Origin of the sequence: Spirillospora sp. NPDC052269 (assembly GCF_040679435.1) — a bacterium.
In the GTDB taxonomy this organism is placed as follows: Bacteria; Actinomycetota; Actinomycetes; order Streptosporangiales; family Streptosporangiaceae; genus Spirillospora.
Window position 1 is genome coordinate 56,147 of the sequence record NZ_JBFAUU010000006.1, and the last position, 95,709, is coordinate 151,855.

The window sequence follows — 95,709 nt, forward strand, 5'->3', positions numbered from 1 at the left end:
GCCCGGTGGCACGGCTCGGTCTCGGTGCGGAAATGGCGGGCGAGCGTCCCGAGCTTGTGGTTGGGCACCTCGTCGCGGGTCATGACCCGCCGGGCCAGGTCGACCGTGTCGACGACCGGGAACGCGGGCCACGCGTACTCCAGCTGCGCGCACGCCGCCTTGAGGAACCCGATGTCGAACGGCGCGTTGTGCGCGACCAGCACGCTCCCGCGCGCGAACTCCAGGAAGGACGGCAGCACCTCGCCGATGCGCGGCGCGGCCATCACCATCTGCGTCGTGATGCCGGTCAGGGCCGTGATGAACGGCGGCACCGGGCCGCCCGGGTCGACCAGGGTGGCGAAGTCGCCGAGATGCACGCCGCCGCGCACCTTCACCGCGCCGATCTCGGTGATGGCGCAGTCGGCGGGCGACCCACCGGTCGTCTCCAGGTCGACCACGACGAAGGTGACCTCGGCGAGCGGCGTGCCGAGATCGTCCAGGGTGCCCTGCACGGGGACGGCCCGCTCCGGAGCCGCCCGTCTGGAGGCCGCCCCTGACGCGGTGGCCTGCGAGGGGACGGCGGGGACGGCGCGCGGGCCGGGGGACGGCGTCGCCGGCGGCCGGCCCGCCGACCCGGGAAGGTGGTGCGCGGACGTCATGACGGCGACCGTAAGCCATCGCACCGACAGAACACCCGCCGGGCCCCACGGCCCCGGCCGTCCCCCCGCCGGACCGCTAGGCTTGGCCCCGGTCTCCACCGGTTGAGGCGGATGACCTCGGGAAACAGTCATCTCAAGAACGACCTGCGAGAAGGAGCGAGATCATCGACAGCGGCCCGGAGGCGGCGGGACCCCCGCCCCGCCCCCTTCCCGAGGCGGTCCGGCAGAGCGTGGTGGAGACCGCCGCCGAACTGCTCGGCGCGCTCCCGCTCGACGAGGTCCCCGTCCCGCTGCGCCGGTTCGCCCGGTTCGAGCGGCGCAAGCGCGCCAAGCTCGCCGGGCAGCACATCGCCGCCCTGCTCGAACGCGACGAGCGGTTCCGCGCCCGCGTCGGCGACGCCGAACGCGAGTCGCACCCGGAACTGGCCGCCGCCGTCGAGGACGGCGCCGTCCCGGCCGCCGCCGACCCCGTCCGCGTCGCCGTCCTCGGCTACCTGCTCCGCCCCGACGGCTGGACGGGCCTGGTCGAGAACGCCCGCGCCGAGCTGGAACGCTCGGCCTCGCTGACCGAGGGCGAACGCGCCGAGCGCCGCATCGCCGAGCTGCGCGCCGAGCTCACCAGCGCCCGCGCCAGCCGCGGCGCCGACCTCGAACGCATGCGCGGCGAGCTGCGCGAGGCCAAGGCCGAGATCTCCGAGCTGCGCCGCAAGCTGCACGAGGCCCGGAACAAGGCCAGGATCGAGACCGAGCGCGCCGACTCGATCGCCGACCGGGTCGAGGACAAGCTGGCCGAGGCCCGCGACGCGCGCGCCGCCGCCGAGAAGGAGCTGCGCAAGCTGCGCGCCCGGCTCGACCGCGCCGAGGCCGGGACGGAGGCGGCCAAGCGCGCCGCCCGCGAGAACCGCAACCTCGACGACGTCCGGCTGCGCATGCTCCTGGACTCCCTCGTGGACGCCGCCCAGGGCGTCCGGCGCGAACTGGCCCTGCCGTCCACCATCGGCCGTCCCGCCGACCTGGTGACCGGCGGCGAGACCGCGCCCCCGCCGCACCGCGCCGTCCCCGGCCGCGCCCTCTCCGACGCCGACCCGCAGCTGCTCGACCGCCTCCTGCAGCTCCCCGGCGTCCACCTGGTCGTCGACGGCTACAACGTCACCAAGACCGGCTACGGCGACCTCACCCTCGCCGACCAGCGCGCCCGCCTGCTGTCGGGCCTCGGCGGCCTCGCCGCCCAGACCCGCGCCGAGGTCACCTGCGTCTTCGACGGCGCCGAACTCGACGCCCCCGTCGCCACCGTCGCCCCCCGCGGCGTCCGCGTCCTGTTCAGCCAGCCCGGCCAGACCGCCGACGAGCTCATCGGCGAACTCGTCCGCGCCGAACCCGGCGGCCGCGCCGTCGTCGTCGTCTCCTCCGACCGCGAGGTCCAGGACGCCGCCCGCCGGGCCGGCGCCCGCCCCGTCCCGTCCCCCCTCCTCCTCCGCCGCCTGGGGCGGAGCTGATTCGGAGCACCGCGGGGACGGTTCACGTGCGCATCGTGAGTCACGGGTGACGCACGGTAGGTAAACCGGGCTTAACTAGTCCAGATCGGTGGGAATCGGTTGTGACTGGTGTGGCCCCTCGCTAATGTCGTCCGCTGACGTCTTGGACGAGAGGGGCATATCGAACGTGGCCAGTGTTCCCAAGCGTGGCACCACGACGCGTCGTGTGCTGGCGACAGCATGCCTCGCCGTGGCGACCTCGCTCACTCTCCCCCAGGGCTTCGCCGGCGCAGCCCCGGCCAAACCGAGCGCCGACGAGGTCAAGAAGAAGCTCACCAAGCTCAACGAGCAGGTCGACCAGGCGGTCCAGCAGTACAACAAGACCCAGAGTCAGCTGAAGGCCGCCAAGAAGAAGCTCGCGGCGGCCAAGAAGGCGTCCGACGCCCAGGAGCGGAGCTACGAGACGCAGCGCCAGGCGATCGCCAAGATGGCGGCCACCGCGTACAAGAACGGCGACACCGACTCGGTCAGCGGCTTCGTCTCCGCGGGCAACCCGCAGGTCGTCCTGGACCAGGCGGCGGTCATCTCGCAGCTGTCCCGGAACCGGACGGGCGCGCTCGCCCAGTTCCTCGCCGCCGCCCAGCGCGTCTCCCGGGAGAAGGCCCAGGCCCAGCAGGGCCTGGACGACGTGACGAGCAAGCTGAACGACCTGAAGAAGCAGAAGACGGGCCTCGACAAGCAGGTCAAGGCCCAGAAGAAGCTTCTGGACAAGCTCGGCGGCCAGGACCCGACGGACAACAACAAGTCCGGCGGTGGCGGCGGCGGAGGCACCTACAACGGCCCGGCCTCCGGCAATGCCCGCACGGCGATCAACTTCGCCTACTCGCAGATGGGCAAGCCCTACGTGTACGGCTCGGACGGCCCCAACTCCTACGACTGCTCGGGCCTCACCGAGAAGTCGTGGGCGGCGGCGGGCGTCGACATCGGCCGTGACACCTACGCCCAGTGGGGGAACCTGAAGCACGTCGCCAAGGGTGACCTCCAGCCCGGCGACCTGGTGTTCTTCAACAGCCTCGGGCACGTGGGCCTCTACATCGGCAACGGCAAGATGATCCACGCGCCGCACACCGGCACCGTGGTCCAGATCGCCGACATCTCCTCGGGCTACTACCAGAGCGCCTGGTACGGCGCCGCACGCCCCTGACAGCGGGCGATCCCGGCGTCCCGAGCGCACTAAAACCGTTGGCCCAGGTCTGTGACCTGGGCCAACGTCTTTTTTGTGGTGGATTTGCCTTCTGATTGAACTTTGCTACCTTGTGGGGCACCTGCGGCGCCCGCCAGGCGTCGTCTCCCCCGCGACGCCCCCCTGGCGCCGCGGATCCGGCGGGACGCGTTCCACGCGCCGCCGCCCCACTCTCGCGACGCGCCCCACGCGCCGCATCCGGCAGGCCCGGCCCGACCGTGCGCACGCGAAACGGCGTGCATGGCGCTGATAGCGCGCCACGGCGGATTCCTTTACCCGGCCTTGCCGTGCGCGGCCCTTCTTCGCAGGGCCCGCCTTCCCACAACATCACGCCGCTCGCCCGCACGCGGGACAACAGGGTCCCGTCGTCCGGCCTCATCGCGCTTCGGGGCGAGACGGCAACGCCGAATCCGCGCGACGGCGCGCGGAACCGGGGACCCATCCGCGCCGACGTGTCCGCAGCATTCCGGGCACGTTCATATGCGGCGCATGGGGTGAATCGGCGGTCCCGCCCCCAGAAATCAAGGCCCATAGGGCCTGGGACCCGTCGTAGGGCGACTCCACGTCCGAACCCGGCAGCTAACCCGGTAGGCGTCTGGAAAAAGGAGAAACCCCTGTCCAGCAACGCTGTCAGCAGCACAGCCCGCCGTGTGCGGACCGTAGGCGGCCTCGCGGTCGCCACCGCCGTCGCGACTCCCGTCGTGATGGCCGGTCCGGCCCCAGCTGCCCACGCGGCGACCGCCAGGCCCGTGGGCGTGGTGGTCAAGCAGGCCAAGCAAAAGACCTGGGCTCAGCGCCAGAAGCTCGCGCAGAAGGCGCTGGACTACGCGGCCAGCAGGAAGGGCAAGCCGTACCGCTATGGCGCGGCCGGCCCGAACGCCTTCGACTGCTCCGGACTCGTCCAGTGGTCCTACCGGAAGGCCGGGGTGAAACTGCCCCGCGTCACCACCGAGCAGTACCGTTCGGTAAAGAACAGGATTTCCTGGAACAAACTCGCGCCAGGAGACCTTGTGTTCTTTAGCGGCAAGGGTCACGTAGGCATCGTCTACAAGAAAACGGGCCGGAAGGTTTACATGATCCACGCCCCGCACACCGGTGACCACGTCCGGGTGACCAAGCTCGACAGCTACCGCAAGAAGACCTTCGCGGGCGCCGTCCGTCCCTACTAGGACGAACGACCAGGACGCACGTCCGCAGGGCCCGGCGGCACCATCCCCCGCCGCCGGGCCTCACCTCCCGCTCGCCGTCCAGCGCGAGCCTCTCGCTCGCCGTCCAGCGCGAGCCGTCCCGTAGCGGGACAGTCCGTATCCAGTACCGGACGCGCCTCATCGAGGGCGTCCGCCGCCGAGTCCGCTCCCGACACGCCTGAGCGCGCGTCGACGCAGAGCCGGGGACCCACCGAACACCTGGGGTGAATCGGCCTCCCAGAGGCCGTAGGGCAGCTTCCACGCCCGAACCCGTCAGCTAACCCGGTAGGCGGCATGGAAGCCGAGGAGAACCAGCATGAACGGCAAGCTCACCACCAAGCTCACCACCAAGCTCCATCCCGTCCTGAAGTCGCTGCGAGATACCCCGGCGGCTCAGGTCCTGCGCTCCACCCCGGTGTTCCAGTCCGTGCGCACCACCAGCGCCCTGGTCGCCAGCGCGGCCCTGGTCGGCACCATCGCCGCCACCACCGCGCACGCCTCGACCACCGAGCTCCAGCCGGCCGCCGCGTCCACCCGGATCTCCGGGACCGCCACCGCCGAGAGCACCCTGCCGCAGGTCAAGAAGGACGCCCCGCAGCAGGCCGAGCAGGCCCCGCAGCAGCAGGCGCCGCAGGCCGCCCCGGCCCAGCCGCAGGCGGCCAACGAGGCCCCCAAGGCCCCGGCTCAGCCCGCCCCGCCGCGCAAGCCCACCGCCCAGCAGGCGATCAAGGTCGCGACCTCGCAGGCCGGGATCAAGGAGGACGGCGCGGGCAAGACCAAGTTCCAGCAGTGGTACATGGGCACCGAGCGGGCCAAGCAGACCCTCGCCCGTGACGGCGGCTCGCTCGGCCTCTACGCCGACGCCTCGTGGTGCGACATGTTCGTCTCCTGGGTCGGCACCCAGATCGGCTTCGCCCACTCCGTCGGCTCGGACGCCTGGACCGTCGCCCACGCCAAGTGGTTCAAGAGCCAGAACCGCTGGGGCAGCGCGGCCAAGCCCGGCTCGGTCGTCTTCTTCGCCTGGAACGGCAGCAAGAGCATCGACGCCATCCAGCACGTCGGCATGGTGATCAAGGACAACGGCAACGGCACCGTCAAGACCATCGAGGGCAACACCGACGGCGGCGCGGTCGAGGTCAAGAACCGCCAGAGCAAGATGATCGTCGGCTACGGGTACCCCGACTACGCCAAGTGACCCGCACTCCCGGCCTCGCCCTAGGATCGCCGCATGGACGACGAGCGGGCCGCGGAGACCACCCCAGGGCCCGCCGCCGAGCAGACCGGCGAGCGGGCCGCTGAGCGGCCCGCAGAGCCCGTCACCGCAGAGGATCCCTCGCGGCGGCGGGCTCTCGGCCTGCTGGCGGGCGGCGGCGCGGCCGCCTGCCTCGCCGCCGGAGCCGGGATCTTCGCCCTGACCCGCCGCCCGGGCGGGGCTTCCGCGCCTGCCGGAAGGCCCTCCCCCGCCGGGACGCCCGATCCGCGCGCGGTCACGGCCGTCCTGGCGAACCGGGCCCGGGCCGTCCGCGAACGGAACCGGATCGCCTTCCTCGCCACCGTCGCCGACGCGCCCGCCGCCTTCCAGCAGGCCCAGGCCCGCCTCTTCGACAATCTGATCAAGCTCCCCCTGGACGGCTGGGAGGAACGCCCCACCGCCCCCGGACAGCCCCACGGCGCGTCCGGTGTGGTCCAGGTCTCCATGCGCTACCGGATCACCGGCTTCGACACCGGCCCGGTCGCCCGCACCCGCCACCTGGCGTTCGCGCCCCTCTCCGGCACCTGGACGATCATCGGGGACGGCTCGTCCGCCGGACTGGCCGACGACTCCGACATCGCCGACGCCGGGCCGCTCACCGTCGTCCGCAAGGGGCCCGCGCTGGTCATGGGCGACGCGTCCGGGCTGGACGAGATCGCCCGGCGGCTGGCCGCGGCCGTCCCCGCCGTCACCGCCGTCGCCGGGACGTCCTGGGCCCGCCGCGCGGTCGCCCTGGCACCCGCCGACGCCGCCCTCGCCGGACGCGTCGCCGGAGACAGCCGGAACGTCGCCCAGTTCGCCGCCCTCGCGGTCGTGACGCCCGGCCCGGACGGCTCCCGCGGCCAGGACCGCATCGTCGTCTCCCCCTCGTTCGGGCGCCTCAACGACCTCGGCCGCCGCGTCGTCCTCACCCACGAGCTCACGCACGTCGCCACCGGCGGCGCCCGCGACGGCCGCACCCCGATCTGGCTCATCGAGGGCTTCGCCGACTACGTCGGCTACCGCGACGCCAGGGTCCCGGTGAAGTCCGCCGCCCGCGAACTGGCCGCCGACGTGGCCGCCGGACGCGTCCCCGAGGCCCTCCCCACCCGGGACGACTTCGACGGCGCGTCCGGACGGCTCTCCCAGGCCTACCAGGAGGCGTGGCTCGCCTGCCGCATGGTCGCCGACCGATACGGTGAAACCGCCCTCGTCCGCCTGTACCGGGCGGCAGGGCGGGAACCCGAGGCCGCCGCGCTGCGCCGGATCCTGGGCCTCCCGCCGGACACCTTCACCGCCGACTGGCGCGACTACCTCCGCAAGGAGCTCATGTGAGCGACGCCACCGCCCCATCGCAGGAGCCGACCGGGGCGTCCGGATCGTCCGAGGCGTCCGCCCCGTCGCCCCCGCCCGGCCCCGGCGACCCCGACACGGCCCGCGCGTACCGGAGACCGCGCCTGGCGGCGTCGATCGCGGCGGCCGTCCTCTTCGCCGCCGTCGCGGTGATCATCGCTCTGACGACGCCCTGGACGCCGCTGCCGGGACACGTCCCCGGCGGACGCGTCGCCCCGGACCCCGCCCCCGACTTCACCCCCGCCGAGATCCACCGCGCCGCGGCCTTCGACCACGCGCTCGACTGGCCCGCCTACGCGCGCCTGATCACGGTGCTCGCGGTCATCCTCGTCCTCGGCTTCAGCCCCCTCGGCGCCCGCCTCCTCGGCTGGGTCACCGCCAGAACGCGCCGCTGGCCGCTCCGCGTCCTGATCGGCGCCGTCGCGTTCACGTCCCTGACCTGGCTGATCTCGATGCCGTTCGCCGCGTGGGGCGAGTCGATCCTGCGTGACTACGGCCTCTCCACGCAGAGCTGGCCCAGCTGGCTGGTCGACCAGGTCAAGTCGCTCGGCGTGACCTGGATCACCTACACCCTCGGGCTGCTCCTGCTCGTCGCCCTGATCCGCCGGTTCCCCCGCTACTGGTGGACGGGCGCCGCCGCCGGCGCGTGCGCGCTGGTCATCGCCGGGTCGTTCGCCTACCCGATCATGATCGAGCCGGTCTTCAACAAGTTCCACTCGCTCCCGGCCGGGCAGCTCCGCACCGACCTGCTCGACATGGCCCGGCGGGACGGCGTCCCCGTGTCGGACGTCCTGGTCGCCGACGCCTCCCGCAGGACGACCGCCCTCAACGCCTATGTCTCAGGCTTCGGCTCCACCCGCCGGATCGTGGTCTACGACACCCTGCTGACCTCGATGTCCACCCCCCGCATCGAGTCGATCGTCGCCCACGAGCTCGGCCACGCCAAGAACGACGACGTCCTGCACGGCACCCTCATCGGAGCGCTCGGCGCCGCGGGCGGGGTCTGCCTGCTCTACCTGCTGCTCACCTCACCGCGGCTGCTGCGCCGGGCCGGACTCACCGCGCCCGCCACGCGCCGCGCGGGCAAGGACGAGGCCGCGCGCGACCCGTCCGCCCGGAACCGGGGCGCGGCCGACCCGCGCGCCCTCGCGCTCGCCCTCGCGCTGATCGCGGTCGCGACGCAGTTCGAGGCCCCGGTCCAGAACCTGGTGAGCCGCCGCGTCGAGGCCCGCGCGGACGCGCACGCCCTCAACCTCACCCGCGACCCGGTGACGTTCGCGACCATGCAGCACGAGCTGTCGGTCCGCAACATCTCCACGCTCACCCCGGACGTCCTCGAGACGCTGCTCTGGTCCGACCACCCCACCGGCCCCGAGCGCATCGCCATGGCGCGCGACTGGGCCCGGATGCACCACGTCCCGGAACCGCCCCCACTCGTCCACCACTGATACCCCGCGGAAACACGAAGGGCCGCCCGGCGATCGCTCACCGGACGGCCTCGCCGTTCGCTCGGATCAGTGCCCTGGACGTCCCACCTGCGGGTTCGGACGAGCCTCGCCCTGAACCGTCGGCACCGCGCCCGGGACGGCCGGCCGGACGGCGGGCGCGACCAGACCCGTGGGCGCCGCGCCGGGAACCGTCGGAACCCCGTTCGCCCTCGGCGACGCCGCGCCTGCGCCAGGAGAGACGCTCGGCGCCGGCGGCGAACCCGCCGCGTCCGTCGACTTGGAACCGTCCGGCCGCACCGGGCCACTGCCCTCCGGACCGGCGGTCACCGCCTGCTTGAGCGCGCTGCCCTGGACCCACTTCTTCCACGACTCCTGCCAGAAGCCCCAGCCGTTGTCGGGCTCCAGCTCGCGGGACGTGCCGGTGATCCGCACCGGGTCGCCGCGGTAGGAGAGGTTGTAGAACCAGCGCGCGTTCTCCGGGCTGGCGTTCACGCAGCCGTGGCTGACGTTGGTGTTGCCCTGGTCGCCGACCGACCACGGCGCGCTGTGCACGTACTCACCGCTGTTGGAGATCCGGACGGCCGCGTACACCGTCTCCCGGTAGTAACCCGGGCAGCCCGGCCCGCAACCCGTGGTCGCGGAGTCCATGATGACCGGGTCGTCCTTCTCCATGGTGAGGTGCATGCCGTTGGTGGTCGTGTACTTCTCGACCCCGCCGCGCCCCATGCTCACCGGGATCGTCCGGACGAGCCTCCCGTTCCGCCGCACGGTCATCATGTGCGAGACGGCGCTCGCCTTGCTGATGTGGGAGTCGCCGATACGGAAGTCGGCCTTGACGTCCTTGGCGCCCCAAAGACCCTTCGCGGCCCGGACGCCGCTCAGGTGCGCGCGGAACGACACCTTGTCGTGGGCCGGCCAGTAGTCCTTCGTCCGGAACACCACGGTCTGGTTGTCGAACCAATGCCACGCGCCCTCGACGGGCTTCGCCGACCTCACCTCAAGGGAGCGCTCCACGGCGGCCCGGTCGCCGATGTTCTGCTGGAACTTCAGGACGATCGGGATACCGACGCCGACGGTCTCCTTGTTGTAGGGCGCCTCGAGCGCGGCGTCCAGGCTCTTCTTCACCTTGGCGGTGCTGAAGTCGCTGGTGACCGTCCGGGTCCTGCCGTCACGGCCGAGCCCGGTCGCGCGGACGGTGTAGCTGGTGCCCGGCTCGAGCATCCAGCGGGCCTTCCAATGCGTCCGGTCGGCGCTCAGGTCGCCCTCGACCGGCGCCCCCTTGTGCGTGACGGTCACGTCCTCGACCGTGCCCCGGTCCGCGGCGACCTGGATCACCGAGTCCGGACGCAGCCCGTCGCCACCGTTCGACGGTGAGACGTCCAGCCGCACCGCGTTGATGTTGAGATCCGTTCCGCCGCCGTCCGAGCAGCCCGCCAGTCCGGTGAGGGTCAGGGCGGCGCACGCCACCGTCCCCCCGACGAGCTCCAGTGTGGCCCGGCGGCGCCGGCCCGTTCGTACAAGCCTGCCGACCCGCACCGCAACCCCCGATGTCACTGTCCGTATACGATCTTGTCCATAGAGTGTCGTACCCCGGACGACGCTCATTATGTAAGGGCCTGTGCCTGCGAAAGCGCAGGCACAGGCCCCTTTGAAGATCGCTTTACCGGATCGGTGACCGGATCGCGCGGTCGGCTGGGCCGACCGTTATGGGTGCTGTGTCAGTGGGCGAAGTGGCCCCGGTAGTACTCGAAGACCAGGCCGACGGTCGACAGCATCAGTCCGGCGCCGCCGAGCAGCACCATCCACCAGCCGAAGACCATGCCCAGCGACACGAACGCGGCCGAGCCACCGATGTACAGCGGCCACCACGAGTGCGGGCTGAAGAAGCCCAGCTCGCCGGCGGCGTCCCCGATCTCACCCTCCGGGTCGTCCTCGTACAGCGGGCCGCCGTTGGCGCCCTCGAGACGGCGGATGGTGAAGTGGACGTAGAACCCGATCAGACCCGACAGGCCGACCGCGAGGGCCAGCGCCGTGGTGCCGGTCCAGTCCTTCGACCAGAGCCAGTAGACGACGTCGGTGGCGAGGAAGAAGACCGCGCACCCGTAGAACATGAACGCCTGAACGCGCATCGGCTACTCCTCCGTTTCCTTGGCGTGCCCGGAGGGCGACTCCTCCTTGGCGAGGGCGACCCGGTTGGACATGTTGATCGGCTCGCCCTTCGCACCCACGTGCGGGTGGTGCAGGTCGAACGCCGGACGCTCGGAACGGATCTTCGGGATCGAGTTGAAGTTGTGCCGCGGCGGCGGGCACGAGGTCGCCCACTCCAGGGACGAGCCGTAGCCCCACGGGTCGTCGACCTCGACGCGCTTGCCCTTCTTCCACGTGATGTAGACGTTGTAGAAGAACGGCAGCATGGACACGCCGAGGATGAACGAGAAGATCGTCGAGACCTGGTTCAGGCCCGTGAACTCGCTGGCGTAGTCGGCGTACCGGCGCGGCATGCCCTCGGCGCCCAGCCAGTGCTGGACCAGGAACGTGCCGTGGAAGCCGATGAACAGCAGCCAGAAGTGAACCTTGCCGAGACGCTCGTTCAGCATCTTGCCGGTGAACTTCGGCCACCAGAAGTAGAAGCCCGCGAACATCGCGAACACGACCGTGCCGAACACCACGTAGTGGAAGTGCGCCACCACGAAGTAGGAGTCCGACAGCTGGAAGTCCATCGGCGGGGACGCCAGGATGACACCGGTCAGGCCACCGAACAGGAAGGTGACCAGGAAGCCGAGCGACCACAGCATCGGCGTCTCGAACGTCAGTTGCCCTCGCCAGATCGTTCCGACCCAGTTGAAGAACTTCACACCTGTCGGCACGGCGATCAGGAACGTCATGAACGAGAAGAACGGCAGCAGCACCTGTCCGGTGACGAACATGTGGTGCGCCCAGACCGTGATCGACAGACCCGCGATCGAGATGGTCGCGAAGACCAGGCCGATGTAACCGAACACCGGCTTGCGGCTGAACACCGGCAGGATCTCGGTCACGATGCCGAAGAAGGGCAACGCGATGATGTACACCTCTGGATGGCCGAAGAACCAGAAGAGGTGCTGCCAGAGCAGCGCCCCGCCGTGCGAGGCGTCGTACACGTGCGCGCCGAACTTGCGGTCGGCCTCCAGGGCCAGCAGCGCCGCGGCCAGGACCGGGAACGCCAGCAGGACCAGGATCGAGGTCAGCAGGATGTTCCACACGAAGATCGGCATCCGGAACATGGTCATGCCCGGGGCCCGCATGCACAGGATGGTGGTGATGAAGTTGACCGCACCCATGATCGTGCCGAAGCCCGACATGGCCAGGCCCATCACCCACATGTCGCCGCCGATGCCCGGCGAGCGGACGGCGTCCGACAGCGGCGAGTAGGCGAACCAGCCGAAGCTGGCCGCGCCGCCCGGGGTCAGGAAGCCCGCGAGGGCGATCAGCGACCCGAACAGGAACAGCCAGTAGGCCAGCATGTTCATGCGCGGGAACGCCACGTCCGGCGCGCCGATCTGCAGCGGCATGATCACGTTCGCGAAGCCCGCGAAGAGCGGGGTCGCGAACATCAGCAGCATGATCGTTCCGTGCATCGTGAACAGCTGGTTGAACTGCTCGTTGCTCACGTACTGCAGGCCCGGCTTGAACAGCTCCGCGCGCATGACCAGCGCGAGGATTCCGCCGAACAGGAACATCATGAACGAGGTGATCAGGTACAGGTACCCGATCTTCTTGTGGTCGGTCGTCGACATCCAGTCGGCGACCAGACGACCCTTGCGGGTCCTTCCCGCGGCGACCGGCGCGGTCGGCGCGTGGCTGATCGCGGTCACTTCACACCCCCCGCGGCCTTGGCCTTCTGGCCGTCCAGCCACGTGTTGTATTGGTCGGGCGAGACCACCTGGAGCTGGAACAGCATCCGGCTGTGGTCGACGCCGCAGAGCTCGGCGCAGCGGCCCTCATAGGTCCCCTGCTTGCGAGCGGTGAACTCGAACTCGTTGGTGTAGCCCGGCATGACGTCCTTCTTGTAAAGGAGCGCCGGCACCCAGAACGAGTGGATGACGTCGTTGGCGTGCAGCCGCACGCGGATCGTCCGGTCCGAGGGGACGACCATGACGGGCTTGGCGCCCGACGGGGCGTTCGGCGCGACCGGGGTGCCGACCACGGAGGCGACGGTCTTCTCCTGGCCGCTCTCCTTCTCCTTGTAGTCGAACTGCCAGCTCCACTGGAAGCCCGTCACGTCGACCGTGACCGCCGGGTTCTTGGTGGTCTTCTCGACGTACGACTCGTCGCGCGCGGTGAAGTAGAACAGCACACCGATGATCACGAACGGCACGGCCGTGTAGAGGATCTCGATCGGCATGTTGTAACGGACCTGCGGCGGCAGATCGTCGGAGCGCTTGCGGTGGAAAAGCACCGCCCAGATGATGAGGCCCCAGACGACGGCGCCCACCGAGAACGCAGCGATCCAGGAGCCCTGCCAGAGCTTCAGCATGCGCTCGGCCTGGTCGCTGATCGGCTCGGGCATGCCCAGGCGCGAAGCCTGACCGCTACACGCGGTTGCGGACAGCGCCAGCAGACCTAGCGCGCCGGCGCTTTTGATTGCGCGGCGACTGCGCACAGGCGTACGCCGCTCCCCAGAGCGGGTCGGACTCACGGAATGCCTTCCCCACGGATGAGAGCCCAGGGAACTCCCGGGCGGTGAGATCAGTTGTTACACGTTTGGGGGACACACTAGCGCGAGGGTCCGGGAGTCCCCTCCCGGGGTGCCCGGTTAGTGTTCTGGCGTGGCTCGAGCATGCTCTGTCCAGCCCTTCGTCCGCCCCGGACGAAGGATGCCGGCGTCCGGCGCCGCCCCTGCGGCGCGTCCCCTCCGTAGTGGCCCGCCGTCGGGCCGGTGCCCCGCGTGAGCCCCGGCTACTTCGACGCGGCGTCGGCCGAACCGCTGCACCCCGCAGGAAGATCCGCCCTGGTCGGCGCCCTGGAAACGGCCTGGGCCGACCCCGCCAGGCTGTACGGCGCGGCGCGCTCGGCCCGGCTGGAACTCGACCGCGCCCGCTCGCGCGTCGCGGCCGTCCTCGGCGTCCGTGCCGACGAGGTGGCGTTCACGGCGTCCGGTACCCAGGCGGTGCACCTGGGAATCCTGGGCTCCCTGAGATCACGTCGGCGTGTCGGACGGCACCTGGTGGTGAGCGCCGTGGAGCACTCCAGCGTCCTGCACACCGCCGAGGCCCACGAACGGGACGGCGGCGAGACCGCGATCGTCGGCGTGGACGAGACCGGCAGGGTCGACCCGGCCGAGTTCGCCGCCGCCCTGCGCCCGGACACGGCCCTCGCCTGCCTCCAGTCCGCCAACCACGAGGTCGGGACCGTCCAGCCGGTCGCCGAGGCCGCCGCGGCGTGCCGGGCCGCGGGCGTCCCGCTGCTGGTGGACGCGGCCCAGTCGATCGGCCGGACCCCCGTCCCGGACGGCTGGTCGCTCCTGACCGCGTCCGCGCACAAGTGGGGCGGACCGCCCGGCGTGGGCGTCCTGGTCGTCCGGAAGGGCACCCGCTGGCGCTCCCCGATGCCGGACGACGAGCGCGAGGGACGCCGCGTCCCCGGCTTCGAGAACGTCCCGGCGATCATCGGCGCCGCCGCCGCGCTCGAGGCGTTCACCGCCGACATGACCGCGGAGGCGCCCCGGCTGTCCGGCCTCGTCGACATGATCAGGAAGCGGGTGGCCGAGACGGTCCCCGACGTCCAGGTCGTCGGGGACCCGGCGCGGCGGCTGCCGCACCTGGTCACGTTCTCGTGCCTCTACGTGGAGGGCGAGGCGCTCCTGACCGAACTGGACAGGCTCGGTTTCGCCGTCTCGTCCGGAAGCTCCTGCACGGCCGATACGCTGCGTCCGAGTCATGTTCTGGAGGCGATGGGCGTGATTACCCACGGAAATGTCCGGGTATCGCTGCCGCGGGGCGCGGAGGCGTCCGCCGTGGAGCGGTTCCTCGCCGCGCTGCCGGACGCCGTGGCCCGCCTGCGCGCGGCCGCCGGGGTGACCGGCGCATGACCCCCATGTTCACCGCGAGGACGGGAAGGCGGACGCGCCGATGAGGTTCCGAGGTCGTTCGCGCAAGGACGAGGCGCCCCCGCAGGACACCGCCCCGCCGCCGCCCGTCGCGCCGCCCGGCGCCACTCCCCCGGTCCTGGTGATCGACGCCCTGGGCCGCAAGTGCCCCATCCCGATCATCATGCTGGCCGAGCGCATCCGCGAGATCCCGGTCGGCCAGATCATCGCCGTCCTGGCGGACGACCCGGCCGCGCACACCGACATCCCGGCGTGGTGCCGCATGAAGTCCCAGGAGTTCGTCTGGGAGGAGACCCTCCCCCAGGGCGGCTGGGGCTTCCACGTCCGGCGGTCCTACTAGACGGCGATGTGCCGCGGCCCCTCCCGGGGACCGCGGCACATCGTTTCGGCACGGGTGCTCTCAGGCGAGGTGGGTGGCGACCTCGGCGGAGGCGTCCTCGCCGTAGGCGCCGGCGAAGCGCGCCAGGAAACGCTCCTTGACGATCGTGTACTCCTGACCGCCGGGGACCTCGAGGGCGTGCGCGGCGACGAGGTTGCCGACCTGGGCGGCGCGCTCGAGCGGCAGGCCCCAGGCGGTCGCGGTCAGGAAGCCGGCGCGGAACGCGTCACCGCCGCCGGTCGGGTCGACGACCTTGTCGACGACGACGCCCGGGATGTGCAGGCCCTCCTCGCCCTTGCGGTCGATCACGGCGCCCTTGGCGCCGAGGGTGGTGATGCGGACGCCGACCCGGTCCAGGATCTCGGAGTCGGACCAGCCGGTCTTCTCCTCGCAGAGGGCCTTCTCGTACTCGTTGGTGAACAGGTACGCGGCGCCGTCGATGAGGCGGCGGACGTCGATGCCGTCCATCCGGGCGAGCTGCTGGGACGGGTCGGCGGCGAACGCCATGTCGCGGGTGCGGCACTCGTCGCTGTGCCGGAGCATGGCCTCCGGGTCGTTCGGGCTGACCAGGACGAGGTCCAGCCCGCCGACGCGCTCGGAGACCGGCCGCAGCTCGATCTCGCGGGCCTCGCTCATCGCGCCGGTGTAGAAGCTGGCGATCTGGTTCTGGTCCTCGTCGGTGGTGCACAGGAAGCGCGCGGTGTGGTGCAGCTCGGAGACGTGCACCGAGCCGCAGTCGACGCCGTGCCGCTCCAGCCACGAGCGGTAGTCGGCGAAGTCGTCGCCCACCGAGCCGACGAGGTACGACGTCAGGCCGAGGCTGCCCATGCCGAAGCAGATGTTGGCCGCGACGCCGCCGCGGCGGATCTCCAGCTCGTCCACCAGGAACGAGAGCGACACCCGGTCGAGCTGGTCGGGCATCAGCTGGTCGGTGAAACGACCCGGGAAGGTCATCAGATGATCGGTCGCGATGGAGCCTGTTACGGCGATGCGCACGGCGTCGCTCTCCTCGTGGTGTGGCGTCCGGCTTGTCACCGGCTGTTGGACAACCCGTAGAGGCTACTTCCCGTGGCGGCGGCCCGTGCAACCGAAGCGACTCGTCCGGACGGGGCCACGCGGACCGGGCGTGTGGAGGCCGCCGGAGGGCACCGGCAAGGGCGCTCGCGTGTCGCGCGGAGGGCGTCCGGGCACGCGAAAAGGCCGGTGCGGCGGTCACCGCACCGGCCTCTCGAAGCCCGTTCTAGTTGAACGAGTCGCCGCAGGCGCAGGAGCCCGAGGCGTTGGGGTTGTCGATCGTGAAGCCCTGCTTCTCGATGCTGTCGACGAAGTCGATCGTGGCGCCGGTCAGGTACGGGGCGCTCATCCGGTCCACCCGGACGTTCAGGCCCTCGAACTCCTGGATCATGTCGCCGTCCATCTCGCGCTCGTCGAAGAACAGCTGGTAGATCAGGCCCGAGCAGCCGCCCGGCTGGACCGCGACGCGCAGGGCGAGGTCGTCGCGCCCCTCCTGCTCCAGCAGCCCCTTCGCCTTCTCGGCCGCGGCGTCGGTCAGCACGACGCCCTGCTGCGTGGTCTCCTGCGTGGTCTCGCCCGAAACCGTCATGTGGTGTGCTCCCGGGTCTCACAGCGCCGCCGAGGCGACGGTTCACTTCACCAGTCCTTGGAGGAGGCCACCGGAACCGCCTCAAGCGCTTCCGCAGACTCCCGTTCTGAAGAACAACGTACCTCGGCTCATGCCCATTCCAGCTACCGCCAGTCATTCACGAGGAGACCTCGCTCACACCCGGGCTGCTCTGGGCCCCGGTTGTGCGACTATTAGTCGTCAGAGCGACGATAAGTCCGTCGCAGGAGGGAGCATCCCGTGACCACACCCGTACGCGATCTTCCGTTGCTGCTGCTCGGCACGGGTTCCGACCCCGCCAGCGAGCGCGGTGTGGACTGTCCCGGCGAGCTGCCGCCCGCGTCCGATCCGGAGCTCGTGGAGCGCGCCCGCGCCGCCAAGGCCGCGCTCGGCGACGAGGTGTTCGTGCTGGGCCACCACTACCAGCGGGACGAGGTGATCGAGTTCGCCGACGTCACCGGCGACTCGTTCAAGCTCGCCCAGCAGGCCGCGGCACGGCCGGACGCCCCGTACGTCGTGTTCTGCGGCGTGCACTTCATGGCCGAGTCCGCCGACATCCTCACCGCCGCGCACCAGCAGGTCGTCCTGCCGGACCTGGCGGCGGGCTGCTCGATGGCCGACATGGCCACCTTCGACCAGGTCGAGGAGTGCTGGGAGGTGCTGGAGGACGCCGGGATCGCCGATGACGTCGTCCCGGTGACCTACATGAACTCCTCCGCCGACATCAAGGCGTTCGTCGGACGGCACGGCGGCGTGGTCTGCACCTCGTCCAACGCCAAGCGCGCGCTGGACTGGGCCTACAGCAAGGGCTCGAAGGTCCTGTTCCTGCCCGACCAGCACCTCGGGCGCAACACGGCCGTGCTGGAGATGGGCTTCTCGCTGGACGACTGCGTGGTCTACAGCCCGCACCGCCGGGAGGGCGGTCTGAGCGGCCAACAGCTCCGCGACGCCCGGATGATCCTCTGGCGCGGGCACTGCTCGGTGCACGGCCGGTTCAGCCTCGACTCGGTGGAGGACGTCCGGCGGCGCGTGCCCGGCGTGAACGTCCTCGTCCACCCGGAGTGCAAGCACGAGGTGGTCACCAACGCCGACGAGATCGGCTCGACCGAGTACATCATCCGGGCGATCGAGAACGCCCCGGCCGGGTCGTCCTGGGCGGTCGGGACGGAGCTGAACCTCGTCCGGCGGCTGGCGAACGCCCACCCGGACAAGAACGTGATGTTCCTCGACAAGGCGGTCTGCTTCTGCTCGACCATGAACCGCATCGACCTGCCGCACCTGGTCTGGTCGCTGGAGTCCCTGGCGCGCGGCGAGGTCGTGAACCGGATCGAGGTGGACCCGGACACCGCCCACTACGCCCGGGTCGCCCTCGACCAGATGCTCGCCCTCCCCTGACCCGCACGCGATCTCGACGGCCACCGGCACCGAGCCGGTGGCCGTCCGCGTCTCCGGGACGGGGCGGAGCGGGGCGGGGCGGGGCGGGGCGGGTCAGATCGCGGAGTTCTCCACCCAGAAGGCCAGGAGGTCGCGGTCACCCGCCGCCGAGATGCCGGGATCGCCGGTCCTGCGGCGTCCCCAGAGGAAGAGGAACAGCTCGGACGCGCCCGCCCGGACGGCCACGTCGGCGTGCACGTCGTCGGCGGCGCTGGAGCGCCGCCAGGCGAAGCCGTCCTTGTCGAGCCCGACCGTCCAGCGGTCTCCGGTGTCGGCGGCGGTGAAGGCGAGCGTCGCGCCGTCCCCGCGCAGGTTGTCGACCTTCGGCGCGAACGACGCCGCGTACGGCAGGTTCGCCAGAAACTCGTCCGTGCCGTCGACGGCGTCCTCAGTGGGCACCGCGAAGTCTCGGCCCATCGCAATGTGCAGGTCGGCGCGGTGGACGGCGGCCTCGTAGTACATGCGGCGCGACCAGAACCGGGCGTGCTGATCCTCGCTCCAGGACCACATCTCCGCGTCGGGGTCGGCGGCGCGCAGGGTCGCGACCAGCGCCGCACCGCCCTCGGCGAACCAGGGGACCAGATCGGCGGCGGGCCCGGGCGCCTCAGCGGCGTACCGCCGGAGGCCGATCGGGCGCGTCGTGAGCGTTCGGACCAGACCCTCCGCCCAGCGCTGCGTGACGCCGAGGTGCCGGGCGAGATCACCGACCGTCCAGCCGGGGCAGGACGCCACGGACGCCCCCGGATCGGCGTCCCGCAGCGCCGCGGTGAAGGCGGCGACCTCCCGCTCGATCGCGTCGCAGTACCGCTCGTGCGTCCACATGGCGTCCTCCGAAGAAGGGCCGGATCGGTCGTGCCGAATCAGGTGGAACGGATCGTGTGGGGCGGATCGGGGTGGAACGCGTCGGGTCGGTGAGGCGGCCGGAGGCCGGTCGGCGGCGTCAGAGGCCGGGGGCTCCCCAGACCGCGAACCAGCGGCCGAGGTCGTCCTCGAACTTCAGGTCGGCGCCGACCGCTCCGCGCGCCTGGATCTCCAGGGCGTTGTCGCGGCGGTCGCCGGGCAGCGGCGCGAACGGGTAGAACGTGCCGCGCTTGTACAGGTAGACGAGCGCCAGGCGCTGTCCGTCCGGGCCCTTGAAGCCGACCAGCGAGCACAGCAGGTGCGGGCCGAAGCCGCCCGCCTCCAGCGTGGAGTTGATCGCGTGCAGGTCGGTGACCAGGCCGGGCAGGTCGTCCGGGGAGTGCCTGCAGAGCAGCCAGGTGTAGCCGTAGGAGTCCTGGCTGGCCTCGACCTCCGGGGTGTCACCGGAGTTCAGCAGCTCGACGGCGTCCTTCTGGAGCTGCGCGAACGCGCCGCCCTCGGCGGCCCGAAAGCAGACCGATCCGAGCCCGGTGGGGGTGAACCCGGCCGCCGCCTCCAGGGTGACGGCGGCGGTGGTGAGGCCGAACAGCGCGTCGAGATCGGGCTTGACCGGCTTGGACCGGCCGAGCAGGGTGTCCAGGAACCCCATCACACTCCCCTGCTGAGCTCGCCGGAGATCTTGTTGAGCTGCTCGAGCCGCTTCTCCAGCGTGGGGTGCGTGGAGAACAGCTGCGAGACGCTGAAGCCCTTGCCGAACGCCGGGGTGAAGAAGAAGGCGTTGAACGGCTGGGCCGCGCGCAGGTCGTTGGTCGGGATCCGGGCGATCTCACCGGTGACCTTGGTGAGCGCGCTGGCCAGCGCGGACGGGCGGCCGGTCAGCAGCGCGGCGGCGCGGTCGGCCGACAGCTCCCGGTACCGGGACAGGGCGCGGGTGAGCAGGAAGCTGATCGCGTAGGCGACGGCGCTGACCGCGACGACCGCCATCAGCATCAGCGCGGCGTTGTTGTCGTTGTTGCGGCGGTTGAACCCGCCCCACAGGCCGAACTCCAGCCCGATCCGGGTGAGCAGGCCGGCGCAGATGCCGAGGAACGAGGCGATCGTCATGACCGCCACGTCCCGGTGCGCGACGTGGGCCATCTCGTGCGCGAGCACGCCCTCGAGCTCCACCGGGTCGAGCCGGCGCAGCAGCCCGGTGGTGACGCAGACGACCGCGTTCTTCTGGTTGCGGCCGGTGGCGAAGGCGTTCGGCACGTCGGTGTCGGCGATCGCGACCCGCGGCTTGGGGGCGTCCGACATCGCACAGATGCGGTCGATCACGCCGTGCAGCTCGGGGGCCTCCTCCGGGGAGACCTCGCGGGCGTGCATCGCGAACTTGGTGATCTTGTCGGAGAAGAAGTACTGGACGAACAGGAAGACCAGCGCGATCACCAGTCCGATGACGCCCAGTCTCGGAGAAATCACGAAGAACGCCGTCACGAACGCGACGTAGACCAGCCCCAGCAGGAACATCGTCACGAGCATGCGCGACGTCAGCCCCCGGTCGGAGGCGTAACGCGTGCGGGCCATCTCTCCTCTTCTCCGTCCCCCGGTGGTTCTCACTCGTACAACGTCCGGACCCCGACGTTTGTGCCGGGGACCGGCACAAACGTGCCGGGGCCGGCACGCCGCACTAGTCGGGGATGAGCCCCTCGTCGCCGAGCATGGCGCTCACCTCGTTGATGCTGGCGTCGGCCGGCGGCAGGATCAGCTCCGACGGCTCGAGGCTGTCGGCGGGCAGCGTCTTGCCGACCTTGCGGACGTTCTCCAGCAGCCCGTGCAGGGCCTTGCGGAACTCGTCCTCGTCCCCCGACTCGATCGCCGACTCCAGCGCGTCGTCGAGGTTGTTCAGGACGACCAGGTCCTCGGCGGAGACGTCGAGCTGGCCCTCGCCCATGATGCGGACGATCACTGGTGGCCTCCCGGCTGCTGCGGCCACTGGCCCTGGGGCTGACCCTGCGGCTGGGCCTGGGGGGCGGCCTGGGGGCTCTGCTGCTGCGCGGGGGCGCCCTGACCGGGGTTCAGCTCCTTGTGCGCGGGGGCCTGGCCGAGTTCGGCCTTCAGCGCCTCCAGCTCGGCGTCGACGCCCGGACCGGAGCCCATGCGGTCGAGTTCGGCCTGGATGTCGTCCCGCGGACCGGAGAAGTCCTCGAGCGCGCCGGACGCCAGGAGCTCGTCGATCGCCCCGGCGCGGGCCTTCATGTTCTCGGTCTTCTCCTCGGCGCGCTGTATCGCCAGACCCACGTCGCCCATCTCCTCGGAGATGCCGGAGAAGGCCTCGTTGATCTTGGTCTGCGCCTCGGCCGCCGTGTAGGTGGCCTTGATCGTCTCCTTGCGGGTGCGGAAGGAGTCGACCTTGGCCTGCAGCCGCTGCGAGGCCAGGGTGAGCTTCTCCTCCTCGCCCTGCAGCTGCTGGTACTGCGCCCGCAGGTCGTTCAGCTGGGAGTCCAGGCCGCCGCGGCGCGTCAGCGCCTCGCGGGCCAGGTCCTCACGGCCGACCTGGAGGGCCTTGCGCCCCTGGTCGGTCAGCTTGGTCTGCTGCTGCTCCAGCTGGTTGATCTGGAGTTCCAGGCGCTTGCGCGAGGTCGCGACGTCCGCCACGCCCCGCCGGACCTTCTGCAGCATCTCCAGCTGACGCTGGTAGGAGTAGTCCAGGGTCTCCCGAGGATCCTCCATCTTGTCCAGGGCTTTGTTCGCCTTGGACTTGAAGATCATCGACATTCGCTTCATCACGCTCATCGCGCGGCGCCGGTCCCTTCGTGCTGGCTGGCCCAGTCAATACTGGGCTCAATGACCACTGCTGGGGTTCTTATCACCCTACGCGTTAACGCGCGAGGCAGCCACGATGTTCGCAGCCGGTAGGCTGAGTTCCGTGTTCCGACGTCGTACGCAGGATGCCCCCGAGGCTCCTCCCGAAGTAGTGGCCAAGCCGGGAGGCAAGGGCCGTCCCACGCCCAAGCGCAAGGAGGCCGAGAAGCGGCGGCGCCAGCCGATCACCGCCCCCGCCAACCGCAAGGAGGCGTACAAGCGGCTCCGCGACAAGCAGGCGGCCGACCGCGGCAAGGCCCGCGAGGGCATGGCCAAGGGCGAGGAGCGGTACCTCCTCAAGCGCGACAAGGGCCCCGTCCGCCGGATGGCCCGCAACTACGTCGACTCGCGCCGCACGGTCGGCTCGTACCTGATGTACCTGCTGCTGGCGCTGGTCGTGCTGAACTTCCTGCCGATCCCGGCCGTCCGGCTGACGATGCTGTTCGCGCCGCCGGTGCTGCTGCTCGTGGTGTTCGTCGAGGGCCTCCTCCTCGCGCGGGGCGTGAACAAGCTCGCCACCGAGCAGTTCCCGGACGAGGACCGCAAGGGCCTCGGCCTGTACGCGGCGATGCGCGCCATGCAGATCCGGCGGCTGCGCGTCCCCGCCCCGCAGGTCAAGATCGGCGAAAGCGACTGGAAGAGCAAGGACTGACCTTGGCCTCCTGGGCCGCGCGGCCCGGGACCGACCGGGGTCTCGCGAACCGGACGACCGCCGTCCGGAGGCCGGGCGCGTCATAGGGTTCCAGATCATGGAGTTCCGACGCCTCGGCCGCAGCGGCCTCAAGATCAGCGAAATCGCCTACGGTAACTGGCTCACCCACGGCTCCCAGGTCGAGGAGGACGCCGCGCGCGCCTGCGTCGCGGCGGCCCTCGACGAGGGCGTCACCACCTTCGACACCGCCGACGTGTACGCCGGGACGCGGGCCGAGGAGGTGCTCGGCCGGGCGCTCAAGGGGCAGCGCCGCGAGGGCCTGGAGATCTTCACCAAGGTCTACTGGCCGACCGGGCCCGGCCAGAACGACCGCGGCCTGTCGCGCAAGCACGTCTTCGAGTCGATCCACGCCTCCCTGAAGCGGCTCCAGACCGACTACGTGGACCTCTACCAGGCCCACCGGTTCGACTACGAGACCCCGCTCGAGGAGACCCTCCGGGCCTTCGACGACCTCGTCCGGCAGGGCAAGGTGCTCTATGTCGGCGTGTCGGAGTGGCGCGCCGAGGAGATCGAGCGCGCCCTCAAGATCGCGGACGAGATGGGCCTCGACCGGATCGTGTCCAGCCAGCCGCAGTACAACATGCTGTGGCGGGTCATCGAGCCCGAGGTCGTCCCGCTCTGCGAGCGCGAGGGCGTCGGCCAGATCGTCTGGTCCCCGATCGCCCAGGGCGCCCTCACCGGCAAGTACCTCCCCGGCCAGGCCGCCCCCGCCGGATCCCGCGCCACCGACGACAAGGGCGGCGCGCGCATGATCTCCGAGTTCATGGAGGACGACGTCCTGCGCCGCATCCAGGACCTGAGGCCCATCGCCGACGAACTGGGCCTCACCATGGCCCAGCTCGCCATCGCCTGGACCCTCCAGAACCCCAACGTCTCCGCCGCGATCGTCGGCGCGTCCCGCCCCGAGCAGGTCCGGGACAACGTGAAGGCCGCCGGCGTCAAGCTGGACGCCGACGTCCTCAAGCGCATCGACGACGCCCTCGACCCCATCGTGGAGCGAGACCCCGCGAAGACCGTCAGCCCCGCAGCTCGGCCGTAGCCCTGTGGGGGGACGACCCCCCACACCCCCCGGGACCCGCAGGGACGCCCTCCTCGCTTCGCTGCGGGGGCATCCCTGCGGAGCTCTTTTGCGCGCCGCCTCCGCTGGCGCTCCGGCGGCGCGCAAAAGCATGGTCACCCCCACGCCTTCTGCAGGTGTGCACCGTCCGGCACAACCTCCATGTGTGGGCCCGCGCCGTTACTCAGCGGGTCCTTCGGGGGTCAGGCGGGGTCTTCCAGGCTCATCGTGTAGACGGTGTCTTCGTCGTCCAGGAGGACGACCTTGTCGACGCCGTCGGCTCGGAGTTCGCGCCAGTGCTCGCCGAGCCAGGTCTCGGCGGCGGCCTGGGTGCTGAAGGTCTCCTCCGCGCCGGTCCGGTTTCCGCCGGTCTTCTCCAGCTGCCAGTTCCACGCCATCGCCACTGCCCTCTCGCCGCTTCGACCTGCCCGGTAGCGGTGAGCGTAACCGGTCGCGCGAATAAGGTCGTGGGCAGTATGAAGATCGAACTGCCTGGAACGGCGGGGCCGGAGGGCTGGCCTGTGGCCGGTTGTCGCTGTGCCTCTTGCGCGCGGGCGCGGGCTGCCGGGATTTCGCTGGAGCCCACGCGCGCGGTCATTGACGGTGTGCCCTTGGAGGACTGTCCTCGTGTTGAGGTGCCAGGGGGCTGGGATGTGCGGGCTCCCCTTGGGCGGGTGCTGGTTTCGGGTGGGCCTGGGCAGCGGCCGTCGGCTGTTTCAGGCGTTGTGTATGACGTGGTGCTGCTTGATCTCGTGGGGTGTCCGGATCATCTTGGACGGCTTCGGCGGGACGGGGCGGTGTCGGACGCTACGGACGTCCGGGCCGTCCATATCGACCATCGGGTCGGCTCGCCCGGTGAGCTGGAGCGGCGGTTGGGTTTTTGGACTCGGCCGGTGACCGGGCCTCATCGGTCGCTGGTGCTCGGCGGGTCCCGGTCGGGGAAGTCGGCTGAGGCCGAGCTGCGGCTGATGGCGGATCCGGATGTGACGTATGTGGCCACTGGGGTCGGTGATGCGTCCGATGCGGAGTGGACGGCTCGGATCGAGGCGCATCGGCGGCGGCGTCCGCCCTGGTGGGAGACATTGGAGACGTCCGATCTCGCGGACGCTCTGACGTCCGCGTCGGGGGCGGTGCTGGTGGACGGCATCGGGTCCTGGGTCGCGGCGGCCATGGCGGAGACGGACGCCTGGGACGAGCCGTCCCGGGTCCAGGGACGGATCGAGGAGCTGGTCGAGGCGTGGCGCGGGACGCCCGCGCGGGTGGTCGCGGTCAGCGACGAGGTGGGGATGTCGCTGGTGCCGACGACGCTGGTGGGACGGGCGTTCCGCGACGTTCTGGGCACGGTGAACCAGCGGCTGGCGGCCGAGTCCGAGGACGTCGCGCTGGTCGTCGCGGGCCGTGTCCTGGAGCTTCCGTGAGCTGGGAGGCGGGGGCGCGGCTGTCGGTGACGCTGCTCAGCGTCGTGCCGTTGCGCGCGGAGCGGGTGGACCGGGAGGCCGGGCGGCGGGCGATGGTCCTCGCGCCCGCGGTGGGGGTGATCGTCGGCGGTGGCTCGGCGGTCGCGCTTGTCGCCGCGGACGGGCTCGGGTTCAGCGCGCTCCTGGGCGCGGCCCTGGCGGTGGCGGTGAGCGCGGCGCTGACCCGCGCCTTGCATCTGGACGGCCTGGCCGACCTCGCGGACGGGCTCGGCAGCCGCAGGCCCGCCGAGGACGCGCTGGCGATCATGAAGAAGTCGGACATCGGGCCGTTCGGTGTGGCCACGCTGGTCCTGACGCTGTTCATCCAGGTCGCGGCGTTGTCATCGGCGCCGGTCCCGTGGGCGTCCGCGCTGGTCGCGGGGGTCGCCGGACGGCTCGCGCTGCCGTGGGCGTGTCGCGCGGGGGTGCCGTCGGCGCGTCCCGGCGGGCTGGGCTCGCTGGTCGCCGGGACGGTGTCGGTCAAGGCCGCCGTCGCGGTCTCGGTCGTGGTCGTGGCGGCCGCCACCGGGCTGGGGTTCGCGGCGGACGGGCCGGGCGGCGCGGCGCGGGCCGGGGCCGCCGTGCTCGTCGCGCTGGCGGCCGCGTTCGCGGCGCTGCGACACGCCGTCCGGCGGCTCGGCGGGGTCACCGGGGACGTGCTGGGAGCCCTTGTCGAGGTCGCGACGACGGCCGCCCTGGTGACGCAGGCCGTCCAATGAGGGCAATGCTTGATCCAAAAGGGCGAAACCGGTCACCTGGAGGATTAACATCGGTGGACGTGACGACCATCAGTCTTGACAGCGCAGTCCTGACAGCCCTCGACGCCGACGCGATCGTCGTCGGTGTCCATACGGCCGGGGACGGCGTCCGTCCTGCCGGCGCCGACGACCTCGACACCGCCCTCTCCGGGCGGCTCGCCGACTCCCTGGCGGCGCTGGGCGCCACCGGCAAGGCCGGTGAGGTCGTCAAGCTGCCGACCATGGGCGCCCTGCCCGCCGCCCTGATCGTCGCCGTCGGGCTCGGCGAGGCCGGCTCCGTCGACGCCGAGGGCCTCCGCCGCGCCGCCGGCGCCGCGCTCCGCGCGCTCGCCGGCAAGGGCAAGGTCGCGGTGGCGCTGCCCGCGACGTCCGCGGACGAGGTCGAGGCCGTGGCGCTGGGCGCGCTGCTCGGCAACTACGGCTTCGAGAACTACCGCACCTCCGAGAAGCCCGGCCCGGTCGGGGAGATCGTGATCGTGGGCTCCGGCGACGACGCGCCGGTGCGCCGCGCCGAGACCATGGCCTCGGCGATCACCCTGGTCCGCGACCTGGTCAACACCCCGCCGTCCGACCTGTCCCCCGAGGACTTCGCCGGCGTCGCCACCAAGGTCGCCGCCGAGGGCGGCCTGGCGATCGAGGTGCTGGACGAGAAGGCCCTGGTGGACGGCGGCTACGGCGGCATCGTGGGCGTCGGCCAGGGTTCGGCGAACCCGCCGCGCCTGGTCCGCCTCGCCTACACCCACCCGGAGGCGTCCAAGACCCTCGCGCTGGTCGGCAAGGGCATCACCTTCGACTCCGGCGGCCTCTCGCTGAAGCCCGCCGAGGGCATGGACTGGATGAAGTCCGACATGGGCGGCGCCGCCGCCGTGCTGGGCGCGCTCGCCGCGATCGCCGAGCTCAAGCCGGCCGTGAACGTCGTCGGCTACCTCGCGCTCGCCGAGAACATGCCGTCCGGCACCGCGCAGCGCCCGTCCGACGTGCTGACCGTCTACGGCGGCAAGACCGTCGAGGTGCTCAACACCGACGCCGAGGGCCGCCTGGTGATGGCCGACCCGATCGTCCGCTCCGGCGAGGACGAGCCCGACCTGCTGATCGACGTCGCCACCCTGACCGGCGCCCAGCTGGTCGCGCTCGGCACCCGCACGACGGGAGTCATGGCCAACGACGACGACGTCCGTGAGAAGGTTGTGGCGGCGGCCGTCCGCACCGGCGAGCCCTCCTGGGGCATGCCGCTGCCGGAGGAGCTCCGCAAGGGCCTCGACTCCGCGGTCGCCGACATCGCCAACATCAGCGGCGAGCGCTGGGGCGGCATGCTCGTCGCGGGCGTCTTCCTGAAGGAGTTCGTGCCGGACGGCGTCCGCTGGGCGCACCTCGACATCGCCGGCCCGTCCTACAACAAGGGCGAGGCCTACGGCTACACGCCGAAGGCGGGCACCGGCGCGGCCGTGCGCACGCTGGTCGCGGTCGCCGAGGACATGGCCGCCGGCGAGCTCTGACGTGTTTCACCGCCGGGCGGACCCCGACCGGGCCCGCCCGGCGCACAAGGGAATAGGTTTTTCCCTGGCGGCGGGACGTCACCCCGTGCCGCCGCCGGGTGCGCGAGGCACACCAGCCGTAGGCGCGTAGGGCGGAAAGGGAGCGACATTGGCTGACAGCGGCCCCTTCGACATCGTGGTCCTGGGAGGCGGGAGCGGCGGCTACGCGTGCGCGTTGCGCGCGTCCGAGCTCGGCATGAGCGTTGCGCTGGTCGAGCGCGACAAGCTCGGCGGCACCTGCCTGAACCGCGGCTGCATCCCCACCAAGGCACTGCTGCACGCGGCGGAGATCGCCGACCAGACGCGCGAGGCCGCCAACTTCGGCGTCAAGGCCGACTTCGTCGGCATCGACATCGACGGTGTCCACGCCTACAAGGACAAGGTCGTCTCCGGCACGGTCAAGGGCCTGACCGGACTGATCAAGGCGCGCGGGATCGAGGTCGTCGAGGGCGAGGGGCGGCTCGCGTCCCCGACCTCCGTCGAGGTCCGCGCCGCCGACGGCTCCACCCGGACGCTCACGGGACGGCACGTCCTGCTGGCCACCGGCTCCGCCCCGCGCACGCTGCCCGGCCTCGAGGTGGACGGCGAGAAGGTCATCTTCAGCGACCAGGCCCTGACGCTCGGCCGCGTCCCGTCGTCCGTCGTGATCCTCGGCGGCGGCGTGATCGGTGTCGAGTTCGCCAGCGTGTGGCGTTCGTTCGGGGCCGACGTCACCATCGTGGAGGCCCTCCCCCACCTGCTGCCGCTGGAGGAGGAGAGCAGCTCCAAGCGCCTGGAGCGCGCCTTCCGCAAGCGCGGCATCAAGTACGAGCTCGGCGTCCGTTTCCAGGGGGTCGTGGGAACCGACGCGGGCGTGTCGGTCACACTGGAGAACGGCACGACCCTGGACGCCGAGCTGCTGCTCGTCGCGGTCGGCCGCGGGCCGGTCTCGGCCGGGCTCGGCTTCGAGGAGGCCGGGATCGAGCTGGAGCGCGGCTTCGTCAAGGTGGACGAGCTGTGCCGCACGTCGGTGCCGTCCGTCTCGGCGGTCGGCGACCTCGTCGACACCCCCCAGCTGGCGCACGTCGGCTTCGCCGAGGGCATCCTGGTGGCCGAGCGGCTGGGCGGGCTCGACCCGGCGCCGATCGACTACGACGGGGTGCCCCGCATCACCTACTCCGACCCCGAGGTGGCCTCCGTCGGCATCACCTCGAAGGTCGCCGCCGAACGTGGGTATGAGATCGACGAGGCGGTCTACGACCTCGCCGGCAACCCCAAGAGCAAGATCCTCGGAACGCAGGGCGAGGTGCGGGTGATCGCCGAGCGCGGCGGCCGCGTGCTCGGCCTGTCCATGGTCGGCGCGCGGGTCGGCGAGCTGATCACCGAGGGCCAGCTGATCTACAACTGGGAGGCCCTGCCGAGCGAGGTCGCCCAGCTCATCCATCCGCATCCGACCCAGTCCGAGGCCGTCGGCGAGGCGCACATGATGCTCGCCGGCAAGCCACTGCACGTGCACGGCTGAACCGCCGCGCCGGGAATTTGAGATCTCGAAGGAGTTTCTGAGAGCCATGCCGGTCTCCGTCACCATGCCCCAGCTCGGCGAGAGCGTCACCGAGGGCACCGTCACCCGCTGGCTGAAGAAGGAGGGCGAGCGCGTCGAGACCGACGAGCCGCTTCTCGAAGTGTCGACCGACAAGGTCGACACCGAGATCCCCTCTCCCGCGTCCGGCATCCTGACCAGCATCACCGTCGCCGAGGACGAGACCGTCGAGGTCGGCGCCGAACTCGCGGTGATCGGCGACGAGGGCGACGCCCCCGCCGCCGCGCCCGCGGCCGAGCCCGCCGCGGCCCCGGCCCCGGCGCCCGCCCCGGCCCCCGCGCCCGAGCCCGCTCCGGCCCCGGCTCCCGCGCCGCAGGCTCCGGCCCCGCAGGGACCGCCGCCCGCAGCGTGGCCGCCGCCCGCGCCGCAGCAGCCCGCCGCCCCGGCTCCGGCGCCCGAGCCGGCCCCGGCCGCTCCGGCACCGGCCGCCCCGTCCGCCGAGGCGGGCGCCGACGGCCCGTACGTCACGCCGCTGGTGCGCAAGCTCGCGACCGAGCACGAGGTCGACCTGGGCACGGTCAAGGGCACCGGCGTGGGCGGCCGGATCCGCAAGCAGGACGTCCTCGAGGCGGCTCGCGTCGCCCGCGAGGCCGCCGCCGCTCCGGCTCCCGCCGCCGCGTCCTCCACCCAGGCCCGTCCGGCGGCTCCGGCCCCGGTCTCGTTCGCGGCTCCGGCCGAGCAGCTCGCGCTGCGCGGCAAGACCGAGAAGATGTCCCGGATCCGGCAGACCATCGCCCGCCGCATGGTCGAGTCGCTCCAGGTGTCGGCGCAGCTCACCACCGTCGTCGAGGTGGACGTCACGAAGGTCGCGCGGCTGCGTGAGGTCGCGAAGGCCGACTTCGAGGCGCGCGAGGGCGTGAAGCTGACCTTCATGCCGTTCTTCGCGCTGGCCGCCGTCGAGGCGCTCAAGCAGCACCCGAAGGTGAACGCGGTCATCAACGGCGACGAGGTCACCTACCACGACGTGGAGAACCTCGGCTTCGCCGTGGACGTGCCGGAGCGCGGCCTGATGGTCCCGGTCATCCACAACGCGGGCCAGCTGAACCTGGGCGGCCTCGCGCAGCGGATCGCCGACCTGGCCGACCGCACCCGCACCAACCGGGTGAGCCCGGACGAGCTGTCCGGCGGCACGTTCACGCTGACCAACACCGGCAGCCGCGGCGCGCTGTTCGACACGCCGATCCTGAACCAGCCGCAGGTCGGCATGCTCGGCACCGGCGCGGTCGTGAAGCGCCCGGCCGTCATCGACGACCCGGAGCTGGGCGAGGTCATCGCCGTCCGGTCCATCGCCTACCTGGCGCTGACCTACGACCACCGCCTCATCGACGGCGCGGACGCCGCCCGCTTCCTGGGCACCGTGAAGCACCGTCTGGAGGAGGGCAACTTCGAGGCCGAGCTCGGCCTCTGACGCCTCCTTCCCCGCCTTCGGGCAGGTCCGAAGCCCGTCGTCCCGGTTCCGGGACGGCGGGCTTCGCCGTTCCCGGAGGCTCCACGTCGCTATATAGGTTGCATTCCTAACTAGGTCGCCATATCGTCTAGGTGGCAACGACGACCTCCCAAGGAGCGACCATGAACCGATCGTCCGCCGGCGACCGGCCCCCGAGCGTCGGGAACGCCGCGATGCCGCCGCTGCCGGGCGTGTGGATCGCCCTCGGCGCCGAGACCCGGGACGGACGGCGCTGATGGCCGCCGACCGGCGCGCGAACTGGCTGAAGGGCGTGCTCGACCTGGCCGTCCTGGCCTCCCTGCGGCACGGCGAGAGCTACGGCTACGAGCTCGCCAAGGCCCTGGACGAGGCGGGCCTGGGGCAGATCAAGGGCGGCACCCTGTATCCGGTCCTGAACCGGCTGGAGGAGGCCGGTCTCGTCGAGGCCGAGTACCGGGCGGCCGAACGCGGCCCCGGACGCCGCTACTACCGCCTGACGGACGCGGGACGGACGGCCCTCACCGAGCGGGGCGCGTCCTGGCTGGACTTCCACGAGGCCGTCCGGGCGCTGCTCAAGGGAGGCGAGGCGTGAACGAGCGCTACTTCGAGGAGCTGGCGGACGGCCTGCGGCGGCTCGGCGTCGCCGAGGACCGGATCGGCCCGCTGGTCGGCGAGCTGTCCGGCCACCTCGCCGAGACGGGCGCGGACCCGGAGGACGAGTTCGGCCCGGCCGTGCGGTTCGCGGCGGAGTTCGCCGAGGGCGCGGGCGCCGAGGCGGCGGCGGGCGGACCCGCGGCGGACGCCGAGCGCTGGGTCTGGTCGGCGGACGCGTCGGTCGACCAGGAGATGATGAACCGCTTCGGGGCGCAGGGCTGGGAGATCGAGCGCGTCGACCACCTCGGCCGCTTCGTCAGCCGCCGCGACCTGGCGTCCCCCACGCAGTGGGAGTACCGGCGGGACGTCGTGGGCCGCCGCGACCGCGCGGCGCACGCCGAGGAGCTCGCGCCGGACGGCTGGGAGCCCTGCGGCCACTGGCTGTTCCTGGCGTACTCCAAGCGGCCGCTCGCCGCCGTCGCCGGGCCCGCCGCCGACATCGCGACGCCCGCCGGACGCCCCGGCCGCAGCTACTACTTCACCCGCGGGCTGTGGGCTCCGCTGGCCGTCCTGGTCGCGTCCCTGGCCCTCTCGGGGATCCTCCTGGCCACGGCGTTCGCGACCGACAGCGGCGGGAGCACGGTCAGGGGCATGCTCTTCGGCCTGCCCGTGGGTCTCCTCCTGGGCGCCGTCGGCGCGTTCCTGGCCTACCGCAGGAAGCGCGCCGAGTACGCACGCGCTTCCCGCCGCTCCAACGACGGCCCCTGATCCTCGGAGGTCAGCTCTTGCGGTCGGAGAGGACGTACGCGGAGCCCGCCGACACGGCCGCGACGCTCAGGACGGACGGCCACGCGCCGATCTTCTTGGCCAGCGGGTGCGAGCCGCCGAAGCCCGCCAGGTAGACGGTGAGCAGCGCGGCCGTGCCCTTGGGGCCCGCGTTCTTGTGCCACTCGCGCGCGCAGTAGGCCCCCGCGGCGGCGAGGACGGCGCCGCCGAGCGGACGGCGGTGGGTGAAGCGGGCGGCGGCGTAACCGCCGACGAGACCGGTGGCGGCCACGGCCGCGGTGGGGATCTTTGCCATGTCCCGGAGGCTATCGCCGCTCCGACCGTTCCGGGGACCTAGGGGTGGGCGATGCCGGGCCCTAGGGTTGGGCCCATGAAGGTCGCGGTGACGGGCGCTTCGGGTTTCGTCGGCTCCGCCCTCGTCCGCTCGCTGGCGGACGACGGGCACGCGGTGGTCCGGCTGGTGCGGCGCGAGCCGTGCGGCCCGGACGAGCGGCGCTGGGAGCCGTCCGGCGGGCCCGTGGACCTGGCGGGGGTCGACGCGGTCGTCCACCTGGCGGGCGCGGGCATCGGCGACCGGCCCTGGACTCCCGGCTACCGCCGCACGCTGCTGCTGAGCCGCGTCCGGGGCACCGCGACGATCGCGCAGGCCGTCGCCAAGGCGGAGGTCCCTGTGCTGGTGTCGGGGTCGGCGATCGGGTTCTACGGCGACACGGGCGACCGCGAGGTGGATGAGGACTCCCCCAGTGGCACGGGCTTCCTCGCCGGGCTCGTCCGGTCCTGGGAGGACGCGGCGTCCCAGGCCTCCCGCGCGGGCGCGCGAGTGGCGTTCGCGCGCACGGCGCACGTCTTGGGCGCGAGTGGCGGACTGCTGGGCAGGCTCCTGCCCCTGTACAAGCTCGGCCTCGGCGGACGGCTCGGATCGGGCCGCCAGTACTGGAGCTGGATCTCCCTCGCGGACGAGGTCGCCGCGCTGCGCTTCCTGATCGACACGGACCTGGCCGGGCCGGTGAACCTGGCCTCCCCGAACCCGGTCACCAACGCCGAGTTCACGCGCGAGCTCGGACGGGCCCTGCACCGGCCCACTCCCCTGCCCGTCCCGGCGTTCGTCCTGCGCACGGTGATGCCGGGGTTCGCGGGCGAGGCGATCCTGCCGGGCCAGCGGGTCGTCCCGCGGCGGCTGACGGAGGCCGGTTTTCGTCACGCCGACCCTGAACTGGGCGCGGCCTTGCCAAGAATCTTCAAAAACACGTCCCGCGACGATCGCGGGTCGTACGGTGATCGTTGACGCGCGTCCACTGGGAGGGCAGCAGATGAGCACCGACGGTCAGCCGCACATCCTCGCGATCGGCGGCGGAAGCTTCGTCCGGGACGACCGGGGCGGCATCGCACCGAGCCCGCTGCTCCGCTACGCCTGCGACCTGACAGGGCAGGACCGGCCGCGGCTGTGCTTCCTGACCACCGCGATGGGCGACTCGGCGGAGGTCATCTCCCGGTTCTACGCGGGGTTCTCCAAGCTGGACGCCGAGGTCAGCCACCTGGCGCTGTTCCCGATGCCGAACGTCGCGGACATGCGCGAGCACCTGCTCTCCCAGGACCTGATCTACGTCAGCGGCGGCAGTGTGGCCAACCTTATGGCCCTGTGGCAGGTGCACGGCCTCAGCGAGATCATGCGCGAGGCGTGGCACGAGGGCGTGGTGCTGTCGGGGCAGAGCGCCGGGGCGCTGTGCTGGCACATGGGCGGCAACACCGACTCGTTCGGGCCCGAGTTGCAGGCGTTCACCGGCGGGCTCGGCCTGCTCCCCTACTCCTGCGGCGTCCACTACGACAGCGAGCCGCAGCGGCGTCCGCTGCTCCAGCGGCTGGTCGGCGAGGGCGCCCTGCCCGGCGGCTACGCCGCGGACGAGGACACCGCGCTGCACTACGTCGGCACCGAGTTCGTCCAGGCCGTCACGTTCACCGACGGCAAGAGCGCCTACCGGATCGACGCGGACGGCCCGGGCCGGGTGAAGGAGACCCCGATCGACCCCCGGCTCCTGACCCGCGAGTAGGGACGTAGGCTGGCCGTCGTGAGCGATGTTGACGTACGTGGCGCCGCCCGTTCCGCCGAGGATCGCCTGACGCGTTCCGCCGACCAGGCCGTCGCGGACGGGCCCGCGGCCCCCCTTCCCGCCTTCGACATCGACGCGCTGACCGTCGTCCACGCCGGGTTCGGCACCGCGGCCGTGGACTACGAGGCGGGCTGGGAGCTCCAGCGCCGCACCCACGCGCGCCGCGCGGACGACGAGATCGGCGACACCGTCCTGCTGCTGGAGCACCGGCCGGTGTACACCGCCGGCAAGCGCACCGAGCCGATGGACCGCCCGTTCGGCGACCCCGGCGCGCCGGTCGTCGAGGTGGACCGCGGCGGCAAGATCACCTGGCACGGGCCGGGGCAGCTGACCGGGTACCCGATCCTGCGGCTGCCCGACCCGGTGGACGTCGTCGCCTACGTCCGGCTGCTCGAGCGCATGATGATGGCCGTCTGCGCCGAGTTCGGGCTGGAGACGACCACCGTCGAGGGACGCAGCGGCCTCTGGGTCCCGGGCACGCCGGACCGCAAGATCGGCTCCATCGGGATCCGGGTCTCGCGCGGCGTGACCATGCACGGCTTCATGCTCAACTGCGACTGCGACCTGTCATGGTTCGACCGGATCGTCCCGTGCGGCCTCCGGGACGTCGGCTCCACCAGCCTCAGCGCCGAGGTCGGCCACCCGGTCACCGTCGCCGAGATCCTTCCGCTGGTCGAACGGCACCTGGGCGCCCTGCTCGGCGCGGACGACGTGCTCCACCGCACCACCGCCCAGCTCTCCGTCTAGGCCATCGTGGTCTAGGTCATCGGGCCGGGGCATCGGGCACGGCGGCGGTTCAGGACCGGTCGCGGAGGACCTTGAAGACGGCCTGGCCCTCGCCCGCCGCCGTCCGGAAGAAATCGGACAGGCGGGCGTAGGCGGGGCCCAGTCTGGCCCCGGGGTCCGGGACGTCCGCGCCCTGCACTCCCGCCGCTCGCATCGCCGCCGCGTCCAGGCGGGCCGACAGGGACGCGAAACCGATGGTGTCGAGGTGCGCGGCGGCCGCCTTGACCCGCTCCGGTGCCAGGTAGATCACGTCCGCGCCGCTCGCGTCGGCGCCGTCCTCGGTGAGCAGGCGACCGCCGCACACCACGTCCGCCTCGGGCTGCCGTCCCTCCCAGGCGTCGCCGGTCAGCGCCCAGTGCAGCACCTGCCAGTAGCCACCGAGATCGAGGGAGCGATCGTCCCGCGGGGCGCCCGGGGCGCCGAACAGCCCGGCCGCGATCCGCGCGGGGTCGCTCTCCCCTCCGACCACGGGCGGCACCCTCAGATACGACAACGCGAGACCCACGGCGGTCCTACTCTCTCCACGTTCGATTCGTGCGACAACAGGCAGTCACCTTAAGAGATCCACAGCTACACAGGGTGGAAACACGGGAATCCTCTTCAGGAGAGCTTGCGCGCCTTCACCGCCCTTCCGCCGTCCCGGGGCGGATTGGGCGGGGACGGCCGGGGTGCGGGCGCCGGAGATCGGCACGTACCCTGTGGGGGTGACGACGGCGACACCCGAGGGGCGCAAGCTCCTCCGCATCGAGGCCCGGAACAGCCAGACTCCCATCGAGCGCAAGCCGGACTGGATCAAGACCCGGCTGAAGATGGGCCCCCAGTACCGCGAGTTGACCCAGCTGGTGAAGTCCGAGGGTCTGCACACGGTCTGCCAGGAGGCCGGCTGCCCCAACATCTTCGAATGCTGGGAGGACCGCGAGGCCACCTTCCTCATCGGCGGCGACCAGTGCACGCGGCGCTGCGACTTCTGCCAGATCGACACCGGCAAGCCCGCCGAGTTCGACCGGGACGAGCCGCGCCGGGTCGCCGAGTCCGTGGCGACCATGGAGCTGCGCTACGCGACGGTCACCGGCGTCGCCCGCGACGACCTGGAGGACGGCGGGGCCTGGCTGTACGCCGAGACCGTCCGGCAGATCCACGCGGCCGTCCCCGGCTGCGGCGTCGAGCTGCTGATCCCCGACTTCAACGCCGACCCCGACCAGCTCGCCGAGGTGTTCTCGTCGCGGCCGGAGGTGCTGGCGCACAACGTCGAGACCGTCCCGCGCATCTTCAAGCGGATCCGTCCCGGCTTCCGGTACGAGCGGTCGCTCGAGGTCATCACGCGGGCGCGCGAGGCGGGCCTGGTGACCAAGTCGAACCTCATCCTCGGCATGGGCGAGACCCGCGAGGAGGTCTCCGAGGCGCTGCGCGACCTGCACGAGGCGGGCTGCGAGCTGATCACGATCACCCAGTACCTGCGTCCGTCGCCGCGGCACCACCCGGTGGAGCGCTGGGTGAAGCCGGAGGAGTTCGTCGAGCTGTCGGCCGAGGCCGAGGAGATCGGGTTCGCCGGAGTCATGTCCGGCCCGCTCGTCCGGTCGAGCTACCGGGCGGGGCGGCTCTACCAGCAGGCCATCGAGGCGCGAGAGCGCTGACGGCGACCATTATCCTTAGGAACATGTCGAAGAAGCCCACGGACGGGGCCCAGGAGCGTCCGGGCCGCCTCAAGCAGATCCGCATGGTCGCCCAGGTCCTCCACCAGGCGAACCCCAAGGCCCTCCCCATCGTGTTCGCCTCGGCGCTCGCGGCGCTGGTCGTCGTCATCGCCGTCGGCTGGGTCGTGGGCAGCCTGTGGTTCTTCGTCCCGCTGGGCGTCCTGGCGGCCGTCGCGGTCGGCATGATCGTGTTCGGCCAGCTCGCGCAGCGCGCCCAGTACTCGGTGATCGCCGGGCAGCCGGGCGCGGCCGCGGCGGTGCTGAAGAACGCGCGTGGCGGCTGGACGGTCACCGAGGCCGTGTCCGGCAACCGCAACCTGGACATGGTGCACCGGGCGGTCGGCCGTCCCGGCGTCGTGATCGTCTCGGAGGGCCCGCGCAGCCGCGTCGGCCAGCTGCTCGGCGCGGAGAAGAAGCGCATCTCGCGCGCCGTGCCGTCCGTCCCGATCTATGACATCCAGGTCGGGGACGAAGAGGGTCAGATTCCGGTGGACAAGCTCCAGCGGCACCTGATGAAGCTGCCCCGCAACCTGACCAAGGCGCAGGTCAACGACGTGAACAGCCGTCTGGCGGCGCTCCCCCGCGCGATGCAGATGCCCAAGGGCCCGATGCCCAAGGGCGCCCGCATGCCGAAGGGCCCGAAGCCGAAGACGCGCTGACCCCCGGCCGTCTCGTCGCGGCCTCGAACGGAAAACGGGAGGGCTCCCCAGTCGGGGAGCCCTCCCGTTTCGGTCGTTCTGTGTCGAACCGGTCGGGCGGACGCTCTGTCAGGCGCGGACGGATCGGTCAGGCGCGGACGGGTAGGTCAGGCGCGTTGCGACGGTCAGGCGCGGACGACGACGGTGTTGGAGGCGCGGTCGTGCAGGCCGCGGTGGTCGCGGTCCCAGAGCAGGGCGGGGACGACCAGGACGAGCAGGAGCGTCCGGGCGAGGGACCAGCCGAAACCGACCGGGCGGCCGTCCAGCCGGACGACGCGCAGCCCGGCCATGCGCTTGCCGATGGTCGTGCCGAGCGTGGCGGTGAGCAGCCACACCATGAGCGCGAACACGGCGGTGTTGGCGAGCGACCTGGTCGCCGGGCTCCAGTGCAGGGCCGAGGCGAGCGCCGCGCCGACCAGCCCGCCGGCGATCAGGTCCACCATCAGGGCGACGATGCGGCGTCCGTACGTCGCGACCGAACCGGGGCCGTCCTTGGGAAGCCCCAGCCGGGACCCCGGCGTGCCGAGGTCGACCCCGGCGGACGCCGCGCCGCCGAGCCACGTCTGCGACCACCTGGGTCCGGCGGACCGCCGCTGCTCACCACTTGCCATGTCTCTACGCTATCCGGTCCCCGGACCCGCCCGGATGCGGGTCGGGGCGGGCGGTTTAGGGTGGGGTGACGGACATCACGCAGTGAGCCGTAACACACTCGAAACACATGGGACACGGCCGGGAAACGGCCCGTTGAGACTCTTCCGGAAGCTCGAGAACGCCCCCAAGGAGGCTGGATGTTCGGCAGCGCCAAAGAGGTCCTGGAGTTCATCGACCGCGAAGGCGTCCGCTTCGTGGACTGCCGGTTCGTGGACCTGCCAGGGAAGATGCAGCACTTCACGTTCCCGGTGGAGAGTTTCGGCGAGGGCGTCTTCACCGACGGGCTGATGTTCGACGGCTCGTCGGTGCGCGGCTTCCAGGAGATCCACGAGTCCGACATGCTGCTGCTCCCGGACCCGGGGACGGCGGTGCTGGACCCGTTCCGGCAGCACAAGACGCTCGTCCTCAACTTCTTCGTGCACGACCCGCTGACCGGCGAGCCGTACAGCCGCGACCCGCGCAACGTGGCGCGGAAGGCGCAGGACTACCTGCGCGGCACCGGCATCGCCGACACCTGCTACTTCGGCCCCGAGGCCGAGTTCTACATCTTCGACGACGTCCGGTTCGAGACGAAGGCGAACGCGGGCTACTACTACCTCGACTCGGTCGAGGGCGCCTGGAACACCGGGCGCGAGGAGCCGACGGGCAACCTCGGCGCCAAGCCCCCGTACAAGGGCGGCTACTTCCCCGTCCCGCCGATGGACCACTTCACCGACCTGCGGTCGGAGATGGTCGAGCAGCTGCTGCGGTCGGGCATCCACGTGGAGATGCAGCACCACGAGGTCGGCACGGCGGGCCAGGCGGAGATCGACTTCCGCTTCGACACGCTGCTGAAGACGGCCGACCAGCTGATGCTCTACAAGTACATCGTCAAGAGCGTCGCGCGGGCGGCGGGCAAGACCGTCACCTTCATGCCGAAGCCGATCTTCGGCGACAACGGCTCGGGCATGCACTGCCACCAGTCGCTGTGGAAGGACGGGTCGCCGCTGTTCTACGACGAGGTCGGGTACGCGGGCCTGTCCGACAGCGCCCGGCACTACATCGGCGGCCTGCTCCGGCACGCGCCGTCCCTGCTGGCCTTCACCAACCCGACGGTGAACTCCTACCACCGGCTGGTGCCCGGCTTCGAGGCCCCGGTGAACCTGGTGTACTCGCAGCGCAACCGGTCCGCGTGCATCCGCATCCCGATCACGGGCTCGAACCCGAAGGCCAAGCGCGTCGAGTTCCGCGTGCCCGACCCGTCCTGCAACCCGTACCTGGCGTTCTCCGCCATGCTCATGGCGGGCCTGGACGGCATCAAGAACAAGATCGAGCCCCCCGAGCCGGTGGACAAGGACCTCTACGAGCTCCCGCCGGAGGAGGCGCGCGCGATCCCGCAGGTCCCGGGCTCGCTGGAGGCCGTCCTGTCCGCGCTGGAGGCCGACCACGAGTACCTGCTGGAGGGCGGCGTCTTCACCCCGGACCTCATCGAGACCTACGTCGCGATGAAGTACGAGCACGAGATCGACCCGATCCGCCTGCGTCCCCACCCGCACGAGTTCGAGCTGTACTACGACGTGTGATCCGACCGTCGGCCGGTGCCTGAGGAACGGCCGAGTTCTGCATCGACGTCTGGTTCGTCATAGTTTGGCGATACGGAGCGCCCCCGGGGAACTTCTCGGGGGCGCTCCGTGTTGGGATGGACGGACGGTGCGACGATCAAGGAGAGCGCGATGGCCGAGGTACGGGTCGAGCGTACGGCGGACGGCGGTTTCGTCGGGACGAACGGGCGCGGGGCGTCCGTTGCCATCGGCAGCGCCGACGAGGACGGGGTGTTCACGCCGGTCGAGCTGCTGCTGACGGCGCTGGCCGGGTGCGAGCTCGTCACGGTCGAGCCGCTGACCGCCAAGCGCGGGCACCGGATGGTGAAGCTGGCCGCGGACGTGCACGCCGACAAGGTCGAGACCAGCCGGCTCGGCACGATCACCGTCACCTACGACGTCGAACTGCCCGAGGGCGACGACGAGGCCGCCGAGGTGCTGCGGGCCGTCGCCAAGCGGGTGCACGAGAAGTACTGCACGGTCGGGAACGCGCTCAAGGAGCCGATGACCGTGGAGCAGGTCGTCCCGGTCGAATAGCCACCCGGGGTGAGTGAACGCCCATGGCCGGTGAGTGGAAGCTCATCGTCCATGGGCGTTCCTCTTTCCCGTCCGCGGGTTCGTCAGCTGCATCTGGTTCCGTTCCTGGGGACCTTGCCGTCCAGGAGGTAGGCGTTCACGGTGTCCACGACGCAGCGGTTTCCGGTCAGGTAGGCGGTATGTCCCTGGCCCCGGAGGCTGAGGAGGACGGCCCGCCCGCCGATCTCCCGGGTGAGCGCGGGCGCCCAGGCGTACGGGGTGGCCGGGTCGCCCTCGTTGCCGATGACGACGATGGGCGCGGCGGACGGCGCGGACACCTCCTTTCCCGCGTTGTCGCCCTTGAAGGGCCATCCGGTGCAGGTCAGCAGGCCCCAGGCGAGGGCCGGGCCGAAGACCGGCGAGGCGTTCCGGAACCGGGGCAGCTCGCGCCGGACGTCCGCCGCGGTCTGGCGCTCGGTGGTGTCGGCGCAGCTGATGGCGGTGTTGGCGGCGAGGGTGTTGGAGTAGTGGCCGTCCTCGCCGCGGCCGTTCTGCAGGTCGGCGAGGGCGAGCAGGAGGCTGCCGTCGCCCTTGCTCGCATCGGCGAGGGCCTGCGCGAGCGTCTTCCAGGTCGCCTGGTCGTAGAGGGCCGCGGAGATGCCGGTCACCCCGAGGCTCTGGGTGAGCGGACGGGTGGGCTGGTCGGTGTTGAGGGGATGGGCGTCCAGGCCGTCCGCGAACTTCTGGATGGACGCCAGGACCTCGCTCCTGGTCCGGCCCATCGGGCACGAGGCGGCCGCGAGACCGGCGCAGTACGCGGCGAAGTTCCCGAGGGCGCGCTGGAAGCCGGCGGCCTGCTGGAGCGACAGGTCCACCGCGCTGATCTTGGTGTCCACGGCGCCGTCCAGGACGGAGCGCCCGACGTTCCCGGGGAGCTGGTGGGCGTTGTTCGCGCCGAGCTCGGTGCCGTAGGAGAGACCGAAGTAGTGCAGTTGCGCGTCGCCGAGGACGCTCCGGATGACGTCCATGTCGCGGGCGGCGGACACGGTTCCGACGTGCGGCAGGAGGTCGCCGGAGTTCTTCTCGCACGCGCGGATGTAGGCGGTGTCGGCTTCCTCGACGGTCTTCTCCTCGGCGGCGGTGTCCGGGGCCGCGTCGAGCGCGAGGTTCCTGTCGAGTTCGGCGTCGCTCAGGCAGGTCACGGCGGTGCTCTGGCCGACGCCGCGCGGGTCGAAGCCGACCAGGTCGTAGCGTCCGGCGAGGCCCTGGAACCGTCCGGCCGCCTCGGCGACGGACTCGGTGCCGCTCGCGCCGGGGCCGCCGAAGTTGAACAGCAGCGAGCCGATGCGGTGGGCCCGGTCGGTGGCGGGGAAGCGGAGCAGGGCGAGCTCGATGGTCCTGCCGTCCGGTTTGGCGTAGTCGAGCGGTACCTTGATCCGGGCGCACTGCGGCGTGCCGTTCTGCCCGGTGGTCACCGGCGCGTCGGTGGGCAGGCCGGTGCACGGTCCCCAAGCGGGATGCTGGCGGGTGATCGAGGCGGGCAGGCCCGGAAGGGACGAGACCGCGGACGTCATACCTGAGACCGTCCTGGACGGGGAGCCGGACGAGCCCCCACCCCCGCATCCGGCCGGTCCGGAAACGGTCAGGGCGGCGGCGATTGCCACCCCGACGTGCCTCCGTGGCACCTTCTGCAACATTCGTCCCCCCAGTCGATCCGCGGGGGGCGATCCATGATCTACCCCTGGCCTCCTATGCTGACTCCCGATCACGTCGAGTTCACGCCATCTCCGAGAGCTACGGGGTCTCACCCTGAAGTCCGGAGTTCCCCGCCGGGGCGTACTACTCAAGTCTGAGATGAAGACCCTTCGTCGCGGTGATCTCAAACAGGTGACCGCGCGGCAAAGATAGGTAGCATGGCCCAAACCGCCCCAGCAGCTCCCCGCGGCCAGACCGAGGAGACCGCCGCCCCCGCCGCCCGTGTCCCCCTGCCCCGGCAGGGAACGGCGGACGACGACCGCCGTCCCCCCGGCCGCGTCATCCGGTTCGCACGCGCCGTCCGCACGTTCTCCGGCTCACCGTCCGCGCCCCCTCTCTGGCGCGAGCTCGCGCTGATCGCCCTGTTCTACACGGCCTACACGCTGACCCGGATCATCCTGGTCCAGGACGGCACCGGCCCGGCGTTCCGGCACGCGCAGGACATCCTGTGGCTCGAGCGCTCGCTCGGCGTCGACGTGGAGCTGGACCTCAACCGGTGGCTGCTGGACGTGACGTGGCTGGCCAAGGCGGCGAACATCTTCTACGGCACCATGCACTTCGTGGTGACGGTGAGCCTGGTGCTGTGGCTGTACCGGTACCGGCCGCTGGAGTACCGGTGGCTGCGCGCGGCGGTGATGATCGCGACCGGGCTGGCGCTGATCGGGTTCTGGCTGTACCCGCTGGCCCCGCCGCGCTTCGTCGGCAGCGCCGGGTTCGTCGACCCGGTGACCGCGCTGCACTCCTGGGGGCTGTACTCGGGCGACTCGGCCGGGACGATGACCAACCAGTACGCGGCGATGCCGTCGATGCACGCGGGCTGGTCGCTGTGGTGCGGGTTCGTGCTCGTCCGGCTGGCGTCGCAGAAGTGGCTCAAGGCGCTGGGCGTGGCCTACCCGGTGACGACCGTGTTGGTGATCCTTTCCACCGCGAACCACTACATTCTGGACGCGGTGATCGGGATCGCGCTGATCATCGGGTCGCTGGCCCTGTCCTGGGTGCTGTACCGGCGTACCCCGAAGCCCCTGCTGCGGGCGGGCGAACGGGTGCGGAGCAGGGCGCGGGCGGGTCGCACGAGGGTAATGGTTCGTATTCGGACCGTGGCCGGTGCCAGGTCGGCGGAGCGCGTCTGAGATGCTCGGTCCATGGCCAGGACCGCGGACCTCTCCGGGGCCGGTCCCGGCCCGGCCGAGGTTCCCGGCCCGGGCTCCGGGGCCGCCAGACCGTGGCTGTGGACCGAGCTCGCGATCGTCCTGATCTGCTACTTCGCCTACGAGTTCATCCGCAACCTGGTCCCCACCGAGCGCGCGCTCGCCCTCCAGCACGGGCATGAGCTGCTGAACGCCGAGACCCAGGGCGGCATGGACGTCGAGTACTCGCTGAACCGGCTGTTCATGGAGCACTCCTGGCTGGCCGTCCCGGCGAACTACTTCTACTCGACCATGCACTTCATCATGACGATCGGGGTGCTGGTCTGGCTCTACTGGCGGCATCCGGGCACCTACCGGGTGCACCGCGCCGCGCTGTTCTTCCTCACGCTGATCGGGCTGCTCGGCTTCTGGCTCTACCCGCTGGCGCCGCCGCGCATGCTGGCGGGCTTCACCGACACCGTGATCAGCTTCGGCACCTGGGGCATCTACACCACCGGCCCGACCGCCTCGGTCTCCAACCAGTACGCGGCGATGCCGTCCATGCACACGGCCTGGTCGCTGTGGTGCACGGCCGCGATCATCGCCATCACCCGCCGCCGCTGGGTGGTCGTCCTGGCCGCCCTCTACCCGGTCGCCACCATCATGGTGATCATGGGCACCGCCAACCACTACCTGCTGGACGCCGTGGGCGGCGCGGCGGCCTCGGCGCTGGGCCTGGTCCTGGCCTACGGCGGCGCCCGCGTCCTGCTCCCCCTGTTCAGGCCCTGGCACGTTCCAGGGCGCCGGGGGCGTCAGGAGGCGCCGTAGAAGGCGCGTTCGACGACGGCGCGGGCGCGGCGGGCGTGGCGGTGGTAGTCCTCGAGCAGGTCGCCCGCGGCCGGGTAGCCGAGGACCTGCGCGACGGCGCTGCGCTCGTGGTGGTGGTCGGTCGGCAGCAGGTCGGACGGACGGCCCCTGACCAGCACGATCGCGGCCCGGATCCGGGTCGCCAGGCGCCACGCCTCGGCGAGTTCCGCGGCGTCCTCGGCGTCGAGGAGGCGGGCCCCGACGGCGGCGTCGAGGGCGGCGAGGGTGCGGGTGGTGCGCAGGGCGGGGATCTCGTGGGCGTGCCGGAGCTGGATCAGCTGGGCCACCCACTCCACGTCCGAGAGGCCGCCGGGGCCGAGCTTGAGGTGGAGGCGGCGGTCCACGCCGCGCGGCAGGCGCTCGGACTCCATCCGGGCCTTGAGCCGCCTGATCTGCCGGACGGCGTCCTCGCTCACGCCGTCCTCCGGCCACCGGACGGGGTCGATGACCTCGAGGAACCGGTCCCGCAGGGCGGGGTCGCCGGCCAGCGGGTCGGCGCGGAGCAGCGCCTGGCTCTCCCACGGCTCCGACCAGCGGGCGTAGTAGGCGGCGTAGGACGCGAGGCTGCGGACGAGCGGCCCGGTCCTGCCCTCGGGACGCAGGTCCGGGTCGATCCTGACCGGCGGGTCGGCGGCGGGCAGCGCGAGCAGCCGGCGGAGCTCCTCGGCGACGGCGGTGGCGGCGGACGCGGCGTCCCGGTCGTCCGCGCCGGGCCTCGGGTCGTGCACGAACATCACGTCCGCGTCGCTGCCGTAGCCGGTCTCGTGCCCGCCGAACCGGCCCATCGCGACGATCGCCATCGCGGTCGGCAGCGGGCCGCTCCGCTCCGCCTCGACCTTGCCGACCGCCGCGTCCAGGGCGGCCTCGATCGTGACGGCGGCGATGTCGGTGAGCGCCTCGCCGACCGCGACCGGGTCGAGCGTGCCGAGCAGGTCGGCGACCGACACGCGGAACAGCTCCCGCCGCCGGACGGCCCGGACCGCCGTCACCGCGTCCTCCGCGGACACCCCGCCGGTGCGGCGGCGGACGGCGGCCAGGGCCTCGGTGCGCAGGGACGCGGCGGGCCGCGGCTTCAGCTCGCTGTCGCGGCCGAGCATCGCGACGGCCTCGGGGGCGCGCAGCAGCAGGTCGGTGGCGTACCGGCTGGCCCCGAGGACGTGCGCCATGCGTTCGGCCACCGTCACGTCGTCGCGGAGCAGCCGCAGGTACCAGGGGGTGGTGCCGAGGGCGTCGCTGACCTGGCGGAAGCCGAGCAGGCCCGCGTCCGGGTCGGGGGCGTCGGCGAACCAGCCGAGCATGACCGGGAGCAGCGTGCGCTGGATCGCGGCGCGGCGGGACACCCCGTCGGTGAGGGCCTGGAGGTGCCGCAGCGCGCCGGCCGGGTCGCCGTAGCCGAGCGCCTCCAGGCGCACGCGCGCGGCGTCCGGGGTGAGGCGGGCCTCCTCCTCGGGCAGCCGTGCGACGGCGCGCAGCAGCGGCCGGTAGAACAGCTTCTCGTGGATGCGGCGGACCTCGCGCGCGTGCCTGCGCCACAGCGCGGTGAACTCCCCCACCGGATCGGTGCGCAGGCCGAGGGCACGGCCGAGCCGGCGCAGGTCGGACGGGTCGTCCGGGACCATGTGCGTGCGGCGCAGCCGGTGCAGCTGCACCAGGTGCTCGACGCGGCGCAGGAACCGGTAGGCGGACGCGAGCGCGGCGGCGTCGTCACGTCCGACGTAGCCGCCGCGCGACAACTCGGCGAGCGCGTCCAGGGTGCCGCGGGCGCGCAGCGACTCGTCCGACCGCCCGTGGACGAGCTGGAGCAGCTGGACGGCGAACTCGACGTCGCGCAGCCCGCCCGGCCCCAGCTTGAGCTGCCGTCCGGCCTCGGCGGTGCGGCGGTTCAGGTCCGCCTCGACGCGGCGTCGCATGGCCTGGACGTCCTCCACGAAGCTCACTCCCTCGGCGGCGTGCCACACGATCGGGCCCATCGTGGCGGCGTACCGCGCGCCCAGCTCGCCGTCCCCGGCGACCGGACGGGCCTTCAGCAGCGCCTGGAACTCCCAGGTCTTGGCCCAGCGCTCGTAGTAGGCGCGGTGGCTGGCGAGCGTCCTGACCAGCGGGCCGGCCTTGCCCTCGGGACGGAGCGCCGCGTCCACCTCCCACAACGCGCCCTCGGGGGTGCTCGCCGAGCACGCCCGCATCGTCGCGGCGGCGAGCCGGGTCGCGGTGCGCAGCGCGGCGTCCTCCGGGTGTTCGCCGCGCGCCTCGGCCACGAAGATCACGTCCACGTCGCTGACGTAGTTCAGCTCGCGTCCGCCGCACTTGCCCATGCCGATCACCGCCAGGCGGCACGCGTCGTGCCCGGGGACCTCCGCGCGGGCGATCGCCAGCCCGGCCGCGAGCGCGGCGGACGCGAGGTCCGCCAGCGCGGCCGCGACCTCGGCGACGTCCAGCACCCCGGTCAGGTCGCGTCCGGCGAGCATGAGCACCCGCCTGCGGTAGGCGACCCGCAGCGCGACCAGCGTCCGCGTCGACGCGTCCCGCGCCACCGGCTCGTCCGCCTCCGGATCAGCGCCCACCGCGCTCAGGAACTCGGCCCGCGCCGCCGCCCCCACTCCCCTGGCCAGCGCGTCCACCCGCGCCGCGTACGCCCCGCCCTCGCCCTGCGCGCCCTGTTCGGTCCGGATGCTCTCGCCCTGCGCGCCCTGTTCGGTCCGGGTGCTCTCGCCCTGCTCGACCTTATTCGCGGCCCGCGCGGCTTCCCCGGGTTTCGGGTGGTCGGCGTCGGGCGGGGCATCTGGGGGCGGTTCGGGGTCGTCCGAGGAGGGGCGGAGGGCGCGCCAGTGGGACGGGTGGCGGGCGAGGTGGTCGGCCAGGGCGGACGACACGCCGAGGACGGCGAGGAGGCGTTCGCGGACGATCGGGTCGGTGGCGAGCGCGGTCGCGAGGGCGGCGGCCTCGCCGACCCGTTCGGCGCCGGTGAGCAGGGCGAGCAGGCCGCGCAGGGCGAGGTCGGGGTCGGGGGTGGCGCCCAGGTCGTCCAGGAGCTCGGCCGTGACCGCGGGCCCCGCCTCGGCGAGCAGGCGTTCGGCTCCGGCGGGGTCGTCGAAGCCCAGCCGGGCCAGCCTGGTCGGCAGCGAGGGTGAGGGACGGCGGTCGCGTGCGCTCGGCGTGCTCACCCGACCACCGTAATCCGCCCGGGCCGCCTGAGCACGGAGAGCGAACCGAGATCACGAATCGGCCACGGCGTGAACCCGAGTCGATCTTGAGGCGACGTATCTATACGGACCCGTATCCATCCCCTCAGATCCCCCGCCTTCAGGAGTTCTCGCGTATGAGAAGACGCACTCTCGCCGTGGTCGGTTCGCTGGCCGCGGGGGCCGTGGCGGCCGGATCCGCCGTGGCCCTCACCGTGGCGGACAACCCGCACGTCTCCGCGGCGCAGGTCACCGGCGCCACGGCGCACAAGCCGGCCAAGCCCGGCGATTTCAACGGCGACGGACGTCGCGACCTCGTCCTGCTCGACCAGATGGGACTCGATCCCAGCGGCCACCACGGCCGGTTCGTCATCGTCCCCGGCGGCCCGCGCGGGCCGGTCGCCGCCCAGCGGGACGTCGTCACGCGCGGCCGCGCCGGGCTCCCCGTGAGCCGGGGTGGGTACTTCGGCAGCGAGGCGGTGAGCGCCGACTTCGACGGCGACGGCTACGCCGACCTCGCCACCCTCGACAGCGGGTTCGGGCCGACCAACGTCCTGGTGCTCTACGGCGGACCCAAGGGACTGACGAGCAGGCACGTCGTCCTCCCGGGCTCGGTGAACACCGGAAAGCTCGCGGTCGGCGACTTCGACGGCAACGGCAAGCCCGACCTGATCGGCGTGGAAGACCAGATGGACGGCCTCAAGTACCGCCGCTTCCACTACCGGACATACGCCAACTTCGGCGCGCACTCGGTGAAGCCGACGGTCACCATGTTCGCGACGGCGCCCACCAAACTCAGCGACGAGCAGATCAGGGTCGCCGCGGCCGACTTCAACGGCGACGGCAGGACCGACCTGGCGCTGAACTTCATCTCGGGGGACAACGAGAACGGACCCCGCAGGGTGGCCTACGTCGAGGTCCGCTACGGCGGCGCCAAGAAGCTCGGCGCGCCGAAGCGGTACAACGTCCCGGCGGACCTCCCGATGGCCGTCGGGGACATCAACGGCGACCATCGCGCGGACCTCGTCGTCAAGCGGCACCTGCCGAAGAAGCCGGGGCAGATCAGCGTCCTGTACGGCGGGAAGGCCGGACTGGGCAAACCCGTGACGTTCTCCAAGGACTCCCCGGGAGTGCCGGGGACGGGGTCGACGTCCGACGGCTTCGGACGGTCGATCGCCGTCGGCGACCTCAACGGCGACGGCCTCGCGGACGTGGCCGTCGGCGCTCCCAGGACCACGCTCGGCAAGGCCAGGAGGGCGGGCGCGGTCACCGTCCTCTATGGGACGCGCAAGGGCCTCACCGGCAAGGGCGCGCGCTCGGTCAACCTGTCCCTCCTCGGTTCCCCGAACAAGCCGCAGCACGACGAGCTGTTCGGCGATCCCGTCGCCGTCCAGGACCTGAACGGCGACGGGAAGGGCGACCTGGTCGTCGGCGCGTACAACCGCGACTACGGCCCGGACAAGCCCCTCGGGGCGGTCTACTACTACCCGGGCGGCAAGGGCGGACCGCTGCTCAAGGGCGCGTTCGCGATCACCCCGCCGGCCCTCAACGTCAAGGAGTTCTGGCGGATCTCCCAGACGTTCATGCCCTGACCCGGCGCCACCGATGACCGGGGCCGGAGCCCCGTCCGGGCTTCCGGCCCCGGTCGCGTGATCACGAAACGGCCACGGCGCGAACCGGATTCGATCTTGAAGCGACGTATCTGTACGGGGACGTATCCATCCCCTCCGATCCCCCCGCATTCAGGAGTTTCCGCGCATGAGAAGACGCACTCTCGCCATGGTCGGTTCGCTGGCCGCCGGAGCCGTGGCGGCCGGATCCGCCGTGGCCCTCACCATGGCGGACAGCCCGCACGTCTCGGCAGCCCAGGTCACGGGAGCCACGGTACGAAAACCGGCCAGACCAGGCGACTTCAACGGCGACGGACGCCGTGAGCTCGTCCTCCCCAACCCCGGGGTGACCGACGGCGGTCACTACGGCCGGGTCCTCGTCCTGCCCGGAAGCCCGCACGGACCGGTCCCCGCCCAGAGGGACGTCGTCACCCGTGGCCGCGCCGGACTGCCCGCCACATCGTCCGAGGGCTTCGCCGCCGAGACGGTGAGCGCCGACTTCGACGGCGACGGCTACGCCGACCTCGCGGCCACCACCGCGGGTCCGAACGCGAAGACCAGCGGCGTCATCGTGATGTACGGCGGCCCGAAGGGCCTGACGAGCAGGCACGTCTTCCTCCACGGCCCGCGCGGGTACGGCCTCGTCGCCGCCGACTTCAACGGCAACGGCAAGCCCGACCTGGTCTCCCTGGACGAGCGGGCGTCGAAGGACGGTAACTACTACTACCGGACGTTCTACGACTTCGGCGCGGGCACGGTGCAGCCCACGGCCACCCGATGGGCGAAGTCGACGCTCCCGCAGGAGGTGTTCAGGACCACCGCGGCGGACTTCAACGGCGACGGCAAGGCCGACCTCGCGATGACCTTCTGGGGAAGTCAGGAGGAGGAGAAGATCCGCGCCGTCGGCTTCGGCGCGGTGTCCTACGGCAGCGCCAAGGGGCTCGGCGCGCCGAAGCGCTTCGGGACGGGCTGGCCCGACCTGACGATGGGCGCCGGGGACGTCAACGGCGACGGCAAGGCCGACCTCGTCGTCGAGCAGTACCGGACGGGGAAGCAGATCCGGCAGGTCAGCGTCCTGTACGGCGGAAAGAGCGGGCTGGGCAAGCCCGTCACGTTCTCCAAGAACACCCCGGGCGTGCCGGGCACCGCCACGGCGGGCGACGGGTTCGGCCGGCACATCGCCGTCGGCGACCTCAACGGCGACGGCCTCGCGGACGTGGCGATCGGCGCGGCCTTCACCAAGGTCGGCAAGATCAAGGACGCGGGCGCGATCTCCATCCTCTACGGGACGCGCAAGGGCCTCACCGGCAAGGGCGCCCGCTCGGTCAACCTCTCTCTCAAGGGAGCCCCGGCCCCCTCGAAGGCCAGGGACCTCTTCGGTTGGCAAGTCGCCGTCCAAGATCTGAACGGTGACGGGAAGAACGACCTGGTCGTCGGCGCGGGACGCACCTACGCCTCCACGCCGTACTCGGGAGCGGTCTACATCTTCCCCGGGGGCAGGGGCGGGCCGCTGCTCAAGGGCTCGCAGTGGATCACCCCGGCGTCCCTGAAGGTCAAGGGGGACCCGCAGCTCGGCGACCGGATCATGCCCTGACCCGGCACTGAGACGGTGACGGCCGGGAGCCCGGGACGGGCTTCCGGCCGTTCGTGCGTCCAGTCGTTCGCGCTTCCAGCCGTTCGTGCTTGCGGCCGCCTGCGCGGCAGGACCCGGGCCCTACAGGACGGGCATCAGGCGCTTGCGTTCGAACTCGGTGACCTGGCGGCGGTACTCTTCCCACTCCTGGCGCTTGTTGCGCAGGAAGAAGTCGAAGACGTGCTCGCCGAGGACGTCCGCCATCAGCTCGCTGCGCTCCATCGCGCGGACGGCCTCGTCCAGGCTCTGCGGAAGCGGTTCGATGCCCATCGCGCGGCGCTCGGCGGACGTCAGCGCCCACACGTCGTCCTCGGCGCCCGGGGGCAGCTCGTACCCCTCCTCGATGCCCTTCAGGCCCGCGCCGAGGATCGCCGCGAACGCCAGGTAGGGGTTGGCGGCGGTGTCCAGGGAGCGGAACTCGATGCGGGTCGAGTGGCCCTTGGCGGGCTTGTACATGGGCACGCGGATCAGCGCGGACCGGTTGTTGTGGCCCCAGCAGATGTAGGACGGCGCCTCGCCGCCCGCGCCCGCCGAGAACCCGACGCCGCCCCACAGCCGCTTGTAGGAGTTCACCCACTGGTTGCAGACGGCGGTGATCTCGGCGGAGTGCCGCAGGACGCCCGCGATGAACGCGCGGCCGACCTTGGAGAGCTGGTACTCGGCGCCCGGCTCGTAGAAGGCGTTCTTGTCGCCCTCGAACAGCGACATGTGGGTGTGCATGCCGGAGCCGGGGTACTCGGTGAACGGCTTGGGCATGAACGAGGCGTAGACGCCCTGCTCGAGGGCGACCTCCTTCATGACCAGCCGGAACGTCATGATGTTGTCGGCGGTGGTGAGCGCGTCGGCGTACCGCAGGTCGATCTCCTGCTGGCCGGGGGCGCCCTCGTGGTGGCTGAACTCCACCGAGATGCCCATCGACTCCAGCATCATGATCGCGTTGCGCCGGAAGTCGTGCGCGGCGCTGTGCGGCGTGTGGTCGAAGTAGCCGCCCTGGTCCACCGGCTCCGGCTCCCGGCCGTCCTCGGGACGGTTCTGGAGCAGGAAGAACTCGATCTCCGGGTGGGTGTAGAAGGTGAACCCGAGGTCGGCGGCGCGGGCCAGCGCCCGCTTGAGCACGAAGCGGGGGTCGGCGAAGCTCGGCGTGCCGTCCGGCATGAGGATGTCGCAGAACATCCGCCCGGCTCCGGGCGTCTCGCTGCGCCATGGCAGCACCTGGAAGGTGGACGGGTCGGGCTTGGCGATCATGTCGGCCTCGTAGACCCGCGCGAAGCCCTCGATCGCCGAGCCGTCGAAGCCGATGCCCTCGCCGAAGGCCCCCTCCAGCTCGGCGGGCGCGACGGCGACGGACTTCAGGAAGCCGAGCACGTCGGTGAACCACAGCCGGATGAAGCGGATGTCCCGCTCCTCCAGTGTGCGGAGCACGAACTCCTGCTGTCGGTCCAAGGCCCTCCCCCTCGTGCGACTCCGTCCCCGGCAGGCGGTATGGCACCGGGTCCGGCACTTTGCAGTATGACCGGCCGCTGTTACCGCGACGTTACGTCGCGGACGCGCGTCCCGGCGGCGGTTATCCAGCGAAAACGCCACCAATGCGAGCATTCTCGAGCGTCACGGACATGGTGCCCCGCGCCGCCAACTCTGCCACATCGCGGACGATCCGAACACGCTGGCGTCCCCGCACCCCAGGCTTACCCGCGTTTACCTGACGCTTACCCTAGCCCCCGGCCAACGCCCAGGTCGGGGGCTTGTTCCACGGGTTTCACAACACGCGCGGATTCCCCGGACGCGCAGGTCTCGTGAACGCCCGGCCTCCCCGGACGCGCGGGGCTCGCGAACGCTCGGGTTCAGGCGAACGCGCGGGCCTCGCGGACGCGCGGGCCTCGCGGACGCGCGCGAGTCCAGCCGAACCCCCACCGGTCCGGCCGAACGCGCGCGGGTTCAGTCGTCCGCCCCGCCGACCCGGGCCGCCGCCGGGTCCAGGACGCGGGCCAGGAACGACCGGGTGCGTTCGTGCTCGGGGCTCATGATCACCCGCGACGGCGGGCCCTGCTCGACCACGACGCCGCCGTCCATGAACACCACCCGGTCGGCGACCTCGCGGGCGAAGCTCATCTCGTGCGTGACCACGACCATGGTCATGCCGTCGTCCGCGAGCCCGCGCATGACGCCGAGGACGTCCCCGACCAGCTCGGGGTCCAGCGCGGACGTCGGCTCGTCGAACAGCATGACCGCCGGGTCCATGGCCAGCGCGCGGGCGATCGCCACGCGCTGCTGCTGGCCGCCGGACAGCTTCTCCGGGTACTCGTCCACCTTGTCGGCCAGGCCGACCCGCTCCAGGTTCCTGCGGGCGACCCGCTCCGCCTCGGCCTTGTCCCGCTTGAGCACCTTGCGCTGCGCGACCGTCACGTTCCCGAGGACGGTCAGGTGCGGGAACAGGTTGAACGACTGGAACACCATGCCGATGCGCCGGCGCGCGGCGTCGATGTCGACCTCGGGGTCGGTGAGTTCGACGCCGTCCACCGAGATCGCCCCGCCGGACGGCTCCTCCAGCAGGTTCACGCAGCGCAGCAGGGTGGACTTGCCCGAGCCGGACGGCCCGATCACGCACACCACCTCGCCGGACTCGATGCTCAGGTCGACCCCGCGCAGCACCTCCAGCGACCCGAACGACTTGTGGAGGTCGCTGATCTCGATCGCGCTCATCGCCGTCCCCGCTTCTGCCGTGCCTCCAGCCGCCGGGCCAGGTAGCCGAGCGGGATCGTGATCAGCAGGTAGCAGAGCCCCACGGCCACGATCGGAGTGGTGTTGGCCTTCAGGTTGGACATGTCCCGCCCGAACTTGGTCAGTTCCCGGTCCATCAGGGTCACGCCGAGGAACAGCGCCAGCGACGAGTCCTTCAGCAGGGAGACGAGCTGATTCGTCATCGGCGGGATGATGACCCGGAACGCCTGCGGGATGACGATCGTGCGCATCGCGCGGAACTGCGACATGCCGAGTGAGCGGGCCGCCTCGGTCTGACCGCGCGGCACGGCCTCGATGCCCGCGCGGACCGTCTCGGCGATGTAGGCCGCCGACACCAGGCCGAGGGCCAGGGCCGCCTGTCCGTAGACCCCGCCGGGCACGTTCACGCCGGGGAAGGCGATCGGGACGCCCACGGACACGAAGATGAAGATCAGCAGGGCGGGCAGGCCGCGGAAGATCTCGATGTAGGCGGTCGCGAACCACCGGTAGGGCGGCACGGACGACAGCTTCATCAGCGCGATCAGCAGCCCGCCGGCCAGGCCGAGCGCGAACCCGCTGGCCGTGAAGACCAGGGTGTTGCGCAGCGCGACCGTGATGATGTCCGGGAACAGGCTCTTGGCGACCGACCAGTTGAAGAAGTTGATGTGCAGGGAGTGCCAGTCGGCCAGCGCGGCGAGCAGCACGATGGCGACGACGAAGACGCCGTACTCTCCGCCGAGCACGAGCTGCCTGCGCCGCCTGCGGGTCAGCCCGCCACCACCCGTGGTGGCGGGCTCGGAGGTGGATGCCACGTCAGTGCCCCTCAGGCATGGGACCGATCCACTTCTCGTAGATCGTCTTGTAGGAGCCGTCCGTGCGGGCCTGGGCGATGACGGAGTCGATGAGGTCCTTCAGCCCGGTGTTCTTGTCCTTGCGGACGGCGAAGCCGTACTGCTCGCCGGTGTTGTAGTTGCCGCCGATGGCGTAGGCGGAGTTCGCCGGGTCCTTCAGCCAGCCCTGCACGACCGGGTAGTCCTCGACGATGACGTCGACCTTGCCGCTGCGCAGGCCGTTGAGCAGCGCCGCCGAGTCGTCGAACGAGACCGAGTCGATCTTCGCGTTGTGCACGAAGTCCTCGCCGGTGGTGGCCGCCTGGGTGCCGACCTTGGCCTTCTTCAGGTCGTCGGCCGACGCGAAGGTGGTGCCCTTCTTGGTCATCGCGGCCTGGGTGGCGTCGAAGTAGGGCTTGGTGAAGTCGATGAACTTCGCGCGCTCGGGCTTGATGGTCATGCCCGCGGCGGCGACGTCGCACTTGCCCGCGTTCAGCGCGGAGCCGGTCTTGATGGTCTCGAACGGGGTGTCCACGACCTTCTGGGTGACGCCGAGCTTCTTGGCGACCAGGTCCATCAGGTCCATGTCGAAGCCGACGACCTTGCCGTCCTTCTCGAACTGGAACGGCGGGTACGGCAGGTGCGTGCAGGTGTTGAGCTGGCCCTTCTTGATCAGCTTGGCGCCCTGCACGGTCACGCCGCTGTCGCCGCCGCCGCAGGCCGAGGCCGTGGCGACCACCATGGCGGCGGCCGCCATGAGCGCCGAGAATCGAGGAATGCGTCCGGACACGTGATCCTCCAGGGGGTTTCTGATGCACGTGGAGACGATTTCTACCATGGTCATTACCGCCGGGCGGTAGGTGACAGGCCGATCCACTTCGCGTAGATGCGCTGGTAGGAGCCGTCCGCGCGGGCGGCGTCGAGGGTCTGGTCGACCAGGTCGAGGAGCCCGGGGTCGCTGTCCTTGCTCACCATGAACCCGTACTGCTCGCCCGTTCCGAACCGTCCGCGGGCCTTGAACGCGGCGTTGGCGGGGTCGCGGAGCCAGCGCAGGGCGGTCGGGTGCTCCGCGACGACGACGTCCACCCGGTGCGTGCGCAGGCCGTTGAGCAGGGCGTCCGGGGTCTTGAACGAGACGGTGTCGAGCTCGGCGTCGCGCAGGTACAGTTCGCCCTGCGTGAGTTCCAGCGTCCCGACGCGGACGTGCGCGGCCTTGAGCGCGGCCGGCGTCCTGTACGTGGGCCCCCTGCGTCCGACGATCATCTGGTAGACGTCGAAGTACGGCTTGGAGAGGCCGATCCCGGTGGCGCGGTCCTGCGTGATCGTGATGCCGGCCGCCACGACGTCGCAGCGGGTCACGCCCAGCGCCGAGCCGGACTGCAGCGGGTCGTACGCGGTCTCGCGGATGTTCAGCGGCACGCCGAGCCGCTTGCCGACCAGAGCCATGAGGTCCATGTCGAAACCGACGTACTCGCCGTTCCGGCGCTCCTCGAAGGGCGGGTTCGGGACGTGCGTGCAGACGGTGAGTCGGCTCCGGTCGATCAGCGCCACGCCCTTCACCTCGCCCTCGTGCGCGCCGCACCCGGCGGCGAGGGACGCCGCGAGCACCAGAGCGGCGGCCGGAGAGAGGCGGGCGAGGGGACGTCGGGTCACGCTCTGCTCCTTGTGCGCAAGGGATTTCGATCGACTATCCCACGCCCGCGCCCCGGCTCCGGACGCCCGGCGGCCTCGCCCGCGGCGCCCTCGCGGGGCGGCTCCGGACGCCCCGGCGGCCCGGGTCGGGACGGCCTGGACCGGACCGTCCCGTTTCCCGAGATTTGACGTGGCGGTCGTCCGGCGGCGGCGTTGATGATCACTAGCGTGGGGCGGGTCGTGGACGTCTCAACGCTGCTGTCGCTGACCGACCGGGTGGACTCGCTGGCCGCCCCGTCCGGCATGCATCCGGGCGCGTGGACGCTCGGCGGGGGGCTGGACGGCTGGACCCGCGCGCAGGGCCTGGTGATCGGCGATCCGGACACCTCGCCCCTCGGCCGGGCCCGCTGCGACCGGCTCGCCGCGCGACTGTTCCCCGCCGCGGACATCGACCGCGTCGAACTGTTCGCACACTGGCTGACCTGGACGTTCGCGCTCGACGACATGCTCGACCGGCCGCCGGTGTCGGGAAGCGCGACCGCCGTCTGCGACCTGTACGACGACCTGCTGCGGGCGCTGCGGCGCGGCGGCGCCCTGCCCGGCGCCCGTCCGCTGGAGGGCGCGCTCGTGGAGCTGTGGCGGCGGACGTCGCCGGGCATGGGCCCCGGCTGGCGGCGCCGATTCCTGGTGCACCTGGAGGAGCATCGGGCGGCCTGCGCCGAGGAGGCCGTGAACCGGCGCACCGGGCAGGTCCCGACGCTGCGGCGCTTCGCCGCGGGGCGCCGCAGCGCCGGCGGGCCGCACCTGTTCGACCTGGTCGAGACGGTGCTCGGGGTGGAGCTGCCCGCGCGGGTCCTGAACTCCCCGCCGTGGACGACGCTGACCGAGGCCACCGCCGACATGATCGCCTGGTGCAACGACCTCGCGTCCTTCCGGCGCGAGAGGGCGGACGGCGACACCCACAACCTCGTCGCCGTCCTGGCCGACGCCTACGGCTTCGCGGACGAGCAGGCCGCGTACTGGACGATCGACCGGATCGTCCACCGGGCCGCCGACGTGGCCGCCGCCGCGCGCGTCCTGCCGGAGGCGCTCGACCGGCTCCAGCTGCCCGAGGCGGAACAGGCCGCGACCGCGCGGGTCGTGTCGGTGCTCCTGGACGCGCCGCGCGCGCACCTGGACTGGCTCGTCGAGTCCGGCCGCTACGACCTGACGCGCCTCGACCACGACCGTCCGCCCCGCCGCCGGCTGGGCCTCCGCGACGTCCTCGCCTCCCGTTGACCTGCGTGAACGGGCTCAGAGGATGCGGGCGAGGTCGTCTCCCGTCGGGGTGCGGACGTAGACGACGCGGCGGCCCATGCGGTGGCCGGTGACCAGGTCGCAGGAGCGCAGGACGGCGAGGTGCTGGCTGACCGCGCCCGGTGTGACGCCGAGGCGGCGGGCCAGTTCGGTGGTGGAGGACGGGGCGTCCAGCGCGTGCAGGATCTCCGCCCTGGCGCGTCCGACCAGCGCGCCGAGCGAGCCCGCGCGCGGCCCCGGACGGGTCTCCCACACCGTCGCGACGCCGGACACCGGATAGCTCAGCATCGCCTGGTAGGGCGGCGGGAGGACCTGGACGCGCGGCCAGGTGAACACGCTGGGCACGAGCAGCAGCCCCCGGCCGTCCCCGCCCAGGCCGCCCTGGAACGTCCACGGGCGGTCGATGCGCAGGACGCCGTTGTCCCACTCCACGGTCTCGTGCAGGTCGGCGAACACGCCCGCCGCGCCGCGCTCGGTGAGGGCGCGGGAGCGGCGCAGGATGTCGCCCTCCAGCAGTTCGCGGATGCGCCCCCAGAACGGCCGGACGGCCGCCCGCCAGAACACGTCCAGCTGTTCGGTGACCGCCTCGAGCGTGGCGTCCGGGTCGGCGGTCAGCCTCGCGAAGGCGGTGCCGCCGGGACCCTGCGGGTACAGCGGCGTGCCCAGGCTGCCCGACCACGCCAGCTCCTCGGCGACGACGGTGCGCGGGGTGGCCCGGACCGTCTCCAGCTCGGTGGCGAAGTCCGGCAGCGGGGTGGTGGGCGGCGGGGTGAGGAAGTCGGCGACGTAGCCGGTGGCGGGCACCAGGGTGCGCAGCAGGCCCAGGTCGAGATCCGCCAGGCGGGGCCGGGCGGCTCGCAGCCACGGCAGGTGCAGGGCGCTGCTGGACGGATCGGCGAGCACCCGCAGCGCCCCGACCGCCTCCCACACCGGCGAGAACGCGAACCGGACGCGGGCGGCGTCGTCCGGGGTGAACACGAACTCGATCATCATCCCCCCCGATCTTTTAGCCCAGACTAAATGAATGTCCTGACCGGTCCGGCTGCCGGAGCATCGACGGCGTGACCACGCTCGACGACTCCCTCCGGGAAACCCTTCACGAATCCACCGTCACCGCCTCCCCGAGCCGGATCGGCTCGTTCCTCGCCCCGCGCCTCGGCGGCCTTCCGCGCGCCTTCTGGGCACTGTGGACGGGCACCCTGATCAACCGGCTCGGCACCATGGTCGAGCCGTTCCTCGGCCTCTACCTCACCACCGCGCGCGGGCTGTCGCTGGCGCAGGCGGGCGCCGTGATGGCCGTCCTCGGCGCGGGGTCGCTCGGCGGCCAGTTCCTCGGCGGGATGCTCGCCGACCGGATCGGACGGCGGCAGACGCTGCTGGTGTCGACGCTCGGCACCGGCGCGGCGATGCTCGCCCTCGGCTACGCGCAGGGCATCGTCGCGCTGGTCGCGACGGCGGCGCTGCTCGGCCTGCTGCTGGACATGTTCCGGCCCGCGTCCCAGGCGATGATCGCCGACATGATCCCGGCGGAGGACCGGGCGCGCGCGTTCGGTCTCAACTTCTGGGCCGTGAACCTCGGCTGGGCGGTCGCGATGGCGTCGGCCGGGGCGCTCGCCCGCACCGGGTTCCACACCCTGTTCTGGATCAACGCCGTCACGGCCGTCACGTTCGGCGCACTGGTCTGGCGCGCGGTCCCGGAGACGCGCCCCTCGGCCCCGGCGACCGGCACGACCGACGCCGCGACCGACACGGGCACGGACACGCACACGGCCACGGCCGCCGCGGCGCCGCGCGGCGGGTTCCTGGACGTGATGCGCGACCGGGTCATGGTCGGCTACACCTTCGCGGTGCTGGCCTACGTGTTCGTCCTGATGCAGTCGATGACGACGATGCCGCTGGCCATGCGCGAGCACGGTCTCGGCGCGGGCACCTACGGCTGGGTCATCGCGCTCAACGGCGTCGTGATCATCACCGTCCAGCCGCTGGTGAACGCGTGGCTGACCCGGCGCGACCACTCGCTGGTGCTGGTGACCGGCATGGCGATCGTCGGGGTCGGGGTCGGCGCCACCGTGCTGGCGTCCGCGCCGTGGCAGTACGCGGTCATCGTGGTGCTGTGGTCGTTCGGCGAGATCATGGCCGCGTCCGTGCTGCAGGCGATCGTGGCCGGGCTGTCCCCCGATCACCTGCGCGGACGCTACAGCGGGCTGTACGGGCTCGCCTGGTCCGGCGGCCTCATGCTGGCGCCGCTCGGCGGGACGCAGCTGCTCGGCCTCGGCGGCCCGGCGCTGATGTGGCCGGTCTGCGGGGCACTCGGAGTCGCCGCGGCGGCCGCGCAACTGGCGCTCGCGCCCGCCATCCGGAGGCGGACGGCCGCGCCCGCCGCCTCTTGACCTCGGCGGATTATTATCGTCATAGTGACGATACCCGGTCGGTGACCGGGATCCGGCGACCTCCTAGGGTGGAGACGTGGCACAGCTCAGGATCGCGCTCGCGCAGGTGAACCCGACGGTCGGCGACCTCGGCGGCAACGCCGACCTGGTCGTGGCCTGGGCCCGGCGGGCCAGGGACGCCGGGGCCCACCTGGTCGCGTTCCCCGAGATGGCCCTCACCGGCTACCCGGTCGAGGACCTCGCGCTCCGCTCGTCCTTCGTCGACGCGTCCCGCGAGGCCCTCGAACGGCTCGCGCGGCGGCTGGCCGATGAGGGCCTCGGCGACCTGCCCGTCGTCGTCGGCTACCTCGACCGCCGGACGCTCGGCCTCGTCCGCCCCGGGCAGCCCGCCGGGTCCCCGCTGGACGGCGCGGCGTGGCTGCACGGCGGCGGGGTGCTCGTCCGCTCGGCCAAGCACCACCTGCCGAACTACGGGGTTTTCGACGAGTACCGCGTCTTCGTGCGCGGCGACACGCTGCCGGTCGTCCGGGTGAACGGCGTGGACGTCGCGACCGTCGTCTGCGAGGACCTCTGGCAGGACGGCGGTCCGGTCGAGGTCACCGGCGCCGCCGGCGCGGGCCTGCTCCTGGCGATCAACGCGTCCCCCCACGAGCGGGACAAGCAGGACACCCGGCTCGACCTGTGCGCCCGCCGCGCCCGCGAGGCCGGCTGCGCGCTCGCCTACGTCAACATGGTCGGCGGCCAGGACGAGCTGGTCTTCGACGGCGACTCGGTCGTCGTCGGCGCGGACGGCGCGCTGCTCGCCCGCGCCCCGCAGTTCACCGAGTACCTGCTCGTCTCCGACCTCTCCCTGCCCGCCGCCGCCCCGGCGGCCGGGCCGGGCCGCGAGCCGGTCGACGCCCAGGACGGCACGACCATCACCATCGAACGGCACGTCCTGTCCGGCGAACCCGTGCCCGCCTACCCGGCCCGCCCGCGGCAGGTCGCCGAGCGGCTGGACGACCTCGGCGAGGTGTACGCGGCGCTGGTCACCGGCACCCGCGACTACGTCCGCAAGAACGGCTTCCGCTCGGTGATCCTCGGCCTGTCCGGCGGCATCGACTCGGCGCTGGTCACCACCATCGCGTCCGACGCCATCGGGCCGGAGAACGTGCACGCCGTCCTGCTGCCGAGCCGCTACTCGTCCGAACACTCGGTCACCGACGCCGAGGAGCTGGTCAAACGGCAGGGCGTGCGGTCCCGGATCGTCCCGATCGGCGGCATGGTGGACGCGTTCGAGTCCGAGCTCGAGCTGCACGGCCTGGCGTCGGAGAACCTCCAGGCCCGGATCCGCGCCAACATCTGGATGGGCCTGTCGAACGAGCACGGCCACCTGGTGCTGACCGGCGGCAACAAGAGCGAGCTGGCCACGGGCTACTCCACGCTCTACGGCGACTCGGCGGGCGGCTTCGGCCCCATCAAGGACCTGGTCAAGACCATGGTCTGGGCCCTGGCCCGGTGGCGGAACGCGCAGACCGGCTCGGACCTGCCGTTCCTGCATCCGTTCGAGGAGCCGCCGATCCCCGAGGCGATCATCGTCAAGGAGCCGTCCGCCGAGCTGCGCCCGGACCAGAGGGACTCCGACTCCCTGCCGCCCTACGACGTCCTCGACCCGCTGCTGGTCGACTACGTCGAGCACGACATGGGCCGGGAGCGGCTGATCGCGGCCGGCCACGACCCGGCCCTGGTCGACCGCGTCATCCGGCTCACCGACCTCGCCGAGTACAAGCGCCGCCAGTACCCGCCGGGCCCGAAGGTCACCCCGAAGAACTTCGGCCGCGACCGCCGCCTCCCCATCACCAACCGCTGGCGCGAGAACCCGTAGCCCCGCGTCTTAGACCGCGGGCCCGGCGGGGGGTCGCGCTAGCGGTGGTGGTTCTCGCCGGGCCAGTTCGGGATGGGCTCCTCCGGCTCGGGCGGGACGCCGGGGACGACCTGCTCGCACCAGACGACCTTGCCCGCCGGGGTGCGGCGGGTGCCCCACCGGTGCGCGAGCTGGCTGACGACCAGCAGGCCGCGGCCGTTCTCGTCGTCGTCGAGGGCGTGCCGCAGGCGGGGCAGGGCGGCCGAGCGGTCCAGCACCTCCAGGGTGAGGGTGCGCTCGAGCAGCAGCCGCAGCTCGATGCCGCCCGGCGCGTACCTCAGGGCGTTGGTGACCAGCTCGGACGCGAGCAGCTCGGTGGTGTAGACGAGGTCGGACAGGCCCCACTCGGTGAGCTTGCTGCACACCAGGCCGCGCGCCCGGCGGACGGACGCGGGGTCGGTCGGCAGGGGCCAGGACGCCATCCGGTCGGCGGGCATCCGGTGCAGCCGGGCCAGCAGGACGGCGATGTCGTCGCGGTGCTCGTCGGCGTAGACGCCCGCGAGGGTGGCCTTGGCCAGGTCCTCCATCGGGCGGCCGACGGTCTCGGCGGTGAACAGCGAGCGCAGCCGGGCGAGGCCGTCGTCGATGTCGCGGCCCCGGTTCTCCACCAGGCCGTCGGTGTAGATGACGAAGACCGAGCCGTCCTCGACGGTGAACTCGCGGCTCTCGATGGCCGCGCCGCCGACCACGCCGAGCGGCGGCGCGGGCGGCACCTCCAGGTAGGCGTTCCCGCCGTCCGGGGCGGCCAGCAGCGGCGGCAGGTGCCCGGCGGACGCGACCTCCAGCTTGCCGGTCGTCGCGTCGTACACCGCGTACACGCAGGTGGCGAAGTGCGGCTCCTGCTCGCCGAGCTCGATCATCAGCTCGTGCACGACGTGCAGCGCGTCGGCGGGCGGGAGCTCCAGGTTCGCCAGGGTGTGCAGCGCGGTGCGCAGCCGTCCCATGGTGACCGCGGCGCGCACGCCGTGCCCGGCGACGTCCCCGACGATGAGGGCGGCGCGCGCGCCGGGCAGCGCGATCGACTCGTACCAGTCGCCGCCGACCTCGACGAGCTTGCTGCCGGGCAGGTAGCGGTGCCGGACCTCGACGGTCGCGGGCGCGGACAGCCGGTTCGGCAGGAGGCTGCGCTGGAGCGCGAGGGCGGTGGCGCGCTCGCGGCTGAACAGGCGGGCGTTGTCGATGACGATGGCCGCGCGGGCGGCGAACTCCATGCCGATCTCGACGTCGTAGGCGTCGAAGCGGCGGTGCCCGGTGACGCGGGTGCAGGCGATGAAGCCGAGCAGCGTGTCCCGGGCGATCATCGGCAGCAGCACCATCGACACGTCCGACAGCAGGTGCCCGACCGGGTTGCGCCGCCACTTCTCGGCAATGGCGCCCGCGTCGCCCCGCTGGACGTGCCGCAGGTGGACGGGCCGCGCGGTGTCGAGGACCTCGCGGTAGGGCGTGCCCTCGGGGAACACCAGCACCTCGCCGACCGGGAACGTCGCGGTCCAGGCGGGGTCCTCGTCCTCGGAGGCGACCGAGATCCGCCGCATCACGGCCGAGCCGGTCTCGTCGTGCACCTCGTCCGCCGCGACCAGGCTCTCCAGGATCAGCACGGACGAGACGTTGCAGTAGTGCGGGACGACGACGTCGACGATGCCCTTCGCGGTCTGGTCGAGGTCCAGCGACTGCCCGAACCGGGTGAGCGCGTCGTCCATCAGCGCGCGGCGCATGAGGGACGGGTCCTGGAAGCGCTCGCTGGGCGGCAGCGCGACCCGGACGTACAGCAGCCCGGCGGTGCCGTCGCCGACCATGGGCTGCGCGGTGACGACCGCGTCGACGCCGCGGCCGTCGGCGTGCCGCGCGGTGAGCACGGCGGTGCGCTCCTGCCCGGCGGCGGCCGCCTCCAGGAGTCCCTCGAGTTCGGCCTTGGCGTCGTCGGCGACCAGGTCGGTCGCCGGACGCCCGATCAGCCCGGCCGGATCATGGCCGAGGACGGCCAGGCAGTTGGGTCCGCACTGGACGATCGAACGGTCGGCGCCGAAGCCGACCACCAGTGTGCGGGACGGGGAATCGCCGACGGGCGCATCGCCCCGTGGCGCCATGACGGATCTCACCTGACGCTCCAGTCAGCCGGTCCTGCATCCACTCCCCCAGCCCAAGTATGGAGCATGGGCGCCGGGGTTGGGGAGAAGATCACGACCTGCGGGCCGAAAACGGTATGGAAAAACAGACTTCTCAGTCAATCCGCCGAAATACCCCGGAGGAAGGTGTCGACCAGCCGCTCGGCGAAGGCGTCCGGCAAGGACTCCGAAAGCTTGTGGTAGGCGAACGCGCCGACGAGCATCGCCACCGCCACGTCCATGTCGACGTCACCGCGCACCTCGCCGCGCTCGACGCCGCGCCGCAGCAGGTCGAAGTACACCGCGCGGCGCGGGTCCAGCACGTCCTGCCGGTAGCGCGCGTACAGCTCGGGGTACTTCTCCGCCCCGCCGGCCACGTTCCAGAAGCAGCGGGCCGCCTTGACCCCGCGCTCGGCCGCCATGTGCCGGGTGATGGTGAGCAGGTCGTCCCGGATGCCGGTGCCGGGCAGCTCGGGCAGCGGCCCCTTGAGCATGCCCAGGGCGCCGACGATCAGCGCCTCCTTGTTGGGCCAGCGCCGGTAGATGGTCGTCTTGGCGACGCCCGCGCGGGCGGCCACGGCCTCCATCGACACCCCGTCGACGCCGGACTCCTCGGCCAGCAGGTCGATGGTCGCGGTCAGGATCGCCTTCTCGGCGCGCTCGCTGCGGGGCCGCCCCGGGCGCGCGGCGCCCGGGCGGCTCTCGTCGGTCTCCGCCGTCCGGCCCGCGGACGGCTTGCTCTCGGTCATCGCGGTTCACATTCTCACACGCTCGCCCGCTCCTGGCTGCCCTGCGCCGGTTCGGCCTCCCCGCCTGCCGCGGCGGGCGAACCGGCGACGAGTTCGTCCTCGACGGCGGCGCGGCCCGGCATCCAGCGCAGGACCACCAGCGCGCTGACCAGCGCGATCGCGGACGCGGCGCCCGCCGCGACGTGCACCGCGTGGACGAACGCCTCGTCCGCGGACGCGATCAGGGCCCGGGCCGCCGGGACGGCCTCGCCCGCCTGGTGCGCGCCGGCGATCGACTGGCCGACCGCCTCGCGCGCCGCCGCGGGCAGCGTCGCCAGCTTCTCGCGCAGGTCCGAGCGGTAGACGGAGGAGATCACCGAGCCGAGGACGGCCACGCCGAGCGCGACGGCGACCTGGCGGGCGGTGTTGTTGATCGCGGAGCCCGCGCCCGCCTTCTCCCGCGGCAGCGCCGACATGACGGCCTCGGTCGCGGGCGGCATGACGTTCGCCATGCCCGCGCCCTGCACGAAGAAGATCGCGCCGAGCACCCACAGCGGGGTGTGGACGTCCAGGAACTGGTAGCCGAGCAGCGCCCCGGCCACCGCGAGCAGGCCGACGGTGCAGACCGCCTTGGCCCCGTACCGGCGCACCATGGACGCGCTGCGCGGCGAGAACACCAGCTGCGCGACCGCGAACGGCAGGACCATCGCGCCCGACTGCAGCGGGGTCAGCCCGCGCACGGACTGCATGTAGAAGTTGGCGAAGAAGAACACGCCGCCGGCGGCGAAGAAGCACAGCGCGATCGAGGCCACCGACGCCGACATGCGCGGGTCGCGGAACAGGCGGACGTCGAACGCCGGGTGCTCGGTGCGGGCCTCGTGCCAGACGAACGCGGCCAGGACCAGGGCGCCGAGCGCGATCGGGGCCAGCACGTCCACCGCGGTCCACTGGCCCTTGTCGCCGCCCCGGATGATGCCGTAGGACAGCGCGACGAGACCGATGATCGACAGCAGCACGCCGAACGGGTCGAGGCCGCCGCGCTCGGGGTTGCGGGACTCGGGCACCAGGAACACGATCGCCGCCGCGCCCACGATGATGACCGGGACGTTGATCAGGAAGACCGAGCCCCACCAGAAGTGGGCCAGCAGCAGGCCGCCGGTGATCGGGCCGATCGCGACGCCGAGGCCGACCGCGCCCGCCCACAGGGCGATGGCGCGCGCCCGCTCCCTCGGCTCGAACACGTTGGTGATGATCGACAGCGTCTGCGGCATGACCGCCGCGCCGCCGAGGCCCATCAGCGCGCGGGCCCAGATCAGCTGGGTCGGCGACTGGGCGTAGGCCGAGGCGAGCGAGGCCACGGCGAAGATCCCCATGCCGACGAGCAGCACCCGCTTGCGGCCGAGCCGGTCACCGAGCACCCCGAAGGTGAACAGCAGCCCGGCGAACACCAGCGTGTAGGAGTTGATCGACCACTCGAGCTGGCTCTGCGTGGCGCCGAGCCCCTCGTGCGGGTCGGCGATGGTCTTGAGGGCCACGTTGAGGATCGTGTTGTCGAGGATCACGACGAGCAGGCTGAGCGTCAGCACGCCGAGGACGTACCAGCGTCTCCGCTGGATGGTCTGGGGGTCCACGGAACTCCTTGGGAAATGCGTCAAGGCGAGGGAAGAGATTGCGCTACGGGGGCGTTGCGCAATGAGCGTACGCCGAAGAATTCAGATACGCAACCGTAGCGTTTCGAAACCCCCCGGCGAACGGACGCCGGCCGGTCGGCGGACGGACGGCGACTTCCGCGGGGCCTGGACGGGCGGTCGGCGGGCGGGAATCGCCGGGGGTTTCGCGGCCGTTGTTCAGGTGGGATCATCGGTCCCGTCCGGGTACGCCACCGTGGCGCCTCGAGACTGGAGGTACACCGTGTCTTCTGACGTGTCCGCTTCCACGCCGAAGTCCCCCGCTCAGCAGCAGGGGCCCGCCCAGCCGACCGCTCTGTACGGCGGCAAGGGCACCCGCCGGGTGACGGTACGCGACATCGCCGCCGCCAAGGCCCGGCACGAGAAGTGGCCCATGCTCACCGCCTACGACGCCCTCAGCGCGCGCGTCTTCGACGAGGCGGGCATCCCCGTCCTGCTCGTCGGCGACTCGGCCGCGATGGTCGTCTACGGCTACGATTCCACCATCCCCGTCACCGTGGACGACCTCGTCCCGCTCGCCGCCGCGGTGGTGCGCGGGGCCAAGCGCGCGATGGTCGTCGCCGACCTCCCGTTCGGGTCGTACCAGGCGAGCGTCCCCGAGGCGCTCGCGAGCGCGGCCCGGTTCATGAAGGAGGCGAACGTCCAGGCGATCAAGGTCGAGGGCGGCCGCCGGATCCTGCCGCAGGTCGAGGCCATGGTCGCGGCCGGGATCCCGGTCATGGGCCACCTGGGCCTCACCCCGCAGTCGGTGAACGCCTTCGGCGGCTACCGGGTGCAGGGCCGCGGCGAGGACGGCGAGCAGCTGCTGGCCGACGCCAAGGCGCTCGAGGCCGCGGGCGCGTTCTCGGTCGTCCTGGAGTGCGTCCCGGACGACCTGGCCCGCCGGGTCACCGCCGCGCTGTCCATCCCGACGGTCGGGATCGGCGCGGGCGAGGGCACCGACGCGCAGGTCCTGGTCTGGCAGGACATGGCCGGGCTCACCCCCCACACCGCCAAGTTCGTGAAGAAGTACGCCGACCTCTACTCCGTCCTCGGGGACGCGGCGCGCGAGTACGCCGAAGAGGTCGTCTCGGGCGCCTTCCCGACCTCCGAGTACAGCTACAAGTAGGCCCCGCCCCGCCGTCCGGGCGGGTCTTCCGGTCAGGCCCTGTCGGCGCCCGCCTCCGTGCGGGCCTCGGCGGGGCCCTGCCCGTTCCCGGGCGTCCGCGGCGCGGGGATACCGGACCGGACGTCGCCGGCCTGGCCGCCCTCGTCGACGATCTCCTTGCGGAGGCTCCGGACGGCGGCGTCCAGGACGTCCGGCCCGGCGACGTTCATCAGCAGCAGGCCGAGGTTGAGCGTCTTCTGGCCGTCCGACATGTCGCTGCCCGCGAGCGCGTCCACGGCGGTCCGCAGGTCGGCCTGGTCCTCGGCGGGGACGTTCTGCAGCAGGCCCAGGCAGTAGGTCGGCAGCGCCAGTCGGGCGCGCGGGAACGAGACGCCCTCCATGATGCGGCCGACGTCCTGGGCGCGGCTGCGGGCCTGCACCCGGTCGACGCCCCGGTCGGCGGCGGCCAGCAGCGAGGTCAGCAGGGTGGACGGGCCGACCGCGACGTCCTCGTCCCCGACCCGGACGGTGAACACCGCGCTGCGGAAGATCATCATCGAGCCGAGGCTGGCGGCCAGCACCTGCGCGGCGCCGAGCATCCGCGGCGAGGTGACCCCGAAGTCCCAGTGGAAGGTGCGCAGGAGCAGCAGCGACCCGGCGCCCGCGGCCCCGTTGATCAGCACGTACGCCCAGGTGCTCGGCACCCGGACCAGCGTGATCGGGCGGTCCCGGTACCGGCTCACCAGCTCGGCCACGCCGACCAGGCAGGCGAGCGCGACCGTGATCAGGTACCCGGTCACCGGTCCGCGGGCGGCGCGAGGCGCACGATCTCGTCGATCTCGCGTTCCACCGTCACCAGGCCCCGGTCGCGCAGGCTCTCCACGGCGTCGGCGATCTCCAGGAGCCCGAGCCCGGTGCCGTGCTGGAGCTGCTCGAGCGACTGCGGCCGCCCGGCGGCGCCGAGCCGCGCCAGGACGCGCCGGCACACTTCGGGCAGGTCGGTGTCGTCGGGATCGCCGTCGCCCCGTCCGGAGACGGGACCGCCGCCCCCGGGATCCGGGGCCGCGGACGGCGCGGTGCTTCCGTAGGCGGTGTCGAACGGGCGTCCGGGCGGACGCAGGAAGGCGCTCCACGGGTCGGCCGACCGGATCTGCCTCATCTTCACCTGCCCTGTAGTACGGCGATCATAGGACGCGGTCCGGCCACGGCGGAACCACCGCAGCACATCCCAGGATGCCCGCGCCACACCGCTTTCCGCGCCGTTTCCGGAACGGCGCGGACCAGAGTCGGCCACCCGTCCACGTCAGCACTTGGACGCCCGTCCGTCAGCTACCGCTCCAGTGACTCTCCCGATGTCCGCATCCCGCCACGGACGCGGCCGCGGCTTCGGCCGGGCGCGCGGCGGTCAGAGGGTGCGGTCCTGGTGGTCGCGGGCGTCGGGGTCGGGTTCGGTGGAACGAGCGACGATCAGCCGGTCGCCCTCGCGCAGCGTGGAGCAGGCGGGGTCGTCGTAGGCGATCGTCCGGTCGTCCCGGACGATCGCGACCACCGGCTGGGCGACCGTGCCCGCCGGGATCCCGACCTCGTCCGGCCGGACGTCCCGTTCGACCAGGTCGAGGCCGCTGCCGCGCTGGAGCAGGTCCTCCATGACGGCGCTGAGGTGCGGGTGCAGCGCGGCGACGCCGAGGAGCCGCCCGGCCGTCTCGGACGAGACGACCACGTGGTCCGCGCCGCTCTGCCGCAGCAGCGGGATGTTCTCGGCCTCCCGGACCGTCGCCTGGATGCCCGCGCCGGGGTTCAGCTCCCGCGTGGTGAGGGTGATCATCACGGCGGTGTCGTCGCGCGCGCTCGCCACCACGATCTCGCGGGCCAGCTCGACCGCCGCCTGCCGCAGCACCGACCGGCGGGTGGCGTCCCCGACGACCCCGACCACCCCGGCGGCCGTGGCCTCGGCGATCACCGCCGGGTTCGGGTCGACCACGACGATCTCGTGCGGCGACACGCCGTTGCGCAGCAGCGTCCGGACCGCGCTGCGGCCCTTGGTGCCGAACCCGGCCACCACGATGTGGTCACGCACCCTGGCCCTCCAGCGCGCTCGCCGCCAGTCCTCGCGGGTGCGTTCGGCGAGCACCTCCAGCGTCGTCCCGACCAGGACGATGAGGAAGAGCACCCGGACCGGCGTGATGATGACGGTGTTGACCAGCCGCGCCCCCGAGCTCACCGGGACGATGTCGCCGTAGCCGGTCGTGGAGACGGTCACGGTGGCGTAGTAGAGGCAGTCGAGCAGCGACATCCGCGTTCGGGCGGCGTCGCGGTAGCCGTCCCGCCCCACGTAGACGAGGACGACCACGATCAGCAGCAGGACGACGGCGAGCCCGACGCGCCGGAGCACGGCACGCATCGGCCCTGGCCGCCGCGAGGGCAGCATGATCCGGGCGGCCCGGGCCGCCCCCTCCCCCACCTCCACGGAACGCAACCGTAGCACCACGAACGGTCACGTTCCGTGTGCACCTCCCCTACAAGCCCCGCGCGGGACGGAGGCGGGCGGGCCTCCGGGATCAGACGTCGGTGACGCGCAGGCCCGCGTGCGCCTTGTAGCGGCGGTTGATGGAGATCAGGTTCGCGGTGAACGCCTCGACCTGGTGGGCGTTGCGGAGCCGTCCGCCGTACACGCCGCGCATGCCGGGGATGCGTCCGGCCAGGGCCTGGACGGTGTCGGTGGCCGCCCGGTCGTCGCCGAGGACCAGGACGTCCAGCTCGGTCTCGTCCACCTCGGGGTCGAGGAGCAGGACGGCCGACACGTGGTGGAACGCGGCGACCACCCGGGCGCCCTCGGTGTTCTGCAGGACGGCGGCGGCCTGCTCGGCGGCGCTGCCCTCCTCCACCTTGAGCGCGTACGAGCCCTTCTTGTCGAACCCGAGGGGGTTCACGCAGTCCACCACGATCTTGCCCGCGAGGGCGTCGCGCAGGGACGTCAGCAGGTCCTTGTGGCCGTCGTAGGGGACGGCCACGATCACCACGTCCGACCCGGACGCGGCCTCGGCGTTCGCCGCGCCCTGGATCCCGAGGCCGGCGCCGAGGTCGGCGGCGGCCTGCTCGGCCCGCTCCGCGCTGCGCGAGCCGATGGTGACCTTGTGCCCGGCGAGCGCGAACCGGCGGGCCAGGCCCTTCCCCTGGTCCCCGGTCCCGCCGAGGATCCCGATGCTCAGGCCGGAGACGTCGGGCAGGTCATGGGGGCTCTTCTTCGGCTGATCAGTCATGGCGTCGAGTCTGCCAAACCGGGCGGAGTCCACCGCGCACGGACCCGTCCCCTCCGAAACCGCGCGTCCCGGTCCCCTCTTGGGCCACGATGGAGGGCATGGACGCCGAGCACGTCATGATGCTGCGCGAGGTCCTGGCCGCCACCGGATGGCTGGAGCGCACCGGGGAGTTCGGCCGGGCTCTGCGGGTCAACGCGCACACCCCCGGCGGGCTGCTGCTGGTCGGCACACCCACCGGCGAGCCCTGGCACCTCGCCGCCCACCTGGACGACGAGAGCGGCCTGAACGCGCTGCCCGGGCTCGCCCCCACCCTCGTCCGCTGGTCCCCGCCGCCGGACGCGCCCCCGCACCTCGCGGTGGGCCTGGACCGGCTCGAGGGCGCCGGACGCGGCGAGACCCTCCTGGTCGTCGCCGAGGACGAGGCGCCCGTCCCGCTGCTGGAGCGGGTCGACGACGCGCGCCGCGTCGGCGCCACGATCCTCGCCCTGGACGGCGGCGACCGCGAGCTCCAGGGCCTCGCGCACGAGGCCCTGACCGTCCCGGCCACCGAGCCCCTGGTCACCTTCGACGGGGCCCAGCACCTGGTCAGCGCCGCCGCGGGCCAGGACCTCACCCGGACCCGCCGCGGCCTCCGCGACCGCCTCGCCCGCCTCCTCGACGCCGTCACCGGCCCGGTCGTCGACTGACGCGAGCCGACGGCCGACGGCCGACGGCCGGCGCCGGACGGACGGTCCGGCCACCGGCCTGCTCGGTCAGCCGTCGGCCTGCTCGGTCAGTCGTCGTCCATGGCGTCCCAGGCCTCGTTGCGGGCGCGGGCCTCCGCCAAGGCGTTGGCGGCCCCGGCCTCGGTGGCGTAGGGGCCCATGCGGTCCTTGTCGGGACAGCCCGCGCCGTGCTCGACGCGCAGGTGCTTCAGGCAGAACCACCAGGCGTCGTCGGTGTTCTCTTTCGGGTCCATGTGCCCTCCGTTTCGATCACGCCTCTGGAGTCGTCCCCCGCGGGGGCTGACTACACTCGCTCACCATGACGACCCACCTCCTCCGGCCCGGCCGCGTCTCGCCCATGCGCAAGGTACCCGCGAACATCCGACGTCCGGAGTACGTGGGGAAGAAGACCCCGAGGACGGGCGAGCCGGACGTCAAGACGCCGGAGGTCATCGAGCGGATGCGGGTGGCGGCGAGGATCGCGGCGCGGGCGCTGGAGGAGGTCGGGAAGAACGTCCGGCCGGGGATCACCACCGACGAGCTGGACGTGATCGGGCACGAGTACATGCTCGACCACGGGGCCTACCCGTCCACGCTCGGGTACCGCGGCTACCCCAAGTCGCTGTGCACCTCGGTCAACGAGGTGATCTGCCACGGCATCCCGGACGACACCGTGCTGCGCGACGGCGACATCGTCAACGTGGACATCACCGCGTTCGTGGACGGCGTGCACGGCGACACCGACGCGACGTTCCCGGTCGGCGACGTGGACGAGGAGTCGCGGCTGCTGGTCGAGCGCACCCACGAGGCGATGATGCGCGGGATCCGGGCCGTCCGGCCGGGGCGCGCGATCAACGTGATCGGACGGGTGATCGAGTCCTACGCCAAGCGGTTCGGGTACGGGGTCGTCCGCGACTTCACCGGGCACGGCATCGGCACCACGTTCCACTCGGGCCTGGTCGTCCCGCACTACGACGACCCGGGCGCGACGACGGTGATGGAGCCCGGCATGACGTTCACGATCGAGCCGATGCTCACCCTCGGCACCCCCGAGTGGGACATGTGGCCGGACGGCTGGACCGTCCTCACCAAGGACCGCAAGCGGACGGCGCAGTTCGAGCACACCCTCCTCGTCACCGACGACGGTCATGAGATCCTGACGCTGCCGTAGCCGGAATCCGGGAAGCACGTCACAGAGGACGCTCCGCCGCGGAGGCATCCGCCGCCGGGCCTCCGGGAAGAGCTCCCTCATGAACGCTCCCGCACCGTACGAACCGCCGCGAGTGCCGTCGGACAGCATGCCCCCGACGAGGGCGGCCCTGAGCGTGACATGGGCGGCGCTGCCGTTCCTGACGCTGGGCTACGCGACCCCCTTCACCTTCGCGGCGGCCGCGCTGTGGCGGCGGCGGATGCACCTGGTCCTGGCGACCGTGGTGTACAGCGGGCTGTTCGCGGGGCTGATGCTGATCGCGCCGAACCTGGGGGACAACGGCGGCGCGCAGCGGGCCGCGGGCGTCCTGATGTTCGTGCTGGCGGTCGTGGGCTGCGGGCACGCGTTCCTGGTGCGGCGCCAGGTGTTCGATCCGGACGGCCTGTCCGGCCACGGGAACGACGCGGTGGTGGAGCGGGTGCGGCAGCAGCGGCTGCTGCGCGCCAAGGCCCGCGACCTGGCCGCGCACGACCCGGGGCTCGCGCGGGAGCTGCGGATCGGCCGTCCCGACCTGCCCCGCCAGTTCCACGACGGCGGCCTGGTCGACGTCAACCACGCCACGCCCGCGGCCCTGACCACGCTGCCCGGCATCACCCCCGAGCTGGCCGGGCGGATCGAGCGGACGCGCGCGGAGACCGGCGGCTTCGTCTCCGTCGAGGAGCTGTCCACCGTGGCGGGTCTCCCCCCGGCGATCACCGACGAGCTCTCCGAGTTCGTCATCTTCATCCGCTGACCGGCCGGGCCCGGTGTGGTCGGGCCCGGCGTGGCCGGCCGTGCGGTCAGTAGGCGACGGTGATGCGGCGGCCGACGGCCTTGGGGTCCTCCAGTTCGTTCACCAGGGCGACGGCGTAGTCCTCGGCGCTGATGCGGCTGTTGCCGTCGGCGTCGGTGAGGAGCCGGTCGCCGCCGAGGCGGAACGTGCCGGTGCGGTCCCCGGGTTCGATCTCGGCGGCCGGGGAGATGTAGGTCCAGTCGAGGTCGCCCGCCTCGGCGCGGACGGCGGCGAGGAGGGCGTCCTGCGCGAGGGCCTCATTCCTGTAGAGGTCGGGGAAGCCCGGGCTGTCCACGAGGCGCTGTCCGGGCGCGACCTCGAGGCTGCCCGCGCCGCCGACGATCACCACGCGCCGCACGCCGGCCTTGCGGGCGCCCGCAAGGATGCCGCGTCCGTCGGCGAGCAGCGGGGCGATGGTCTCCGAGCCGTCCCGGGGCGGGGCGACGGCGACGACGATCGCGTCCTGGCCGGTGGCGAGCTTCACGATCGCGTCTGCGTCGCGGGCGGCGGCCTTGGCCGTGCCGTCCTTGCCGCTGCGGGTCACCCCGGTGACCTCGTGGCCCCGGCCGCGCGCCTCGGCGGCGACGCGGGAACCGATCATGCCGGTGGACCCGATGAGCAGGATCTTCATGGGTGTCTCCCTTCGTCCGGCTCCACGGTATCCATCGGATACTGGTTACCTCAACGATCCATAGGTACCCTTTGGAAACCATGAAGGACTCCATGCGTCCCGGGGACGCCTTCGACCCGTCCTGCCCGACCCGGACCGTGCTCGACCGGATCGGCGACAAGTGGTCGGTGCTGATCGTGCTGACCCTGCTGGACGGCCCGCGGCGGTTCACCCAGCTACGCGACCACATTGGCGGCGTCACCCCCAAGGTCCTTACCCACACGCTGCGCGGGATGGAACATGACGGTCTCCTCGTCCGCCGGGTGTTCGCCGAGGTCCCGCCGCGCGTCGAGTACGAGCTGACCCCGCTCGGGCACTCCCTGCGGGCGCCGATCCAGGCCGTCGCCGACTGGGCCGAGGCTCACGTCGGGCAGGTCATGGCGGCCCGCGACCACCACGACGACGCCACCGGCGGCGATGCCGCGGTCGCGGGCGCGTCCGGGAGATAGGCCGCCGCGTCGCAGGAATGCCCGTCGTTTCCGTGGGCATGCTGGACGGAACGGGCAGGCGCGACCATCGGCGCGGCTCCCGTGAAAACGATCACTAACGGGATAGTGTCCCGCCGTACCTGGCAAGACGGGACGGACGGGCGGGGATACGCGCATGATGGGGCACACGCACGCGCTGAGCGGGGCACTGGCATGGCTGGCCGTCGTCCCCGTGCTCGGGCGGACGGACCTGATGCACCAGTACGCGTTCCACCTCGACACCAAGCAGCTCGCCGCCGGGACGATCGTGGCGGCGGGGGCCGGCCTGCTGCCCGACATCGATCACCACAACGGGCGCATCGCCAACACGCTCGGCCCGCCGTCGCAGCACTTCTGCAAGTGGGTCGGGAAGATCTCCGGCGGGCACCGGCACGGCACGCACTCGATCCTGTTCGCGGTCGCGATGGGGTGGGGCATCGACTGGCTCGCGGACCACCAGCGCTACGCCTGGTGGGCGGTGCTGTTCATCATCGTGGGCTTCGGGCTGCGGGGCATCGGCCTGGACTTCGAGGGCAAGGAGCCGCAGTCCGCGCTCGCCGACTGCGCGCTCGCCGCCATCGCCGTCTGGTGGATGCACGACCTGGACATGAGCTTCGTCGGGTGGGCGATCACCGTCGGGTGCCTCGCGCACATCATCGGCGACTGCCTGACACCGCAGGGATGCCCGGTGCTGTGGCCCATTCCGTGGCGGGTCGCGATTCCGGTCGTGCCGCGGACGAACGGCAAGGTCGAGCACGCGGTGATCGTCCCGCTGCTGATCCTGGGGACGGTGATCCTGGCCGTCCGGTCGGCGCTCGGGGACACCGCGACACACTGGCTCAACAAGGGCTGACCGGCGGTCCCGGGGCCGCCGGAGTCCGCCGCGGTCAGTTCGCCACGAGGCTCGCGAACTCGATGCATTCGTAGCGGGTCGCCATCTTCCTGAACAGGCGGTCCAGAGTGGGCGACTCCCCCGCGACGGCGACGCCGTCCTTCTTCTGGACGGGTATGGAGAGCGGGTAGTCGAGCCTGACCTGCTTGACGCCGGGGGCGGCGTTGGCGGTGCAGACCACCTGACCGAGGAGCAGCCGGGGCCAGTTCACGTTCGCCCTGTTGACGCGGATGGTCAGCAGGCCGCCGGGGTCGAGGTCGCCGGCGTCGGCCGTCAGCGTGACACCGCCCGGCAGGAGCGACCGGAGTCGCTGTTGCCGTTCGGTGGGCGTGGGCGTGACGGTGAGTTGCTGGAGGCCGAGGTAGGGCTGGTTCAGCAGGCCCGGACGCGACACCCGCACCAGCCTGCCGTCCCTGGCCAGGTAGAGCGCGACCGGGTTGGGCTGCGCGGTCGCGCGAGGGTTGTCGCCCGCGCCGACCGGGCCCGTCGGGCGGACGCCGCAACCGGTCGGCGCGAGCAGGGCGAGAACAGCCAACAGTGCGGCCGGGCGTGATCTCATGCCTCGTACTCCTCGTACTCCTCGTCCGCCGAGGGCAGCCACAGGGTGAAGACGGCGCCGCCGTCCGGTCCGTTCGTGACCGCCAGCATGCCCCCGTGCAGACCGGCGTTCTCCAGCGCGATGGACAGGCCGAGCCCGCTGCCGTCGCTGCGGGACCGGGCCGCCTCCGCCTTGACGAACCGGTTGAAGATGAGGGGCAGCACGTCCTCCGGGACGCCGGGGCCAGCGTCCGCCACGGTCAACTCCACGCCGTTCCGCTCGGGCCGGAACGCCACGCGCACCGGCGGACGGCCGTGCCGGAGCGCGTTGCCGACCAGGTTCGCGACGATCACGTCCAGCCGCCGGGGGTCGAGCCGGACGACCAGGTCCGGCGGGCCGTCCACGGCGACCTCGCCCGTCGTCCAGCCGCGCGCGTCCAGGGTCGCGGCGACGGCGTGGGCGACCACCACGTCGTCCAGGACGAGCGTGGCGGCCCCGGCGTCGAACCGGCTGATCTCGATGAGGTGCTCGACCAGCGTGCCCAGCCTCCGGGTCTCGACCGCGACCAGCCGGGCGGCGTCGTCGCCCTCCTCGGCGAGCACCTCGGCCATCGCGACCATCGAGGTCAGCGGGGTGCGCAGCTCGTGCGAGACGTCCGCGACGAACCGGCGGGACGCGGCGTCCTTGGCGCGCAGCTCGCCGACCATGTGCTCCAGCTGGTCGGCCGTCCGGTTGAAGGTGCGGGCGAGGTCGGTCAGCTCGTCCCGGCCGCGCTCGCCGATCCGGGTGGAGAAGTCGCCCTCGCCCAGGGCGCGCGCGGCCCGTCCGAGGACTCGCACCGGACGCAGCACGCCGCGCGTCGCGGCCAGGGCCATCGTGAGCGCCACCAGCACGGCGAGACCGTCCGCGATGAGCAGCGCGCGGGTGAACTGGGCGAGTTCCTGCTCCTCCCGCCGCAGGCTGACCGACACGAACAGCAGCGGATGGGTCCGGCCCGCCTGGCCCTGGGCCTGCGCGGCCAGCATCCCGATCAGCAGGTAGCTGTGGCCGCGCACGCGGACGCGCTGGAAGACCGCCTCCGTCAGCATCCGGCGGGAGAAGACCACGCTCACCGGGACACCCACGGCCGACGCGGCGGCGGTCCGGACACGGCCGTCCAGCCGGGCGGCCTGCCGGTCGGCGGGCAGGTCGATCATCCACACCCGGCGGTCCGAGGTGGCCAGGGCGGCGAGGAGCTGCTGCCGGACGAGTTCCTCGCCGCCCGGCGGCGTGGTGACCGGTGCGTACCGCAGAACGGTCTGCCGGATCTCGGTGATCTCGGTGTCCTGGACGCGTTCCAGCAGGGCGCGGCGGACGAGCACGTAGGAGATCCCGGACGCCAGCAGGGCGGCGACCAGCGCCACCACGACGAACGCGGCCGCCAGGCGGGTGCGCAGGCCCATCGGACGGACCCGCACCGAATACCGCGGCGGACACCCCCTGATGCGATGCGGCAGACGCGGCCGTGGGCCGGTCACGGGGCGGTGAAGCGGTAGCCGAAGCCGCGGACGGTCTGGATGAGGCGGGGCTCGGCGGGCTCGTCCTCGATCTTGGCGCGGACGCGCTGGACGCAGGCGTCGACGAGCCGGGAGTCGCCGGGGTAGGTGTGCTCCCAGACGGCGGCGAGCAGGTGCTGGCGGGTCATGGCCTGGCCCGGGCGGCGGGTCAGCTCGAGCAGCAGCCGCAGCTCGGTCGGGGTGAGCCGGACGTCCTGCCCGGCCTTGGTGACCTTGAGCGCGGAGCGGTCGACGACCAGGTCGCCGTAGGCGGACCGGTCGGTGTGGGACTGCTCGGCGCGGCGCAGGACGGCGCGGATCCGGGCGTCCAGGACGCGCGGCTCGACCGGTTTGGTGACGTAGTCGTCCGCGCCCGCCTCGAGGCCGAGGACCACGTCCAGGTCGTCGCCGCGCGCGGTGAGCAGGATGACCGGGAGGGTGTCGTCGCGGCGGATGCGGCGGCAGACCTCGATGCCGTCGATGCCGGGGAGCATGACGTCCAGCACGGCGATCTCGGGCCGGCGGGCGCGCAGGGCCTCCAGGCCGTCCTCGCCGGTCGCGCGGGCGGTGACCGAGTGCCCGAGGCGGCTCAGGGCCAGCTCCAGCGCGGCGCGGGCCGAGGGGTCGTCTTCCACGAAGAGGATGCTCACCACGTCGCCATTATGCGTCTTGTCGATCTTGGTACGCCTTGTGTCACGAAATCCGGACATCGTGCGAACGTGATCACAACGGTCCGCCGCAACGGTGGATCACATGTCCCAGGTCATCGCTCCCCCGGCACCGGCGGCCCCGCGGGCCGCCGCCGTGCCCCGCCGCGACCCGCTGCCGTGGCTGCTGCTGCTCGGCGTCGCCGCGCAGGTCGTGCTGCGGGTCTGGCTGGCCCGAGCCCGCACCGGCCCGGTCGCGGACCCCGATGAGACCAGCTACCTGGCGATCGCCCGGTGGCTGGCGGGCGGGCCTGGCGCCGACCTCACGGGCCACACGTTCTACCAGGCCGGATATCCGCTGCTGCTGAGCCCGCTGCACTGGTTCACCGACACTCCGGGGACGGTCTACACCGGCGTCGTCGTCGTCAACGCGCTCGCCGGAGCGGCGCTGTTCCCGCTGGGGTACGCGGCGCTGCGCCGGTTCGGGCTCGGGCGGCGCGCGGCGCTGCCGCTGTCCTTCGCGGCCTCGCTGCTGCCCGCGACGACGTTCTTCGGGATGTTCGCGCTGACGGACGCGCTGCTCCCCGCGCTGGTGCTCGGCTGGCTGCTGCTGCTCGACCGGTTCGTCCGGACGCGGCGGCCGGTGGACGGCGCGCTCGCGAGCCTGGTGGCCGTGTACGCCTACTTCACGCACTCGCGCGGTGAGGTCGTGCTCGCCGTCCACCTGCTGGCGCTGCTCGCGACCAGGCGCCGCGCGATGTGGGTGGGCCTGGTGACGGCGGCGGGCGGGTACCTGGCGGCGACCGCGGCCAACGACGCCATGCGGAACTCCTTCTACCCGGGCGGCCCGCGGGACATGATGGGGCTCCTCCAGGAGCGGCTGACCGGCGCGTCCGGGCAGGCGTGGGCGCTCTCGGGGATGTTCGGGCAGGTCTGGTACCTGATCGTCGGGACGTGGGGCCTGGCCGGGATCGGGCTCGTCGCGACGTTCACCGCGCTCGCCCGCCGGGAGACGCGGCTGATGGCCGGGGTGCTGCTGACGACGACGTTCGGCATCGCCTACGCGTCGGAGGCGGCCCTGCCGGACGAGCACCGCGTCGGGAACTTCGCCTATGGCCGGTACCTGTCGCTGCTGGCGCTGGTGTACGTCCTGATCGCGCTCGTGGTGCTGACGAAGGCGTCGACGCGGAACGTGCTGCGGGCGTCCCTCGCGGGGGTCTCCATCGCGGCCGGGACGGGGGCGACGGTGCTCCTGTACGCGGGCGCGCGGTTGCGGACGCACCAGTTCATCGGATTCGACTTCCCGGAGACGAACTTCCTCACCCAGGACCGGACGCAGTTCCGGCTCGTCCTCGCGACGCTCGTCGCGACCGGGCTGCTCACGCTGCTGGTCGGGGCCCGCTGGGCGGGTGGCACGCGGACGGTCGCGCTCGTCCTGCTCGCGGTGAACACGGTGGCGATGGTGGACACCGCGGGCGACGGGAAGCGCGTGGTCCCGTCGCCGCCGCTGCCCGCCGCGTCCACGCACGGCGGCGTGGTCGTCGACCGCTCGCTGAACTGGGTGCCGCGGACGAAACTGGTCGACCCGGTGTGGTGGACGCGGATCGGCTGGATCGACGCGGCCCACCAGACGCCGCAGGACGGCGTCTGCACGGTCGTCGTGCCACCCGGGAAGGACGGGACGCCGCCCGACCGGACCTGGCCCCGCCACCCGGCGGGCTGGCTCACGCGGACGGGCGGCTACGGCGTGGCCCGCTGGGTCGCCTGGTACGACCCGCGCTGTGGGACCACCACGGCCTCCCTGGGGCCCGCTGCGAGCCGTCCCGGGGCCGTCCCGACCTCCCTCAGAGCCCCGCGATGACGCTTTGAGACCGCTTTGCCCGCCCCGGAGACTCCGAGGCGGGCAGAGGGCCGTTCTAGAACCTGGTGACCAGGGCGATGCGGTCGTGGTCGACGAGGAAGCCGTCGGAGACGAAGGTGACCTCGCCCCCGTAGTCCAGCTGGGCCTCGATGAGGTTGTCCACGACGTCGTCGATGATCCCCTCGCCCTCGACGCGGCCGGGGCTGGTGTCGTCCAGCGGGTCGATCACGCCGTCCGCGCCGCGCAGGCCGGGCATGTGGTACCCGCGCTCGACGACCAGGTGCTCGCCGCGGCCCTGCTTGACCAGCGGCAGCACCTCGTTGATGCCGGCCGCGTACCGTTTCAGGCCGAGCGCGGCCTGGAGCTCGGCGAGGACGCCGACCTCGCGCAGGTCCTCGTAGGCGTGCAGGACGGGCCGGGCCAGGTCCATCAGGACCGGGGCGGTCTCCTCCTCGTAGGCGCCGTCGATCCGTCCGGCGACGGTGAGCTTGCCGTTCGACTCCTCGTCGAACCACGCCTGGGCGCGGACGACGCCCGCGATGATGACCGGACGGCGGTCCCGCGCGTTGATCTTCAGCAGCGCCTCCACGGTCCGCCGGACGAACAGCTGGTGCGGGGCGTTGGCGTCGCGGATGCTCGGCGGCGCCGCCCGGCCGACCACCGCCTCGTCCAGGCTCTCCGGCGACATCGGGAACCCCTCGCGCTCGACCTGCGTGAGCGTCTCGCCCCGCCCGTCCCACAGGCGCGTCCTGTTGTCCGACAGGACGAGCAGCCAGTAGCGGGTGCGGCGGGTGAAGGCGGCGACGAGGTCGCGGGTGGCGAAGGTGGTGTCCAGCACCACGCGTTCCTCGACCGGCTGGTCGATCGTGAAGGTGTGGACCTCTCCGCCTGGAGCGGCGAACAGGACCAGGCCCTCCTCGGCGTCGGCCGGGTCGAGCTCCGACGCGGCCTTCTCGAGCTCGCGGTAGAGCTCGTGGGCCTCCTGGGACGGGACCTCCGGATCGTCCTTGAGCCTCCGCTTCACCTCGGCGAGGAGGTTCCGCAGCCGGATGGGGTCCTGCTGGTTGTCCGGCGTGCGGCGGCTGGTCGGCATGAGGACCGACACCGCCGGGTACGAGCGTGGCCTGCGCAGTTCGGACAGTGTGGCAGCGTCCATGATCCCCCGATCGACGCGACGTGTTCTTGCCTGTCTGTTTCCTTTTCTAACGAACCGCAGGTAAACGAGGTATAAGCGGCGCTTCATGATCCCGTCGTGTCAAGCGCGGGAAAGCCTCCGATCAACCGGGGATCAACTCTCGGTACCGGCCGGACGCCGCACGGTCACGGCCCTTCCGCACGGGGGACAACCCCTCCGGGAGGTCGGTACGAATGCAGATCGACGGAAGAAGCCGGACAGGGGCGGTCGCGGGGGTCTTCGCGGCGGGGATGCTGCTGCTCGCCTCGTGCGGCGGCGGCGGCAACGAGATCGGCAGCGGCGGCGGGGCGAAGGAGAACGGCCGGGGCGGCAACGAGGCGTCCAGCCCGCCCTCGACCGTGTCGGCGGGGAACGCCGCGTCCGAGGTCGAGGCGCAGTACGAGAAGGTCGTCCAGACCGTCCTTCCGGCGGTCGTGCAGATCACCACGGACGCGGGCGAGGGCTCCGGGGTCGTCTACGACTCCGACGGGGACATCGTGACCAACGCGCACGTGGTGGCGGGGGCGCGGAAGATCCAGGTGACCGCGGCGTCCGGCGGCAAGACCCTGGACGCCAAGCTGGTCGGCCAGTTCGCGCCGGACGACCTCGCCGTGGTGAAGGCGAGCGGCGCGTCGCTGCGGCCGGCGAAGTTCGGCGACTCGAGCAAACTGAGGATCGGCCAGACGGTGCTCGCGATGGGCAACCCGCTGGGGCTGTCCGGGAGCGTCACCGAGGGCATCGTGTCGCAGCTCAACCGGGAGGTGTCGACCAGGCGGGCGGGCGCGTTCGCGGGCGCGACCATCGGGGACGCCATCCAGACCAGCGCCGCGATCAACCCCGGCAACTCCGGCGGCGCGCTGGTCACGCTGACCGGCGAGGTGATCGGGATCCCGACCGCCGCCGCGTCCGACCCGCAGATGGGCGGCCCGGCGGTCGGCATCGGGTTCGCCACGCCGAGCGGCACCGTCCAGCGGATCGCGCCGCAGCTCATCAAGGACGGCAAGGTCACCAACTCCGGACGGGCCGCGCTCGGCGTGGTGGTCCGCACGGTCATCGACCCGAACAGCCTGCAGCAGACCGCCGTGGCCGTGGTCAGCGTGAACAAGGGCTCGGGCGCGGAGAAGGCCGGGATCGCCGCCGGGGACCTGATCATGGCGGTCAACGGCACCCAGACGCCGAACCAGACGCAGCTGGCCGAGGTCCTCTCCAAGCAGAAGCCCGGCGACAAGGCCAAGGTGGACCTGCAGACCTCCAACGGCTCCAAGAAGACGGTGGAGGTCACGCTCGGCGAGCTTCCGGGCTCCTGAGCCCGTCCGATCAGGGCGCTCCGGGGCTTACGCGCCCGGGGAGATGAAGCCGGTCTCGTAGGCGAGGATGACGGCCTGCGTGCGGTCGCGGGCCTGCAGCTTCGCCAGGACGTTCCCGACGTGCGTCTTCACCGTCTGCGGGCTCACGTACAGCTCGGTCGCGATCTCGGCGTTGGAGCGGCCGCGCGCCACCAGGCGCAGGACGTCCGCCTCGCGCTCGGTGAGCCGGTCGTGCCAGTCCGCGCCGCCGTCCGGTCCGGCGCCGGGCGCGTGCTCGGCGGCCAGCGTGCGGATCGCGGTCGGGAACAGCAGGCTCTCGCCGAGCACGACGGTCCGGATCCCCTGGAGGATCTCCTCCGGGCGGGTCCGCTTGAGCAGGAAGCCGTCCGCGCCGGCCTTCAGGGCGTCGTAGACGTACTCGTCGTTCTCGAACGTCGTCACGACGATGATCTTGGGTGGGACGCCGCCCCCGGCGAGCAGCCGCCGGGTCGCCTGGATGCCGTCCAGGCGGGGCATCCGGACGTCCATCAGGACCACGTCCGGCGCGGTCCGGGCGACCGCGTCCTGCACCTCCGAGCCGTCCGCCGCCTCCCCCACCACCGACAGGTCGGGTTCGGCGTTGATGATCGCGGCCAGCCCGGCGCGGATCAGCCGCTCGTCGTCCACCAGCAGAACCTTGATCGTCACGCACCGGACATTAGCGGCAATGAGACCTCCATGCGCCATTCGCCCCCGGCCGGGCCCGCCGTCATGTCGCCGCGCAGCACGGTCACCCGCTCCCGGATGCCGCCGAGGCCGCGTCCGCCGCCGTCCCTGGTCCGGCTCGGCGTCCCGATCAGCGGGTTGGCCACGACGACGTGCAACCGGTTCCCGGCGACGGTGATGCGCAGCGTCACCGGCACCTTCCCGGCGTGCCGCAGCGCGTTCGTCAGCCCCTCCTGGACGATCCGGTACGCCTCCCGCGACACCGCGGCCGGGACACCCGCCACGGCGTCGTCCACGCCGTGGTCCAGCTCGATGCCCGCGAGCTTGGTCTGCTCGACGAGCCGTCCCAGGTCGGCGAGGGTCGGCTGCGGTGTCGTCCGGGCCTTGTCGTCGCGGAGCAGGCCGAGGACGTGGTCGAGGTCGGCCAGGGCGGCCCGCGCGCTCTCCTCGATCGCGGTGAGCGCCTCGCGGGCGAAGCCGGGGTCCTGGTCCAGGACGCGGGACGCGGCGCCCGCCTGGAGCGTCACGACGCTCAGCGCGTGCCCGACCGAGTCGTGCAGCTCGCGCGCGAGCCGGTTCCGCTCGGCGAGCTTGGCGGCCTTCTCCTCCAGCTCCACGACGCGCTCCTCGGGGGTGGGGCCGAGGAAGCGGGGCGCGAGCATGGTGAGGACGCGTCCGGCGACCACGATCAGCCCGAGCAGCGCGATCACGCAGGCCAGCCCGGCGGGCGGCCCGAGCCACTGGTAGGCGCTGTGCTTCCAGGCGTACAGCGGACTGCGCCGGTCGCCCAGGAACCCCCAGCCGATGAGCGGGAAGGCCATCAGCACGGCCGCGAACGGCGGGACCACCAGGCTGGCCGCGCCGATCACGACCCCGACGTGCAGGTGCAGGCTGAACCAGAGGCCGGTGCCGAGGCGGGCCCGCAGCGACCGGGCGACCGGGACGTTCATCTCGGCGAGCCGTCCGCCGAGCAGCTCCTTGACCGCCGTTCCCTCCACCTGGCGGATGCCGGGGATCAGGCCGACCGCGACCGCGGCCGGGATCGGCAGCAGCAGCACCACCACCGGGATCCACGGCCCCTTCAGAGGCGACATCCCGGCCAGGACCATCAGCAGGAACCAGAACGGCATCAGCAGCGCCGCGCCCATCACCAGATAGGCCCAGCGCCGCCAGGTCGTCCGGTCGGAGACCGCGCGCAGGAGTCGAAACACGCGACGATCCTTACAGACCCGATGACCTGCGCGCCTCCCCCGTTCGGGGGGATTGCGCCCCCTCGCGCGGGATGCCGCCGCGCGCCCAGGCGGCCCGTCAGGCGTGCTCTTCGCCGCGTTCCTCCTCGCGCCGGGCGAGGCGGGCGAGGCGGTCGTTGTAGGCGGCGAGCTCGTCGTCGGCCGCGGACCGCTCGCCGCGCGCGGCGGCGCGGTCGGCCCGGCGGTCCTCCCGGCGGGCCCGGCGCTGGTCGTCGAAGAACCACTGGAAGGCCAGGAAGATCAGCACGATGAAGGTCGGGATCTCGCCGAAGCCCCAGGCGATCGCGCCGCCGGTGTGCTGGTCGTCCAGGATGGAGGTGCCCCAGTCCGGGTGGACGGCGGTGTACCAGGCGCGCGCGAGGGGCGCCCCGAGGTTCATCAGGGCGATGCCGAAGAACGCGTGGAACGGCATCGTGACGAACAGCAGGATCAGCCGTCCGGGGTAGGGCAGCTTGTGCGGCGCCGGGTCGACGCCGACCAGCACCCAGTAGAACAGCGACCCGGACACCAGGAAGTGCACCATCATCGCGATGTGCCCGAGGTGGTTGCGCATCGCGGACTCGAACAGCGGCGTGAAGTACAGCGCGAACGTGGACGCCACGAAGATGATCGTCGCGACGCCGGGGTGCGCGACCAGCGACACGTACCGCGAGTGCAGCAGCGTCGTCAGCCACTCGCGCGGCCCCCGGTCGCCGCGCACCTTGGCTGGCTTCAGGGCGCGCAGCGCCAGCGTCACCGGCGCGCCCACGACCAGGAAGATCGGGGTCAGCATGGACAGCACCATGTGCTGCACCATGTGCACGCTGAACAGGATCGGCGCGTACTTGGCGACGCCGGTCTCGGTGACCGCGACGATCGTCAGCAGGCCGACGAACCAGGCGGCCGTCCGGCCCATCGGCCAGGAGTCGCCGCGCCGCCGCAGCCGGACGACGCCCGCGACGTACACGAAGCCGAGGACGAGCACGAGCGCGGCGAAGAAGAAGTCGAACTGCCACAGCGTGGCGAGCCGGGCCGGGCTGACCTCCGGCGGGAGGTCGTAGCCGATCAGCGACTTGACGGTGCTCTCCACGCCCGCGGGCGCGGGCGGCGCGGTGCGCGCGAGCGCGACGGCCAGGCCCATCGTCGCGGCCATCACGGCGGCCTCGACGGACGCGAACTTCGCGAACGCCCTCTCCTCGCGTCCCTCGATCTTGGGCAGCGTCCGCTCGCGGTGCCACCAGCCGAACCAGCCGAGCACGGCGAACGCGATGATCTTGCCGAGGGCGAGCCGTCCGTAGTCGGTGCTGACGAGCTGGGCCGGGTCGGGCAGCCGGGCGATCACGTTGACCAGCCCGGACGCGCCGACGATCACGTAGCACCAGATCGCCATCCGGCTGAACCGGGCGGCCATGACGCCGAGTCCGTCGCGTCCGGCGAGGGCGTGCGCGGCGAGGATGGCGAGCCCGCCGACCCACGGCGCGACGGCCCCGACGTGCAGCGCGACGCCGGTCACCGCGACCGAGTGGTTCGCGGCGGACGCCGAGTGCCCGGTCAGCGGCGCGGGCAGCAGCGCGATGATCGACAGCGCGAGCAGCCCGAACGCGGCGCCGGGCGTGGTCGTCGTGCGGGACAGCAGCGCGACCACGACCGTGATCAGGACGACCAGCATGAGGGCCGTGCCCTGCGGGAGCTGCCCGACGTACGAGCTGAGCTCGCTGCCGGTGATGATCTCGCCGACCGGCTGCCCGAGGACGTCGGAGACGGTGAACACCAGGTTCGCGGCCGCGGCGGCGGCCCAGAGCGCGGCCAGCCAGGACGCGCCGCGCAGGTAGCCGAGCGACGCCGCCGACAGCACCGGCTTCCCGGACCCGCCCGCGCCGGTCATCGGCAGCAGCGCCGCGGCGGCGATCAGCGCGCCGACGGTCAGCGCGGCGGCCAGGTCCATGACCAGGCGGGAGAACGGCAGGCCCCACCGGGTCAGCGCGCCCGCGTCCCCCAGCCCGGGGATGATCTTCTCGGTGACGGCGCCGCCGAGGACGAGCGCCGCGACGAGCGCGGCGAGGGCCGCGACCGTGGCGGCCAGGGCCACGCGGACGACCCGGAGGGTGCTTGCGTTCACGGTCTCCTACTCACCGGAGGAGGGGTTCTTGCGCTTGGCGCGGGAGACGATGAGGACGCCGATGCCGATCCCCACCAGCGCGCCGATGCCGATCATCACCCAGCGGGCCGCCCCGTTGGAGGACTGCGCCTCGGCCTTGGGGGAGCTCTGCGCGCTCGCGCCCACGGCCGGGGTGTTGGGGGCCGCGGCGTTCGGCGTCGCGCTCGGGCCGCCGCTCTGGGCGGTGAAGGTCAGGTCGGAGTTCTCGATGCGGTGGCCGTCCTCGCCGACGACGGCGTAGGCGACGGTGTAGTCGCCGGACGGCAGCGGCCCGGTCAGCTTCTGCGTGACCTCGGCCCCGCTGCGCTGGGCGTCCCCGGCCTGGAACTGCTTGCCCGCCTTGTCCTTGACCAGGACCTTCGCGAAGCCGATCCGGTCGCTGAACACCAGTTTCACCTCGCTGACCGAGACGGCGGTGGCGTTCTTGCCCGGGGTGCTGCTCACCAGGCGGGTGTGGGCCAGCGCCGGAGCGGCCAGCAGCGTGCCGAACGCCGTCGTCAGCACCGTGACCAGCGCGGCGAGCAGGCCGAGCCGGCGCGGGATGGAGGTCTTCATGGCGGGACCGGAGTTCTCCAGAGTCGAAACGATAAGGGCCTCCACCACCCTACTGACGCTCCGCGATGACCGTGCTCCGGGTCGTTGATCGGCCGCTCAAATGATCAACGAACCGGAGGGCGCCGGGTCAGAGGGTCCCGAGGACGTGGGCGCGGCCGTGCCGGGCGAACTCGGCGCGGACGGCGTCCGCCGTCGCGGGGTCCAGGGGCTCGTAGGCCGGGTCCCGGCCCGGACGCCACCAGACCCCGTCGCCGTCCCAGCGCTCGCGCCGCAGGGGCCGCTTGTCGAGCTTGCCGGTCGCGGTCAGCGGCATGGCCGGGACGATCCGGACGAACTTCGGGGCCCACTTCGTCCCCAGGTCGGGCTGGGCGGAGAGGAAGGCGGCGAAGGCGTCCGGCTCGAAGGGGCGGCCGTCCGCCAGTTCGAGGGCGGCCATGACCTGGTCGCCCGTCCGGGGGTCGGGGACGGGGTAGACGGCGCACATGACGACCGGGTCCCAGCGGGCCAGGACGCGCTCGACCGGCGCTGCGGCGAAGTTCTCGCTGTCCACGCGGAGCCGGTCGGCGGTCCGTCCGGCGAAGTAGAGGTGGCCGGCGGCGTCGCGGTAGCCGAGGTCGCCGCTCCAGTAGAGGCCGTCGCGGACGCGCTCGGCGTCGGCCTCCGGGTTGTTGTAGTAGCCCTCGAAGGACGCGGCGACGTTGAGGCCGACGATCTCGCCGATGGCGTCGTCCGGGTTGCGCAGGGCGCCGTCCGGGGCGAACCGGGCGGGCGGGCACTCGGCGCCGGTCTCCGGGGAGAGGACGGCGACCTCGATGCCCGGCCGCGGGACGCCGAGGGCGTCCGGCGGGGTGCCCGGGACCTTGTGGATCGCGATCGCGCCCTCGCTGGAGCCGTAGCCCTCGATGATCCGGCAGCCGAAGCGGCGGCCGAACCGGGCCATGTCCTGGGCGGACGCCTCGGTCCCGAACGCCGACACCAGCGTGTTGTCGGCGTCGCCGGGGCGCTCGGGGGTGGCCAGGACGTAGGCGAGGGCGCGTCCGACGTAGTTGAAGTAGGTGACGCCGTACCGGCGGACGTCCGGGAGGAAGCCGGACGCGGAGAACCGGCGGCGCAGCGCGACGGCCGCGCCCGCGTGGGTGGCCATCGCGAGGTTCGCCATGACCGCGTTGCCGTGGAACAGCGGCATCGCCGCGTAGGTGACCGAGCCGGGCCCGATCCCCATGTCGGCCCCGGCGGCCCCGATGACCGCAAGCCGTCCCTGCCCGCACGAGACGGCCTTCGGCGCGCCCGTCGAGCCGGACGTGAACAGCAGGAGCAGCCGGTCGGACGGGGCGACGGCCCGCGCGGCCCCCTCCGCGCCCGCGAAGCACGCGAGCGCCTCGCCGTAGGCGGCGGAGTCGACGCGGTGGACGGGGACGCCGAGGTCCAGGCCGTCCAGCAGCGGGGCGTGCGCGGCGTCGGTGAGGATCACGTCGCAGTCGGTGTGCCGGATGTCGGCGGCGAGCCCGGCGCCGCGCCTCGTCGGGTTGATCCCGACGAGGGTGCAGCCCGCGAGCGCGGCGGCGCCGATCCAGAACACGAACTCGGGGACGTTCTCCAGCAGCACGCCGATGTGCCGGGACCGGCCGTCCGGCGCCGGGACGAGGCTCGGCGTCCAGGCCGCCCGAGCGCGGGCGGCGCGGACCACGTCGTCCCAGGTGTGCGCCTCGTCCTCGAAGAGCAGGCCCGGGCGGGGATCCCCGGACCGCGCGAGCAGCGTCTCGGCGAAGGTCGCGTGCGGCACGCCCCGAGCGTGACACCAAGCGATCGCTTGGTCAATGCCGGGCCGGGCGGCTCAGCGATCAGCTCCCGCAGTCACAACATCCGCAGCAGTCACAGCATCCGCCGTCGCAGTCGCAACACCCGCCGTCACAGCAGTTGCAGCAGTCGCCGCAGCCACCACAGCTCCCGCAGTCGCAGTCGTCACAGCAGTGCCGGGAGCACCAGCAGCGTTCCTCGCACGGATGGCCCGCGTACTCGGCCCACTCCGGCTGGAACACCCCGCAGGTCACGCAGACGAGCGCCCCGGTGAAGCACGGGATCGGCATGCCCGGACGGGGCGGCTTCGGCCGGCCTCTGCGGTGCCCGAACCCCCCGCCGTTGGGGAACCAGCCGCCCCCGCCACCACCACCGCCACCGTGCGGCGGCTGGCCGGGCGGCGGGCCGTACCCCTGGCCGTAGCCCGGCTGTGGCGCTTGGACGGGGTACTGGGCCTGTGGGTACTGGCCCTGCGGGTACTGGCCCTGCGGGTACTGCTGCGGATACGGCTGCTGACCACCAGGCGGCGGGTACTGGCCGGGCGGCGGAGGCGGGTACTGACCGTGGACGGCCTCCTGCCCCTTCTGCGGACCGTGCGGCGCCTTGTGCGGAGCCTTGCAGGAAACGCTGTGCTTGCGCCGTGCCTCGGGGTACGGGTCGAAGACGCGGTCGACCGTGCGCCGGATCTCGGTGTTCAGCAGCGCCCGGACGAGCCGGGGGTTCTCCATCTCGACGTCCGCCAGCGCCAGCCGCAGGCCGCGCAGGGCGTCGTCGCAGACGCGGCGCGCCTCGGCCGGGGACGTGCCGGTCGCGAGCAGCGGGTTGAACGCCCCCGACGCGTCGTCCTCGTCGACGTCCTCGACGGCGTCGATCAGGTGCGCGAGGCGTCCGAAGAAGCGTCCCGCCTCCGACAGGGCCTCGGCGTTGCCCTCGCGTCCCGCGATGACGGCCGTGTGCGCGAAGACGGCGGCGGTCGCGGTCTCGGTCGGCTCGGTCAGCTCCAGGAGCCCGAGCCCGGCGGTCCGCTCCAGCTCGGGCTGGCGGGTGACGGCGTCGCGCAGCACGGACGGGTCGAACCCGAGCGCCGCGCCGGTCCGCGCGCCCGCCTCGTCCCAGCGGTCGGCCATCCGGGACGCGGCGGCCGCGACCAGCCGGCGCGAGTACGGGCCGTCGCCGTCCGCCACGTGGTCGCGGGTCTTGCCCGCCGCGAGCAGCAGGGACGTGGCGGCGGCCAGCCGCGCGCCCTCCGCCTGCGCCCGCACGACCTGCGCCCCGCGCATCCCGCGCAGCGCGCACGGACCGGCGGACCGGCGCGGCGAGGTCTCCGGGGCCTGCGCCTCGACCAGCACCGAGACGATCAGCCCGTCGTAGTTGGTGACGACCCGGGCGGCCTGGCCGTGCTCGCGGCGCAGGGTCAGGCACAGCCCGCACAGGTGCGCCATCCAGTCCTCGAACAGCTTGCCCCGCAGCACATGGCGGCAGGGCCGCACCACACCGAACATCCTGGACCTCTCCCCCGGGCGGTCACACACCGCGCGACATGCGGTCGAACCCCGCGCGACATTATGCCCGGAAGGGGACATCCAAGATCAAGAGCCGGAACCGTGAAGGATCCGGCTCCGGCGCAGGTCAGACTCCGGCGCAGGCGAGCGCGCGCCCGTAGGCGGCGAGCCGCTCGCCGTCCGGGGAGCCGTTCTCGGCGAGCAGCTCGGCGAGGTCGAACCACGACTGCGCGGCCTGCCGGGACGACTCCATCCGCTCCAGGCAGGACGCCGCCCGGGACAGCGACGCGGTCGCCCGCTCCCGCTCCCCCAGCCGCACGCACGCCCCGCCGAGGACGGTCAGCGCGACCGCCGTGGCCCGGCGCGGCGCGTCCCCGAGCAGGTCAAGGGCCTCCTCGGCGCGGGCGACGGCCTCCGCCGGACGGCCCATCGCGGTCTCGGCGCGGGCCAGCTCGGTCAGGCACCACGCCACGTCCAGCTCTCCGGCGGCGCTGGCGTTGATCTCGCCGCGCACGCGCGTGAGCAGGTCGCGGGCGTGCGCGGCCTGCTCCGGACGCGCGCGCAGGAGCAGCCCGGCGTAGTTGACCCGCAGCCGGGCCAGGTTGCGCAGGTCGCCGTCCGGGGCGCCGTCGGTCTCGCCGAACTCCCCGGCGATCTGCAGCGCGCGCTCGGCCAGCTCGACGCCTTCCTCATAGGCGCCGCGCACCTCGGCGACGAACGCGGCCTCCCAGTAGGCGGCGACCCGCGCGGCCGGGCCCGCGCCGCGGTCGGCGCGCTCGACCAGCTGCGCGGCGAGCTGACGCGCGCGCACGAGGTCGCCGCGCTCGATGAACGCCGCCAGCAGCGCCGCCCCCAGGTGGACGGCCGAGTCGGTCGTGTCGGCGCCGGTCGCGGCGAGCTGGCGCAGCGCGTCCTCGGCGACGCGGACGCCCTCGCTGATGTCGCCGCGCTCGCGCAGGCACCGGCTGAGCGCGACGTGCACGCGGGTCCACTGGTCGGGGTCGTGCTCGGCGGACGCCTTGGCGGTGAGCGCGCGCAGCTCCCCGATCGCCTGCTCCAGGTCGCCGGACGCCTCCAGCGCCAGCGCGTGCCCCCACCGGGCCTGGTGCAGCATGTCCGGCAGCGCGACAGCGTCCGGGCTGGCGAGGACGTCGGCGAACCGGGCCCGGGCCTCGGCCGCGGCGCCGTTGCGCAGCGCGATCTCGGCGTAGTCGAGGGTGACCCGCAGCTCGTCCACCACGTCCTCGCCGACCCCGCTGACCAGGTAGGTCGGCGAACAGCTCAGCTTGGTCGCGAGCAGGTCGACCACGCTCGGCGCGGGCACCCGCTTGTCGCTCTCGATCAGCGAGATGTAGCTGTCGGACAGCTCGGGGTACGCGAGCTGGGCCTGGCTCATGCCCTGCCGGATGCGCAGCGCCCGGATCCGCTGCCCCAGTGTCTCCCGATCCATGTTTCGAACCACCCGCCTGCCAGGTCCCCCGCGCCGTGCGCCGCACGCTGCGTGGGGAAGAAAACGTGTCGATCTTCCAGTCTGCCCGGATCGCGCCCGGTCAGGGTCCGGATTCGGGGGATCCGGACCCTCTCGTTCCACCGCACGGCAGGCTATAGCGGACACCCCTCTTCGCGCTGCCCCGGACCGCGATCACCCGGGACGCGTCCGTCCGCGACCACCCCGGACGCGTCCGTCCGCGATCACCTCGGACGCGTCCGTCCCGGGGTCCGATGAGACCCGCCTCCGGTCGCCCCCGCGCGCCCCCTCGGCCGGACGGCCCGGGTGCTGCTGTACTAGCGCCCATGAGCGTGTCCACCCATGTCCTCGACACCGGCAGCGGGACGCCCGCGGTCGGCGTGCCCGTCCGGCTCGACCACTACGACGCCGAGAACTGGCGACTCGTCCGGGAGGGCGAGACCGACCCGGCGGGCCGCTGGGACCTGTCCTCGCCGCAGCCCGGCGAGGAGGACGTCCCGGTCGAGGGCGGTCCCGCGCAGGGCCCGCCGCAGACCCCGCAGCTGGCGCCGGGGACCTACCGGCTGCGGTTCGGGTCCGGCCGCTACTACGCCGCCCAGGACGCCGAGTCGTACTACCCGGAGATCACGGTGATCTTCCTCGTGACGGGGACGGGGCAGCGGCACCACGTCCCGCTTGCCCTCGGACAGTTCGGCTACTCCACCTACCGAGGGGCCTGACCAGGCGTAACGCGGTCCACGGCTGTGGCGAGAAGGGTACGGTCAGGTAACCTGCCCGTAACACCTTCCGCCTAATCTGTGCGGGCCGCAGACGTCGCTCTGTGCGCGCCGAAACCCATCCAGCCCGATCCCCGCACCGGAGCACGCCTGATGTCGCACGCCACCCTCCAAGACACGCCGCCGGGCCCCCGCGGCCTCCTGGACCGCATCTTCGACCTGACCGGACGACGGACGACGGTCGCGCGCGAACTGCGCGGAGGCGTCACCACGTTCTTCGCGATGGCCTACATCATCCTGCTCAACCCGATCATCCTGGGCGGGGCGAAGGACGTCACGGGCGCGCACCTGTCGATCCCGCAGCTCACCACGATGACCGCGCTGTCGGCGACGATCGCGACGATCATCATGGGCCTGATCGGGAACGCTCCGATGGCCGTCGCCTCCGGGCTCGGCATCAACGCGGTCGTGGCCTTCCAGGCCGCGCCGGTGATGACCTGGGCGCAGGCGATGGGCCTGGTGGTGATCGAGGGCATCGTGATCGTGCTGCTCGCGCTCACCGGCATCCGGGAGCGGATCATGAACGCGATCCCGCTCGCGCTCAAGCACGCCATCGCCGTCGGCATCGGCGCGTTCATCGCGCTGGTCGGCCTCTACGACGCCAAGTTCATCGGCTCGAGCGCGATGAGCCCGCCGCTGTCGCTCGGCACCGGCGGCAAGCTCACGGGCTGGCCCGTGCTGGTGTTCGCGATCGCGCTCGTCCTCATGATCGTCCTGTACGTCCGGCGGGTGCCGGGCGCGATCCTCATCGGCATCGTCGTCTCCACCGTCATCGCCGTGATCATCCAGTCCAACGCCAAGGTGCCCGCGGACGGCTGGGGCGTCGTCGTCCCGAACGTCCCCGAGAAGCTGTTCGCCACCCCCGACTTCGGCCTGCTGTTCAACGTGGACGTGTTCGGCGGCTTCGGCCGGGCCGGGTTCATCACCGCGCTGGTCGTGCTGTTCACCCTGGTGCTGTCCGGGTTCTTCGACGCGATGGGCACCATCCTCGGCCTCTCCGACGAGGCGGGCCTGGTGAACGAGAAGGGCGAGGTCCCCGGCCTCGGCAAGATCCTCACGATGGACGGCCTGTCCGCCGCGCTCGGCGGCCTGACCAGCTCGTCCGCCAACACCGTGTTCGTGGAGTCCGCGGCCGGCATCGGCGAGGGCGCCCGCACCGGCCTGGCCAACATCGCCACCGGCGCGCTGTTCGCGGTGACGCTGTTCCTCACCCCGCTCGCCGCGGTCGTCCCGGCGCAGGCCGCCGCGCCCGCCCTGGTGCTGGTCGGCGCGCTGATGATGACGCAGGTCGCGAAGGTCACCTGGGACGACCTGGACATCGCCATCCCGGCGTTCCTGACCATCGTGTTCATGCCGTTCACCTACTCCATCACCAACGGCATCGGCGCGGGCGTGGTCGCCTACACGATCATCAAGCTGGCCCGCGGCAAGATCCGCGAGACGCACTGGCTGATCTGGGTGATCGCGCTGATCTTCCTCGCCTACTTCGGCCTGCACCCGATCGAGCAGGTGCTCGGCGTCAAATAGTGGCGTCCTGACGTGCACAGGGGGTAGGGAAGTAACGAAGCGCTGACCCCCGGCGTGAAAGGCGTGGCTGCCCGTGTCCCTGCCCGACCCCCTCGCCGAGCCGCCCCCGCGCGGTCACGTGCTGCTCGCACCCGACCGCTTCCGGGGAGCGCTCGGCGCCGTCGAGGTGGCCCGGCGGCTCGCCGCCGGCCTGCGCCTGGCCCGGCCGGACGTCCCCGTCGTGGAGCTGCCCGTGTCCGGCGGCGGGGACGGCACCGCCGAGGCCGCGATCGCCGCCGGGTTCCGCCGGGTCGAGGTGAAGGTCTGCGGCCCGGCCGGACGTCCCGTCACCGCCGCGCTGGCCTTCGACGGCCGCTGCGCGGTCGTCGAGATCGGCGAGGCGGCGGGACCCCGGGGCCTCCCGGACGGCCCGCCGCGCCCGCTGTCGGCCACCACCCTCGGCGTCGGGCAGCTGATCGTCCACGCGCTCCGGCTCGGCGCCCGCCGGATCGTCCTCGCCGCGGGCGCCAGCGCCGCCCCGGACGGCGGCGCCGGTCTCTTCCAGGGCCTCGGCGGCCGCCTGCTGGACGGCCTCGGCCGCGAACTCCCGCTCGGCGGGGCCGCGCTCCGCTCCCTGCACGCGCTCGACCTGCGCGGCGTTCCGGACCTCTCAGGCGTCACCATCACCCTTGTCGGCGACACGGGCCGTCCTCTGCTGGGCCGGGCGGGCGCGGTCGCGTCCGTCCTGCCGGGCGGCTCCCTGAGCAGGCCCGCGGGCGGTCCCGCGAGCGGCCTGGGACGGGCCCAGGAGCGGATCCTGGAGGCGGGGCTGCGGCGATGGGCCGACCTCGCCGAGTCCGTGACGCGCCGCCGCGCACGGGAGCTGCCCGGAGCGGGCGCGGCGGGCGGCGCGGGGTTCGCGGCGCTCGCGCTGCTCGGCGCGACCGTCGAGTCCGGGCCCGGAACCGTCCTCGACCTGCTCGACTTCGCGGGCCGGGCGCGCGGCGCGCGGCTGGTCGTGACCGGCGCGGAGACCATCGACACCGGAACCCTGCGCGGCGGGGCCGCGGCGTCCGTGGCACGGGCGGCCGCGCGCGCCGGCGTCCCGGCGGTCGCCGTGGTCGGACGGCGCGGACTCACCGGCGAGCGCCTCCGCCGCGCCCGGATCCAGGCCGTGTACGCGCTCACCGACATCGACCCGGCGCTCGCCCGGACGCCGAACGCCGCGGGCCCCCTTCTCGAGCGCCTCACCGTCGCCGTCGCCGACGAGTGGCTGCCACCTCGGGGTTCACGCTTCTGACCGTCCGGCGTGACCTTTACATACTGTCAGCCGATTCGGGAATGACTATACAGACTGGACATGGCAAGCAGGTGTCTCCTGCCCTCACCCTTAAGGGCGTACCAGCTGGTCACAACCTGTCAGCGTTGACGGAGGGCAACATGAAGGTCGGCGTTCCTCGCGAGATCAAGAACCATGAATACCGCGTCGCCATCACCCCCGCCGGGGTGCACGAACTGACCCGGCACGGCCACGAGGTGTTCGTGGAGCGCGGCGCCGGCGAGGGTTCGGCGATCCTCGACGACGACTACACCTCGGCCGGGGCCAAGATCCTGGACACCGCCGACGAGGTCTGGGCCGAGGGCGACCTGATCCTCAAGGTCAAGGAGCCGATCGCCGCCGAGTACCACCGGATGCGGCAGGGCCAGACCCTGTTCACCTACCTGCACCTCGCCGCGTCCCGCGAGTGCACCGACGCCCTGCTGTCGGCGGGCGTCACCGCGATCGCCTACGAGACCGTCCAGCTGGCCGACCGGTCGCTGCCGCTGCTCGCCCCGATGTCGGAGGTCGCGGGCCGCCTCGCCCCGCAGGTCGGCGCGTACAACCTGATGCGCTTCAACGGCGGCCGCGGCGTGCTGCCGGGCGGCGTCCCGGGCGTCGCCCCGGCCAAGGTCGTCGTCATCGGCGGCGGCGTGTCCGGCCTGAACGCGGCGCAGATCGCGGTCGGCATGGGAGCGGACGTCACCATCCTCGACGTCAACGTCGACCGGCTCCGCCAGATCGACGCGATCTACCAGGGCCGCCTGAAGACCCTGGTCTCCAACGCGTACACGATCGAGCAGGAGTGCCGGGCGGCCGACCTGGTGATCGGCGCGGTGCTGATCCCCGGCGCCGTGGCCCCCAAGCTCGTCTCCAACGAGCTGGTCGCGCACATGAAGCCCGGCTCGGTGCTGGTCGACATCGCGATCGACCAGGGCGGCTGCTTCGAGGACTCGCGTCCCACCACGCACGCCGACCCCACCTTCAAGGTGCACGAGTCGATCTTCTACTGCGTCGCGAACATGCCGGGCTCGGTGCCGAACACCTCGACCCACGCCCTCACCAACGTGACGCTCCCCTACGCGGTCTCCATCGCGAACAAGGGTTGGAAGGACGCCCTGCTCGCCGACCCCGCGCTCGCCCTCGGCCTCAACACCCACGCGGGCAACCTGGTCTACGGCCACGTCGCCGAGGCGCACGGCATGAACCACGTGACGCTGGAGTCCGTCCTCGCCTGACGCCCTCCACCGCACACCGCGACGGCCCGCGCCCGGACGCCTTCTCCACAAGGCCCCGGACGCGGGGGGCGTGCGCGCCGCTCTGCCGGACGACGCGTGCGCCGAGACGTCCCGCGCCCTCCTCGACCTGAGC

At 72.4% G+C, this 95,709-nt stretch carries 88 protein-coding genes and 2 riboswitches (1 of these 90 running past the window's edge); of the genes, 44 read left to right on the forward strand and 44 right to left on the reverse strand.

Annotation, left to right across the window (positions count from 1 at the left end; all coding sequences use genetic code 11):
* Positions 1 to 638 carry the beginning of a DEDD exonuclease domain-containing protein gene (locus tag AB0L06_RS14095; RefSeq protein WP_500231377.1) on the reverse strand. It extends 1,237 nt beyond the left edge of the window, so the window shows 638 of its 1,875 coding nt (coding positions 1-638); it begins with the start codon at positions 636 to 638; its stop codon lies beyond the left edge, outside the window.
* A gap of 230 nt (positions 639 to 868) precedes the next feature.
* Between AB0L06_RS14095 and AB0L06_RS14100 the strand changes: the two genes are divergently transcribed.
* The 6 genes from AB0L06_RS14100 (at position 869) to AB0L06_RS14125 (ending at position 8,575) form a co-directional block, all read left to right on the forward strand.
* On the forward strand, positions 869 to 2,134 hold the full coding sequence (locus AB0L06_RS14100) for an NYN domain-containing protein (protein WP_500231378.1): 1,266 nt from the start codon (positions 869 to 871) through the stop codon (positions 2,132 to 2,134).
* Positions 2,135 to 2,363: 229 nt separating this feature from the next.
* Positions 2,364 to 3,317, forward strand: a complete 954-nt coding sequence (locus tag AB0L06_RS14105) for a C40 family peptidase (RefSeq protein ID WP_500231379.1) — start codon at positions 2,364 to 2,366, stop codon at positions 3,315 to 3,317.
* 431 nt (positions 3,318 to 3,748) lie between these two features.
* Positions 3,749 to 3,966: riboswitch (cyclic di-AMP (ydaO/yuaA leader) on the forward strand.
* Positions 3,967 to 4,105: 139 nt separating this feature from the next.
* Positions 4,106 to 4,525: a C40 family peptidase gene (locus AB0L06_RS14110; RefSeq protein WP_500231380.1), complete on the forward strand. Its 420-nt coding sequence runs from the start codon at positions 4,106 to 4,108 to the stop codon at positions 4,523 to 4,525.
* Positions 4,526 to 4,708: 183 nt separating this feature from the next.
* Positions 4,709 to 4,851, forward strand: a riboswitch (cyclic di-AMP (ydaO/yuaA leader).
* Between the two features lie 8 nt (positions 4,852 to 4,859).
* Positions 4,860 to 5,738: a CHAP domain-containing protein gene (locus AB0L06_RS14115; protein WP_500231381.1), complete on the forward strand. Its 879-nt coding sequence runs from the start codon at positions 4,860 to 4,862 to the stop codon at positions 5,736 to 5,738.
* 33 nt (positions 5,739 to 5,771) lie between these two features.
* Complete coding sequence (locus tag AB0L06_RS14120) at positions 5,772 to 7,109, forward strand: hypothetical protein (protein WP_500231382.1); 1,338 nt, start codon at positions 5,772 to 5,774, stop codon at positions 7,107 to 7,109.
* Positions 7,106 to 8,575: a M48 family metallopeptidase gene (locus AB0L06_RS14125; RefSeq protein WP_500231383.1), complete on the forward strand. Its 1,470-nt coding sequence runs from the start codon at positions 7,106 to 7,108 to the stop codon at positions 8,573 to 8,575. Before AB0L06_RS14120 ends, AB0L06_RS14125 begins: the two co-directional genes overlap by 4 nt.
* Before the next feature lie 66 nt (positions 8,576 to 8,641).
* Here AB0L06_RS14125 and AB0L06_RS14130 read toward each other — a convergent pair whose 3' ends face one another.
* From AB0L06_RS14130 to ctaC, 4 genes are all read right to left on the reverse strand, one after another.
* The gene (locus AB0L06_RS14130; protein WP_500231384.1) at positions 8,642 to 10,129 is read right to left on the reverse strand and encodes a L,D-transpeptidase; all 1,488 of its coding nucleotides are present in this window, start codon (positions 10,127 to 10,129) and stop codon (positions 8,642 to 8,644) included.
* Positions 10,130 to 10,293: 164 nt separating this feature from the next.
* On the reverse strand, positions 10,294 to 10,704 hold the full coding sequence (locus AB0L06_RS14135; protein ID WP_500231385.1) for a cytochrome c oxidase subunit 4: 411 nt from the start codon (positions 10,702 to 10,704) through the stop codon (positions 10,294 to 10,296).
* A gap of 3 nt (positions 10,705 to 10,707) precedes the next feature.
* Positions 10,708 to 12,429, reverse strand: coding sequence for an aa3-type cytochrome oxidase subunit I (ctaD, locus tag AB0L06_RS14140; RefSeq protein WP_500231386.1), 1,722 nt, complete (start codon positions 12,427 to 12,429; stop codon positions 10,708 to 10,710).
* Complete coding sequence (gene ctaC / locus AB0L06_RS14145; protein WP_500231387.1) at positions 12,426 to 13,253, reverse strand: aa3-type cytochrome oxidase subunit II; 828 nt, start codon at positions 13,251 to 13,253, stop codon at positions 12,426 to 12,428. Before ctaC ends, ctaD begins: the two co-directional genes overlap by 4 nt.
* A 249-nt stretch (positions 13,254 to 13,502) precedes the next feature.
* Between ctaC and AB0L06_RS14150 the strand changes: the two genes are divergently transcribed.
* Both AB0L06_RS14150 and AB0L06_RS14155 read left to right on the forward strand, forming a co-directional pair.
* Positions 13,503 to 14,645 (forward strand): cysteine desulfurase family protein, encoded by a 1,143-nt coding sequence (locus AB0L06_RS14150; protein ID WP_500231388.1) that lies wholly within the window; start codon positions 13,503 to 13,505, stop codon positions 14,643 to 14,645.
* Between the two features lie 40 nt (positions 14,646 to 14,685).
* Entirely contained in the window at positions 14,686 to 15,003 is a 318-nt protein-coding gene (locus tag AB0L06_RS14155; protein WP_500231389.1) for a sulfurtransferase TusA family protein, read from the forward strand.
* Positions 15,004 to 15,063: 60 nt separating this feature from the next.
* Here AB0L06_RS14155 and AB0L06_RS14160 read toward each other — a convergent pair whose 3' ends face one another.
* Positions 15,064 to 16,038, reverse strand: coding sequence for a carbohydrate kinase family protein (locus AB0L06_RS14160; protein ID WP_500231390.1), 975 nt, complete (start codon positions 16,036 to 16,038; stop codon positions 15,064 to 15,066).
* Positions 16,039 to 16,282: 244 nt separating this feature from the next.
* Positions 16,283 to 16,645, reverse strand: a complete 363-nt coding sequence (locus AB0L06_RS14165) for a HesB/IscA family protein (protein ID WP_500231391.1) — start codon at positions 16,643 to 16,645, stop codon at positions 16,283 to 16,285.
* A 258-nt stretch (positions 16,646 to 16,903) separates the two neighbouring features.
* Here AB0L06_RS14165 and nadA point away from each other — a divergent pair, with 258 nt between their 5' ends.
* Entirely contained in the window at positions 16,904 to 18,058 is a 1,155-nt protein-coding gene (nadA, locus tag AB0L06_RS14170; protein ID WP_500231392.1) for a quinolinate synthase NadA, read from the forward strand.
* Positions 18,059 to 18,151: 93 nt separating this feature from the next.
* Here nadA and AB0L06_RS14175 read toward each other — a convergent pair whose 3' ends face one another.
* The 5 genes from AB0L06_RS14175 to AB0L06_RS14195 form a co-directional block, all read right to left on the reverse strand.
* Positions 18,152 to 18,919: a maleylpyruvate isomerase family mycothiol-dependent enzyme gene (locus AB0L06_RS14175; RefSeq protein ID WP_500231393.1), complete on the reverse strand. Its 768-nt coding sequence runs from the start codon at positions 18,917 to 18,919 to the stop codon at positions 18,152 to 18,154.
* A gap of 118 nt (positions 18,920 to 19,037) precedes the next feature.
* Positions 19,038 to 19,607, reverse strand: a complete 570-nt coding sequence (gene pspAB, locus AB0L06_RS14180; protein WP_500231394.1) for a PspA-associated protein PspAB — start codon at positions 19,605 to 19,607, stop codon at positions 19,038 to 19,040.
* Positions 19,607 to 20,524, reverse strand: coding sequence for a zinc metalloprotease HtpX (gene htpX / locus AB0L06_RS14185; RefSeq protein ID WP_500231395.1), 918 nt, complete (start codon positions 20,522 to 20,524; stop codon positions 19,607 to 19,609). Before htpX ends, pspAB begins: the two co-directional genes overlap by 1 nt.
* A gap of 103 nt (positions 20,525 to 20,627) precedes the next feature.
* The gene (pspAA, locus tag AB0L06_RS14190; RefSeq protein ID WP_500231396.1) at positions 20,628 to 20,906 is read right to left on the reverse strand and encodes a PspA-associated protein PspAA; all 279 of its coding nucleotides are present in this window, start codon (positions 20,904 to 20,906) and stop codon (positions 20,628 to 20,630) included.
* On the reverse strand, positions 20,903 to 21,733 hold the full coding sequence (locus AB0L06_RS14195) for a PspA/IM30 family protein (protein WP_500231397.1): 831 nt from the start codon (positions 21,731 to 21,733) through the stop codon (positions 20,903 to 20,905). The genes pspAA and AB0L06_RS14195 overlap by 4 nt, the downstream gene beginning before the upstream one ends.
* Positions 21,734 to 21,866: 133 nt before the next feature.
* Here AB0L06_RS14195 and AB0L06_RS14200 point away from each other — a divergent pair, with 133 nt between their 5' ends.
* Complete coding sequence (locus AB0L06_RS14200) at positions 21,867 to 22,454, forward strand: DUF3043 domain-containing protein (RefSeq protein WP_500231398.1); 588 nt, start codon at positions 21,867 to 21,869, stop codon at positions 22,452 to 22,454.
* A gap of 97 nt (positions 22,455 to 22,551) precedes the next feature.
* Positions 22,552 to 23,553, forward strand: coding sequence for an aldo/keto reductase family protein (locus AB0L06_RS14205; RefSeq protein ID WP_500231399.1), 1,002 nt, complete (start codon positions 22,552 to 22,554; stop codon positions 23,551 to 23,553).
* A 221-nt stretch (positions 23,554 to 23,774) separates the two neighbouring features.
* Here AB0L06_RS14205 and AB0L06_RS14210 read toward each other — a convergent pair whose 3' ends face one another.
* A complete protein-coding gene (locus AB0L06_RS14210; RefSeq protein WP_500231400.1) occupies positions 23,775 to 23,969 on the reverse strand; it encodes a hypothetical protein in 195 nt (64 codons plus the stop codon).
* A 495-nt stretch (positions 23,970 to 24,464) separates the two neighbouring features.
* Between AB0L06_RS14210 and AB0L06_RS14215 the strand changes: the two genes are divergently transcribed.
* From AB0L06_RS14215 to AB0L06_RS14245, 7 genes are all read left to right on the forward strand, one after another.
* Positions 24,465 to 24,989 carry a bifunctional adenosylcobinamide kinase/adenosylcobinamide-phosphate guanylyltransferase gene (locus AB0L06_RS14215; RefSeq protein WP_500231401.1) on the forward strand — a complete coding sequence of 175 codons (525 nt, stop codon included), beginning with the start codon at positions 24,465 to 24,467 and terminating at the stop codon, positions 24,987 to 24,989.
* Complete coding sequence (locus AB0L06_RS14220; RefSeq protein WP_500231402.1) at positions 24,986 to 25,747, forward strand: adenosylcobinamide-GDP ribazoletransferase; 762 nt, start codon at positions 24,986 to 24,988, stop codon at positions 25,745 to 25,747. The genes AB0L06_RS14215 and AB0L06_RS14220 overlap by 4 nt, the downstream gene beginning before the upstream one ends.
* Positions 25,748 to 25,815: 68 nt before the next feature.
* On the forward strand, positions 25,816 to 27,282 hold the full coding sequence (locus AB0L06_RS14225) for a leucyl aminopeptidase (RefSeq protein WP_500231763.1): 1,467 nt from the start codon (positions 25,816 to 25,818) through the stop codon (positions 27,280 to 27,282).
* Positions 27,283 to 27,430: 148 nt separating this feature from the next.
* The gene (gene lpdA, locus AB0L06_RS14230) at positions 27,431 to 28,822 is read left to right on the forward strand and encodes a dihydrolipoyl dehydrogenase (RefSeq protein ID WP_500231403.1); all 1,392 of its coding nucleotides are present in this window, start codon (positions 27,431 to 27,433) and stop codon (positions 28,820 to 28,822) included.
* Between the two features lie 46 nt (positions 28,823 to 28,868).
* Entirely contained in the window at positions 28,869 to 30,308 is a 1,440-nt protein-coding gene (sucB, locus tag AB0L06_RS14235) for a 2-oxoglutarate dehydrogenase, E2 component, dihydrolipoamide succinyltransferase (RefSeq protein WP_500231404.1), read from the forward strand.
* Positions 30,309 to 30,582: 274 nt separating this feature from the next.
* Complete coding sequence (locus tag AB0L06_RS14240; protein WP_500231405.1) at positions 30,583 to 30,918, forward strand: PadR family transcriptional regulator; 336 nt, start codon at positions 30,583 to 30,585, stop codon at positions 30,916 to 30,918.
* Entirely contained in the window at positions 30,915 to 31,688 is a 774-nt protein-coding gene (locus AB0L06_RS14245) for a hypothetical protein (RefSeq protein ID WP_500231406.1), read from the forward strand. Before AB0L06_RS14240 ends, AB0L06_RS14245 begins: the two co-directional genes overlap by 4 nt.
* Positions 31,689 to 31,698: 10 nt before the next feature.
* Here AB0L06_RS14245 and AB0L06_RS14250 read toward each other — a convergent pair whose 3' ends face one another.
* On the reverse strand, positions 31,699 to 32,001 hold the full coding sequence (locus AB0L06_RS14250; RefSeq protein ID WP_500231407.1) for a hypothetical protein: 303 nt from the start codon (positions 31,999 to 32,001) through the stop codon (positions 31,699 to 31,701).
* A gap of 75 nt (positions 32,002 to 32,076) precedes the next feature.
* Between AB0L06_RS14250 and AB0L06_RS14255 the strand changes: the two genes are divergently transcribed.
* From AB0L06_RS14255 to lipB, 3 genes are all read left to right on the forward strand, one after another.
* Complete coding sequence (locus AB0L06_RS14255; RefSeq protein WP_500231408.1) at positions 32,077 to 32,991, forward strand: TIGR01777 family oxidoreductase; 915 nt, start codon at positions 32,077 to 32,079, stop codon at positions 32,989 to 32,991.
* A 25-nt stretch (positions 32,992 to 33,016) separates the two neighbouring features.
* Positions 33,017 to 33,754: a Type 1 glutamine amidotransferase-like domain-containing protein gene (locus AB0L06_RS14260; protein ID WP_500231409.1), complete on the forward strand. Its 738-nt coding sequence runs from the start codon at positions 33,017 to 33,019 to the stop codon at positions 33,752 to 33,754.
* A 138-nt stretch (positions 33,755 to 33,892) separates the two neighbouring features.
* Positions 33,893 to 34,561, forward strand: a complete 669-nt coding sequence (gene lipB, locus AB0L06_RS14265; RefSeq protein ID WP_500231764.1) for a lipoyl(octanoyl) transferase LipB — start codon at positions 33,893 to 33,895, stop codon at positions 34,559 to 34,561.
* 49 nt (positions 34,562 to 34,610) lie between these two features.
* Here the strand turns inward: lipB and AB0L06_RS14270 are convergent, their stop codons facing one another.
* The gene (locus tag AB0L06_RS14270; protein WP_500231410.1) at positions 34,611 to 35,069 is read right to left on the reverse strand and encodes a DUF1877 family protein; all 459 of its coding nucleotides are present in this window, start codon (positions 35,067 to 35,069) and stop codon (positions 34,611 to 34,613) included.
* A 235-nt stretch (positions 35,070 to 35,304) separates the two neighbouring features.
* Here AB0L06_RS14270 and lipA point away from each other — a divergent pair, with 235 nt between their 5' ends.
* The gene (gene lipA, locus AB0L06_RS14275) at positions 35,305 to 36,234 is read left to right on the forward strand and encodes a lipoyl synthase (protein WP_500231411.1); all 930 of its coding nucleotides are present in this window, start codon (positions 35,305 to 35,307) and stop codon (positions 36,232 to 36,234) included.
* Between the two features lie 23 nt (positions 36,235 to 36,257).
* Entirely contained in the window at positions 36,258 to 36,953 is a 696-nt protein-coding gene (locus AB0L06_RS14280; protein ID WP_500231412.1) for a DUF4191 domain-containing protein, read from the forward strand.
* A gap of 164 nt (positions 36,954 to 37,117) precedes the next feature.
* Here AB0L06_RS14280 and AB0L06_RS14285 read toward each other — a convergent pair whose 3' ends face one another.
* Positions 37,118 to 37,603: an RDD family protein gene (locus AB0L06_RS14285; protein WP_500231413.1), complete on the reverse strand. Its 486-nt coding sequence runs from the start codon at positions 37,601 to 37,603 to the stop codon at positions 37,118 to 37,120.
* 177 nt (positions 37,604 to 37,780) lie between these two features.
* On the opposite strand from AB0L06_RS14285, the gene glnA reads away from it, so the two are divergent.
* Complete coding sequence (gene glnA, locus AB0L06_RS14290; RefSeq protein ID WP_500231414.1) at positions 37,781 to 39,205, forward strand: type I glutamate--ammonia ligase; 1,425 nt, start codon at positions 37,781 to 37,783, stop codon at positions 39,203 to 39,205.
* A gap of 150 nt (positions 39,206 to 39,355) precedes the next feature.
* Complete coding sequence (locus AB0L06_RS14295; protein WP_500231415.1) at positions 39,356 to 39,760, forward strand: OsmC family protein; 405 nt, start codon at positions 39,356 to 39,358, stop codon at positions 39,758 to 39,760.
* Positions 39,761 to 39,843: 83 nt separating this feature from the next.
* Here the strand turns inward: AB0L06_RS14295 and AB0L06_RS14300 are convergent, their stop codons facing one another.
* Positions 39,844 to 41,313: an alpha/beta hydrolase gene (locus AB0L06_RS14300; protein WP_500231416.1), complete on the reverse strand. Its 1,470-nt coding sequence runs from the start codon at positions 41,311 to 41,313 to the stop codon at positions 39,844 to 39,846.
* 339 nt (positions 41,314 to 41,652) lie between these two features.
* Here AB0L06_RS14300 and AB0L06_RS14305 point away from each other — a divergent pair, with 339 nt between their 5' ends.
* Together AB0L06_RS14305 and AB0L06_RS14310 are read left to right on the forward strand one after the other, a co-directional pair.
* Positions 41,653 to 42,624 (forward strand): phosphatase PAP2 family protein, encoded by a 972-nt coding sequence (locus AB0L06_RS14305; RefSeq protein ID WP_500231417.1) that lies wholly within the window; start codon positions 41,653 to 41,655, stop codon positions 42,622 to 42,624.
* 12 nt (positions 42,625 to 42,636) lie between these two features.
* The gene (locus AB0L06_RS14310) at positions 42,637 to 43,449 is read left to right on the forward strand and encodes a phosphatase PAP2 family protein (RefSeq protein WP_500231418.1); all 813 of its coding nucleotides are present in this window, start codon (positions 42,637 to 42,639) and stop codon (positions 43,447 to 43,449) included.
* On the opposite strand, the gene AB0L06_RS14315 is transcribed toward AB0L06_RS14310, so the two are convergent.
* A complete protein-coding gene (locus AB0L06_RS14315; RefSeq protein ID WP_500231419.1) occupies positions 43,434 to 46,649 on the reverse strand; it encodes a bifunctional [glutamine synthetase] adenylyltransferase/[glutamine synthetase]-adenylyl-L-tyrosine phosphorylase in 3,216 nt (1,071 codons plus the stop codon). The two genes, AB0L06_RS14310 and AB0L06_RS14315, sit on opposite strands and share 16 nt — an antisense overlap.
* 155 nt (positions 46,650 to 46,804) lie before the next feature.
* Here AB0L06_RS14315 and AB0L06_RS14320 point away from each other — a divergent pair, with 155 nt between their 5' ends.
* Together AB0L06_RS14320 and AB0L06_RS14325 are read left to right on the forward strand one after the other, a co-directional pair.
* Positions 46,805 to 48,259 (forward strand): FG-GAP and VCBS repeat-containing protein, encoded by a 1,455-nt coding sequence (locus tag AB0L06_RS14320; protein ID WP_500231420.1) that lies wholly within the window; start codon positions 46,805 to 46,807, stop codon positions 48,257 to 48,259.
* Between the two features lie 166 nt (positions 48,260 to 48,425).
* On the forward strand, positions 48,426 to 49,871 hold the full coding sequence (locus tag AB0L06_RS14325) for an FG-GAP and VCBS repeat-containing protein (protein ID WP_500231421.1): 1,446 nt from the start codon (positions 48,426 to 48,428) through the stop codon (positions 49,869 to 49,871).
* A gap of 120 nt (positions 49,872 to 49,991) precedes the next feature.
* Here AB0L06_RS14325 and glnA2 read toward each other — a convergent pair whose 3' ends face one another.
* The 5 genes from glnA2 to AB0L06_RS14350 form a co-directional block, all read right to left on the reverse strand.
* Positions 49,992 to 51,353, reverse strand: a complete 1,362-nt coding sequence (gene glnA2 / locus AB0L06_RS14330) for a gamma-glutamylpolyamine synthetase GlnA2 (protein ID WP_500231422.1) — start codon at positions 51,351 to 51,353, stop codon at positions 49,992 to 49,994.
* Between the two features lie 492 nt (positions 51,354 to 51,845).
* Positions 51,846 to 52,610: an amino acid ABC transporter ATP-binding protein gene (locus tag AB0L06_RS14335; RefSeq protein WP_500231423.1), complete on the reverse strand. Its 765-nt coding sequence runs from the start codon at positions 52,608 to 52,610 to the stop codon at positions 51,846 to 51,848.
* Positions 52,607 to 53,440, reverse strand: a complete 834-nt coding sequence (locus AB0L06_RS14340) for an amino acid ABC transporter permease (RefSeq protein ID WP_500231424.1) — start codon at positions 53,438 to 53,440, stop codon at positions 52,607 to 52,609. Before AB0L06_RS14340 ends, AB0L06_RS14335 begins: the two co-directional genes overlap by 4 nt.
* 1 nt (position 53,441) lies before the next feature.
* On the reverse strand, positions 53,442 to 54,248 hold the full coding sequence (locus AB0L06_RS14345; protein ID WP_500231425.1) for an ABC transporter substrate-binding protein: 807 nt from the start codon (positions 54,246 to 54,248) through the stop codon (positions 53,442 to 53,444).
* Positions 54,249 to 54,301: 53 nt separating this feature from the next.
* Positions 54,302 to 55,111, reverse strand: coding sequence for an ABC transporter substrate-binding protein (locus AB0L06_RS14350; RefSeq protein ID WP_500231426.1), 810 nt, complete (start codon positions 55,109 to 55,111; stop codon positions 54,302 to 54,304).
* A gap of 207 nt (positions 55,112 to 55,318) precedes the next feature.
* Here AB0L06_RS14350 and AB0L06_RS14355 point away from each other — a divergent pair, with 207 nt between their 5' ends.
* On the forward strand, positions 55,319 to 56,368 hold the full coding sequence (locus AB0L06_RS14355; RefSeq protein ID WP_500231427.1) for a terpene synthase family protein: 1,050 nt from the start codon (positions 55,319 to 55,321) through the stop codon (positions 56,366 to 56,368).
* Between the two features lie 15 nt (positions 56,369 to 56,383).
* Here the strand turns inward: AB0L06_RS14355 and AB0L06_RS14360 are convergent, their stop codons facing one another.
* Entirely contained in the window at positions 56,384 to 57,379 is a 996-nt protein-coding gene (locus AB0L06_RS14360; protein ID WP_500231428.1) for an ArsR/SmtB family transcription factor, read from the reverse strand.
* Positions 57,380 to 57,447: 68 nt separating this feature from the next.
* Here AB0L06_RS14360 and AB0L06_RS14365 point away from each other — a divergent pair, with 68 nt between their 5' ends.
* Together AB0L06_RS14365 and AB0L06_RS14370 are read left to right on the forward strand one after the other, a co-directional pair.
* Complete coding sequence (locus tag AB0L06_RS14365) at positions 57,448 to 58,776, forward strand: MDR family MFS transporter (protein ID WP_500231429.1); 1,329 nt, start codon at positions 57,448 to 57,450, stop codon at positions 58,774 to 58,776.
* A 76-nt stretch (positions 58,777 to 58,852) separates the two neighbouring features.
* Positions 58,853 to 60,640 carry an NAD+ synthase gene (locus tag AB0L06_RS14370; protein ID WP_500231430.1) on the forward strand — a complete coding sequence of 596 codons (1,788 nt, stop codon included), beginning with the start codon at positions 58,853 to 58,855 and terminating at the stop codon, positions 60,638 to 60,640.
* A gap of 38 nt (positions 60,641 to 60,678) precedes the next feature.
* Here AB0L06_RS14370 and AB0L06_RS14375 read toward each other — a convergent pair whose 3' ends face one another.
* The 3 genes from AB0L06_RS14375 to AB0L06_RS14385 all read right to left on the reverse strand — a co-directional run bounded on the left by AB0L06_RS14375 (position 60,679) and on the right by AB0L06_RS14385 (position 65,143).
* Positions 60,679 to 62,766 (reverse strand): SpoIIE family protein phosphatase, encoded by a 2,088-nt coding sequence (locus AB0L06_RS14375; RefSeq protein WP_500231431.1) that lies wholly within the window; start codon positions 62,764 to 62,766, stop codon positions 60,679 to 60,681.
* A 137-nt stretch (positions 62,767 to 62,903) separates the two neighbouring features.
* On the reverse strand, positions 62,904 to 63,533 hold the full coding sequence (locus tag AB0L06_RS14380) for a TetR/AcrR family transcriptional regulator (RefSeq protein WP_500231432.1): 630 nt from the start codon (positions 63,531 to 63,533) through the stop codon (positions 62,904 to 62,906).
* 14 nt (positions 63,534 to 63,547) lie between these two features.
* On the reverse strand, positions 63,548 to 65,143 hold the full coding sequence (locus AB0L06_RS14385) for an MFS transporter (RefSeq protein WP_500231433.1): 1,596 nt from the start codon (positions 65,141 to 65,143) through the stop codon (positions 63,548 to 63,550).
* Between the two features lie 292 nt (positions 65,144 to 65,435).
* Here AB0L06_RS14385 and panB point away from each other — a divergent pair, with 292 nt between their 5' ends.
* Entirely contained in the window at positions 65,436 to 66,308 is an 873-nt protein-coding gene (gene panB, locus AB0L06_RS14390; RefSeq protein WP_500231765.1) for a 3-methyl-2-oxobutanoate hydroxymethyltransferase, read from the forward strand.
* A 32-nt stretch (positions 66,309 to 66,340) separates the two neighbouring features.
* Here panB and AB0L06_RS14395 read toward each other — a convergent pair whose 3' ends face one another.
* The 4 genes from AB0L06_RS14395 to npdG all read right to left on the reverse strand — a co-directional run bounded on the left by AB0L06_RS14395 (position 66,341) and on the right by npdG (position 69,547).
* Positions 66,341 to 67,087, reverse strand: a complete 747-nt coding sequence (locus AB0L06_RS14395) for a hypothetical protein (protein ID WP_500231434.1) — start codon at positions 67,085 to 67,087, stop codon at positions 66,341 to 66,343.
* A complete protein-coding gene (locus AB0L06_RS14400) occupies positions 67,084 to 67,446 on the reverse strand; it encodes a hypothetical protein (protein WP_500231435.1) in 363 nt (120 codons plus the stop codon). Before AB0L06_RS14400 ends, AB0L06_RS14395 begins: the two co-directional genes overlap by 4 nt.
* A 246-nt stretch (positions 67,447 to 67,692) precedes the next feature.
* On the reverse strand, positions 67,693 to 68,754 hold the full coding sequence (locus tag AB0L06_RS14405; RefSeq protein ID WP_500231436.1) for a potassium channel family protein: 1,062 nt from the start codon (positions 68,752 to 68,754) through the stop codon (positions 67,693 to 67,695).
* Positions 68,755 to 68,845: 91 nt separating this feature from the next.
* Positions 68,846 to 69,547 carry an NADPH-dependent F420 reductase gene (gene npdG, locus AB0L06_RS14410; protein WP_500231437.1) on the reverse strand — a complete coding sequence of 234 codons (702 nt, stop codon included), beginning with the start codon at positions 69,545 to 69,547 and terminating at the stop codon, positions 68,846 to 68,848.
* Positions 69,548 to 69,645: 98 nt separating this feature from the next.
* Here npdG and AB0L06_RS14415 point away from each other — a divergent pair, with 98 nt between their 5' ends.
* Positions 69,646 to 70,233 (forward strand): hypothetical protein, encoded by a 588-nt coding sequence (locus tag AB0L06_RS14415; protein ID WP_500231438.1) that lies wholly within the window; start codon positions 69,646 to 69,648, stop codon positions 70,231 to 70,233.
* Positions 70,234 to 70,319: 86 nt separating this feature from the next.
* Here the strand turns inward: AB0L06_RS14415 and AB0L06_RS14420 are convergent, their stop codons facing one another.
* On the reverse strand, positions 70,320 to 70,505 hold the full coding sequence (locus AB0L06_RS14420) for a hypothetical protein (RefSeq protein WP_500231439.1): 186 nt from the start codon (positions 70,503 to 70,505) through the stop codon (positions 70,320 to 70,322).
* A 65-nt stretch (positions 70,506 to 70,570) separates the two neighbouring features.
* Between AB0L06_RS14420 and map the strand changes: the two genes are divergently transcribed.
* Positions 70,571 to 71,422, forward strand: a complete 852-nt coding sequence (gene map / locus AB0L06_RS14425) for a type I methionyl aminopeptidase (protein WP_500231440.1) — start codon at positions 70,571 to 70,573, stop codon at positions 71,420 to 71,422.
* A 127-nt stretch (positions 71,423 to 71,549) separates the two neighbouring features.
* The gene (locus AB0L06_RS14430) at positions 71,550 to 72,194 is read left to right on the forward strand and encodes a ComEA family DNA-binding protein (protein WP_500231441.1); all 645 of its coding nucleotides are present in this window, start codon (positions 71,550 to 71,552) and stop codon (positions 72,192 to 72,194) included.
* Between the two features lie 46 nt (positions 72,195 to 72,240).
* On the opposite strand, the gene AB0L06_RS14435 is transcribed toward AB0L06_RS14430, so the two are convergent.
* Positions 72,241 to 72,864: an NAD(P)-dependent oxidoreductase gene (locus tag AB0L06_RS14435; RefSeq protein WP_500231442.1), complete on the reverse strand. Its 624-nt coding sequence runs from the start codon at positions 72,862 to 72,864 to the stop codon at positions 72,241 to 72,243.
* A gap of 80 nt (positions 72,865 to 72,944) precedes the next feature.
* On the opposite strand from AB0L06_RS14435, the gene AB0L06_RS14440 reads away from it, so the two are divergent.
* Both AB0L06_RS14440 and AB0L06_RS14445 read left to right on the forward strand, forming a co-directional pair.
* The gene (locus tag AB0L06_RS14440; protein ID WP_500231443.1) at positions 72,945 to 73,352 is read left to right on the forward strand and encodes a winged helix-turn-helix transcriptional regulator; all 408 of its coding nucleotides are present in this window, start codon (positions 72,945 to 72,947) and stop codon (positions 73,350 to 73,352) included.
* 154 nt (positions 73,353 to 73,506) lie between these two features.
* Positions 73,507 to 74,223: a metal-dependent hydrolase gene (locus AB0L06_RS14445; protein WP_500231444.1), complete on the forward strand. Its 717-nt coding sequence runs from the start codon at positions 73,507 to 73,509 to the stop codon at positions 74,221 to 74,223.
* 34 nt (positions 74,224 to 74,257) lie between these two features.
* Here AB0L06_RS14445 and AB0L06_RS14450 read toward each other — a convergent pair whose 3' ends face one another.
* The 3 genes from AB0L06_RS14450 to AB0L06_RS14460 all read right to left on the reverse strand — a co-directional run bounded on the left by AB0L06_RS14450 (position 74,258) and on the right by AB0L06_RS14460 (position 76,988).
* Entirely contained in the window at positions 74,258 to 74,821 is a 564-nt protein-coding gene (locus tag AB0L06_RS14450; protein WP_500231445.1) for a GerMN domain-containing protein, read from the reverse strand.
* Positions 74,818 to 76,242, reverse strand: a complete 1,425-nt coding sequence (locus AB0L06_RS14455; RefSeq protein ID WP_500231446.1) for an ATP-binding protein — start codon at positions 76,240 to 76,242, stop codon at positions 74,818 to 74,820. The genes AB0L06_RS14450 and AB0L06_RS14455 overlap by 4 nt, the downstream gene beginning before the upstream one ends.
* Before the next feature lie 71 nt (positions 76,243 to 76,313).
* Positions 76,314 to 76,988 carry a response regulator gene (locus AB0L06_RS14460; RefSeq protein WP_500231447.1) on the reverse strand — a complete coding sequence of 225 codons (675 nt, stop codon included), beginning with the start codon at positions 76,986 to 76,988 and terminating at the stop codon, positions 76,314 to 76,316.
* A 100-nt stretch (positions 76,989 to 77,088) separates the two neighbouring features.
* On the opposite strand from AB0L06_RS14460, the gene AB0L06_RS14465 reads away from it, so the two are divergent.
* Entirely contained in the window at positions 77,089 to 78,843 is a 1,755-nt protein-coding gene (locus AB0L06_RS14465) for a hypothetical protein (RefSeq protein ID WP_500231448.1), read from the forward strand.
* 55 nt (positions 78,844 to 78,898) lie between these two features.
* On the opposite strand, the gene AB0L06_RS14470 is transcribed toward AB0L06_RS14465, so the two are convergent.
* On the reverse strand, positions 78,899 to 79,999 hold the full coding sequence (locus AB0L06_RS14470) for a baeRF3 domain-containing protein (protein WP_500231449.1): 1,101 nt from the start codon (positions 79,997 to 79,999) through the stop codon (positions 78,899 to 78,901).
* Between the two features lie 212 nt (positions 80,000 to 80,211).
* Between AB0L06_RS14470 and AB0L06_RS14475 the strand changes: the two genes are divergently transcribed.
* Entirely contained in the window at positions 80,212 to 81,324 is a 1,113-nt protein-coding gene (locus AB0L06_RS14475; RefSeq protein ID WP_500231450.1) for a S1C family serine protease, read from the forward strand.
* 27 nt (positions 81,325 to 81,351) lie between these two features.
* Here AB0L06_RS14475 and AB0L06_RS14480 read toward each other — a convergent pair whose 3' ends face one another.
* The 7 genes from AB0L06_RS14480 to AB0L06_RS14510 form a co-directional block, all read right to left on the reverse strand.
* Positions 81,352 to 82,011, reverse strand: coding sequence for a response regulator (locus AB0L06_RS14480; RefSeq protein ID WP_500231451.1), 660 nt, complete (start codon positions 82,009 to 82,011; stop codon positions 81,352 to 81,354).
* The gene (locus AB0L06_RS14485; RefSeq protein WP_500231452.1) at positions 82,008 to 83,240 is read right to left on the reverse strand and encodes a sensor histidine kinase; all 1,233 of its coding nucleotides are present in this window, start codon (positions 83,238 to 83,240) and stop codon (positions 82,008 to 82,010) included. Before AB0L06_RS14485 ends, AB0L06_RS14480 begins: the two co-directional genes overlap by 4 nt.
* Positions 83,241 to 83,337: 97 nt before the next feature.
* The gene (locus tag AB0L06_RS14490) at positions 83,338 to 85,377 is read right to left on the reverse strand and encodes a bifunctional copper resistance protein CopD/cytochrome c oxidase assembly protein (protein ID WP_500231453.1); all 2,040 of its coding nucleotides are present in this window, start codon (positions 85,375 to 85,377) and stop codon (positions 83,338 to 83,340) included.
* 6 nt (positions 85,378 to 85,383) lie between these two features.
* Positions 85,384 to 85,971 (reverse strand): copper resistance CopC family protein, encoded by a 588-nt coding sequence (locus tag AB0L06_RS14495; protein ID WP_500231454.1) that lies wholly within the window; start codon positions 85,969 to 85,971, stop codon positions 85,384 to 85,386.
* Between the two features lie 127 nt (positions 85,972 to 86,098).
* Positions 86,099 to 87,754 (reverse strand): AMP-binding protein, encoded by a 1,656-nt coding sequence (locus AB0L06_RS14500; protein ID WP_500231455.1) that lies wholly within the window; start codon positions 87,752 to 87,754, stop codon positions 86,099 to 86,101.
* Between the two features lie 58 nt (positions 87,755 to 87,812).
* Positions 87,813 to 89,270 (reverse strand): DUF5685 family protein, encoded by a 1,458-nt coding sequence (locus AB0L06_RS14505; protein ID WP_500231456.1) that lies wholly within the window; start codon positions 89,268 to 89,270, stop codon positions 87,813 to 87,815.
* Positions 89,271 to 89,397: 127 nt separating this feature from the next.
* The gene (locus AB0L06_RS14510; protein WP_500231457.1) at positions 89,398 to 90,720 is read right to left on the reverse strand and encodes a helix-turn-helix domain-containing protein; all 1,323 of its coding nucleotides are present in this window, start codon (positions 90,718 to 90,720) and stop codon (positions 89,398 to 89,400) included.
* A gap of 344 nt (positions 90,721 to 91,064) precedes the next feature.
* Between AB0L06_RS14510 and uraH the strand changes: the two genes are divergently transcribed.
* The 4 genes from uraH (at position 91,065) to ald (ending at position 95,576) form a co-directional block, all read left to right on the forward strand.
* Positions 91,065 to 91,457, forward strand: a complete 393-nt coding sequence (gene uraH, locus AB0L06_RS14515) for a hydroxyisourate hydrolase (RefSeq protein WP_500231458.1) — start codon at positions 91,065 to 91,067, stop codon at positions 91,455 to 91,457.
* A gap of 150 nt (positions 91,458 to 91,607) precedes the next feature.
* Positions 91,608 to 93,041, forward strand: coding sequence for an NCS2 family permease (locus tag AB0L06_RS14520; protein WP_500231459.1), 1,434 nt, complete (start codon positions 91,608 to 91,610; stop codon positions 93,039 to 93,041).
* Positions 93,042 to 93,114: 73 nt separating this feature from the next.
* On the forward strand, positions 93,115 to 94,320 hold the full coding sequence (locus tag AB0L06_RS14525) for a glycerate kinase (protein ID WP_500231460.1): 1,206 nt from the start codon (positions 93,115 to 93,117) through the stop codon (positions 94,318 to 94,320).
* 140 nt (positions 94,321 to 94,460) lie between these two features.
* The gene (gene ald, locus AB0L06_RS14530) at positions 94,461 to 95,576 is read left to right on the forward strand and encodes an alanine dehydrogenase (RefSeq protein ID WP_500231766.1); all 1,116 of its coding nucleotides are present in this window, start codon (positions 94,461 to 94,463) and stop codon (positions 95,574 to 95,576) included.
* Positions 95,577 to 95,709: the final 133 nt, after the last annotated feature.

Coding starts and splice junctions, on each gene's coding strand:
- AB0L06_RS14300 (WP_500231416.1), bottom strand. CDS start 41,313: ATGACGTCCGCGGTCTCGTCCCTTCCGGGCCTGCCCGCCTCGATCACC.
- AB0L06_RS14415 (WP_500231438.1), top strand. CDS start 69,646: ATGGACGCCGAGCACGTCATGATGCTGCGCGAGGTCCTGGCCGCCACC.
- npdG (WP_500231437.1), bottom strand. CDS start 69,547: ATGACTGATCAGCCGAAGAAGAGCCCCCATGACCTGCCCGACGTCTCC.
- AB0L06_RS14455 (WP_500231446.1), bottom strand. CDS start 76,242: ATGGGCCTGCGCACCCGCCTGGCGGCCGCGTTCGTCGTGGTGGCGCTG.
- AB0L06_RS14360 (WP_500231428.1), bottom strand. CDS start 57,379: ATGATGATCGAGTTCGTGTTCACCCCGGACGACGCCGCCCGCGTCCGG.
- AB0L06_RS14195 (WP_500231397.1), bottom strand. CDS start 21,733: ATGAGCGTGATGAAGCGAATGTCGATGATCTTCAAGTCCAAGGCGAAC.
- AB0L06_RS14445 (WP_500231444.1), top strand. CDS start 73,507: ATGATGGGGCACACGCACGCGCTGAGCGGGGCACTGGCATGGCTGGCC.
- ald (WP_500231766.1), top strand. CDS start 94,461: ATGAAGGTCGGCGTTCCTCGCGAGATCAAGAACCATGAATACCGCGTC.
- AB0L06_RS14510 (WP_500231457.1), bottom strand. CDS start 90,720: ATGGATCGGGAGACACTGGGGCAGCGGATCCGGGCGCTGCGCATCCGG.
- AB0L06_RS14465 (WP_500231448.1), top strand. CDS start 77,089: ATGTCCCAGGTCATCGCTCCCCCGGCACCGGCGGCCCCGCGGGCCGCC.
- AB0L06_RS14320 (WP_500231420.1), top strand. CDS start 46,805: ATGAGAAGACGCACTCTCGCCGTGGTCGGTTCGCTGGCCGCGGGGGCC.
- AB0L06_RS14165 (WP_500231391.1), bottom strand. CDS start 16,645: ATGACGGTTTCGGGCGAGACCACGCAGGAGACCACGCAGCAGGGCGTC.
- AB0L06_RS14380 (WP_500231432.1), bottom strand. CDS start 63,533: ATGACCGAGAGCAAGCCGTCCGCGGGCCGGACGGCGGAGACCGACGAG.
- AB0L06_RS14260 (WP_500231409.1), top strand. CDS start 33,017: ATGAGCACCGACGGTCAGCCGCACATCCTCGCGATCGGCGGCGGAAGC.
- AB0L06_RS14475 (WP_500231450.1), top strand. CDS start 80,212: ATGCAGATCGACGGAAGAAGCCGGACAGGGGCGGTCGCGGGGGTCTTC.
- htpX (WP_500231395.1), bottom strand. CDS start 20,524: ATGGCCCGCACGCGTTACGCCTCCGACCGGGGGCTGACGTCGCGCATG.
- AB0L06_RS14120 (WP_500231382.1), top strand. CDS start 5,772: ATGGACGACGAGCGGGCCGCGGAGACCACCCCAGGGCCCGCCGCCGAG.
- AB0L06_RS14440 (WP_500231443.1), top strand. CDS start 72,945: ATGAAGGACTCCATGCGTCCCGGGGACGCCTTCGACCCGTCCTGCCCG.
- pspAB (WP_500231394.1), bottom strand. CDS start 19,607: ATGGGGTTCCTGGACACCCTGCTCGGCCGGTCCAAGCCGGTCAAGCCC.
- AB0L06_RS14285 (WP_500231413.1), bottom strand. CDS start 37,603: ATGGCAAGTGGTGAGCAGCGGCGGTCCGCCGGACCCAGGTGGTCGCAG.
- AB0L06_RS14495 (WP_500231454.1), bottom strand. CDS start 85,971: ATGAAGACCTCCATCCCGCGCCGGCTCGGCCTGCTCGCCGCGCTGGTC.
- AB0L06_RS14155 (WP_500231389.1), top strand. CDS start 14,686: ATGAGGTTCCGAGGTCGTTCGCGCAAGGACGAGGCGCCCCCGCAGGAC.
- AB0L06_RS14325 (WP_500231421.1), top strand. CDS start 48,426: ATGAGAAGACGCACTCTCGCCATGGTCGGTTCGCTGGCCGCCGGAGCC.
- map (WP_500231440.1), top strand. CDS start 70,571: ATGACGACCCACCTCCTCCGGCCCGGCCGCGTCTCGCCCATGCGCAAG.
- AB0L06_RS14255 (WP_500231408.1), top strand. CDS start 32,077: ATGAAGGTCGCGGTGACGGGCGCTTCGGGTTTCGTCGGCTCCGCCCTC.
- AB0L06_RS14310 (WP_500231418.1), top strand. CDS start 42,637: ATGGCCAGGACCGCGGACCTCTCCGGGGCCGGTCCCGGCCCGGCCGAG.
- AB0L06_RS14210 (WP_500231400.1), bottom strand. CDS start 23,969: ATGGCGTGGAACTGGCAGCTGGAGAAGACCGGCGGAAACCGGACCGGC.
- uraH (WP_500231458.1), top strand. CDS start 91,065: ATGAGCGTGTCCACCCATGTCCTCGACACCGGCAGCGGGACGCCCGCG.
- AB0L06_RS14175 (WP_500231393.1), bottom strand. CDS start 18,919: ATGTGGACGCACGAGCGGTACTGCGACGCGATCGAGCGGGAGGTCGCC.
- AB0L06_RS14375 (WP_500231431.1), bottom strand. CDS start 62,766: ATGGCGCCACGGGGCGATGCGCCCGTCGGCGATTCCCCGTCCCGCACA.
- AB0L06_RS14250 (WP_500231407.1), bottom strand. CDS start 32,001: ATGGCAAAGATCCCCACCGCGGCCGTGGCCGCCACCGGTCTCGTCGGC.
- glnA (WP_500231414.1), top strand. CDS start 37,781: ATGTTCGGCAGCGCCAAAGAGGTCCTGGAGTTCATCGACCGCGAAGGC.
- AB0L06_RS14240 (WP_500231405.1), top strand. CDS start 30,583: ATGGCCGCCGACCGGCGCGCGAACTGGCTGAAGGGCGTGCTCGACCTG.
- AB0L06_RS14430 (WP_500231441.1), top strand. CDS start 71,550: ATGCCCCCGACGAGGGCGGCCCTGAGCGTGACATGGGCGGCGCTGCCG.
- AB0L06_RS14135 (WP_500231385.1), bottom strand. CDS start 10,704: ATGCGCGTTCAGGCGTTCATGTTCTACGGGTGCGCGGTCTTCTTCCTC.
- AB0L06_RS14400 (WP_500231435.1), bottom strand. CDS start 67,446: ATGAGGCAGATCCGGTCGGCCGACCCGTGGAGCGCCTTCCTGCGTCCG.
- AB0L06_RS14305 (WP_500231417.1), top strand. CDS start 41,653: ATGGCCCAAACCGCCCCAGCAGCTCCCCGCGGCCAGACCGAGGAGACC.
- AB0L06_RS14450 (WP_500231445.1), bottom strand. CDS start 74,821: ATGAGATCACGCCCGGCCGCACTGTTGGCTGTTCTCGCCCTGCTCGCG.
- AB0L06_RS14470 (WP_500231449.1), bottom strand. CDS start 79,999: ATGGACGCTGCCACACTGTCCGAACTGCGCAGGCCACGCTCGTACCCG.
- sucB (WP_500231404.1), top strand. CDS start 28,869: ATGCCGGTCTCCGTCACCATGCCCCAGCTCGGCGAGAGCGTCACCGAG.
- AB0L06_RS14295 (WP_500231415.1), top strand. CDS start 39,356: ATGGCCGAGGTACGGGTCGAGCGTACGGCGGACGGCGGTTTCGTCGGG.
- AB0L06_RS14280 (WP_500231412.1), top strand. CDS start 36,258: ATGTCGAAGAAGCCCACGGACGGGGCCCAGGAGCGTCCGGGCCGCCTC.
- AB0L06_RS14205 (WP_500231399.1), top strand. CDS start 22,552: ATGGAGTTCCGACGCCTCGGCCGCAGCGGCCTCAAGATCAGCGAAATC.
- AB0L06_RS14435 (WP_500231442.1), bottom strand. CDS start 72,864: ATGAAGATCCTGCTCATCGGGTCCACCGGCATGATCGGTTCCCGCGTC.
- AB0L06_RS14335 (WP_500231423.1), bottom strand. CDS start 52,610: ATGAGCGCGATCGAGATCAGCGACCTCCACAAGTCGTTCGGGTCGCTG.
- AB0L06_RS14505 (WP_500231456.1), bottom strand. CDS start 89,270: ATGTTCGGTGTGGTGCGGCCCTGCCGCCATGTGCTGCGGGGCAAGCTG.
- AB0L06_RS14115 (WP_500231381.1), top strand. CDS start 4,860: ATGAACGGCAAGCTCACCACCAAGCTCACCACCAAGCTCCATCCCGTC.
- AB0L06_RS14420 (WP_500231439.1), bottom strand. CDS start 70,505: ATGGACCCGAAAGAGAACACCGACGACGCCTGGTGGTTCTGCCTGAAG.
- AB0L06_RS14520 (WP_500231459.1), top strand. CDS start 91,608: ATGTCGCACGCCACCCTCCAAGACACGCCGCCGGGCCCCCGCGGCCTC.